The 115,343-nt window shown below is 72.0% G+C and carries 94 protein-coding genes, 1 tRNA gene and 1 pseudogene (2 of these 96 running past the window's edge); 51 read left to right on the top strand and 45 right to left on the bottom strand.

The features are described 5' to 3' along the window. Together gcl and WBK31_RS25530 are read left to right on the top strand one after the other, a co-directional pair. On the top strand, positions 1-366 hold the 3' end of the coding sequence (gene gcl / locus WBK31_RS25535) for a glyoxylate carboligase (RefSeq protein WP_406673294.1). Its footprint begins 1,356 nt before the window's first position; 366 of the gene's 1,722 nt are visible here — the last part of the coding sequence; the start codon falls outside the window, past its left edge; it ends in the stop codon at positions 364-366. Between the two features lie 14 nt (positions 367-380). Further along, complete coding sequence (locus WBK31_RS25530) at positions 381-1,931, top strand: aldehyde dehydrogenase family protein (RefSeq protein WP_364056783.1); 1,551 nt, start codon at positions 381-383, stop codon at positions 1,929-1,931. A 12-nt stretch (positions 1,932-1,943) separates the two neighbouring features. On the opposite strand, the gene WBK31_RS25525 is transcribed toward WBK31_RS25530, so the two are convergent. Then, complete coding sequence (locus WBK31_RS25525) at positions 1,944-2,327, bottom strand: DUF6703 family protein (RefSeq protein WP_406673293.1); 384 nt, start codon at positions 2,325-2,327, stop codon at positions 1,944-1,946. A 59-nt stretch (positions 2,328-2,386) separates the two neighbouring features. On the opposite strand from WBK31_RS25525, the gene WBK31_RS25520 reads away from it, so the two are divergent. From WBK31_RS25520 to ppdK, 10 genes and pseudogenes are all read left to right on the top strand, one after another. Continuing rightward, positions 2,387-2,716 (top strand): antibiotic biosynthesis monooxygenase family protein, encoded by a 330-nt coding sequence (locus tag WBK31_RS25520; protein WP_364056777.1) that lies wholly within the window; start codon positions 2,387-2,389, stop codon positions 2,714-2,716. An 89-nt stretch (positions 2,717-2,805) separates the two neighbouring features. Continuing rightward, positions 2,806-4,191 carry a glycine--tRNA ligase gene (locus tag WBK31_RS25515; protein WP_364056774.1) on the top strand — a complete coding sequence of 462 codons (1,386 nt, stop codon included), beginning with the start codon at positions 2,806-2,808 and terminating at the stop codon, positions 4,189-4,191. 286 nt (positions 4,192-4,477) lie between these two features. Next, on the top strand, positions 4,478-4,624 hold the full coding sequence (locus WBK31_RS25510; protein WP_364056771.1) for a hypothetical protein: 147 nt from the start codon (positions 4,478-4,480) through the stop codon (positions 4,622-4,624). Further along, positions 4,621-5,664, top strand: coding sequence for an AAA family ATPase (locus tag WBK31_RS25505; protein WP_406673292.1), 1,044 nt, complete (start codon positions 4,621-4,623; stop codon positions 5,662-5,664). Before WBK31_RS25510 ends, WBK31_RS25505 begins: the two co-directional genes overlap by 4 nt. Beyond that, on the top strand, positions 5,661-6,620 hold the full coding sequence (locus tag WBK31_RS25500; RefSeq protein ID WP_406673291.1) for a DUF58 domain-containing protein: 960 nt from the start codon (positions 5,661-5,663) through the stop codon (positions 6,618-6,620). Before WBK31_RS25505 ends, WBK31_RS25500 begins: the two co-directional genes overlap by 4 nt. Next, positions 6,617-7,561: a VWA domain-containing protein gene (locus WBK31_RS25495; RefSeq protein ID WP_378787166.1), complete on the top strand. Its 945-nt coding sequence runs from the start codon at positions 6,617-6,619 to the stop codon at positions 7,559-7,561. Before WBK31_RS25500 ends, WBK31_RS25495 begins: the two co-directional genes overlap by 4 nt. A gap of 1,155 nt (positions 7,562-8,716) precedes the next feature. Then, a complete protein-coding gene (locus tag WBK31_RS25490) occupies positions 8,717-9,325 on the top strand; it encodes a S1C family serine protease (RefSeq protein ID WP_406673290.1) in 609 nt (202 codons plus the stop codon). 10 nt (positions 9,326-9,335) lie between these two features. Continuing rightward, entirely contained in the window at positions 9,336-10,004 is a 669-nt protein-coding gene (locus WBK31_RS25485) for a response regulator transcription factor (RefSeq protein ID WP_364056756.1), read from the top strand. Further along, complete coding sequence (locus WBK31_RS25480; RefSeq protein ID WP_364056753.1) at positions 10,001-11,182, top strand: HAMP domain-containing sensor histidine kinase; 1,182 nt, start codon at positions 10,001-10,003, stop codon at positions 11,180-11,182. The genes WBK31_RS25485 and WBK31_RS25480 overlap by 4 nt, the downstream gene beginning before the upstream one ends. 371 nt (positions 11,183-11,553) lie before the next feature. Next, a pseudogene (gene ppdK, locus WBK31_RS25475) lies at positions 11,554-14,188 on the top strand (pyruvate, phosphate dikinase). 119 nt (positions 14,189-14,307) lie between these two features. Here the strand turns inward: ppdK and WBK31_RS25470 are convergent. Then, complete coding sequence (locus WBK31_RS25470; RefSeq protein ID WP_406673289.1) at positions 14,308-15,084, bottom strand: alpha/beta fold hydrolase; 777 nt, start codon at positions 15,082-15,084, stop codon at positions 14,308-14,310. Between the two features lie 99 nt (positions 15,085-15,183). Between WBK31_RS25470 and WBK31_RS25465 the strand changes: the two genes are divergently transcribed. Beyond that, positions 15,184-15,645, top strand: coding sequence for a MarR family winged helix-turn-helix transcriptional regulator (locus WBK31_RS25465; RefSeq protein WP_378787168.1), 462 nt, complete (start codon positions 15,184-15,186; stop codon positions 15,643-15,645). 15 nt (positions 15,646-15,660) lie between these two features. On the opposite strand, the gene WBK31_RS25460 is transcribed toward WBK31_RS25465, so the two are convergent. From WBK31_RS25460 to WBK31_RS25450, 3 genes are all read right to left on the bottom strand, one after another. Then, a complete protein-coding gene (locus tag WBK31_RS25460; RefSeq protein WP_406673288.1) occupies positions 15,661-16,203 on the bottom strand; it encodes a GNAT family N-acetyltransferase in 543 nt (180 codons plus the stop codon). A 226-nt stretch (positions 16,204-16,429) separates the two neighbouring features. After that, positions 16,430-17,110, bottom strand: coding sequence for a hypothetical protein (locus tag WBK31_RS25455; protein WP_364056738.1), 681 nt, complete (start codon positions 17,108-17,110; stop codon positions 16,430-16,432). A 249-nt stretch (positions 17,111-17,359) separates the two neighbouring features. Continuing rightward, positions 17,360-18,838, bottom strand: coding sequence for a M48 family metallopeptidase (locus WBK31_RS25450; RefSeq protein WP_364056735.1), 1,479 nt, complete (start codon positions 18,836-18,838; stop codon positions 17,360-17,362). Between the two features lie 101 nt (positions 18,839-18,939). On the opposite strand from WBK31_RS25450, the gene WBK31_RS25445 reads away from it, so the two are divergent. Then, positions 18,940-20,160 (top strand): deoxyguanosinetriphosphate triphosphohydrolase, encoded by a 1,221-nt coding sequence (locus WBK31_RS25445; protein ID WP_406673287.1) that lies wholly within the window; start codon positions 18,940-18,942, stop codon positions 20,158-20,160. A gap of 69 nt (positions 20,161-20,229) precedes the next feature. Here the strand turns inward: WBK31_RS25445 and WBK31_RS25440 are convergent, their stop codons facing one another. After that, the gene (locus WBK31_RS25440; protein ID WP_378787172.1) at positions 20,230-21,147 is read right to left on the bottom strand and encodes a M23 family metallopeptidase; all 918 of its coding nucleotides are present in this window, start codon (positions 21,145-21,147) and stop codon (positions 20,230-20,232) included. Between the two features lie 253 nt (positions 21,148-21,400). Between WBK31_RS25440 and dnaG the strand changes: the two genes are divergently transcribed. Next, positions 21,401-23,242 carry a DNA primase gene (gene dnaG, locus WBK31_RS25435; protein WP_378787174.1) on the top strand — a complete coding sequence of 614 codons (1,842 nt, stop codon included), beginning with the start codon at positions 21,401-21,403 and terminating at the stop codon, positions 23,240-23,242. A gap of 1,525 nt (positions 23,243-24,767) precedes the next feature. Next, complete coding sequence (rpoD, locus tag WBK31_RS25430) at positions 24,768-25,904, top strand: RNA polymerase sigma factor RpoD (protein WP_364057542.1); 1,137 nt, start codon at positions 24,768-24,770, stop codon at positions 25,902-25,904. A gap of 64 nt (positions 25,905-25,968) precedes the next feature. On the opposite strand, the gene WBK31_RS25425 is transcribed toward rpoD, so the two are convergent. The 7 genes from WBK31_RS25425 to WBK31_RS25395 are packed head-to-tail and all read right to left on the bottom strand — an operon-like array spanning position 25,969 to position 32,864. Beyond that, the gene (locus WBK31_RS25425; protein ID WP_364056723.1) at positions 25,969-26,772 is read right to left on the bottom strand and encodes a transporter substrate-binding domain-containing protein; all 804 of its coding nucleotides are present in this window, start codon (positions 26,770-26,772) and stop codon (positions 25,969-25,971) included. Continuing rightward, a complete protein-coding gene (locus WBK31_RS25420) occupies positions 26,769-28,154 on the bottom strand; it encodes a hypothetical protein (protein ID WP_364056720.1) in 1,386 nt (461 codons plus the stop codon). The genes WBK31_RS25425 and WBK31_RS25420 overlap by 4 nt, the downstream gene beginning before the upstream one ends. Next, the gene (locus WBK31_RS25415; RefSeq protein WP_406673286.1) at positions 28,151-28,564 is read right to left on the bottom strand and encodes an FHA domain-containing protein; all 414 of its coding nucleotides are present in this window, start codon (positions 28,562-28,564) and stop codon (positions 28,151-28,153) included. The genes WBK31_RS25420 and WBK31_RS25415 overlap by 4 nt, the downstream gene beginning before the upstream one ends. After that, positions 28,561-28,803, bottom strand: a complete 243-nt coding sequence (locus tag WBK31_RS25410) for a hypothetical protein (protein ID WP_378787180.1) — start codon at positions 28,801-28,803, stop codon at positions 28,561-28,563. Before WBK31_RS25410 ends, WBK31_RS25415 begins: the two co-directional genes overlap by 4 nt. Next, entirely contained in the window at positions 28,803-30,089 is a 1,287-nt protein-coding gene (locus WBK31_RS25405; protein WP_364056714.1) for a VWA domain-containing protein, read from the bottom strand. Before WBK31_RS25405 ends, WBK31_RS25410 begins: the two co-directional genes overlap by 1 nt. Next, on the bottom strand, positions 30,082-30,918 hold the full coding sequence (locus WBK31_RS25400) for a PP2C family serine/threonine-protein phosphatase (RefSeq protein WP_406673285.1): 837 nt from the start codon (positions 30,916-30,918) through the stop codon (positions 30,082-30,084). Before WBK31_RS25400 ends, WBK31_RS25405 begins: the two co-directional genes overlap by 8 nt. Then, entirely contained in the window at positions 30,918-32,864 is a 1,947-nt protein-coding gene (locus tag WBK31_RS25395; RefSeq protein WP_406673284.1) for a tetratricopeptide repeat protein, read from the bottom strand. Before WBK31_RS25395 ends, WBK31_RS25400 begins: the two co-directional genes overlap by 1 nt. Between WBK31_RS25395 and WBK31_RS25390 the strand changes: the two genes are divergently transcribed. Then, complete coding sequence (locus WBK31_RS25390) at positions 32,854-33,033, top strand: hypothetical protein (RefSeq protein WP_406673283.1); 180 nt, start codon at positions 32,854-32,856, stop codon at positions 33,031-33,033. The genes WBK31_RS25395 and WBK31_RS25390 overlap by 11 nt on opposite strands. A 46-nt stretch (positions 33,034-33,079) precedes the next feature. Here WBK31_RS25390 and WBK31_RS25385 read toward each other — a convergent pair whose 3' ends face one another. Continuing rightward, a complete protein-coding gene (locus WBK31_RS25385) occupies positions 33,080-34,255 on the bottom strand; it encodes a hypothetical protein (RefSeq protein ID WP_364056702.1) in 1,176 nt (391 codons plus the stop codon). A 177-nt stretch (positions 34,256-34,432) separates the two neighbouring features. Here WBK31_RS25385 and WBK31_RS25380 point away from each other — a divergent pair, with 177 nt between their 5' ends. From WBK31_RS25380 to WBK31_RS25370, 3 genes are read left to right on the top strand one after another with little or no spacing between them, the layout of a single operon-like run. Beyond that, positions 34,433-34,591, top strand: coding sequence for a hypothetical protein (locus tag WBK31_RS25380; protein WP_364056699.1), 159 nt, complete (start codon positions 34,433-34,435; stop codon positions 34,589-34,591). Between the two features lie 32 nt (positions 34,592-34,623). Then, positions 34,624-35,898, top strand: coding sequence for an MGH1-like glycoside hydrolase domain-containing protein (locus tag WBK31_RS25375; protein WP_364056696.1), 1,275 nt, complete (start codon positions 34,624-34,626; stop codon positions 35,896-35,898). Further along, entirely contained in the window at positions 35,895-36,368 is a 474-nt protein-coding gene (locus WBK31_RS25370) for a hypothetical protein (protein ID WP_364056693.1), read from the top strand. Before WBK31_RS25375 ends, WBK31_RS25370 begins: the two co-directional genes overlap by 4 nt. Positions 36,369-36,481: 113 nt before the next feature. On the opposite strand, the gene WBK31_RS25365 is transcribed toward WBK31_RS25370, so the two are convergent. Then, a complete protein-coding gene (locus WBK31_RS25365; RefSeq protein WP_364056690.1) occupies positions 36,482-36,799 on the bottom strand; it encodes a YtxH domain-containing protein in 318 nt (105 codons plus the stop codon). Between the two features lie 127 nt (positions 36,800-36,926). On the opposite strand from WBK31_RS25365, the gene WBK31_RS25360 reads away from it, so the two are divergent. From WBK31_RS25360 to WBK31_RS25350, 3 genes are all read left to right on the top strand, one after another. Further along, positions 36,927-36,998 (top strand) — tRNA-Asn (locus WBK31_RS25360). Positions 36,999-37,910: 912 nt separating this feature from the next. After that, positions 37,911-39,149 carry a nitric oxide synthase oxygenase gene (locus WBK31_RS25355; protein ID WP_378787187.1) on the top strand — a complete coding sequence of 413 codons (1,239 nt, stop codon included), beginning with the start codon at positions 37,911-37,913 and terminating at the stop codon, positions 39,147-39,149. 48 nt (positions 39,150-39,197) lie between these two features. Next, complete coding sequence (locus WBK31_RS25350) at positions 39,198-39,974, top strand: enoyl-CoA hydratase-related protein (protein ID WP_364056684.1); 777 nt, start codon at positions 39,198-39,200, stop codon at positions 39,972-39,974. 49 nt (positions 39,975-40,023) lie between these two features. Here WBK31_RS25350 and galK read toward each other — a convergent pair whose 3' ends face one another. Continuing rightward, positions 40,024-41,139: a galactokinase gene (gene galK, locus WBK31_RS25345; protein WP_364056681.1), complete on the bottom strand. Its 1,116-nt coding sequence runs from the start codon at positions 41,137-41,139 to the stop codon at positions 40,024-40,026. 43 nt (positions 41,140-41,182) lie between these two features. On the opposite strand from galK, the gene WBK31_RS25340 reads away from it, so the two are divergent. Beyond that, positions 41,183-42,022 (top strand): 1-aminocyclopropane-1-carboxylate deaminase/D-cysteine desulfhydrase, encoded by an 840-nt coding sequence (locus tag WBK31_RS25340; protein WP_378787193.1) that lies wholly within the window; start codon positions 41,183-41,185, stop codon positions 42,020-42,022. On the opposite strand, the gene WBK31_RS25335 is transcribed toward WBK31_RS25340, so the two are convergent. The 3 genes from WBK31_RS25335 to WBK31_RS25325 form a co-directional block, all read right to left on the bottom strand. Continuing rightward, positions 41,956-42,627 carry a DUF6766 family protein gene (locus WBK31_RS25335; RefSeq protein ID WP_378787194.1) on the bottom strand — a complete coding sequence of 224 codons (672 nt, stop codon included), beginning with the start codon at positions 42,625-42,627 and terminating at the stop codon, positions 41,956-41,958. The two genes, WBK31_RS25340 and WBK31_RS25335, sit on opposite strands and share 67 nt — an antisense overlap. Before the next feature lie 79 nt (positions 42,628-42,706). Then, complete coding sequence (locus tag WBK31_RS25330) at positions 42,707-43,102, bottom strand: hypothetical protein (RefSeq protein ID WP_364056675.1); 396 nt, start codon at positions 43,100-43,102, stop codon at positions 42,707-42,709. A 57-nt stretch (positions 43,103-43,159) separates the two neighbouring features. Continuing rightward, positions 43,160-43,705 (bottom strand): hypothetical protein, encoded by a 546-nt coding sequence (locus WBK31_RS25325; protein ID WP_364056672.1) that lies wholly within the window; start codon positions 43,703-43,705, stop codon positions 43,160-43,162. A gap of 122 nt (positions 43,706-43,827) precedes the next feature. On the opposite strand from WBK31_RS25325, the gene WBK31_RS25320 reads away from it, so the two are divergent. The 7 genes from WBK31_RS25320 (at position 43,828) to WBK31_RS25290 (ending at position 56,070) form a co-directional block, all read left to right on the top strand. Continuing rightward, on the top strand, positions 43,828-48,993 hold the full coding sequence (locus WBK31_RS25320; protein ID WP_406673282.1) for a tetratricopeptide repeat protein: 5,166 nt from the start codon (positions 43,828-43,830) through the stop codon (positions 48,991-48,993). 68 nt (positions 48,994-49,061) lie between these two features. Further along, a complete protein-coding gene (locus WBK31_RS25315) occupies positions 49,062-49,781 on the top strand; it encodes a TetR/AcrR family transcriptional regulator (RefSeq protein ID WP_406673281.1) in 720 nt (239 codons plus the stop codon). A 1-nt stretch (position 49,782) separates the two neighbouring features. Next, a complete protein-coding gene (locus WBK31_RS25310; RefSeq protein WP_406673280.1) occupies positions 49,783-52,290 on the top strand; it encodes a PEP/pyruvate-binding domain-containing protein in 2,508 nt (835 codons plus the stop codon). Positions 52,291-52,358: 68 nt separating this feature from the next. Then, positions 52,359-52,499: a hypothetical protein gene (locus tag WBK31_RS25305; protein WP_406673279.1), complete on the top strand. Its 141-nt coding sequence runs from the start codon at positions 52,359-52,361 to the stop codon at positions 52,497-52,499. After that, complete coding sequence (locus tag WBK31_RS25300; protein WP_406673278.1) at positions 52,477-52,887, top strand: hypothetical protein; 411 nt, start codon at positions 52,477-52,479, stop codon at positions 52,885-52,887. The genes WBK31_RS25305 and WBK31_RS25300 overlap by 23 nt, the downstream gene beginning before the upstream one ends. Then, positions 52,818-53,513: a phosphotransferase family protein gene (locus WBK31_RS25295; RefSeq protein ID WP_406673277.1), complete on the top strand. Its 696-nt coding sequence runs from the start codon at positions 52,818-52,820 to the stop codon at positions 53,511-53,513. The genes WBK31_RS25300 and WBK31_RS25295 overlap by 70 nt, the downstream gene beginning before the upstream one ends. Positions 53,514-53,913: 400 nt before the next feature. After that, positions 53,914-56,070, top strand: a complete 2,157-nt coding sequence (locus WBK31_RS25290) for a GTP-binding protein (RefSeq protein ID WP_378790205.1) — start codon at positions 53,914-53,916, stop codon at positions 56,068-56,070. A 653-nt stretch (positions 56,071-56,723) separates the two neighbouring features. Here WBK31_RS25290 and WBK31_RS25285 read toward each other — a convergent pair. Next, a complete protein-coding gene (locus WBK31_RS25285) occupies positions 56,724-57,731 on the bottom strand; it encodes a hypothetical protein (protein ID WP_406673276.1) in 1,008 nt (335 codons plus the stop codon). A 365-nt stretch (positions 57,732-58,096) separates the two neighbouring features. Between WBK31_RS25285 and WBK31_RS25280 the strand changes: the two genes are divergently transcribed. The 3 genes from WBK31_RS25280 to WBK31_RS25270 all read left to right on the top strand — a co-directional run bounded on the left by WBK31_RS25280 (position 58,097) and on the right by WBK31_RS25270 (position 63,065). Beyond that, positions 58,097-59,098: an MGH1-like glycoside hydrolase domain-containing protein gene (locus WBK31_RS25280; RefSeq protein ID WP_406673275.1), complete on the top strand. Its 1,002-nt coding sequence runs from the start codon at positions 58,097-58,099 to the stop codon at positions 59,096-59,098. Next, entirely contained in the window at positions 59,067-60,227 is a 1,161-nt protein-coding gene (locus WBK31_RS25275; RefSeq protein WP_406673274.1) for a discoidin domain-containing protein, read from the top strand. Before WBK31_RS25280 ends, WBK31_RS25275 begins: the two co-directional genes overlap by 32 nt. Positions 60,228-60,341: 114 nt before the next feature. Beyond that, positions 60,342-63,065, top strand: coding sequence for an ATP-binding protein (locus tag WBK31_RS25270; protein WP_406673273.1), 2,724 nt, complete (start codon positions 60,342-60,344; stop codon positions 63,063-63,065). A gap of 840 nt (positions 63,066-63,905) precedes the next feature. Here WBK31_RS25270 and WBK31_RS25265 read toward each other — a convergent pair. From WBK31_RS25265 to WBK31_RS25240, 6 genes are all read right to left on the bottom strand, one after another. Then, positions 63,906-64,628 (bottom strand): SDR family oxidoreductase, encoded by a 723-nt coding sequence (locus WBK31_RS25265; RefSeq protein ID WP_364056643.1) that lies wholly within the window; start codon positions 64,626-64,628, stop codon positions 63,906-63,908. Between the two features lie 9 nt (positions 64,629-64,637). Next, on the bottom strand, positions 64,638-65,489 hold the full coding sequence (locus tag WBK31_RS25260) for an oxidoreductase (RefSeq protein WP_364056640.1): 852 nt from the start codon (positions 65,487-65,489) through the stop codon (positions 64,638-64,640). Positions 65,490-65,955: 466 nt separating this feature from the next. Then, positions 65,956-66,774: a helix-turn-helix transcriptional regulator gene (locus tag WBK31_RS25255; RefSeq protein WP_364056637.1), complete on the bottom strand. Its 819-nt coding sequence runs from the start codon at positions 66,772-66,774 to the stop codon at positions 65,956-65,958. Between the two features lie 75 nt (positions 66,775-66,849). Further along, positions 66,850-69,102, bottom strand: a complete 2,253-nt coding sequence (locus tag WBK31_RS25250; protein ID WP_406673272.1) for a pectinesterase family protein — start codon at positions 69,100-69,102, stop codon at positions 66,850-66,852. A gap of 292 nt (positions 69,103-69,394) precedes the next feature. Then, a complete protein-coding gene (locus tag WBK31_RS25245) occupies positions 69,395-73,900 on the bottom strand; it encodes a caspase, EACC1-associated type (RefSeq protein ID WP_406675527.1) in 4,506 nt (1,501 codons plus the stop codon). Positions 73,901-74,099: 199 nt separating this feature from the next. Beyond that, positions 74,100-75,380, bottom strand: a complete 1,281-nt coding sequence (locus WBK31_RS25240) for a C39 family peptidase (RefSeq protein WP_406673271.1) — start codon at positions 75,378-75,380, stop codon at positions 74,100-74,102. A 183-nt stretch (positions 75,381-75,563) separates the two neighbouring features. Here WBK31_RS25240 and WBK31_RS25235 point away from each other — a divergent pair, with 183 nt between their 5' ends. Together WBK31_RS25235 and WBK31_RS25230 are read left to right on the top strand one after the other, a co-directional pair. Further along, the gene (locus WBK31_RS25235) at positions 75,564-76,217 is read left to right on the top strand and encodes a nucleoside monophosphate kinase (RefSeq protein ID WP_364056628.1); all 654 of its coding nucleotides are present in this window, start codon (positions 75,564-75,566) and stop codon (positions 76,215-76,217) included. Between the two features lie 291 nt (positions 76,218-76,508). After that, positions 76,509-77,861 carry a hypothetical protein gene (locus WBK31_RS25230; RefSeq protein WP_406673270.1) on the top strand — a complete coding sequence of 451 codons (1,353 nt, stop codon included), beginning with the start codon at positions 76,509-76,511 and terminating at the stop codon, positions 77,859-77,861. Between the two features lie 17 nt (positions 77,862-77,878). Here the strand turns inward: WBK31_RS25230 and WBK31_RS25225 are convergent, their stop codons facing one another. Continuing rightward, positions 77,879-78,325, bottom strand: a complete 447-nt coding sequence (locus WBK31_RS25225; protein WP_364056622.1) for an Lrp/AsnC family transcriptional regulator — start codon at positions 78,323-78,325, stop codon at positions 77,879-77,881. A 172-nt stretch (positions 78,326-78,497) separates the two neighbouring features. On the opposite strand from WBK31_RS25225, the gene WBK31_RS25220 reads away from it, so the two are divergent. From WBK31_RS25220 to WBK31_RS25210, 3 genes are read left to right on the top strand one after another with little or no spacing between them, the layout of a single operon-like run. Further along, the gene (locus tag WBK31_RS25220) at positions 78,498-81,236 is read left to right on the top strand and encodes an indolepyruvate ferredoxin oxidoreductase family protein (protein ID WP_406673269.1); all 2,739 of its coding nucleotides are present in this window, start codon (positions 78,498-78,500) and stop codon (positions 81,234-81,236) included. Further along, entirely contained in the window at positions 81,169-81,846 is a 678-nt protein-coding gene (locus WBK31_RS25215; protein ID WP_406673268.1) for a DUF6537 domain-containing protein, read from the top strand. Before WBK31_RS25220 ends, WBK31_RS25215 begins: the two co-directional genes overlap by 68 nt. Positions 81,847-81,867: 21 nt before the next feature. Further along, positions 81,868-83,007 (top strand): acyl-CoA dehydrogenase family protein, encoded by a 1,140-nt coding sequence (locus WBK31_RS25210; protein ID WP_364056616.1) that lies wholly within the window; start codon positions 81,868-81,870, stop codon positions 83,005-83,007. Here WBK31_RS25210 and WBK31_RS25205 read toward each other — a convergent pair. Genes WBK31_RS25205 through WBK31_RS25190 form a run of 4 tightly spaced genes read right to left on the bottom strand, consistent with a single transcriptional unit; the run spans position 82,985 to position 86,370 of the window. After that, positions 82,985-83,431, bottom strand: coding sequence for an ABC transporter transmembrane domain-containing protein (locus WBK31_RS25205; RefSeq protein ID WP_406673267.1), 447 nt, complete (start codon positions 83,429-83,431; stop codon positions 82,985-82,987). The two genes, WBK31_RS25210 and WBK31_RS25205, sit on opposite strands and share 23 nt — an antisense overlap. A 34-nt stretch (positions 83,432-83,465) precedes the next feature. Continuing rightward, on the bottom strand, positions 83,466-84,209 hold the full coding sequence (locus WBK31_RS25200) for an ABC transporter ATP-binding protein (protein ID WP_364056610.1): 744 nt from the start codon (positions 84,207-84,209) through the stop codon (positions 83,466-83,468). Then, a complete protein-coding gene (locus WBK31_RS25195) occupies positions 84,206-85,243 on the bottom strand; it encodes an iron ABC transporter permease (RefSeq protein WP_364056607.1) in 1,038 nt (345 codons plus the stop codon). The genes WBK31_RS25200 and WBK31_RS25195 overlap by 4 nt, the downstream gene beginning before the upstream one ends. Before the next feature lie 59 nt (positions 85,244-85,302). Beyond that, complete coding sequence (locus WBK31_RS25190) at positions 85,303-86,370, bottom strand: ABC transporter substrate-binding protein (RefSeq protein WP_378787229.1); 1,068 nt, start codon at positions 86,368-86,370, stop codon at positions 85,303-85,305. Between the two features lie 14 nt (positions 86,371-86,384). Here WBK31_RS25190 and WBK31_RS25185 point away from each other — a divergent pair, with 14 nt between their 5' ends. After that, the gene (locus tag WBK31_RS25185; protein ID WP_364056602.1) at positions 86,385-86,639 is read left to right on the top strand and encodes a hypothetical protein; all 255 of its coding nucleotides are present in this window, start codon (positions 86,385-86,387) and stop codon (positions 86,637-86,639) included. 146 nt (positions 86,640-86,785) lie between these two features. On the opposite strand, the gene WBK31_RS25180 is transcribed toward WBK31_RS25185, so the two are convergent. Together WBK31_RS25180 and WBK31_RS25175 are read right to left on the bottom strand one after the other, a co-directional pair. Further along, positions 86,786-87,388, bottom strand: a complete 603-nt coding sequence (locus tag WBK31_RS25180) for a superoxide dismutase (RefSeq protein WP_364056600.1) — start codon at positions 87,386-87,388, stop codon at positions 86,786-86,788. 365 nt (positions 87,389-87,753) lie between these two features. Next, on the bottom strand, positions 87,754-88,179 hold the full coding sequence (locus tag WBK31_RS25175) for a hypothetical protein (protein WP_406673266.1): 426 nt from the start codon (positions 88,177-88,179) through the stop codon (positions 87,754-87,756). A gap of 117 nt (positions 88,180-88,296) precedes the next feature. Here WBK31_RS25175 and WBK31_RS25170 point away from each other — a divergent pair, with 117 nt between their 5' ends. Continuing rightward, a complete protein-coding gene (locus tag WBK31_RS25170; protein ID WP_406673265.1) occupies positions 88,297-88,857 on the top strand; it encodes an NADAR family protein in 561 nt (186 codons plus the stop codon). A 159-nt stretch (positions 88,858-89,016) separates the two neighbouring features. On the opposite strand, the gene WBK31_RS25165 is transcribed toward WBK31_RS25170, so the two are convergent. From WBK31_RS25165 to WBK31_RS25135, 7 genes are all read right to left on the bottom strand, one after another. Further along, positions 89,017-89,922 carry an alpha/beta hydrolase family protein gene (locus tag WBK31_RS25165; protein ID WP_378787234.1) on the bottom strand — a complete coding sequence of 302 codons (906 nt, stop codon included), beginning with the start codon at positions 89,920-89,922 and terminating at the stop codon, positions 89,017-89,019. Positions 89,923-90,010: 88 nt separating this feature from the next. Further along, on the bottom strand, positions 90,011-93,055 hold the full coding sequence (locus WBK31_RS25160; protein WP_364056588.1) for an AAA family ATPase: 3,045 nt from the start codon (positions 93,053-93,055) through the stop codon (positions 90,011-90,013). Positions 93,056-93,530: 475 nt separating this feature from the next. Continuing rightward, positions 93,531-94,508, bottom strand: a complete 978-nt coding sequence (locus WBK31_RS25155) for a branched-chain amino acid ABC transporter permease (RefSeq protein ID WP_364056585.1) — start codon at positions 94,506-94,508, stop codon at positions 93,531-93,533. Beyond that, positions 94,505-95,365 (bottom strand): branched-chain amino acid ABC transporter permease, encoded by an 861-nt coding sequence (locus WBK31_RS25150; protein WP_364056582.1) that lies wholly within the window; start codon positions 95,363-95,365, stop codon positions 94,505-94,507. The genes WBK31_RS25155 and WBK31_RS25150 overlap by 4 nt, the downstream gene beginning before the upstream one ends. 22 nt (positions 95,366-95,387) lie before the next feature. Further along, complete coding sequence (locus WBK31_RS25145) at positions 95,388-96,047, bottom strand: ABC transporter ATP-binding protein (protein ID WP_406673264.1); 660 nt, start codon at positions 96,045-96,047, stop codon at positions 95,388-95,390. Then, positions 96,044-96,799 carry an ABC transporter ATP-binding protein gene (locus WBK31_RS25140; protein ID WP_364056576.1) on the bottom strand — a complete coding sequence of 252 codons (756 nt, stop codon included), beginning with the start codon at positions 96,797-96,799 and terminating at the stop codon, positions 96,044-96,046. The genes WBK31_RS25145 and WBK31_RS25140 overlap by 4 nt, the downstream gene beginning before the upstream one ends. A gap of 2 nt (positions 96,800-96,801) precedes the next feature. Next, positions 96,802-98,001, bottom strand: coding sequence for an ABC transporter substrate-binding protein (locus WBK31_RS25135; RefSeq protein WP_364056573.1), 1,200 nt, complete (start codon positions 97,999-98,001; stop codon positions 96,802-96,804). A 90-nt stretch (positions 98,002-98,091) separates the two neighbouring features. Here WBK31_RS25135 and WBK31_RS25130 point away from each other — a divergent pair, with 90 nt between their 5' ends. Genes WBK31_RS25130 through WBK31_RS25120 form a run of 3 tightly spaced genes read left to right on the top strand, consistent with a single transcriptional unit; the run spans position 98,092 to position 101,544 of the window. Further along, positions 98,092-98,898, top strand: coding sequence for a PaaX family transcriptional regulator C-terminal domain-containing protein (locus tag WBK31_RS25130; protein WP_364056570.1), 807 nt, complete (start codon positions 98,092-98,094; stop codon positions 98,896-98,898). A gap of 52 nt (positions 98,899-98,950) precedes the next feature. After that, a complete protein-coding gene (locus tag WBK31_RS25125; protein ID WP_406673263.1) occupies positions 98,951-100,435 on the top strand; it encodes an acyl-CoA synthetase in 1,485 nt (494 codons plus the stop codon). Between the two features lie 5 nt (positions 100,436-100,440). Further along, positions 100,441-101,544 (top strand): 5-methyltetrahydropteroyltriglutamate--homocysteine S-methyltransferase, encoded by a 1,104-nt coding sequence (locus WBK31_RS25120; RefSeq protein WP_406673262.1) that lies wholly within the window; start codon positions 100,441-100,443, stop codon positions 101,542-101,544. 64 nt (positions 101,545-101,608) lie between these two features. On the opposite strand, the gene WBK31_RS25115 is transcribed toward WBK31_RS25120, so the two are convergent. Together WBK31_RS25115 and WBK31_RS25110 are read right to left on the bottom strand one after the other, a co-directional pair. Next, positions 101,609-102,940, bottom strand: a complete 1,332-nt coding sequence (locus WBK31_RS25115; RefSeq protein ID WP_406673261.1) for a glycoside hydrolase family 30 protein — start codon at positions 102,938-102,940, stop codon at positions 101,609-101,611. Positions 102,941-103,260: 320 nt separating this feature from the next. Then, positions 103,261-103,680 carry a hypothetical protein gene (locus tag WBK31_RS25110; protein ID WP_378787242.1) on the bottom strand — a complete coding sequence of 140 codons (420 nt, stop codon included), beginning with the start codon at positions 103,678-103,680 and terminating at the stop codon, positions 103,261-103,263. Between the two features lie 690 nt (positions 103,681-104,370). On the opposite strand from WBK31_RS25110, the gene WBK31_RS25105 reads away from it, so the two are divergent. Beyond that, the gene (locus WBK31_RS25105; protein WP_406673260.1) at positions 104,371-106,083 is read left to right on the top strand and encodes a hypothetical protein; all 1,713 of its coding nucleotides are present in this window, start codon (positions 104,371-104,373) and stop codon (positions 106,081-106,083) included. 10 nt (positions 106,084-106,093) lie between these two features. Next, on the top strand, positions 106,094-106,444 hold the full coding sequence (locus WBK31_RS25100; protein ID WP_364056555.1) for a hypothetical protein: 351 nt from the start codon (positions 106,094-106,096) through the stop codon (positions 106,442-106,444). Between the two features lie 22 nt (positions 106,445-106,466). On the opposite strand, the gene WBK31_RS25095 is transcribed toward WBK31_RS25100, so the two are convergent. From WBK31_RS25095 to WBK31_RS25085, 3 genes are all read right to left on the bottom strand, one after another. Then, positions 106,467-107,030: a GPP34 family phosphoprotein gene (locus WBK31_RS25095; RefSeq protein ID WP_364056552.1), complete on the bottom strand. Its 564-nt coding sequence runs from the start codon at positions 107,028-107,030 to the stop codon at positions 106,467-106,469. Positions 107,031-107,039: 9 nt separating this feature from the next. Next, positions 107,040-108,425, bottom strand: a complete 1,386-nt coding sequence (locus WBK31_RS25090) for an APC family permease (protein ID WP_378787247.1) — start codon at positions 108,423-108,425, stop codon at positions 107,040-107,042. Between the two features lie 167 nt (positions 108,426-108,592). Beyond that, positions 108,593-110,044: a multicopper oxidase family protein gene (locus WBK31_RS25085; RefSeq protein WP_406673259.1), complete on the bottom strand. Its 1,452-nt coding sequence runs from the start codon at positions 110,042-110,044 to the stop codon at positions 108,593-108,595. A 291-nt stretch (positions 110,045-110,335) separates the two neighbouring features. On the opposite strand from WBK31_RS25085, the gene WBK31_RS25080 reads away from it, so the two are divergent. The 5 genes in view from WBK31_RS25080 to WBK31_RS25060 are tightly spaced (at most 15 nt apart) and all read left to right on the top strand, a layout consistent with a single transcriptional unit that may run on beyond the window. After that, a complete protein-coding gene (locus WBK31_RS25080) occupies positions 110,336-111,316 on the top strand; it encodes a LacI family DNA-binding transcriptional regulator (protein WP_406673258.1) in 981 nt (326 codons plus the stop codon). 15 nt (positions 111,317-111,331) lie between these two features. Next, entirely contained in the window at positions 111,332-112,606 is a 1,275-nt protein-coding gene (locus WBK31_RS25075; protein ID WP_406673257.1) for an extracellular solute-binding protein, read from the top strand. Continuing rightward, positions 112,603-113,475, top strand: a complete 873-nt coding sequence (locus WBK31_RS25070; protein ID WP_364056538.1) for a sugar ABC transporter permease — start codon at positions 112,603-112,605, stop codon at positions 113,473-113,475. Before WBK31_RS25075 ends, WBK31_RS25070 begins: the two co-directional genes overlap by 4 nt. Further along, complete coding sequence (locus tag WBK31_RS25065) at positions 113,475-114,299, top strand: carbohydrate ABC transporter permease (protein ID WP_364056535.1); 825 nt, start codon at positions 113,475-113,477, stop codon at positions 114,297-114,299. Before WBK31_RS25070 ends, WBK31_RS25065 begins: the two co-directional genes overlap by 1 nt. Before the next feature lie 11 nt (positions 114,300-114,310). Next, on the top strand, positions 114,311-115,343 hold the 5' portion of the coding sequence (locus tag WBK31_RS25060) for a sulfatase-like hydrolase/transferase (RefSeq protein ID WP_378787254.1). It continues 329 nt past the right edge of the window; only the first 1,033 of its 1,362 coding nucleotides appear in the window; the start codon lies at positions 114,311-114,313; its stop codon lies off the right edge, out of view.

The raw sequence follows: 115,343 nt of genomic DNA, 5'->3' as shown, positions 1-115,343 counted from the left end.
GTGGCGGCGCAGTACCGGGTGCCGTTCGTCATCGTCATGATCAACAACGAGTATCTCGGGCTCATCAGGCAGGCGGAGCTCCCGTACGGCATGAACTACGCCGTCGATCTGCACTACGGGGAGGGCGGCATCGACCATGTCAAGGCGATGGAGGCGTTCGGCTGCCCGGCGCGCCGGGTGGAGCTGCCCGGCGACATCCGCGACGCGCTGGCATGGGCGAGCGCGGAGTCGGCGCGCGAACGGCTGCCGGTGCTGGTGGAGGTGATGGTGGAACGCGAGGCCGACGCCGCCATGGGGCCGGCGCTCGACGCCGTCGAGGAGTTCGAGCCGCTGCCCGAGCTCATCACCGCCGACTGGTCGGACTGAGGAGGGAGGTCACCATGCGGCTCAAACCAGGGACGTCCTGGCAGGAGGCGTACGAGCGGTGCCGCCGCGTCGCCCCCGAGGCCTTTCACGACGACCGCGTGCTGAACCACTGGGGCGGCATCTGGCACCGCGACGGGCGTCCGGTGCCCGGTTTCTCGCCGCTCGACGGCACCGCCATCGCGGGACCGCCCCGGCTCGACAGGGCAGGCGCCGGCCGGGCGGTGGCGGGCGCGGTCGACGAGCACCGCCGCTGGCGCCACACGCCGCTCGCCGAGCGCAAGGCCATGGTGGCGGCGGCCGTGGAGTCGATGGCCGCCCACCGCGACCTGCTGGCACTGCTGCTGGTCTGGGAGATCGGCAAGCCGTGGCGGACGGCCTGCGCCGACGTGGACCGCTGCCTCGACGGCGTCCGCTGGTACGTCGAGGAGATCGACCGCATGGTGGCCGGGCGCGCCCCGCTACCGGGCCCGGTCAGCAACATCGCGAGCTGGAACTACCCGATGAGCGTGCTCATGCACGCCATGCTCGTGCAGGCGCTCGCGGGCAACGCGGTGATCGCCAAGACGCCCACCGACGGCGGGCTGTGCTGCCTCACCCTGGCCTGCGCGCTGGCCGTGCGCGAGGGGCTGCCGTTCACGCTGGTCAGCGGGGGAGGGGCGGAGCTGTCCCCGGTGCTCGTCGGCTCGGCCGCGCTGGGCTGCGTGTCGTTCGTGGGCGGCAGGGACGCCGGCGCCAAGGTGGCGACCTCGCTGGCCGGGCTCGGCGGGCTCGGCCGGCGGCACGTGCTGGAGCAGGAGGGGCTCAACTGCTGGGGCGTGTGGGAGTACGGCGACTGGGACCTGCTCACCAGGCAGATCCGCGCCACCTTCGACTACGGCAAGCAGCGCTGCACCGCCTACCCGCGCTTCGTCGTGCAGCGCTCGCTCTTCCACGAGTTCCTGGCCGCCTACCTGGAGGCGGTGCGCTCGCTGCGCTTCGGGCATCCGCTGGCCGTGGCCGAGGCCGGCGACCCGCTGCCGGAGCTGGACTTCGGCCCGCTCATCAACGCCTCCAAGGCCAAGGAACTGGCCGATCAGGTGGACGAGGCGGTGGCCAGGGGCGGGGTGCCGGTGTACCGGGCCGCACTCGACGACGGATGCTTCCTCCCCGGTCAGGATATTTCGGCGTACTTCGCACCGACGGCGCTGCTCAACCCGCCCCCGTCGTCGCCGCTGCACCACGCCGAGCCGTTCGGGCCCGTGGACACGATGGTGCTGGTCGACACCGAGGCCGAGCTGCTGGCCGCCATGAACGCGAGCAACGGCGCCCTCGTCGCCACCCTGTCGTGCGATGAGGAGGCGACCTTCCAGCGGCTCGCGCCCGAGGTGCGCGCGTTCAAGGTCGGGCACAACCGGCCGCGCTCGCGCGGCGACCGCGAGGAGCTGTTCGGCGGGCTCGGCGCGTCGTGGCGCGGCGCGTTCGTGGGCGGCGAGCTGCTCGTCCGCGCCGTCACCGTTCCCGTCTCCGGCGGCTCGGACGACGAGCGCCTGCCGGGCAACTTCCCCGGCTATACGCTGCTGCCCTGACCACCTGAGGTGTCAGAGCGCGCCGAAGCGGGTCGCCGCCAGCAGGACGAGGAACGTCAGCATGGCGACCCGCAGCAGCTTGCCGCCCGCGCCCAGCGACGGCCACGACAGATACGCCAGCCAGCCGATGAACGCGAGCACCGGCAGCACCGCCACGCCGCCGAGCGGGTTGGTCACCGCGAACCCGGCCAGCAGCAGCATCACCATCACCGCCGGCGTCACCCAGCGGGGCACCTGCGTGAACAGGTATGTGATCGGCACCGCGCTGCGCTGCTCCACCGCCTTGCGCAGCCCGGTCGCGCCCGGCGTGAAGAACCGCTCGCCCGGCGGCAGCGGGCGCTGCTTGCCGCCGCGGATGTCGTCGCGCTTGTCCGCGCGCCTCTTCTCAGGGGCCACGCCGCGAAGCCTACGGGAGTTCGCGCGACTCGTGGGGCCTGCACCTCTAGGCTGGTCGGGTGCTCGCCGTGATCCGATACACCGTCCCAGAGTCCCAGTCCCAGGACTTCGTCAAGCAGGGCCAGACCATCCTCGACACCTTCGCGCAGCAGCCCGGCTACCGGCGTGGCAGGCTCGCCCGCTCGGTCGACGAGCCCAACCTGTGGGCGCTGATCTCGGAATGGGAGGGCGCCGGCTTCTACCGCAGGGCCCTGTCGGCCGCCCGGATGGTGATGTATCCGCTGATGATCCTCATGCTGAACGAGCCCAGCGCGTACGAGGACGTTTACACGTATGACGCCCAGGACGCCCAGGACGCCCCTGACACCTCCTCCGGGACGAGTGATTAGTCGCGCGCGAGAGCAGCCGACCGTGCCCTAAGCTGGGAGCTCATCGAATCACCCTCGCCGACCTCCAGCCGGAAAGAGAATCAACCAAAATGGCACGACGCACCGACGTCATCGACACCATCGTCAGCCTCGCCAAGCGCCGCGGGCTCGTCTACCCGTCGAGCGAGATCTACGGCGGACTGCGCGCGTCGTGGGACTACGGTCCACTGGGCGTCGAGCTGAAGAACAACGTCAAGCGGCAGTGGTGGCTGTCGATGGTCCAGTCCCGCGAAGACGTCGTGGGCCTCGACTCGTCCGTCATCCTGGCGCCCGAGGTGTGGCGCGCGAGCGGCCACGTCGACACCTTCACCGACCCGCTGACCGAATGCCTGTCCTGCCACAAGCGCTTCCGCGCCGACCACCTCATCGAGGCGTACGAGGAGAAGAACGGCAAGGCCCCTGAGGGCGGCCTGGCCGACATCACCTGCCCCAACTGCGGCAACAAGGGCACCTTCACCGAGCCCCGGCAGTTCAGCGGCCTGCTCAAGACCTTCCTCGGCCCGGTCGAGGACGAGTCGGGCCTGGCCTGGCTGCGGCCCGAGACCGCGCAGGGCATCTTCATCAACTACCTCAACGTCCAGCAGTCGGCGCGCAAGAAGATCCCGTTCGGCATCGGCCAGATCGGCAAGTCGTTCCGCAACGAGATCACGCCGGGCAACTTCATCTTCCGCACCCGCGAGTTCGAGCAGATGGAGATGGAGTTCTTCGTCAAGCCCGGCACCGACGAAGAGTGGCACCAGTACTGGATCGACGAGCGCTACCGCTGGTACTCCGACCTCGGCATCAGCAAGGACAACCTCCGGCTCTACGAGCACCCCAAGGAGAAGCTGTCCCACTACTCCAAGCGCACGGTCGACATCGAATACCGCTTCAACTTCGCCGGCTCGGAGTGGGGTGAGCTGGAGGGCATCGCCAACCGCACCGACTTCGACCTGTCGGCCCACGCCAAGGCGTCCGGCGTCGACCTCAGCTTCTTCGAGCAGGAGAGCGGCGAGCGCTACATCCCGTACGTCATCGAGCCCGCGGCCGGTGTCGACCGCGCCACGCTGACGTTCCTGCTCGACGCCTACAGCGAGGACGAGGCGCCCAACGCCAAGGGCGTCATGGAGAAGCGCACGGTGATGCGGCTCGACCACCGGCTCGCGCCGGTCAAGGCCGCGGTGCTGCCGCTGTCGCGCAACGCCGACCTTTCGCCCAAGGCGCGCGACCTGGCCGCGCAGCTGCGCCGCCGCTGGAACGTCGAGTTCGACGACGCGGGCGCGATCGGCCGCCGCTACCGCCGCCAGGACGAGATCGGCACGCCGTTCTGCATCACGATCGACTTCGACACCCTGCAGGACAACGCGGTGACGATCCGCGAGCGCGACTCGATGGCCCAGGAGCGCATCTCCATCGAGGGCGTCGAGTCCTACCTGCGCCAGCACCTGAACGACTGACCCGCCGAGGGTCGCTTCGAGGGCCGCTCGCCGTTGTGGCGGGCGGCCCTTTCACGTCCCTGTGCGGGGGCGGCGTCCTGGGGCGTGACACCGGCATCCCGGAGCGTAGACCGGCCTCCCGGAGTCCCTCCTGGGCGCAGACCGGCCGGCCTCCCGGAGCGCAGGTCGGCGTCTCGGGGCGTACACCGAAAATTTGTATAAAGACGACGGTTACGCTGCTTTTCGCGGTCGCCTGATGACATTCGTCCTAAGCCGATTACCGGCACATACGAGGGACGAGGGATTCATGCGTAAACCACGTTTCGCTCTTACGTTGCTCGCCGCGGCCGCGCTGATGATGACGGGCGGCGCCGCGTTCGCCGAACCGGAGCCATCGGCCCTGGAGCTGCGGGTCGTCGTGGACGACTGCCGGCACGGGAGCGTGCAGCCATGACCGACCCCGCACTGCTCGAACGCGCCCTGTTCGAGATCAAGCGCGTGATCGTGGGTCAGGATCACATGGTCGAGCGCCTGCTCGTCGCCGTTCTCGCCAAGGGTCACTGCCTGCTTGAAGGCGTGCCCGGCATCGCCAAGACGCTCGCCGCCGAGACCACCGCCACGGTGGCCGGCGGCACGTTCGCGCGCATCCAGTTCACGCCGGACCTGGTGCCGGCCGACATCGTCGGCACCAGGATCTACCGGCCGTCGTCCGAGACGTTCGACGTCGAGCTCGGACCCGTCATGGTCAACCTGCTGCTCGCCGACGAGATCAACAGGGCGCCCGCCAAGGTGCAGTCGGCGCTGCTGGAGATCATGGCCGAGGGGCAGGTGAGCATCGGCGGCACCACGTACGAGGTGCCCCGGCCGTTCCTGGTGCTCGCCACCCAGAACCCCATCGAGTCCGAGGGTGTCTACCACCTGCCCGAGGCGCAGCGCGACCGCTTCCTGCTCAAGATCGACGTGGACTATCCCAGCGAATCGGAGGAGCTGGCGATCGTCTACCGCATGAGCGTGGACCCGCCCGCGCCCCAGCGCATCCTCGGCCCCGAGGAGGTCATCGCACTCCAGCGCCGGGCCGAGGAGGTCTTCGTGCACCACGCGGTCGCCGAGTACGCCGTCCGCCTGGTGTACGCCACCCGCGACCCCGACAGGTACGGCATCCCCGAGGTGGGCCGGCAGCTCGCCTTCGGCGCCAGCCCCAGGGCCACGCTCGGCCTGCTGGCCGCAGGGCGGGCGCTCGCGCTGCTGCGTGGGCGCGACTACGTGCTGCCCGAGGACGTACGCGATCTCGCGCACGACGTCATGGCGCACCGGCTCGTGCTCTCCTTCGACGCGCTGGCCGACGGCGTCATGCCCCGGCAGGTCGTGGACCGCGTGGTGGCGGCGGTGCCCCTGCCGGTCGTCACTCCCCAGCAGCGGGCCGGCACGCAGCCGGGCACGCAGCCGGGCATGCGGCCGGACATGCGGCCGGACATGAGAACGGACGCCGCATGAAGCCGTACCTGATGGCCGAGCCCGCGCTGCGCAGGCTCGAGCTGACGATCACGAGGAGGCTGGATGGGCTGCTCCAGGGCGAGCACATGGGCCTGGTGCCGGGTCCGGGCAGCGAGCCCGCGGAGTCGCGGGCGTACCGGCCGGGCGACGACGTGCGGCGGATGGACTGGAACGTCACCGCGCGCACGAACGAGCCCCACGTCCGTGACCTGGTCGCGGACCGGGAGCTGGAGGTATGGGCGCTGCTCGACGCCACCGCCAGCATGGACTTCGGCACCGTCGCGATGGAGAAGCGCGAGCTCGCGCTGTCCGCGCTGGCCGCGATCGGCTTCCTCACCCAGCGCACCGGCAACAGGATCGGCGTCCACGTGCTGCACGGTGGCGGGGTCAGGACGCTGCCCGCCAGGACGGGCAGGCCGCACCTGATGGCGCTGCTCCAGGCGGCGTTCGCGCTGCCGCGCACCCCGCCCGGCGTGGCCGAGCCGCTGCTCGGCGTCGCCGCCGAGCACCTCGGGCGGCTGACCAGGCGGCGCGGCATGGTCGTCGTGCTGTCGGACTTCCTCGACTCGCCCGAGACCTGGGAGCCGCCGCTGCGCCGCCTCACCGCCCGCCACCAGGTGCTGGCCGTGGAGGTGATCGACCCGCGCGAGCTGACGCTGCCGCACGTCGGCATCCTCACGGTGATCGACCCGGAGTCCGGACGGCGGCGCAAGGTCGCCACCGGCAGCTCCCGGCTGCGCCGCAGGTACGCCGAGGCCGCGCTCGCCCAGCGGGACGCCGTCTCCGCCGGGCTGCGCAGGGCCGGGGTGACCCACATGCGGCTGCGTACCGACCGGGACTGGGTGCGCGACCTGGTCAGGCACGTCATGCGGCAGCGCCGCCTGGCCGCCCTGGCCGCCGGCCCCACCAGGCACGGACACGCTCCCATGAGCGGAGGAGGAGGTGACGCGGCGTGACCCTCATCGCGCCCCTCTGGCTGCTGCTGCTCATCCCGGTGGCGCTGCTCGCGGTCACGTACGTCATCGTCGCGCTGCGCAGCAGGACCGCGTACGCCGTCCGCTTCGCCAACTACGACCTGCTCGACAAGGTCGCGCCGCGCCGGCCCGGCTGGCGCAGGCACGTGCCCGCGGCGGCGCTGCTGCTCATGTTCGCGCTGCTCGTGGTCGGCTTCGCCCGGCCGACCGCCGAGGTGCTGGTGCCTCGGGAGCGGGCGACCATCATGGTGGCCTTCGACGTGTCCGCGTCCATGGGGGCCACCGACGTCTCGCCCAACCGGTTCGAGGCGGCCAAGCGGGCGGCCGACCAGTTCGTCCAAGGGCTGCCCGAACGCTTCAATCTCGGGCTGGTGTCGTTCTCCGGCTCGGCCTCCGTCGCGGTGCCGCCCACCACCGACCGGCAGGCCGTACTGACCGCGCTCGATCGCCTCGGCACCGACTCGGGCACCGCCATCGGCGAGGCCGTCTTCACCTCGCTGGAGGCGATCGCCGCGCTCGACAGCGAGGAGGAGGCGCCGCCCGCGCACATCGTGCTGCTGTCGGACGGCTCCAACACCACCGGCCGCACCGTGGGCGAGGCCGCGGCCGAGGCGTCCGCGCGCGGCGTCCCGGTCACCACCATCGCGTACGGCACCCCGGACGGCGTCATCAGCCTGTCCGGGCGCGACGTACCGGTCCCGGTGGACGGGCCGGCGCTGCAGAGCCTCGCCGAGACCGCGGGCGGCGGCTTCTACGAGGCCGCGAGCGGGGACGAGCTGCAGGCCGTCTACGAGGACATCGGCACCTCGGTCGGCTACCGCACCGAGCGTCAGGAGGTTTGGCAGTGGTTCGTGGCGGCGGGGCTGATCTGCGGGCTGGTGGCGGCGGTGACGTCGATGCTGTGGTTCTCGAGGCTGCCATGAAAGGCATCGGCTCGCCGTCAGGTCCCGACTTCCGCACCCCGCCCGCCGTCCGTCCGGGTCCGTCCGCACCGTCCGCCGCCCCTTCAGCATCACCCGCCGACGAGTCCCGCCCCGAGGGGAAAGCGCCTCGCCGCCTCTTCCCCCGCCGCACCCCCGCCCCCGGGACCTCCGCTTCCGGCACTTCCGCCGCTGGTCTCGTCGGCTCCTCCGCTTCCAGTCTCTCGGCCGCAGAACGCGCCGGCTCCTCCGCCGCCGGCGCTTCGGCCTCCAGTGCCTCCGCCTCCGGTTTCTCCGCCGCAGGGTCCGTCGGCTTCTCCGCCGCCGGCACCCCTGGCACAGGGCCCGTAGGCGTCACGGCTGCAGGGCCTGCAGGCGCCTTCGCCGTAGGGACCACCGGCACCTCTGCCGCGGGTTCCGCTGGCGCGGAACACGGGCCGGGACCGGGTACCGCGTCAGGGCCAGGAGCCTTGCCGAAGCCGAGACGCGGCACGGGCCTGAGCGCCGAGCCAGACGCTAGAACCGGCACAGGCGCAGGACCCGCGTCCGTGGCAGGCGCACTGGGCTCGAAAGAGGCACCCGGTTTGCGAGGGACACCGCGCTCAGGGGCACCGGGCGCGGCAGGGCCGCCGGGCGCGGGCGGCGGGCCGGGCGGTGGTGCCGGTGTGCAGGCGGGGTGGGTCGCCGGGCACCTGCCCAGCTCGTTGCCGCCCCGGTCGCGGCGCTCCGCCACGGGCTCCCCCTACGCGGGTGCGTCGCCTCTGGGGTCGGCCGGTGCAGGCGGGACGTCGGCGGGGGCCTCGCCTGCGGGCCAGTACCCCACGGGGCCGTACGCGACGGGAACCGCGCCTTCGTGGGCGGCCCCCTCGGCGGCCGGAGCAGGGGCCGGGATAGGCGCGGTGGGGCCAGGTGCAGGCGGACCGGGTGCGGCCGGGCCAGGTGCAGGTGGGTCAGGTGCGGGCGGACCAGGTGCGGGCGGGGTAGGCATGGCCGGGACAGGCGGTCAGGCCGGTCCTTCGGCTCCGGGCCGGGGACGGGGGCTGGCGGCGGCAGCACTGGTGGCCGTGCTCGCCGGAGCCGCAGCAGGCGGGGCCGCAGGGGTCCTGGCGGGGACGCGACCGGTGGGGGAGCCGGCGGGGCCCGGCGGCGCTGCCGAGGGTGGCGCCCGCACCGTCCACACCCCCGACGGGGCTGAGCGCGACGGCGGCCCGCGTGCTGCCCAGCGTGGTCTCGATAGAGACGCGCACCGCGGGCGGCTCCGGCTTCGTCGTGGACGACCGCGGCCACATTCTCACCAACGCCCACGTGGTCGCGGGCAACACCCGGGTGACGGTGGTGCTCTCCGATGGCAGACGCCTGACGGCCAGGGTGGCGGGCGCGGACGGCGACGAGGACCTGGCCGTCCTGGAGGTGGACTACCCGGGCGAGCTGACGCCTGCGACGCTGGGCCGTTCGTCCGACCTGTCGGTGGGCGACCAGGTGCTGGCGATCGGCTCGCCGCTGGGCCTGTCGGGCACGGTGACGGCCGGCATCGTGAGCGCCCTCGACCGGGAGGTACGCCTCGGCAGCGCCCGCCGTACGGCGGTGCAGACCGACGCCTCCATCAACCCCGGCAACTCGGGCGGCCCGCTGGTGAACGCCCGAGGCGAGGTCGTCGGCGTGAACACGGCGATCGCTGCGGGCAGGGGCGGAGGCAACATCGGCATCGGGTTCGCCATCCCGATCGACAGGGCGGCGCCGATCGCTGAACGCATCATCCGAAATTAGGGTTCAAAGTATGCGACTGCTGGTGGTGGAGGACGAAGAGGACCTGGTCGACGCGATGCGCGTCGGCCTGGTCCGGGCCGGGTACGCGGTGGACGTCGCCTACGATGCCCCGGCCGCGCATGAGAGGCTGCAGGTCAACACCTACGACCTGGTGCTGCTCGACTTGAACCTGCCGGGCGGCGACGGTTTCGAGCTGTGCCGGTCGCTGCGCGCCGCGGGCAAGGGCGTGCGGATCATCATGGTGACCGCCCGCGACCGGCTGGACGACCGGGTCAGGGGTCTCGACGAGGGCGCCGACGACTACCTGGTCAAGCCGTTCGCGTTCCCCGAGCTGCTGGCCAGGGTGCGGGCGCTGCTGCGCAGGGACATCACGGGCGGCACGTCGGTGCTCCAGGTGGGCGGCCTGCGGATCGACACCGCCCGGCTCGAGGTGACGCTGAACGGCCGGGCATTGGCGCTCACGCCCAAGGAGTACGGCGTGCTGCACTACCTGATGACCAGGCCGGGACACGTCGTCTCCACGGAGGAGCTGCTCGAACACGTCTGGGACGAGCACGCCGACCCGTTCACCAACACCGTCCGGGTCACGGTCGGCAACCTGCGGCGCAAGCTCCAGGAGGACGGCCTGATCGAGACCGTGATCAGCCGGGGTTACCGGCTCAAGGAGCCCGTGTCGTGATCCACACCATCCGCTTCCGCCTGACGGTGCTCTACTCGGGCCTGCTGTTCGTGCTGGCCGCGCTGGTGCTCGGCGGCATCTATTTCGCCGTGTCGAAGACGACGCAGGAGCGGCCGATCACGACGCAGTACGCCAAGGCCTACAGCGGCAACCAGTACCTGGGCAGGCGTGAAGTGGTGTTCGTGGAGGAGGTCGAGAACGCGGTCAACGTCGCGACGCTGGCGACGCTGCGCGAGTACTCGCTGCTCACCCTGGCCGGCCTGTACGTCGCCAGCCTCGGCATCGGCTGGGTGCTGTCCGGCCGGGTGCTGCGGCCGGTGCGGTCGATCACCCGTACGGCGGAGGAGATCCAGGCCACCGATTTGACGCGGCGCATCAGGTTGCGCGGCCCGCGCGACGAGCTGAAGGACCTGGCCGACACCATCGACACGATGCTCGACCGGCTGGAGGAGGCGTTCAGCGCGCAGCGGCAGCTCATCGACGACGCCTCGCACGAGCTGCGCAACCCGCTGACCATCATCAGGGCGAACGTGGACGCCGTGCTCGCCTCTCCCGACGCCAGCGAGGAGGAGCGGGCACGGGCGGTGGCCATCGTGGACCGCGCGACCACCCGGATGACGACGCTGGTGGAGGACCTGCTGGCCACGGCCAGGCGGCAGGGCACGGCGTTCGCGGACACGGATCTCGACCTGGCGACGGTGGCGGGGGAGGCGTGCGAGGAGTACACCGCTCCCGCGGCCGCCCGCGACGTGACGATCGTCCGCGAGCTCGGCAGCGGCCTCGGCATGATCGGCGACGCCGACGCGCTGCGGCGTGCGGTGGCGAATCTGCTGTCGAACGCCGTTCGTTTCTCCCCGTCCGGCGGCACGGTCAGGGTGGGCGCGGGCCGCATGGGCGGCTGGTTGTGGGCGGCGGTCCGCGACGACGGCCCCGGGCTGCGGGAGGCGGATCAGCAGCGGGTGTTCGACCGGTTCTGGCGCGGCGAGTCCAGCCGCCGCGACCGGCACACCGGGCTGGGGCTGGCGATCGTACGGCAGATCGTGGAGTCGCACGGGGGCCGCGTGGCGGTCTTCTCCCGGCTCGGCCAGGGCGCCACGTTCGTGCTCTGGCTCCCGCCCAGCGAGGGCGCCGGAGACGCGCCCCCTGAGACGAACCCGCTGGCGCGCTCTGTGGCCTGAGACGGGACAGGGCCGGCGCGGGACCCGACCTGAGGGTCACGCGCCGGCCCTTTCGTGTGTACGGACGCGCCCAGGCCCGGGGTGACCGCCGCGTTCCCGACATGGCTTAGCAGGCCGACGAGCCTTTGTGCCGGGTGGTGACGAGCGCCTTCCAGTAGCAGTGTGACCTGTTTCTCATCCGCCACTCGCCTTTCTCAAGAATTGGTGTAAACCAATTGGTCTAATCCAATTCTTCGGCTATGACCCTTCAAATTGGATTAGACCTGTCATACCGTGTTTACCAGCACAAACGACGACTTAACGGAGGGGTGTAGTTTCATCATCAATTTCACCGGTAGAGTCCGGTTCAGAGGCGTTCGATTGGAGCTGTGGTGGCCAAGTACGTTTACGATTTCACCGAGGGCAACAGGAATCTCAAAGATCTTCTCGGCGGTAAGGGCGCCAACCTCGCCGAAATGACGAACCTCGGGCTGCCCGTTCCCCCGGATTCACGATCACCACCGACGCGTGCCGCCACTACCTGGCGGAAGGCTCCCTGCCCGACGGCCTGGAAGAGGAGGTCGCCGAGCATCTCGCGGCGCTGGAGTCCCGGATGGGCAGGAAGCTCGGACAGGCCGACGACCCGCTGCTCGTGAGCGTACGTTCAGGGGCGAAGTTCTCCATGCCCGGGATGATGGAGACCGTACTCAACATCGGGCTCAACGACGAGTCGGTGCACGGCCTCGCCAAGCAGTCGGGCGGCAACGACCGTTTCGCCTGGGATTCCTACCGCAGGCTCATCCAGATGTTCGGCAAGACCGTGCTCGGCATCGACGGCGACCTGTTCGAGAACGCGCTCGACAGGCTGAAGGGCCGCCGCCAGGACACCGACCTGGACGCCGGCGAGCTGCAGCGGCTCGTGGAGACGTACAAGGGCATTGTGCGCGAGCAGACCGGAAAGGACTTCCCGTCCGACCCGCGCGAGCAGATGCGGCTGGCCGTCATGGCGGTCTTCGACTCCTGGAACGCGCCGCGCGCCATTCTCTACCGCCGCCAGGAGCGCATCCCCGCCGACCTCGGCACCGCCGTCAACATCATGGCGATGGTCTTCGGCAACTACGGCGACGACTCCGGCACCGGCGTCGCCTTCACCCGCGACCCCGGCTCGGCAGGCAGGGCGTGTACGGCGACTACCTGCAGAACGCCCAGGGCGAGGACGTGGTGGCCGGCATCCGCAACACCATGCCCCTGCAGGAACTCGAACGCATCGACCCGAACTCCTACCGCGAGCTCCTCGGCATCATGGAGACGCTGGAGAACCACTACCGGGACCTGTGCGACATCGAGTTCACCATCGAGCGCGGCAAGCTGTGGATGCTGCAGACGCGGGTGGGCAAGCGCACGGCCGCGGCGGCGTTCTGCATCGCCACGCAGCTCGTCGACCAGGGCCTGATCACGATGGACGAGGCCGTCACCCGCGTCACCGGCGACCAGCTCGCGCAGCTCATGTTCCCCCGCTTCGACAGCGGCGCGGAGAGGCAGCGGATCGCCAAGGGCATGAACGCCTCTCCCGGCGCCGCGGTCGGCAAGGCGGTCTTCTCGTCGGAGCGCGCCGTCGAGCTGGCCGGGCAGGGTGAGGATGTCATCCTGGTACGCCGCGAGACCAACCCCGACGACCTGTCCGGCATGATCGCCGCGAAGGGCGTCCTGACCAGCCGCGGCGGCAAGACCTCGCACGCCGCCGTGGTGGCCCGCGGCATGGGCAAGACGTGCGTGTGCGGGGCCGAGGAGCTGGAGGTGCAGACCGCCGAGCGGCGCTTCACCGCCCCCGGCGGCGTGGTGGTCGCCGAAGGCGACGTCATCTCCATCGACGGCACCACCGGCGAGGTGTTCCTCGGCGAGGTCCCGGTCGTGCCGTCGGCCGTGGTCGAGTACTTCGAGGGCGACGCCGAACCGGCGGACGACCTGGTGAAGGCCGTGGACCGCATCATGCGGCACGCCGACGGCGCCCGCAGGCTCCGGGTGCGCGCCAACGCCGACACCCCCGAGGACGCCGCCCGCGCCCGCCGCTTCGGCGCTCAGGGCATCGGGCTCTGCCGTACCGAGCACATGTTCCTCGGTGAGCGGCGGCAGCTCGTGGAGGACCTGGTGCTCGCCACCACCGACGAGGAGCGCCAGGCCGCGCTCGACGCGCTGGAGCCGCTGCAGAAGGCCGACTTCATCGGCATCTTCCGCGCCATGGACGGCGCCCCCGTGACCATCAGGCTCATCGATCCGCCGCTGCACGAGTTCCTGCCCGACCTGGTGGAGCTGTCGGTCAAGGCCGCCACCCAGGAGGCCACCGAGAAGGATCGCCGCCTGCTCAGCGCCGTCAAGCGCCTGCACGAGCAGAACCCGATGCTGGGCCTGCGCGGCGTGCGCCTCGGCCTGGTCATCCCCGGCCTGTTCGCGATGCAGGTCAGGGCCATCGCTCAGGCCGCCAAGGAGGTGCCTGGCGCGCGTCCCGAGATCATGATCCCGCTGGTGGCGACCGTCCAGGAGCTGGAGTCCGTACGGGAGGAGGCCGTCAAGATCCTCGCGGAGACCGGCGTGGACGCGCTCATCGGCACCATGATCGAGGTGCCGAGGGCGGCGCTCACCGCGGGCCAGATCGCCGAGTCCGCCGAGTTCTTCTCCTTCGGCACCAACGACCTGACCCAGATGACGTGGGGCTTCTCCCGCGACGACGTCGAGTCGTCGTTCTTCCACCGCTATCTCGACCTCGGCATCTTCGGGGTGTCGCCGTTCGAGAGCATCGACAGGGACGGCGTCGGGCGGCTCATCGAGATCGCCGTGGCCGAGGGCCGGGCCGCCCGGCCGGATCTGCACCTCGGCATCTGCGGCGAGCACGGCGGCGACCCCGACTCGGTGCACTTCTGCCACGACGTGGGCCTCGACTACGTCTCCTGCTCGCCGTTCCGCATCCCGGTGGCGCGGCTGGAGGCGGGGCGCGCGGCGCTGTCCGAAAGCGACTCCGACACCCGCTGAACCGCTGAGACCACTGGCGTCGGCGCCCGAATCCCCGGCGGGCGCCGACGCCGGTCCCGCCCATCCCCCTTCAAGAGCCAGCCCGGCTGTCACGTTCTGCTGTGCCGAGTGGGGAGGTGTCACAGCGAGGCGAGGAAGTCCTCGAGGACTCTGTTGTACTCGTCCGGCCGTTCCATATTCGGGTAGTGGCCGGCGTTCTCGATCGTCACCGAGCGCCCGCCGGCGGCCGTGGTGGCGAGCCGTTCGGCCATCGCGATGTGGTCGGGGGAGTCCAGCGCGCCGTGCACGGCCAGCACGGGCACGCGGATCGAGCCGATCCGCCGCCAGGTGTCGGTCACGGGCACGACGTGGTTCGGCTCGCCCACGGCATGCTTGCTCATCGTGCCGCGCGCCATCGCGCGCAGCCGCCGCACCACCTCGGGGTCGAGGCCGGCGGGGTCGCGGCCAGGGCCGATGCCGAGCGTCAGGTGCCCTTCGACCGAGCCCTCAAGGTCGCCCGCGGCCATCGCGCCGTGCCAGGCGGCCAGCGCCCGCAGGGTCCACGGGTCCTCGAAGCACGGCTCGCTCGTCCCCGCCCCCGTCACCACCAGGGCCCGCACCAGGTCGGGGTGCTCGAGGGCCGTGTCCACCGCGAGTCCCGCCCCCATGGAGACTCCCACCAGCACGGCCGGCCCCGTGCCGAGGTGGCGCAGCAGGGCGGCGAGGTCGTCGGTCAGCCGGTACGGCCCGTCGGCGTTGGGTGAGCGGCCGTGGCCGCGCGCGTCGTACGCGATGACCCGGTGGCGCTCGGAGAGCACCGGGATCTGGTCGTCCCACATCGTGTGGTCGAGAAAGCCGCCGTGCAGCAGGACGACGGGCATGCCGGTGCCACGCTCGATCCAGAACAGACCCATCATGACAACCAAGGTGTCATGTTCGCGTGAGAATGACAACTAAGGTGTCATATCGCCGGGTGAAGGCGTTCGGGATGACAACTGAGGTGTCATGATGGGAGGGTGAGTGAGGCGGCACGGCAGCCGGTGACCGACCGGCTCACCGAGGTCTTCGACCTGGTGGGCCCCCTCTACCGGCGCGCCCAGCGCAAGGTGGAGCAGGATGCGCCCATCGAGGGCCTGTCGGTCGGAGTGCGGGCGGTGCTCAACATGCTGCGTGACCTCGGCCCCATGACCGTCCCGCAGATGGGGCGGGCGCAGGCGCTGAGCCGCCAGTTCGTACAGCGCATGACCAACGACGCGATGGCGCGTGGGCTGGTCGAGACGGTGCCCAACCCGGCGCACAAGCGCTCGTCGCTGATCCGGCTGACCGGCAAGGGGCGGGCCGCCATCGACGCGGTGATCGCGCGCGAACGCGCGGTGCTGCGGCAGGTGGGCGCCGACCTGACCGAGGCCGAGGTCGATGCCTGCCTGCGCGTGCTCTCGCGGCTGCTCAGGCTGCTCGACGACGTCGACGTGGACTGAGCGGGCCGCAGGGGGTCACGTTCGTACAGGCTCGTCGTCCCAGACGAGGGGCGTCGTCGTGCCGGTGGCCCAGTCGTGGCGCAGGATCGCGTACGCGATGCAGGCGTGCACCGACCCGTCGGGAGACGGCCACGCCTCGCGGTAGTGGGCCTCCTTGATGTAGCCGCACGCGCGGAAGACGGCCCGCATCGCCGCGTTGTCGCCGCGGGTCTGCCCCTCCACCCGCCGGATCTCCGGGAACTCGTTGAACAGGTACTCCGTCAGCCAGCGCACCGCCGCCTTGCCGAGCCCGCGTCCCCGCCACTTGGAGCTGATCCGCAGGTCGAACATGGGCGTGGGGTCGGTGAGGTCGGTCAGCCTGATCAGCCCCGCTCGTTCGCCGTCGGCGAGCAGCCAGAACGTACGGTTGTCGGCGTCGTCGTAGACACCGGACGCCACCCGCTGCCTGATCGCGTCGGGCTCTGGGACGCTGGCGTGGAACGGCCACGGGCTGGACATCAGGAAATCGACCAGCTTCTCGTTGTCCTCTGGTGCCAGCCGCTTGTATTCGATCTGCACCCGGCCATCGTCATGACCGGCCGTACGCGCGGTCAACCGAATAAATCCGGCCAGAACCGTACGGACGCGGCCATCAGGCGGGCGCGCCGCCCCCGGAGAAGAAGGGCGGCGCGCGGCGTGCGAGGTCAGCTCAGGATCGGGCAGGCCGGGCAGCAGCGCGTACTCGCCGGCGGGCAGGCGGCGGGGAGGCGGGCAGTGTGACGGTCCGGTCGACTCCCCGCTGAGGTCAGGCGTCGTCCGAGGGGACCACGAGCCGCATCGCCGCCCGGTCGTTCCCGCCGACGATCACCGCGCCAGGCCGCGCCTGCGACACCCACGTGTCGGGCATGACGGACGGCGCGAGCACCCGATCGTAGGGCGCCCGCTCCGGGCACCCGCGCGCCGGGTCGCCGACGATCAGGTGGGGGCGCACTCCGGCGGCCACCAGGTTCCGCCACGCGTCCTCGGCCACCGCCGCGTCGCCCTCGACCGACGTCACGCTGCCCGACTCGCCCGTCAGCCGGCACAGCAGCGCGGTGATCCAGCCGCTGCCCGTGCCCACCTCGAGGATCCGCTGACCGGGCTGCGGATCGAGCAGTTCGAGCAGGTCGACGACACAGCTCGGGGCGAGCATCACGCAGCGGTAGGAGCTCGAGCCCTTGGGGCTCGGCGTGGCGATCGGCCGTCCGGAGTAGACGGCGTCCCACCAGGCGGTCGGATCGTCGTCGCGGTCGATCGGCCGCGCGCCGTCGTCTTCGAGCACCAGCCCGCGTGAGGGAACGAACCAGTGGCGCGGCACCTTGCGCAGCGCCTGCTCGATCGCGCCCGTCGCGCGCGGCCGGCGCTCGGCGATGGCCGCGAGCATCTCCTCCAGGCGCCAGGCGATGTGCGGAAGCATCGCCCGGGCCCCGCCGTCCTGCCTGCTCACATGGCCTCCTCCAGGCCGTCCGTATGCTAACGGTGACCGTAAGGCCACGGATCGCAACCTGGCAAGGGATCGGCGATTTTTCGGGGCGATCTCCGTCGAGGTCCGGTGTCGCAGCGGGTGCAGGGGCGGTGCCGGGGCCGCTACCGGGGCGCTGCCGGGGTGGTGTGAGGGCCGCTACCGAGGCGCTGCCGGGGCAGGCGCCGGTGCCGCTATGGGGCGCTGCCAGGCCGGTGGCGTGCGGCGGCGGGGTCAGTGCAGGGCGGCCGGGCGGGGCTCCTCGATCGGCACGTAGTCGTGGCGCATGCCGTGGTCGCCGAGCCACTGCCGCAGCCCGGGCACCGCCGCCGGGTTGGCCGCGACCTGGGCGGCGTACTCCGACAGCGCCACCTCCTCGCCGTCGTCGTAAAGCAGTCGCGCGGGCCCCGACCACGACAGCGTCCACTTGGCCTGGCCGAGCTGGATCAGCACCGCCTCGAGCGCCTGGCCGAGCACCCCGGCGAGCAGCGTCGGCGACGGGTTCCAGCCCTGCTCGAGCAGCTTGGCCTCGAGCTCGGCCTGCCGCCCGCGGGCGATCGCCTCGAACGCCGCGTCCAGGTACGGCCGCGAGGCCCCCATCACCTGCTGGCCCGCGATCGCCAGGTCGTGCAGGGCCTCGGCGTTGCGCGCCGCGTACATGCCGTGCGCGACCAGCTCCTCCCACGGCACCGGGCGCAGCGTCATCAGCGCCTCAGGGCTCCACATCGACTGCTCGACGGCCTGCACCGCCACGTTGGGATCGACGAGCAGCGTCAGCGCCGAGCGCGGGTCCGGCACCTGCTGCGGTTCGGGCAGGTGCTCGATGGCCGCGAGGCGCTCGGCCAGGCTCGGGTGGGAGTCGTACGGCGAGACCTCCTCGGGCTGCTCGGCAAGCTTGGCGATCTGCGCCTGCCGCTCGGGGTCGCTCATCAGCGCGTGGAACCCGCCGAACACGGACGCCGGCCTGGCGCCGCCCGCCCCGGTCAGGACGAGGTAGTTCTCGGCGTACAGCGCCCAGCCCGCCGCCGTCGCGTGGATCTTGCGCAGCGCGCCCGCCATGGCCTGCCGGCCGCCGATCGCCACCGCGAACCGGTCGGCCTCCAGCTCCTGCTTGCGCGAGACGGCCTGGGAGATGCGCAGGTAGAGCTTGGCGTACCAGGTGAACAGGCGCTGCACGAACGGGTGGTTCTGCAGGCCCTGGACGGTCGCGATCAGCGAGACCCTGCCGCGGTAGACCGGCGCGCCCAGCCGGGTGTGCGCGCCGCTGTAGTGGCCCAGCTCGTGCCCGAGCACCGCGCGCAGCTCGTCCACGGTGAGCGTCTGCAACAGCGGCAGGCCGATGAACATCCGCCGCTTGGTCGCCTTCATGCCGAGGAACTTGGTGTCCTCCGACACCGCCGCGTTCACCTCGGGGACCAGCCGGATCTCGTCCGGCGGCGCCGTACGGACGCGCTGGGCCAGCTCCTCGACCGTCTGCCACAGCACCGGCTCGTGCTCGCGGCCCACCGCCACGCCCGGCTGCTCGCCCCCGCGGCGGCGGCTGACCATCACCAGCGCGCGTACGAGAGCGCCCGCCGCCAGCGTCAGCACGACCGCGAACTTGACCAGATTGGTGTGGAAGTCCACGAAAAGCAGCACGTCGAAGAAGACGGCGGCTGCCAGAATGAGGCCGACCAGCACGTAGAAGCCGGCGAGCAGGGTGAAGGCCAACACCGCTCGGAATGCTGTCGTCATGGGGGAGGGCTCCCGGGGCAGGGGTTCTCGCGAGGCTTGACACTAGCGGAGAGACGAAACTGGAGAAAATCACCGCACATATGGCGTACTACGACGAGCACGACCAGGAGCGTTGGGTTCCCGAGCCACCCGGCAATCCTCAGCGTTCCGCCTTCGAACGGGACAGAGCTCGCGTGCTGCACAGCGCCGCGCTACGCAGGCTGGCCGCCAAGACGCAGGTCGTCGGCCCCGTCGAGACGCTCGGCGGCGGCCAGCACATCCCGCGCACCCGCCTCACGCACTCGCTCGAATGCGCCCAGGTGGGCCGCGAGATGGGCGCCACGCTCGGCGTCGATCCCGACCTGGTGGAGACCGCCTGCCTGGCGCACGACCTCGGGCACCCGCCGTTCGGGCACAACGGAGAGGTCGCGCTCAACGCGCTCGCCGCCTCATGCGGCGGCTTCGAGGGCAACGCGCAGAGCCTGCGCCTGCTCACCAGGCTGGAGGCCAAGGTGCTCACCGAGGACGGCCGCAGCGCCGGGCTCAACCTCACCCGCGCCGCGCTCGACGCCTCCATCAAGTACCCCTGGACGTGCGACAAGTCGCCCAAGTTCGGCGTCTACCACGACGACCTGCCGGTGTTCGAGTGGATCAGGCAGGGCGCGCCCGATGGCCGGGTGAGCTTCGAGGCGCAGATCATGGACTGGGCCGATGACGTCGCCTACTCCGTACACGACCTGGAGGACGCCCTGCACTCGGGGCACGTCACCCCCGAGGCGCTGCGGTCGCGCCGGGAGCGCGCCGACGTCTGCGACACCACCCGCACCTGGTACGCCCCCGGAGCCGACCTCAACGAGCTGGAGGAGGTCTTCGCCAAGCTGATCGACGACCCGCTGTGGCCCCGCCACTTCGCGGCCACGCTCGCCGACCTGGCCGGGCTGAAGGCGCTGACCAGCGGTCTCATCGGCCGCTTCTGCCGCTCTGCGCAGGCCGCCACCAAGGAGGTGCACGGAGCGCGGCACCGCGCCGACCTCGTCGTGCCGCGCGCCACCCGGCTGGAGTGCGCGCTGCTCAAGGGCGTCACCGCGCACTACGTGATGGCCACCGAGTTCCACCACGCCAACCAGGCCAGGCAGCGCGACCTCATCACCGAGCTGGCCTCACTGATCACGCTCGGCGCGCCGGAGACGCTGGAGCCCGCCTTCAGGCCCGCGTTCATCGAGGCGCCCGACGACCCGGCCCGCATACGCGTGGTGATCGACCAGATCGCCTCGCTCACCGACACCTCGGCCGTCGCCTGGCACCGCCGCCTTTCACGCTGACCGCTCAGGCCGTCGCCTGGCACCGCTGCCTTTCACGCTGACTGCGCGAGGCTCAGACGGCCATCCGCCTCAAGAAGCGGTCGTCGGGTTGAGCGTGACGATCTCCTCCTCGCGCGGCTTGCGCTTCTTGGGCTTGCTCGTCGGCTTCGGGGTGCTGGACGTCGTCGTCTGCACCGGCGCCACCACCTTGCCGACGCACTGCACGGTGCAGGGCGGGGTCTCGCCCAGCTTCTTGCGCAGCTTCAGCGTCTCCTCGCGGGGCGAGAGCGTGCGGTTGCCCTTACGCCAGGCGTCGAGGTAGTCCCACGGCTTGACCATGCCCCTGCGCACCCACCAGTAGGCCGGGCCGGTCTTCCACGAGATCGCGAAGTAGAGGTTGGACCCGGTGTCGCGGGCGTTGCCCGACCTGCCCACCTTCCCCAGCACCTGGCCGCCCTTGACCTTCGTGCCGGGCTTGATCCCGTCGGCGACGGAGGAGAGGTGGCCGCCGAGGTAGCGCACGCCGTCGGCCCCGATGATCGTGACGAACTTGCCCTCGCGCGCCGCCCCCGCGTCCGTGGCGGGCGACCAGTTGTCGGTGAGGTTGACCTCGTCGACCACGCCGTCCACGGGCGCGACGAACGAGCAGCCCTCCTTGGCCCAGATCGTCGTCTTGGGCAGCACCAGGAGTTTGCGCTGGTAGCTGACCTTACAGCCCTTCACGGGGAAGGTGTAGGTGTACTTCGACAGCTTCGGCGGCGGCACCTTGACCGGGTCGTCGCCCTTGGGTCGCTCGGCCGCCTGGTGCTCCGGGGTCGGAGCGGGGCTCGCCGTCGGCGTCGGCTCGGCCGCCGTCCCTCCGGCGGGGCCCGATGCGGGAACGGTGGCGGGAGGCGTGGCCGAGCGGCCCACGCCGACTCCCGCGAGGCCAGTGGCCTGGGTGCAGGCACCGGTCAGCAGCACGGCGCCCGTGACGGCCGCCCAACGTCCGATAAGCCCCGATCGCATGTTCTCCACCCGTGTCACCGTTTCCACCGACAACCTTTACCTTTGTAGCCGACCGGGAGCCCCCGCATTGCCGCTTTCCCCCTTTAGCAGCCGCGTGGTGACCCTCCGCTACCTCCCCGTTTCCCGCGCCGTGAACACCCGTGATCTGCCATGCCGGGGACACCCGCACTCCCATGTCAGGGCGGCCCACTCCCCATGCCGGGGACACCCACGACGAGCAGAACCGTCGGTGGGGCGGAATAGACTTCCCGGCGTGGCTGGCCGGATCCGTGACGTCGACATCGCGCTCGTGCGCGAGCGCTCTCCCATCGCCGATGTGATCGGCGAGCACATCCAGTTGCGCAACGCCGGGGGCGGCAATCTCAAGGGGTTGTGCCCGTTCCACGACGAGAAGACGCCGTCGTTCAACGTCACGCCCGAGCGGGGCATGTTCTTCTGCTTCGGCTGCGGCGAGGGCGGCGACGTGATCACGTTCGTCGAGAAGATCGAGCACCTTTCGTTCACGGAGGCCGTCGAGCGGCTCGCCCAGCGGGCCGGCATCCAGCTCCAGTACGAGCAGGGCGGCTACGTCCCCAGGCGCGACCACGGCGAGCGCGCCCGCCTCATCGAGGCCCACCGCATCGCCGCCGAGTTCTACGCCGAGAAGCTCATGAGCCCCGAGGCGGCTCCGGGGCGGCGCTTCCTGTCCGAGCGCGGCTTCGAGCGTGCCGACGCCGAGAAGTTCGGTGTCGGGTACGCGCCGGCCGAGTGGGAGGCGCTGACCCGCCACCTCCTGGGCCGCGGATTCACCGTCGACGAGCTGGTGAAGGGCGGCCTGGCCAGGGAGGGCAGGCGCGGGCCCATCGACCGGTTCAGGGGCCGGCTGATCTGGCCGATTCGGGACGCCACGGGCGATGTGATCGGTTTCGGCGCACGTAAGTTGCTCGATTCCGATGATGGCCCGAAATATCTCAATACACCTGACTCGCCGCTTTACAAGAAGAGCCAGGTCCTTTATGGAATCGATCTTGCAAAGCGCGAGATCTCCAAGCGCGCGCAGGCCGTGATCGTCGAGGGCTACACCGATGTGATGGCCTGCCATCTCGCCGGCGTGCCCACCGCCGTGGCCACGTGCGGCACCTCGTTCGGCGAAGAGCACATCAAGGTTTTGCGGCGTTTCCTGCTCGACCAGGCCGAGTTCCGCGGCGAGGTGATCTTCACTTTCGACGGCGACGAGGCGGGTCAAAAAGCGGCGCTGCGGGCGTTCGCCGACGAGCAGAAATTCGTCACGCAGACGTACGTCGCGGTGCAGAGCGACGGGCTCGACCCGTGCGACCTGCGCGTCAAGCAGGGCGACGCGGCCGTGCGCGACCTCATCGCGAGCCGCGAGCCGCTGTTCCAGTTCGCGATCAGGAGCACGATCTCCCGCTACGACCTGCGCAGCAACGAAGGCAAGATCGCCGCGCTCGACGCCGCCGCGCCCATCGTGGCCGGCATCAAGGACGCCGGGCTGCGCAAGCGCTACGCCATCGACCTCGACCGCTGGCTCGGGTTCATGGACGAACGCTTCGTCATGCAGCGCATCTCCGAGGTCTCCGGCGCCCAGCAGGGCCGCCGCAGGCGCGCACCGCAGGCGGCGCCCGTCGATCCGAGCGCGCGGGTCGAGGGCGAGCTGCTCAAGCTCGCCGTGCAGCGGCCCGCGCTGCTCGGGCCGCGCTTCGACGCGCTGGAGGCCGACGCGTTCACCACGCCCGAGCACGCGGCGCTCCACCGCGTCATCATGGCCGCCGGCGGCGTCGTCTCGGCCGGCCACGGCGGCCGCGAGTGGGTCGACCGGCTCATGGAGCACGCCCACGAGGAGGGCACGCGGGCGCTGGTCACCCGCTTCGCCGTCGAGCCCATCCACGCCGACGCCCACGCCGAGGAGCGCTACGCCAACGACATCATGGCCGCCGCCGAGGCGATGCCGGTCGACCGCGCCATCGCCCAGGTCAAGTCCCGCATCCAGCGGCTCAACCCGGTGGAGGAGCAGCAGGAGTACAACAAGCTGTTCGGCGAGCTGGTAGCACTGGAACAACGCCGCCGCGTCCTCCGCGACCGCCTCGCCGGCGGCTGACCCGCTTCGGCCGCCGCGCACCGGCCTCTTGCGGCGGCTCACCACCACAACGACGGCGTCCGCCCGAACGGAGCAGGCTCGCTGTGGCCTGTGGCCTGTGGCCTGGGGACGGGCCGATCCCGGCGGCCGCCTGCTTCGGCCACGGAGCCCCGCTTCCGGGGCCTCGCGACGGCTGCCCCGTGGGGCCTGTGGCCTGGGCAACGGACCACTTCCGGCGGCTTCCTGCCCCGGCCGCGAGGCGCCGCTTACCGGCGCCTCGCGGCGGTTGCTCACGGCTGACCTGCGGGACTGTCCTACGGGCGGATGAGGGGCCTGCTCGCCGCCCGCGCGACGGCCCCCGCAGGCGAGCGTCCCACCGCCATGTGCGGCGGTGTCGCGGGCGGCTGAGCCGGTCCTGCCCGCGGGCCTACCGTGTGGCCGGTGCGGGTGCCCTGTGGGCGGTTGAGGGTTCTCGTATGCGGCGCTGATGCGCGTGGCAGGTGGGCCGCATGAGCGGCTCCAGCGCGCCGCTGTGGGCGATCCGGCCACCTGAGCAGCCCCAGCCCGCATCCTTGCACGGCAGCCGAGCAGGACGCCCGGACACCGTTGCCCACGGCCTGCGCGTCAGCCTCGTGAGCGGCTGAGCGTGGCGTCATGCTCCCCGTTCGCCGTGTCGCCACCGGTCACCCGCGACGCGTGTGCGGACAGCCGTCTGAGCGGGCCCGGCGGCAGCGTCGCGCGATGCGGCCACCCGAGCGCCCCATCGCGCACGGTCGGCGCGACCGCCTAGCGGGACGGCCGAACCGCTCTGGCACCTGCACTGCGCAGCGGCTTCGTGGGCGGCTGAGCGCCCCGACGGCAGCTCTGCGCGGCTGCTCGGCGGGCGGGCGGAAGCCTCACCGTCAGCGATGCGCGGCTGCTCGGTGGGCGGGCGGAAGCCTCACCGTCAGCGATGCGCGCCTGCTCGGCGGGTGGACGCAAGCTCCCACCGGCAGCGCTGGGCGGTTGCCTGACGGGGCGTGAGCGCAGCATTCGCAGCCTGTGCGACCGTCGTGCGGGCGGCCCTGCCACGCCCCGTCCCGTCCCGCCAGCCCGTGCCTGGCCATGTGCGGGGCCCCGCTCGCCCATTCCGGGCGAGTGCGCCGCGTGCGGGGGTCCCTGAGCATCCCGGGCCGCCCTCCGAGCCGTCCCGCGCGGCGTTTCGAGGGGGCTGAACGGTGTTCAGAGTCGTCGCTCAGGTAACAGTTTTGCAGCGGGCTTGGCAGCGAAACCGGGTGGTTGACCAGGAAACTTGGCGCGGTCCAATGCTGGACAAAGCAGGCGTGCAACGGGGAAGAAGGCAGCGAAAGAGATGCGTCCGGCCAGACGTCGTCGCCGGGCGCGTGATTCCCAGACCGCGTAATTGACTTTACTTTCCTGATCAAACTCGGGCCAAACCTTATTGCGATCTCAATTCGGCAAAGACGATCGTCTTACCTTCGGTGACAAAAATGGGTCTGCCATTTGATGGAACCAATACTGCAGACTGTCCTTCGTGGGTGCATCGGTGCTGCCAAGTGGACCGCCATCCGTAGATCAGGTGGCGGACCTCGTCGCGAAAGGAAGGGAGCGCGGGAGCGTAACCGTCGATGACGTCGCAGCCGCGCTTGACCGATCCGAGCTGCCGTCCGACGCGCTGGAACGCGTCGTGCGCATGCTCGCCGAGAACGGCGTGGAGGTCCTCGAGCCACAGGGCGACGAGGAATCCACCCGCGCCGATGAGGAGGACGTAGGCAAGCGGGCGCCGACCAGCGATCTCGTCCGTATCTACCTGCGGGAGATCGGCCGGGTGCCCCTGCTGACCGCTGAGGAGGAGGTGGAGCTCGCCAAGTCGATCGAAGCCGGCCTGTTCGCCGAGGACAAGCTGGCGAACGGGGTCTCGCCTCTGGCCTTCCCTGAGTTCAGGGAGCTGGTCTGGCAGGGCACGCGGGCCAAACAGCGGCTGATCGAGGCCAACCTCAGGCTCGTGGTGTCCATCGCCAAGCGGTACGTGGGCCGCGGCATGCTGTTCCTGGACCTGATCCAGGAGGGCAACCTCGGTCTGATCCGGGCGGTCGAGAAGTTCGACTACACCAAGGGCTACAAGTTCTCCACGTACGCCACCTGGTGGATCCGTCAGGCGATCACCCGGGCCATCGCGGACCAGGCGCGGACCATCCGCATCCCCGTGCACATGGTGGAGACCATCAACAAGCTGGTCAGAGTGCAACGCCAGCTGCACCAGGATCTCGGTCGCGAGCCGGTGCCCGAGGAGATCGCCAAGGAGATGGACCTCCCGGTCGATCGGGTGGTCGAGATCCAGCGCATCGCCCAGGAGCCCGTGTCGCTGCAGTCGCCGATCGGCGAGGAGGACTCCGACCTCGGTGACTTCATCGAGGACGCCGACGCGGTCGTGCCGATGGAGGCCGCTGCCTTCATCATGCTGCAGGACCAGCTCGACGACATCCTCGCCACGCTCTCCGACCGGGAGCAGCGCATCATCCAGCTCCGCTTCGGCCTGGCCGACGGGCATCCGCGCACCCTGGAGGAGGTGGGCAGGGAGTTCGGCGTCACGCGGGAGCGCATCCGCCAGATCGAGTCGAAGACGCTGGCCAAGCTGCGCCACCCGACGCGCGCGCAGATGTTGCGGGACTACCTGGACTGATCAGGGACGACGGGGGACGGCCACGGCCGTCCCCTTTCCCCTGCCCCCTACATCTTCGAGCCCGTTACGAGCAGCCCTCGAACTGGGGCACGGCGACGGTGTCCAGGGGCAGTGACCCGCCGAACCACTTCTTCAGCAGCTTCTCGGCCGTCCCGTCCTGGTACATCTCGGTGATCGCGCGGTTGACCTCCTCGCAGCCCGCCACGTCGTCCTTCCGCAGCCCCACGCCGGTGCGCTGCTCGTTGAACTGGGCGTTGTTCAGCGTCAGCCCCGAGCCGTCCTGCTTGGCCAGCCCGGCCAGGATGACGTCGTTGGTGGTGACGGCGTCCACCTGGCGGTTCTTCAGCGCCGCCAGGCACTGGGCGTAGTCGCGCACCGGCACCACCTGCGCCTTCACCCCGCGCTCGTCCACGACCCGCTGGGCCGCGTTCGCGCCCTGCACCTCGCAGATCCGGCGCCCCTCCAGCTCGCGCACGTCGCCGATCCGTTCGCCCGGCCTGGTCAGGATGTCCTGGTACGAGATGTGGTACGGCCCCGCGAACAGCACCCGCTGCTTGCGGTCCTGATCGATCGTGAACGTGGCCAGCACCATGTCGGCCCGCCCGTCGGCGAGCACCTTCTCCCGGTCGGCGGCCAGCACGCCGCGGAAGGTGAACTCCTTGTCCAGCTTCCCGGCGATGTAGGCGGCCACGTCCACGTCGAAGCCCTCGAACGTGCCCTTCGCACGCTCGAACCCGACCGACGGCAGGTCGGAGCGCACCCCGATGACCAGCCGGTCCTTGTCGAGGATCGACTCCCGCCCGTCCGCAGCGCAGCCCGAGACCGCCACCGAGGCCAGGAGCAGCGCCACCGTCAGCACTCGCTTCATCGGTACTCCTTGAGTCGTGGCCACACCCCGGCGATCACCAGCAGCCCGATCGCGCCGATGGCGTAGGGGAGCAGCCGCCACAGGTCGTCGAGCGCGCCCTCGCCCTGCGCGGTGGCCCGTGCGAGCACCCCCTGGTGGGTGCCGGCCAGCGCCTTCAGCGCGTCGTCGTAGGCGGTGAACGCGCCCGTGACGGGCCCGATCCTGGCGGCGACGGCCTCGTTCGTCCGCTTCTCGTCGACCAGCGCGCGGAACTTCTCGTCCTCCGTCTGGAACGCCTGGTACGCGCGGAAGACCGCATGCCCCTGAGAGCCGACGAGCTCGGGCCCCAGCATGCCGAGGAAGTTCGTGGAACCCGCGGTCACCTGGTCGTGGTAGGCGTCCAGGTTGCCGACGTCGTAGAAGACGAGCGACAGCGACTTGTCGAAGTACGTGTGCTTGTAGGTGTCGGCGCGCTCCTCGTCCAGCAGAGCGCGGCTCTGGTCGCCCTGCATGCTGTTGCTGATCGCCCGCGCCTTGGCCAGCGTCAGCACCGAGTCGAACCCCGTGTTCTTGGCGGTGCGCAGCGCCTGCTCGTCCTGGCCGAGCACGTGCACGCCGAACCCCAGCGCCACCGCCGTCGTCACGGTCGCCACCACCAGGGCGGGCCCGAACACGCGGCGGAAGCGGCGCGCCAGGAACACCTGGAGCCAGATCAGGCAGCCCAGCGCGATCAGCCCGGTCACCACGACGACGGCCCGCCACAGCGGCACCCACAACGCCTTCTCGTCGTAGGTGGCGCGCACGATCGTGCCGTTCTCCAGCGTCAGGTTGTACGCCTGCGGCAGCAGCACCTGCCGCATGAGGTCGGTGGCCTCCCGATAGGTCCGCACCACCTCCTCGGGCGGCGGTCCCGCCGCGTGCCCCGCCTTCTCGTCGAGCAGCAGCGCCTGACCGGCGAGCATGTCGTAGCGGCCGAGACCGTCGAGTATGGACCGCACGGTCGTGCGCTCGGCCTCGTCGTCGAGCGACAGCTCGTACGCCTTCAGCAGCGCCGCTCCCGCCTCGGCCCGCCGCTTGTCGTAGGCCTTCGTGGCCTCCTGCCGCTGCTGCGGGTAGTCCTTGCCCATCACCAGCGCGTTCGCGACCTGCGCGTCCATGTCGCTGAGCGCCAGGTAGAGCCCGGCGGTGGCGACGACCTGCGGGCCGGCGTCGCGGCCGATCACCCGCAGCCCCTCGCGGGCACTGGAGCCGCCGGCGGCGAGCGCGGCGAACAGCAGAGCCAGCGACACGATCGTGACGCCGGTGATGAGGCGGATCCGGCCGGGGACGCTGCGCCGGCGCGCGGGCGGGGGAGCGGCGGGTGCCCGGGTGACGGCGCCCGCCGGGGTCTGCACCATCGTCATGGCGTGCCCTCCCTGATGGTGATGACCGTCCAGGCGCCCAGGTGGATGCGGTCGCCGGGGCCGACCCTGGTCGGCACGTTGGTCTGCAGCGTGCGGCCGTTGACCTGGGTGCCGTTGGAGGAGCCCGGATCCACCAGCAGCCACCCGCCGTCGGGCTGCGCGAGCAGCACCGCGTGCAGGTGGGAGACGCCGGGGTCCTCGGGCGGCCCGGTCAAATCGATCTCGGGCGTGATGTTCCTGGCCCTGCTGCGCCGCCCGATGCGCACCTGCTCGCCCAGCAGCGGGAAGGAACGCTCGGGACAGTACGGCGGGAACTGCATCGCGGCGGCGTCCGGCCCGCCCTCGGCGATGACCTTGTCGAAGTACGCCCGGTCGGCGGCGGCGACGGCCTCCCACGGCACGCCGGTCACGGGGACGGGGCCGGCGTGGCGCCGGTGAAGTCGTGGCCGCACACCTCGCAGAACTGCCCCGCCCTGGGCGTCTGGCAGATCGGGCAGTTCTCGGCCGGCTGCGCCTGCGTCTCAGGCTGGGGAGCTTGGGCTCGGGGCTGGGGCCGCGACACCGGCCGGGCCGGCGGGGCCATCTGGATGCCGCAGACGTCGCAGTAGTCGTCGGCCCCCGACGCGTGTCCCTGCGGGCAGGTCGCCATCAGCTTCCCTCCTTCCGCAGCCGGCTGGTGCGCACCGACCCGGTGTCCAGCTCGATCTCGTCGGCCTTGTCCACGTGGCGCCGCAGCCGCGCCGTGCCGGTGGCCGGATCGACCTCCACCACCTTCTCCAGCAGCCGCGCGGTGTCCTCGCGGCCCGACTCCTCGGCCAGCCGGTGCGCCTTGGCCAGGCGCGCGGTGGCGGTGTCGGCGTCGCCCATCGCGCGGGCGCTCAACCCCTCCTGGATCAGGTCGTGCAGCTCGGCCTGGCCCGTGTAGTGGGCGACCTTGCGGTTGATCTGGGTGGACGCCGCCAGGTCGTCGGTCCACTGCGCCAGCACGTTGCCGCTGGCCAGGACCTCCTGGGTGTCGGGGCGTACCAGCTTGACCCAGCCCGCCCGGATCTCCTGGCCGATCTGCCCCTGCGGCACCTCGACGCAGATGTGGTACTCGCGCTCCTCCTGCCCCCACGAGCCGGTCGGGTAGTCGCCGGTCAGCGGGTTGACGTCGGTGCGCTTGCCGGTCAGGTCGAGCAGCGTGGGCGAGACCTGCTTGACGAACTTCAGCCGCGCCGCCTGCGGCGTCCACACCCGCAGCGACAGCTCCGCCACGGTCTTGCTCATCGACGCCTGCGTCAGCCTGCGGAAGTACTCCGGCAGGTCCTCTTGGTTGCGTACGAAGTCGAACGTGCCCAGCATCGCCTCGGCCACCTTGCGCAGCTCGGCCGGCACCCAGTCGTCGCCCACGCCCAGGCTGTCCACCACGAACTTGCCGCTCCAGGCCGCCAGCACGTTGGCGAAGGTGTCCTCGCCCTCGTTGTTCTGCCCGTCGGTCATCAGCAGCGCGTGTTTGATCGCCGAGGGGTGCGCGGTCAGCAGGTGACCCGCCATCTTGATCCACGCGCCGATCGCGGTGCCGCCGTGCGCGGTCAGCTTGGAGATGGCCCGTTCGGCCTCGGCCCTGGTCGCCGGGTTCGCCACGGCCAGGCCGTCGCGGCTCGTGGGATAGACGACCCTGGCCCGGTTCGTTCCCGAGATCACCGCGAAGTGCACGCCGTCGCGCAGCGTCTGCACCGCCGTCGTCGCCGCCATCCTGGCCTCGCGGATCTTGCTGCCGCTCATCGAGCCCGACGTGTCCACGATGATCACCTCGGCCGCCTCCGTCGAGGCCGCCTGGACGGTCGCCGCCCCCGTCGCGCTGACGGTCAGGATCGCGTGCACCTCGCGGCCATCGAGAGGGAGGTACTTGTTCTGGTCGATGGTCAGCGTGAAGGCAGGCTGGTCACTCATGAGCCTCTCCTAGGGGGATCACGACGATGGTCACGTTGTCCTGGCCACCGGAGTCGAGCGCGTGGCGCAGCATCTCGCGCGCCATCTCGACCGGGGTGCCGGACGCGGGGAAGGCGTAGCCCTCCAGGTAGCGCCACAGGCCGTCGCTGCACACCAGCAGCAGGCCGGGCCTGGGCGGGGTGAGGGTGCGGACGTGCGGCGCCGCGCCGTCGGCGTCGGCGCCGAGCCAGGCGGTGATCTCGCCGGTCGCCACCACGTCGTCCTCGGTCAGCAGCTCGCCGCCGGGCAGCAGGTACGCCCGCGTGTCGCCGGCCCACGCCAGCCGCACGCGTCCGCCTGGCTCGGCCACGGCCGAGACGTACGTACAGGCGGGCGCGTCGTCCAGCGAGGTCGCCAGCTTGGCCACCGCCCGCCCGGCCAGCGCGAACGCCTCCTCCTCCGGCAGCCCCCTGGCGAGCGCCGCCGCCGCGGTCTCGACGGCCACCGCGGACGCCTCGTCGGCGCGGGGCGAGCTGCCCACGCCGTCGCACACCACGGTCACCACCGAGCCGCCCGCCTCCAGCAGCGCCACCGCGTCCTCGTTGCGGGCCCGCCGCAGCCCCTTGTCGGTCAAAGCGGCGGCGCCGCCCGGCAGCACCAGCTCGGCGTGGTCGCGTCCGGTCGGCTGGCGCAGCCCGCACCGCTCGCAGTAGCCGTCGGCGTCCACCGCCGCCGCCCCGCACGAGGCGCAGGTGGGCGAGCCCAGCGGATGCCCGCACGCCTCGCAGTAGGAGTCGCCGGGCATGACGGACATGTCGCAGACCGGGCAGGCCGGCCCGTTGCCGCCCATCACCACCACGTCCTGGGCCGCACCGAGTTGGCGAGGTCGATGAACGCGTGCCGCTCCTGCCGCGAGTCGGCGTGCGCGGCGAGCCTGCGGTAGATCGATTCGAGCCGCCGGCGCAGCCCCTGCTCGGTGAACGGCGCGCCGGCCAGCGTCAGGTCCTTCGGCGGTGACGGCGGGCCGGTCTCCAGCCAGTCCAGCGCCCCGCGCAGCAGCTCGGCGGTGAGCACGTCGCGCTGCCGCCCGTCGATGCCCTTCAGCCCGGTCACCCGCTCGACGGCGGACACCAGATCGGACGGCGTGAGCCCGCTCAGGTCCGGCCGCCGCACGACCGAGGCCGCCAGCGCCACCTGCGCCGCCACCCGGTAGACCGACGTCGAGGGCACCTCGTCCAGCACGTTCATCCGGCCCGACCTGGCCAGCCCGAACGCCGCGCTGACGTAGGCGCGGTCGGTGCGCCAGACGAGGTCGTACCAGCCGGCCGCGGGCCTGCCCGCGCACTCCAGCGCGAAGGCGAGCGCCAGCTTCGGCGCGGGCTCGCCGGGCAGCGCCGACAGGCACGCGTCGAAGCACGTCACCGCCATGTCCGCCTGGCCGCCGGCCAGCGCGAACACCCCGCGATACCAGGTGACCCGCCAGTCGCCGGGCAGCTCGTGGTCGAGGTCGTCCAGCGCGGCCGGCGCCTCGGGCGAGACGTCCTCGGCCAGCAGCCTGACCCGCATCAGCTTCGTCTCCGGCGTCTGCGTCATCCCGGCGAGCTGGGCGAGCAGCTCAGGCCCTTCGCTGCCGAGCAGACCGGCGAGCGCGCCCGCCGCCGGGTCGCCAGGGTCGGTCAGCGGCACCGGCAGCGCCGCCGCGGCCGCCCGCGGGTCGAGCGGGCCGAACACCTGCTCGCGCGACTCCGACAGCGCCGTCCCGACCGCCGTGCGCTCCGGGCCGAACAGGGACGACATCGCCGGGTACGGCACGCCCTCCTCGAGCGCGCAGACCTCCCGCAGCACGCCGACGAGCTGCTCCTCCATCTCCCACGCGCTCTGGAACCTGTCGGCGGGATCCGGCGCGGTCGCCCGCCGCAGCAGCCGGGTGAACGACGGGTGCCCGCAGTCGTCGGGCAGCGGATTCGGCACGCCGCCCGACGTCGGGCTCCAGCCGGGGACCGCCAGCACCGCCAGCGTCCTCGCCACCGTGTACAGGTCGGAGGCCACCGACGACGGCCGCGTCTCCAGCTCGGGGGCGTGGTAGCCGGGCGTCACCCACGACGAGCCCACCGGCGAGCCGAACGGCTGCACCGCGCCCATGTCGATGATCTTGAGCCCCTTGCCGACCCTGATCACGTTCGCCGGCTTGAGGTCGCAGTAGACCAGGCCCTGCTCGTGCAGGTAGCCGAAGGCGTGCAGGATCTCGCGCCCGTACATGAGGGCCTCGCGCAGCGGCAGCGGGCCCTGGCGGCGCAGCTCGTGCAGGGACTGGCCGCCGACGTACTCCATGACGATGTAGCTGTGGCCGCCGGCGCGGACGAAGTTGTAGATCTTGACGATGTTGGGGTGGTCGACCGTGGTGAGGAACCTGCGCTCGGCCTCCGCCACCCTGAGCGCCTCGGGGTCCATGGTGTTGAGCAGGCCCTTGAGCACCACCCAGCGGCCGTCCAGGTTCTCGTCCGAGGCGAGGTAGATCCAGCCGAGCCCGCCGTGCGCCAGGCAGCCGAGCACGCGGTACTGATCGCCCACCAGGTCACCCTTGGCCAGCTTCGGCGTGAACGAGAACTGGGTGCCGCAGTGCCTGCAGAACCCGTCGGTCAGCCCAGGACGCCCGTCGCGGGAGCGGCCCACCGGCTTGCCGCAGGCCGAGTTCGCGCAGAACCGCTTCTCCTCCGGCACCTGCGGATCGGCCATCACCGCCGTCGCCGGGTCGCGGTAGGGCACCGACGGCAGGTCGGCGATCGTGGCCAGCACTCCGGCCCGTGACCTGCCGCTGCCCGACGGCGAGCTGACCGACCTGCTCACCGGCCGGGTCTGCAGCGGGTCGGGCGCCGGGCTCGGCGACGTGCTCGGCGACATGCTCGGCGACGCGGCCGCGGGGATCGGAGGCGGGCTCTCGGCCATGCCGCAGAGGTCGCAGTAGCCATCCTCGATCGTGCCCGTGCAGCCGGGCTGCGCGCAGCGGCTCATCACTCACCTCCGTGGATCGCGCGCTGGTAGTCATCGACGGCCGCGGCCGCCCGCGTCAGATCGCACGGGGCGGTCCAGAGCAGGGCGCGCGCCAGCTCGTACCGTTCGGTCGTCTCCGGGTCTTCTGCCAGCCCCTTGCGTACGGCCATTGCCTGGCAGGCGCCGAGCCGCCCGCGCAGCTCGTCACGCCGCGCCAGCAGGCCGTACAGGGCTCTCGCGGTGGTGCGCGCCCGCTCCTCGGCGGCGCGCACCTCGTCCTCCAGGGCCGCGAGCCGCTTGGCCCGCAGCACCCAGGTGCCGGCGGACACGTCGAGCGCGGCCAGCTCCGCCGCCAGCGGCTCGACCCTGCTGCGCGGCTGTGCCTGCGGCGGCAGGGCGATCTTGACGACGACCGCGCCGTGGGCCAGCCGCTCCTCGCTCTCGGCCGCGCGTACGCGATCGAGAGCGGCCACCAGGTCCTCCCTGCGCCGGGCGTACTCGGCCTTGACCGTCACCGCCTGCTCGTGCTCGGCCCGGCCGGCGGCCAGCAGGCCCGCCACCCGGTCGAGGTCCTGCTCGATAGGCGGGCCGAGCGGATCCTCGACGACCGCCGACCGCAGCCGCGCCAGCTCCGCCTCCTCGACCGCGTACGCCGCGCCGGGATCGTCGTCCTCACCCAGCTCGCGCGCCAGCTCCCTGATGCGGCGCAGGTCGGCGGCGGCCTCATCGAGCCGGGGGAGCAGCGCGTTCCACACGGCGTCGATGTCGTTGAGCGCTCCCGTGACCTCCTGGAAGGCGGTGTCCATGCGGATCACGGCCTCGTCGAGCGTCAGCCGCTCGTCGGCCTCACCGCGTAAAGAGCGCCGCTCGACCGGCTTGGCCGCGGCGCGCAGCACCACCGACTCGCCCGCCAGCAGCTCGGTGAGCCGGGCCAGCTGCTCCGCGCCCAGCCGGGTGCGGCTCGCCCTGACCTGCTCGGCCTCCCGCAGCACGGCGCGGTAGGCGTCGTACAGCGACCACAGCGCGGTCAGCGACTCCCTCGCCTTGGCCCAGCGCCGCTCGGTGGCGCCGCGCAGCTTCGCGTCCTTCAGCAGCCGGTACGTGGTGTGGGACTCGAGGTCGAGCAGGTCGCCGGAGATGCGGTCGCGTTCGTCGGCGCGCGTACGCAGGGCGTGATCGGCGCCTTCGCGGCTCATTGGTGGTCCCAGGCTCATCACGCTCCCCGTGAGGAGGCCCCCCGTAGCCCCGTTTATACCGGCTGAACGGCCGGTTCAACGGCTTTAGTTCCTTTAGCTCGGGGACGCCCCTGACTTGTCCCTGATCTAACCCCTGGCCGCCTGCAAACGACTTAACGATCTCTTAGCGTTTCGGACATGGGACGTGTACTTCTGATCGTCGCGGCCGTCATCGCCGCGCTCTTCCTGCTCGGCCCTCTCGTGGGATTCGTCTTCGACCTGCTCAAATGGGCGCTCGTCATCGGCCTGGTCCTCTTCGGCGTCGCGTTCGTGTCGAAGATGCTCAAGCGGACGTAGCATCCCGCCGGATCCCCGGTCATAGTTGGAAGATGGAGGCGCGGCCTGCCGTAGACGATGCCGCGCTCGGGCGCGAGGCTCTGGCCGTGCTCGAGGCGAACTGGACGGGCACGGGCACCGTGCCCGCGCCGGGGCTCTATCCCCACCAGTGGAGCTGGGACTCCGCGTTCATCGTGATCGGCCTGGCCAGGCACCGGCCGGACCGGGCCCGCGACGAGCTGCTCAGCCTGCTGCGCGGGCAATGGGCGACCGGGATGGTGCCCCACATCGTCTTCCACACCCGCGAGGCGTACTTCCCCGGGCCCTCCGTCTGGCGCTCGCAGGAGCACGACGCCGCGCCCGGCGTGCTCACCTCGGGACTCACCGCGCCGCCCCTGCACGGGCTGGCGCTGTGGTGGCTGTACCGCCACACCGGCGACGCCGCGTTCGTCCGCGCGACGTACCCGGCGCTCGCCGCCCAGCACGACTACCTCGCCGCCACCCGCGACATCGGCGGCGCGGGGCTGGCCGCGATCGTGCACCCGTGGGAGTCGGGCATGGACGACAGCCCGGCATGGGACGAGCCGCTCACCGCCGTCCCCGCCCCCCGGTACGGCAACCGCGCCGTCGAGATGGAGGAACGCCACCCAGGCGGCGACCATGACCGCTACGTCTGGCTCGCCATGCGCTACCGCGACGCCGGCTACAGCCCTGAGTACCTGCGTGACGAGCATCCGTTCGCGGTCGAGGACCCGATGTTCAACGGGATCTGGCTGGCCTCCTGCCAGGCCATGGCCGAGCTGGCGCCGCTCGCGGGCGCCGACCCCGCACCCCACGCCGAGCGGGCCGAGCGCATCAGGCAGGGGCTGCTCGACCGTCTCTGGGACGGCTGCTTCTACGCCAGGGACCTGCGTACGGACCGGCTCATCAAGGTGTGCACGGTCGGCTCGTTCGGTCCGCTGCTCGACCCCGAGCTGCCCGCAGGACACCTCCAGGCGGCCGTCGAGACGCTGGAATCGGCCAGGTTCATGGGGGCGTCCGGCTACCCCGTGCCGAGCTGCGAGATCCGCGCCGCCCAGTTCGACCGCACCCGCTACTGGCGGGGCCCCTCCTGGGTGAACACCAACTGGCTGCTGCGCAGGGCCGCCGCCGTGCACTCGCTCGACCACCTCGGCCGCCAGCTCGCCAACGGCACCCTGCGCCTGGTCAGGCAGGCCGGGTTCCGCGAGTGCTTCGACCCCTTCGACGGCAGCGGGCGCGGCTGCCGGGACTTCTCCTGGAGCGCGGCGCTCACCCTCGACCTGCTCGCGGATAACGTGGAGCAATGAGTCTTTTCCGCCGGTTGCCCGCCGACGTGCGCACCTCGTTGAAGACGGAGCGCGGCGAGCGGGTGCTGACCTTCGCCGCATCCGCCGACGGCCACGTGGTGGCCACCAACCTCGCGCTCCACCTCTCCGACGGGACGCGGGTGCCGTACGAGGAGATCGACCGGGCGTCGTGGGACGAGACCGGCATCCACCTGACCACCACCGGCGGCGAGCAGTACCACGAGCTCATCGCCGACCCGCGGCTGCTGCCTGAGACCGTCCGGGAGCGGGTCAACTCCACGATCGTGGTCAACAAGCACGTCAGCCTGCCGGGCAGGGGCGGGGTGCGGCTGGTGGCGCGGCGTCCGCCCGGTGGCGAGGTGCTCGGCTGGACGCTCGTCTTCGACGACGGGCTCGACCCCGACGACCCCGGCCTGCGCGCGCAGGCCGAGCAGGCCCTGGAGGGCGTGCGGCGGAGCATGGGCGTCTGACCCTTAGGGGTCTTCAGGGGTCTTCAGCGGCATGGGCGGGGCGGGCTCAGGCGTGCGGGGGTGTACGCCCGCACACGCCCATGCCGTCTTCTGCGAACTTTCGTGAGAAGGGGTCAGTACGGGATGCCGCTCTCGCGGGTCTTCGGCTCGACGTTCTCCTCATCCGGCCAGCCGGTGCCCGTGTCGGGCTGATGCTCGTGCGAGCCGAGGAACGGGATCCGCCGCTGCAGCTGATCGCCCACCTTCGTCCTGGCCTTCCCCACGACCTTCGACGCCTGCGCGCCGACGATCCCGGCCACTTCCTGCACCCGGGGGTTGTCGGCGACGCGCTGCGCCGCCTGCTTGATCTGCTCGTAGCGCTCGCGGCCGGCGCGGCTGCCCAGCACGTAGCCGATCGCCAGACCGACAGCGAATGTCATCCGATAACGCATGTTGCACCTCCGCTGTCTCGGGCCTACCCCGCTCACGATGCGACACGCACTCCGAGAGTGCGCTAATCTATTCGTGCGCACCGCGGAGGGGCCGGAAAAGCCCCGACGAAGTGGGCAAACGGTTCGATCCCGCGTAGCTCAATGGCAGAGCAGCCGGCTGTTAACCGGCAGGTTATTGGTTCGAGTCCAATCGCGGGAGCTGCCATCAACCAAGAGGTTGGTAACTCAGGCCCTCTCACCTACGGGTGAGGGGGCCTGAGTCGTTCGCAGGGCCTCCTGACCCGGTCTTCGCAGTCCCAGCCGTCGTTTCCACGGCCGTCCGGCCCGGCCCTCATGGCCCCGGCCGTCGTTTCCACGGCCGTCCGGCCCGGCCCTCGTGGTCCCGGCCGTCGTTTCCACGGCCGTCCGGCCCGGCCCTCGTGGTCCCGGCCGTCGTTTCCACGGCCGTCCGGCCCGGCCCTCGTGGTCCCGGCCGCCGTTTCCAGGGGTTTCGCGCCGTCGCCGAGCGCTCCGCCCGATGGGCGCCGTGCGGAATCCGCCGCCTCCTCCGTGATCGGCTACGCGCTCATGCGCGGCGGCGACATGGCCCATATCGGCCGGCTGCGCCGATCTTCGAGACGCTCAGGCTCCCGACGATAAGTGATCTTCGTCACCCCGGGCGGCATCGGCGCCCCTCCGAAGTCCTTCCGGGGCGGCGAACCGTCTCGCGCCGGGCCGGATCGGAAGCGGCCGGGCCGTCCTCGCGGACGTGATCTGCGTCACGTTCGGCGCGCTCGGACGTCTCGTGGGGAGGCGATTCGGCGTGCGCCGGCCTCTGATCGAGTGCCTTCTCGAGAGTGATCTGGGTCACGTTGCCGAGGGGTGGTCCTGGTCTGCTCGGCGGGGAAAGGCGGCTGGGTCCCGATTTTCACGTTATGTAGTGCGATGGTGACGGGATTTCGTGATTCGCGGGACAAGGCGTGGGCCGGGGCGGCAGGATGGCGGAGCCGGTCGTCATGACCGGAGCCGCGGGCAGAAGTCGTGGAGGCGGGGAGAGGGCGCCTCCGGCAGGACGTGTCGCCGACCCGGAATCGGCGGGGCGATCCGATGACCGGGAAGTGCTGGTTGCCGCGTGACTACCTGGATCAGGTCCCTACGTCCCTTCGACGCGCCCGTCTCCAGGACGGTGAACGGGCGCACCATCGACCTCCGCGAGGCGGAGCGCTTCATCAGGCTCTTCCACGCCGAGAACCCCTCGGTCGGCGGCCTGCAGGCCAGGCTCCGTGACGTGGCCAGAGACGTGGCCCGCTACGGGACCTACACGCACACCTACGAGGAGCTGGAATTCGGCGCCCGGGTGGCCTGGCGCAACAGCAACCGCTGCATCGGCCGGCTGTACTGGCGTTCGCTCAAGGTCCGCGACCGCCGCGACGTGCACACGGCCGAGGGCGTGGCGCTGGAGTGCGTCGCGCACCTGCGCGCCGCCACCGGCTCCGGCAAAGCCTCCGGCATCGGCAGGAGTCCCGCCGCAGGCCCCGGCTCCGGCGGATGCCCCGGCGCAGACGCCGGGGGAGTCACCGGCTCCGGGAAGGGCGTCGGCCGGGGCAAGATCAGGCCGACGATCACCGTGCTGCCGCCCGACACGCCCACCATGCGCGCCCCGCGAATCGTCAACGATCAGCTCATCCGGTACGCCGGCTACCGCACCCCTGACGGCGTTGTGGGCGACCCGGCGAACGTGGCGCTCACCGAGGCCGCGCAGGCGCTGGGCTGGCAGGGCGGGGGCGGCATGTTCGACGTGCTGCCGCTGATCATCCACCCGGGCCGCGGCCGCCCGCTGCTGTGCAACCTGCCGGGCGACGCCGTGCTGGAGGTGCCGCTGACGCATCCCGAGTACCCGTGGTTCGCGGAGCTGGGGCTGCGCTGGCACGCCGTACCGGCCATCTCGAACATGTGCCTGGAGATCGGCGGCCTGTGCTACCCGTGCGCGCCGTTCAACGGCTGGTACATGGGGACCGAGATCGGTGCGCGCAACCTGGGCGACGAGGCCAGGTACAACCTGCTGCCCGTGGTCGCCGAGCGGCTCGGCCTGGACACCTCGACCGAGCGCTCCCTGTGGCGCGACCACGCCATGGTGGAGCTGAACGTGGCGGTGCTGCACTCGTTCGAGCGGGCCGGGGTGACCATGACCGACCACCACACCGAGTCGCGCCGCTTCCTCACCCACCTGGAACGGGAGGAGAAGGCGGGCCGGGTCTGCCCGGCGGACTGGTCGTGGATCGTGCCGCCGATGTCCGGCAGCGCCACCCCGGTCTTCCATCGCTACTACGACACCCGCGTCCTGACCCCCACCTTCGTCCACCACGACTGATCACCGTGTCCTTGCCCTCCCGGGCTAGAACATGGTTCTGTTGGGGGTATGGCGGAACTCGTGCTCTCCTCGCTCGACGACCAGGGCGTGCTGACCCTCACCTTCAACCGGCCGGAGACGCTCAACGCGTGGACCGACGCGATGGGCAGGCGCTACTTCGACCTGCTGGCCGAGGCCGAGTCCGATCCGGGCGTGCGGGTGGTGGTGGTCACCGGCGCGGGCAAGGGGTTCTGCTCCGGCGCCGACTTCAAGACGCTGAGCGCGATCCGAAGCGGCTCGTACGACGCGGCGCCCGACCCGCGCCCCAACACGTTCCCCACGACGATCCGCAAGCCGATCATCGCGGCCGTCAACGGGGCCTGCGCGGGGCTGGGGATGGTGCACGCGCTCGTCTGCGACCTGGTCTTCACCGCCGAGGAGGCCAAGTGGACGACGGCGTTCGCGCGCCGCGGACTGGTCGCCGAGTACGGGCTGGCGTGGGTGCTGCCCCGCGTGATGGGGCAGCAGCGGGCCATGGACGTCCTGCTGTCGGGGCGGGTCTTCACCGGCAGGGAGGCGTACGAGCTGGGGCTGGCCAACCGGGCGGTGCCGGGGGAGTCGCTGATGGAGGAGGTCCTGGCGTACGCGCGGGAGCTGGCCGTGCACAGCTCCCCGGCGTCGATGGCGGTGATCAAGCGGCAGGTGTGGCACGACTGGGAGGCCACGCTGGAGGAGTCGGCCAAGACGGCCGTGCACGAGATGCTGGCCTCGTTCGAGCGGCCGGACTTCGCGGAGGGCGTCGCGAGCTTCCTGGAGCGCCGCCCGCCGAACTTCCCGCCGCTGTGACCGGCCGTCTCTCCGGGGCGGCCCGGCAGAGACGGCCGGTCAGCGAACGTCAGGCGACGCGGTGGGCGCCCCGCGCCGGGGTGGCGGGCAGGAAGCGCGGCGCCTGGAAGCCGCGCTCGGCGTAGGCGGCCGACACCGACTCCTGCACGCTCTCCAGCCGCTCGACCGGCACCAGCGCGATGGCCGAGCCGCCGAAGCCGCCGCCGGTCATCCGCGCACCGCGCGCGCCGCCCTTCAGCGCGGCCTCGACGGCGACGTCCAGCTCGGGCGCCGACACCTCGTACTTGTCCCTGAGCGACAGGTGGGAGGCGTTGAGCAGTGCGCCGATCTCCGTGACGGCGCCCGCGCGCAGCAGGCCGACCAGCGCCTCGACGCGGTGGTTCTCGGTGACGACGTGCTCGGTGCGCTTGCGCTCGTCGCCCTGGAGCCGCTCCAGCGCGGCGGCCAGGTCGGTGACGTCGCGCAGCGCGGTCACGCCGAGCTTGCGCGCCGCGGACTCGCACTCGGCGCGGCGCTTGGCGTATTCGCCGCCGGCGTGCTCGTGGTGAACCTGCGTGTCGATGATGAGGATGCTCAGGCCGTGTGCGGCCAGGTCGAGCGGGATGGAGCGGGTGCCGAGCGAGCGGCAGTCGAGGAACAGCGCGTGCCCCTCCTCGCACAGGGCCGAGGCGGCCTGGTCCATGATGCCGCAGGGCATGCCGACGAAGTCGTTCTCCGCCTTCTGGCTGAGCAGCGCCAGCTCCATGGGCGTCATGCCGAGGTCGTGCACGTCGTTGAGCGCGGAGGCGACGGCCACCTCCAGGGCGGCGCTGGAGCTCAGGCCCGCGCCCTGCGGCACGTCGCCGTCGATGGCGATGTCGGCGCCGGCGACGCGGTCGCCGAGCATGGCGAGGACGCCGACGACGTAGCGGGTCCAGCCGCGCGACTCCTCGCGGGTCTCCATGACGACCGGCTCGCCGTCGGCGGACTGGAGCGACAGCAGGCGGATCCTGCCGTCGGCGCGCGGGGTGAGCGCCGCCGTGACGCCCCAAGGCACTGCGAACGGGAGCACGAAACCGTCGTTGTAGTCGGTGTGCTCGCCGATCAGGTTGACGCGGCCGGGCGCGCGCCAGACGGTTTGAGGGGCCGCACCGAAGGCGGCACGAAAAGCTTCAACAACGCGCATAAGCGAACACTCCTCAACATGGACCCGTCCGTAGACTAGCGCCATGGAGGAGTTCCTGGATCCAGCGCTTGGCCAGGTCCGGGTCTTCCTGCGTCACGACGACAACAAGCCGCGCAAACTGAAGTACAACCTCGGGCACGCGCGGCTGCTGACGTTCGGCGGCGCCTACTCCAACCTCATCAGGGCCGTCGCCGAGGCGGGTGCGCGTCACGGCATCGAGACGATCGGCGTCATCAGGGGCGAGGAGCACCTGCCGCTCAACCCCGTACTGGCCCGCGCCGCCGCCTGCGGCATGAAGCTCACCTACCTCGACCGCGCGACCTACCGGCGCAAGCACACCGAGGAGGTGCTGGCGCGGCTGCGCGCCGAATGGGGCGAGGATGTGACGATCCTGCCCGAGGGCGGCAGCAACGCGGCGGCCGTACGCGGGTGCGCGGAGCTGCCGGGGGAGATCGAGGACGACTACGACGTCATCTGCTGCCCGGTCGGCACCGGCGGCACGCTGGCGGGCATCGCGGCGGGGCTGCCCGAAGGGAAGCGGGCGCTGGGGTTCGCGGTCCTGAAAGGGGCCGCGTTCCTGGAGGACGAGGTGGCCAGGCTGCAGCGCGAGGCGTACGGGCGCACGTGGCGCAACTGGTCGATCGACCTCGACCACCACTTCGGCGGCTACGCACGTACGACGCCCGAGCTGGAGTCGTTCGCCGCCCGCCACGGCTTCGAACGGATCTATGTGGCCAAGATGATGCTCGGCATCGTCGACCTGGCCCGCCAGGGGGCCTTCGCGCCCGGCACCCGCATCGTCGCCGTGATCACCGGTCAGCCCCCCACGCTGGTCGAGGCGTGCGGCGCGCCCACCGGCTTCGACTCGGGCGAGCCGCGCTGACGCAGATAGATCGACAGCACCACCATCGACAGCACGGCGAGCAGCTCCGACTGCCAGTTCTGCAGGCTGCGGTCCCAGAACTCGCCCGAGGTGACGTACGAGCCCCACGTGACCGGATCGCGCAGGCCGCTGAGCCGCTGTGCGTTGTAGGCCGCATGCCCCGCCACCGACTGCGCCAGCCACGACAGCAGGAAGATCAGCCCCATCACCAGCCCGAGCGAGTTGCTGAACAGCCACAGGCGCGCCCCCTTCGCCCTGGCCCAGCGCGGGGAGTCCGGGTCCGCGTGGCGGCCGACGCGCTGCTCCTCGTCGGACTCCCGGCCCGCCCTGCCCGGCTCCTTCGACTCCGGTGAGCCCTTCTGCACCAGCCAGACCGTCAGCACGATGAACAGGAAGAACTGCAGGTACTCCGACTGCCAGTTCTCCGCCACGTTCACGGCGTACGACGAGGAGGCCACGTACGACCACAGCGAGACGGGCTCGCCGCCCTGGGCCGTCTGCTCGTCGTTGTAGTGGAACAGGCCCGCCACCGCCTGCCCGGCCACCGCGAGCAGGAACAGCACGAGGAACGTCAGCGCCAGCGAGTTCTCCTTGATCCACCTCACAGCCGCGACCACCCCAGGACGAAGAACCAGACCAGCCCGGCCGCGATCAGCAGCAGGGTCACCGTGAACACCGTGCGCATCAGTCGTCCACCTCGCAGTCGTAGGGCAGGTCGCCGGCCGGTGTGCAGCCCGCCGCCCTGACCCGCCAGCCGTCGGCGTAGCGGTGCAGGAAGAGCGTGTCGCCGCGCAGCCGTACCAGCGCCTCGTCGCCCCACACGCTCACCTCGGTGACCGCGCCTGCGGGGCCGAGCCGCAGCTCGCGCAGCGCGTCGGCGCAGCTCTGGCCCCGGTCGGGGAGTCTCTCTGCGGTCCTGCGGGCGAGCAGCGCGCACGCGGCCTCCTCCCGGTGGGCGGAGAGCGCGGCGTAAAAGCGCAGCGCGGCGCGCGCGGGAGCGGCCGTGTCCACGGCGCAGCCCGTCCCCGCGCCCAGAGCAAGGGGCAGGGTCAGGGCCGATACGGCGATCACCGGTCTCATGCGCCTGCCGCTACCCGGCGGAGGATCGCGCATGCGCGCGGCTCCCGAGACACCCGGTCAGCCGAGCTGGGCGAGCACCGGGGAGACGAGGGCGTCGAGCTCGCGGGCCAGCACGGTCACCGCGCGGTGTGCGCTCTGCTCGACCTCCTCGTGCGGGCCTTCAGGCTCCGGCGGCAGGCCGTCGAGCGGCAGCGGCGCCTCCACCAGCAGGGACGCGCGCAGGAACGGCAGCCGGGCGAGGTCCTGCTGGGTGGGTTCGACGTACTGGCCGAAGGTCTCCTGCCAGCCCGTCCAGCCGCGGTCGCGCCACCACGTGCGGTCGCGGCGCAGCTCCTCGGGCAGCGGGGAGACGATGCGCACCCGGGCGTACAGGCTGCCGTCCCAGGTGTTGCGGTGGCAGGTGGCCTCGAGGACGCGGCGGTCCCAGCGGACGAAGCCGGGGTCGAGGGAGGGCGGCGTGGCCAGCCGCCACGCGGTGCAGGCGAACCGTACGGGCGCGATGTCGCCCCACTCGAACTCGTCGAGGTTCTTCCTCACGTGCACGGCATAGCGCCCATCACGGTCTCTGTCGAACTCCTGGTCGATCCAGAACGCTCTGCCCATGCGCTCTACGCTACGGCGCTCCCCGTCCGCTTCGCGGGCGTACCGGAGATCTCCAATTGCGGTGTGACGTGAGTGACACATGTGTAGCTTTTTCACGATATTCGATGACTTTGGAGTGAGGAATGGCGTCAGAGCAGCTCGACGCGGCCATGAGCCACTGGAGAGCCGGAGATCTCGACCAGGCCGCCGCGCTGTTCAGGCAGATCGCGGCGACGGGGGACCCCGAGGCGTCCCACCTGCTGGCCGGCTTGTTGCAGGAGCAAGGAGATCTCGACGGCGCGGAGGCGGCGCACCGCGCGGTGATCCAGTCGGGCGACCCGGTGTTCGGGCAGCGCTCGGCCATGGCGATGGGCATGATGCTCGTCAACGCCAAGGAGTGGGCGGCGGCGCACCGCGTGCTGATGATCGCCTCGGACGGCGCCGACTTCGAGGTGGCCGCGCTCGCCGACACGGCGCTGGTCCTGGTCTGCACGCAGCTCGGCGACGCGGCGGGCGCGCAGGAGGCGCTCGAACGGGCCCGCCGGTGTGACAGCCCCGCCGTGGCCGAGCTGGCCGCCCGGCTCGAGCTGCCCGAGTTCCCGCCCGCGCAGGCCCCGCCCAAGGAGCTGTACGACGCCGCAGAGACCGAGGACGACTACCGCGCGCTGCTGACCTGCGGCGACCCCGAAGTGGTGTCGCTGGCCGCGTTCCAGCTCTACCGCATGTACGCCGACGCGGGCGACTTCGCCGAGGCCCGCGCCGTCTGCGAGCACGCCATCGCCGTCGGAAGCCCCGACCACCGCGCCATGGCGCACAACCTGCTCGGCGCGGTGCTCGTCGATCTCGGCGAGTACGCCGAGTCCGCCGCCGCCTACCGCGTCGCCGCCGAGCACCCCGACCCCGAGGTCCGGCTGCCCTCCCTCATCGAGCTGGCCAAGGTCACCGCGCAGCTCGGCGACGACGAGGAGACCAGGGCGATCTTCAACCGGGTCATCGCCAGCGGCCATCGCGAGCACGCCCTGCAGGCCCAGGCATGCCTGGCGCAGCTCCACACCGAGGCGGGGGAGAGCGCACCCGCGCTGGCCGCGATCAGGGCCGTGCTGGAGGCGGGCGAGTGCGAATGGTCCTCCGCCTGCGTCACCCTGCTCGGCATGCTGATCGAGCAGCGGCCCGAGATACGCGACGAGGCCATGGAGCTGGCCAGGCTGGCGGCCGGGAACGCCGACCCCGACACCGCGTTCAAGGCCACGCTGCTGCTCGAACACGACGCCCGGCGGCGGCCGCCCGAAGACCCCGTGACCGAGCAGGCGCTCAACGACGTCGACGAGGGCCTGGCCAGGCTGCGCGAAGGCGACCTGGCCGAGGCCAGGCGGCTGCTGCGCGGTGCCGCCGACTCCGGCGCGCCCGTCCAGGCGCCGCGCGCCATGGTCGCGCTGGCCGGGCTCGAGCTGCGCGAGGGCGACCCCGAGCAGGCCGACGAGCTGCTGACGTACGTGGCCGAGGGCGACGACGTGCCGCAGGGCTTCCAGGCGGCGGTCCTGCTGCAGCTGCTGCACGCCTCCGGCGAGGAGCCGCACCCCGTCTTGAACGCCCTGCTCGACCACCAGTGGCTGGGCAGGGACGAGGGCCTGCACGGCTACCGCGCCGCCACCGAGCACCTCGATCCGGCCGTCGCGGCGCTCGGCACCGCCGTCTTCGCGCACGTGCTGGTCTCCACCGGCTACGACCCGTCCGAGGCGGCCGAGCTGTTCCTGTCGGCGGCGAACAGCGGTGACCCGCTGGCCCTGTCGTACGCGGCGGTGCTCGGCAAGGAGGTGCTGAGCGACCGGCGGCAGGCCACCGAGCTGCTGGAACGCGCCTACGCCGACGGGCATCCCGCGCTGGCCCCATGGGTGGGCGCCACGCTCGGCGGGCTGGTGGCCGATGACGATCCCGGGCGGGCGCGGGCGGCGTACGAAAGCGTCCTCCAAGGCCCGCACCGCGGGCTGCGGCTGGAGGCCGCCGCCGCGCTGGCCGAGATCTACGAGCGGCAGGGCGACCTGCTCGCCGCCTGCCGGCTGCACGAACGGCTCATCGCCGAGGGCGAGACGGAGCGCGCCGCGCTGCCGCTGGCCGTCACCCGGCTCAGGCTGGACGACGTGGCGGGCGCGCGGGCCGCGCTCGACCTGGGGACGGACGAGCTGAGCGGGTTCGGCAGGCTGGTGCTCGACCGGGACTTCGCCGCCGCCGCGCGGGCGATGCCCGAGGGCGATGCGGGGTCGATGGCGACCCGGCTGGCCATCGAGTGCGCGGGCGCCTGGCGGCACCTCGGGGAGATCGAGGCGGCCGACGGCGCGCTGTCGCTGGCGGTCGAGTCCGGGCATCCGGTGCCGCGCCAGCACGCCGCCTGCCTGCTCGGCGCGCTGCGCAGCGACGCGGGCGATCCGCGCGGGGCGGTCATGGCGTACCTGGCGGGGCTGGGCGAGGACGAGGAGCTGGACCGGCTGGCGCTGCGTGCGGCCGGTGCGCTGCTGCACGACCTCGGGGAGCACGACGAGGCCGTGAACGTGCTCTCCCGCCTGCCCGGCGACGACCGGGACGCGGCGCTCCTGCTCGGGCGGACGCTCGTGGACGCCGGCCGGGTGCCGGACGCTTTGGAGCGGCTGACCGCCTCGTTCGGCGCCGACGGCCCGGTGCTGGTGGCCGAGCGGCTGCACGAACGCGGCGACGCCCCTGCGGCCCTCGCCACCCTGACCGCCGCCGCCCAGGACGCTGCCGCCTCCCAAGATCCCGCTTCCCGGGACCCCGCCTCCCAGGACGGCGCTGTCTCGCAGGACGGCGCTGTCTTGCAGGACGGCGCTCCGGAGCGCGGCGCGGACGTGCGCGGCCCCTGGCGGGTGCCCGCGACGGCGCGTGCGGAGCGCCTGCTCGGCGTGCTGCTGGCCGAGACCGGAGAGCTGGAGGAGGCCAAGGCGGCCTTCGAACGCGCGGCGGCCCTCGACCCCGGCTCGGAGGCGGAGACCATGCTCGTCGCCGGCCGCAGCCTGCGGGCCGCCGGGGACGCCGAGTCGGCGGAGTTCGCGCTGGAACGCGCGGCGGCCCTGGCGGACGCCGGCACGTCCGCGCCTGCGGAAGGCAAAGAATCGATGCCGGCGGCGGATGGCGGCACGGCGGCGCCCACGGGCAGCAGCACGGCGTCGTCGCCGGACGGCAGGACGGCGGTGCCGGCGAAGGGCCGGGCGCAGCGCTTGGTCGGGGCGACGGCGCGGCACCTGCTCGGCAGGGCGGCGGCCGACGAGCTGCCGTGGGTGCTGGACGCCGAGGGCGATCGGGCGGGCGCGGAGGCGGCGCTGGCCGAGCTGACCGGCTCGCGTCCGCTGGCGGCGCTGCTGTTCGCGCTGCGGGACGGTGACGTGGCCCGCGTGCACGCCCTGCTGGCCGAGATCCCCGAGGGGCCCGAACGCGACGAGGCGGTCGGTCACGTCCTGGACGTGGCCACCGACCTCGACAGGGACCAGGCGGAGCGGCTGCTGCGCCCGCTCGTCGCGGACGGCGAGGCGAGGGCCGCGTTCGAGCTCGGCGCGCTGCTGGCCGCCGACGGCGACCACTGCAGGTCCGAGCTGTTCTTCCTGCGGGCCGCCGAGCATCCGGAGGCGGCGGCCGTGGCCTGGCACGACATCGCGATCGTCCGCCACCGCCGCGGCGACCTGGACGGCGCGGTCGAGGCCGCGATGGCCGGGCTGCCCCGTACCGGAGCGCTGGCCGCCCGGCTGCTCCAGCAGCGCGGCGAGCCGGAGCGGGCCCGCGAGGTGCTGGAGGGAGCGGCGGCGAGCGGCGACCTGGAGTCCCGCCGCGAGCTGCTCACCCTCCTCGTACGCGAGCAGGACCACGACACACTCGAGACCGAGGCAGCCCTGGCGGTGGAGAGCGGCGACCCGGAGACGGCGGCCACGGGCCACTGGGCGCGGGGAGCCTCGCTGGCGCTCAGGGGCCGCAAGGAGGAGGCGGCCGCCGCGTTCGCGCGGGGCGTCGAGGCCGCGTCCGGCGAGCTGGCCGCCTCCCTGCGCGTGGACCTGGCGGGCGTGCTGGAGGAGCTGGGCGACCGCGCAGGGGCCGCGCGCGAGCTGCGCGTCGCGGCGGGCTCCGGGCACCCGGCCGCCGTGGGCCGCGCGGGCGTGCGGCTCGGCGTGCTCGCGTACGAGGACGGCGACCTCGGCGCCGCCGCCCAGGCGTTCGCGCTGGCCCTCGGCACCCCCGTGGACGACCTGGGGATCGAGTCGCTGACCGGCCTGTCGCACGAGGCGTGCGAGCGCGGCGAGCACGCGCTGGCGCAGCGGGCGCTCGCGCTGATGGGCGAGCGGGCCGCCGACACCGCCCGCGCGCTGGGCGGCCGGTGCGCCGACCCCGACGCGGTGCCCGGCTACTTCGCGCTGGCCGGGACCGGCCCGTACGCGGAGCTGGAGGCGGCTCAGCGGCTGGCCGAGCTGGGCGAGAAGGGCCGGGCGCGGGAGACGTACGAGCGGCTGAGCCGCCACGACGACCCCGACGTGCGATTCGTCGCGGACGGCCGGCTCCTGGAGCTGCTGGACGCCGACGGCGACACCGAGGCCGTCTACTCCCTGGCCGAGCGGCAGGCGCGCGACGCCGAAAGCCCGGCGCGCGGCGTGTTCGGCGGCCTGCTCGGCATGCTGCAGGAGCAGCAGGGCGACCTGGAGGCGTCGCTGCGCACGCTGCGCGAGGCGGCGCGGGACGGCGATCCGACCGCGCTCACCCTGTACGCCCAGCGCCTCGCCGACGCCGGGCGGGTGGACGAGGGCCGCGAGGTCTACCTGCGGGTGCTGGAGTCCGGCGACGCCGACCTCGCGGCACGGGCGATGATCGCGCTCGGGCAGACGTACCGCGACGAGGACGCGGCGCAGGCGCGCGCCTGGTACCGCAGGGCGGCCGAGGAGGCGGACGGGCACATCAGCGCGCTGGCCGCGATGTACCTGGGCGCGCTGGCCAAGCGCGAGCGCGACTTCCCCGAGGCGCTGACCTGGTACCAGCGGGTGATCGACTCGGGCGACTCCGAGTCCGGGCTCGCGGCGGCGCACCTCGGCGAGCTGTGCTACTGGCTGGGCGACCGCGACGGGGCGCTGCGCTTCTACGAGCTGACGCTGGGGCTGACCGAGCAGGCCGAGCTGGTCGCCGAGGCCGCCTGCCGCATGGGCGAGATCCGGTACGAGCGCGGCGACCTGGACCTGGCCCGCACCCTGCTGACCAGGGCGGTCGAGACCGGCGACCCGTCGTTCGCCCCCGAAGCGGAGGCGCTGCTCAGCAAGATCGGGTGAGCCCCCGCTTGCGCACAATTAAATGACTGAATAACCTCATTTGGTCAAACAAATGAGGTGAGTTCATCATGGGCAGGGCTGGACGGCCACCGCAGGATCCGGCGCGCCGGCTGGAACGGGCGCACCGGATCCTCGACGCGGCCACCGAGCTGATACTCAAGTGGGGGTACGACAAAACCACGATCGACGACGTCGCCCAGCGCGCCGGCGTCGCCAAAGGCACCATCTACCTGCACTGGAAGACCCGCGACGAGCTGTTCACCGCGCTGCTGCGGCGCGAGCGGGTGCACATGGTGGCCGAGCTGCGCGAGCGCGAGCCCGAGTGCGGGTTCACCACGCCGGGCGAGCTGTTCGGCCGCTTCGCGCTGACGCTGCTCGGCAGGCCGCTCATGCGGGCCATGCTGCGCGGTGATTCCGAGGTGCTTGGCAAGCTCGCCCGCCGCAAGCGCGAGAGCGGGCCGCAGCTCCCGCTCGGCGGGCCGCTCGACGCGTACGTCGAAGAGCTGGCCGAGATCGGCGCCGTCCACGGAGAGCCGCGCGACCAGGTGATCGTCATCTCCTCGATCGTCTACGGGTTCCTGTTCCTGCCGGACGTCAGGCCCGAGGACGCGAAACTGCCCGACGAGCGGATCGCCGAGCTGGTCGCCACCACCATCGACCGGGCGCTCGGCATCGGCGAACCGCTGCCGCCCGGCGGCGAGCAGGTCGTCGCGCTCGCCACCCGCCGCCTTCTCGACGGCATGGCCGAGGCCGCCCAGCGCAAGCTGGCCCTTTCCCTGGAGGCATGAGATGCGCGCCGTGCTCCCCCTCGACGACCCCGCCGCCGACCTCGCCACCGCCGGCGGCAAAGGCGCGTCGCTGGCCCGGCTGAGCAGGGCCGGGCTGCCCGTCCCCGGTGGGTTCTGCATCACCACCGACGCCTACCGCGCGTTCGTCGCGGGCTTCCGCGACGAGATCCTGCGCGCCGCCGCCGGCGACCCCGGCTCGATCCCGGCGCTGTTCGCCGCCCGCGAGGTGCCCGAGCGGCTCGCGGAACCGATCCTGCGCGCGTACGCGGAGCTCGGCGACGGTGTGCCCGTGGCCGTGCGCTCGTCCGCCACCGCCGAGGACCTGCCCGGCATGTCGTTCGCCGGCCAGCAGGACTCCTTCCTCAACGTCAAAGGCCCCGGCGCGCTGCTGGACGCGGTCAGGCGGTGCTGGGCCTCGCTGTGGAACCCCCGCGCCATCGCCTACCGCGACCGGCAGGGCGTGCCGCACGACGACGTGGCGCTGGCCGTCGTCGTCCAGGAGCTGGTGGACGCCGACGCGGCCGGCGTGCTGTTCACCGCCGACCCGGTCAGCGGCGACCGCGACGCGACCGTCATCAACGCCTCGTGGGGGCTCGGCGAGGCCGTCGTCGGTGGGCAGGTCACGCCCGACGTGATCACGGTGCGCGGCGGCCGGGTCGCCGAGTCGCGTACCGGAGACAAGAAGGTCATGACCGTGCGCACCGCCACCGGCACCGAGGAGCGCCCGGTCCCCGAGGAGCGGCGCGCCGCGCCCGTGCTTGACGACGCCGAAGCCGAGACGCTGGCCGGGCTCGGCGCCCGCATCCAGGCGCTGTACGGCGTCCCCATGGACATCGAGTGGGCCAGGCGCGACGGCGCGTTCGCCATCGTCCAGGCCCGCCCCATCACCGGGCTTCCCGCGCCGCTGGAGGAGTGGAACGACAGCCTCAAGGGCGGCCACCTGTGGACCGGCGGCAACCTGGGCGAGGCCATCCCCGACGTGATGACCCCCATCACCTGGTCGTACGTGCGGCTGTTCATCGCCGAGGCCATGTCGGCGAGCACCCTGCCCGGCTTCGACCTCGTCGGCAACATCGGCGGCCGGTTCTACATGAACCTCAGCGTCGTCCACTCCGTCGCCACCGCCATCGGCGTGCGGCGGCTGCTCGGCGCGATCGAGCAGATCTTCGGCAAGCTGCCGCCCGGCCTGGACGTGCCGCTGGTCGGCCTGTCACGGTGGGAGATCATCAGGCGGGTGCTGCCCGTGGCCGTCGGCATCCGGCGGCGCGTCCGCCGCAACATCAAGATTATGCACGCGTTCCTCGCCGCCTCGCCCGCCCGGTGCGAGGAGTTGCGCGAGCGCGTCGCCGCCACCGCCACCCCCGTCGAGCTGGCCGACCTGTGGGAACGCGAGATCAGGCCGCACGCGGTCACCTCCTTCCAGATGCTGGAGGCCGCAGGACGTCAGGGCAACGCCACCCTCGTCATGACCCGCCACCGGCTGCGCGACCTGGTCGGCGACATCGACGCCGAAGCCATGCTGACCGGCGTCAACGCCGACGGAGGGCTGGCCAGCATGGGCCTGCTCACCGGCCTGTCCAAGCTGGCCGCCGGCGAGATCGGCAGGGACGAGTTCGCCCGCACGTACGGGCATCGCGGCCCGCACGAGTTCGAGGTGTCCTTCCCGCGGCCCGGCGAGGACGCGCAGTGGATCGACGCCCAGCTCGCCGGCCTGCGCGACCTGCGGAAAGACACCGAGGCGCTGCTGGAACGCCAGCGCGCCGCCAGGGAGGAGGCGTGGGCCCGCTTCGCCCGCAGCCACCCGCGCAAGGCCGCCCCGATGCGGGCGCGGGTGCGGCGGTGGAGCGCCGTCGTGCGCGACCGGGAATCCGCACGCTCCGAATCGGTCCGCACGTTCTGGGTGCTGCGCGCCTTCACCGTACGGGCGGGCGAGCTGTCCGGGGCCGGCGACGACGTCTTCTACCTCTACCTGGACGAGCTGCTCGATCTCCTGCGCGGCGACCGGTCCGTCCTGGAGAAGGTGCCGTCGCGGCGGGCCACGTACGAGCGGTATGCGGCCCTGCCGCCGTACCCGGCGCTGATCGTCGGGCCGTTCGACCCCGTACGCTGGGCCGCCGACCCCGCCCGCCGCGCCGACCTGTACGACGCCCGCGCCACCGCGCCTTCCGCGCCTTCCGTGGCCGAGAGCGATGCCATCACCGGCTTCCCCGGCGCGCCCGGCGTGGTCGAGGGCGTCGCCCGCGTGATCGCCGGGCCCGAGGACGGCGACCGGCTTCAGCCCGGCGAGATACTCGTCACCACGCTCACCAACGTCGGCTGGACCCCGATGTTCCCCCGCGCCGCCGCCGTCGTCACCGACATGGGGGCGCCGCTGTCGCACGCCTCCATCGTGGCCCGCGAACTCGGCATCCCCGCCGTCGTCGGCACCGGCAACGCGACCATGCGGGTGCGCGACGGCGACCGGATCAGGGTGGACGGCGAACGCGGCACCGTCGAGGTGCTCCGGTAGCGCATCCGGCAGGGAAAGCCGCGTCGAACCGGTTGTCTCGGCCGCCGGCGTGTGATCCCGTGAATGGCGTGATCGAAGAGTCGAACTTCGAGGACGAACGGGAGCCGGAGGAGTACTGCGCGCTGTTCCAGATGGCCATGTTCGCCGTGGAACGTGGCGGTGAGGACGACGCCGACGTACGGCCCGATGGCCCGAGTCCGGCGGCGTGACCTCGGTGAACTGCCCGCGTCGCTGGTAGCCGAGGTCGAGCGGCGGTTCGGCGCCGTGCGGGGGTTCGAGTCGCGGCAGGGCGGGTTCTCGTACGGCGTGCTCGGCGTCGCCACCCACGACGACGGCCACCGCACCTTCATCAAGGCCGTCCCCACCGAACCGGCGGAGCGGCGCCGGCTCGGCTCCGGCCCGGCCGGACGGGCGGTGGACTCCACGCTCGAATCCCTTCTTTCCGGACAGGCGGCGGGGTACCGGTGGGAGGCCGTGGTGAACGCGGCCCTGCCGGACAGGGTGCCCTCGCCGCGGCTGCTGCTCTCGTGCGAGCGCGACGACTGGGTGCTGCTCTGCTTCGAGGAGGCGCCCGGCCGCGTGCCGCACGAGCCGTGAAGGCCCGCCGAGCTGCGGGCGGCGCTCGACGCGCTGGCCGACTGCGCCGCCCTGCTGACCCCCGTCCCACGCGCCCTCCTGTCCGCCCGCCCACCGTGGCCGAGCGCATGGCGGGCCGCTGCGAGCTGTGGCAGGACCTGGCGTCGGGCCGCGCCGAGCACGGGGACCGGGTCGTGATCGGAGAGTGGGAGCGGGCGTGGCTGCCCAGGCTGGCGGCCGTCGAGCGGGAGTGGGCCTCGCTCGTCACCGGCGACACGCTGGTGCACTTCGACCCGCACTTCGACAACTTCATCGTCGGCGCGGACGGCGCCGCCAGGCTCGTCGACTGGGGCCGCGCCTGCGCCGGACCGCCTTGGACCGACCTGGTGTGCCTGCTGCTGGAGTCCGACCTGGGCGAGCCCGACCCCGAGGAGGTCTTCACCAAACAACCCCTGGGCAGGGACGCGCCGCCTGAGCAGGTGGACGCGCTGCTGGTGGCGCTGGCCGGCTACTGGACGCGCACGGCGGCGCAACCCGGTCCCGCACACGCGCCGCACCTCCAGGACCGCCGCGAGCAGTCACGGCGCGCCACGCTGAACTGGCTCCGCACCCGCTGGGGCTGGGTAACCGAGGGCCAGCCGGGCTGAGGGACTGAGGGTTAGCCGGGCTGAGGGCTGAGGATTAGCACGGTTGAGGGCTGAGGGTTAGCCGGGCTGAGGGACTGAGGGCCTGTCGGGTCGAGGGACTGAGGGTCAGCCGGGCCGAGGGGCGGGGGAGTGAGGGTCAGCCGGGCTGAGGGCCGAAGGACTGGGGGCCTGTCGGGCCGCGGGGGCCGCGGGGGCTGCGGGGCTGCGGAGCCGCGGAGCCGCGGGGCCGAAAACTTCATGCGCGCAGGCGCCCAGACCGGAAATTCGATTGCCGCCTGTCGTGCTCGTTTGGTGTGCTGGATCGCGATCCGGCCGACCCGAGGAGCGGAAATGCGCACAACTGTCATGTCTTCCCAGCAAGAAGGAGTCGTCTCACCGAAGGACATGACGTTCGTTGCGTGTGCTCAACTTGGGGATTCTGGCGCATGTAGACGCCGGTAAGACCAGCCTGACCGAGCGGCTGCTGTACGCCGCCGGAGCCATCGACGAGGCCGGCAGCGTCGATGGCGGCACCACCAGGACCGACGTCCTGGCACTTGAACGCCGGCGCGGCATCACCATCAAGTCGGCCGTCGTCTCGTTCGCTGTCGGCGGCACCACCGTCAACCTGATCGACACCCCGGGACACCCAGACTTCATCGCCGAGGTGGAGCGGGTGCTCAACGTGCTCGACGGCGCCATTCTGGTCGTCTCGGCCGTGGAGGGGGTGCAGGCGCAGACGCGCGTGCTCATGCGTACGCTGCGCCGCCTCGGCATCCCCACGCTCGTCTTCGTCAACAAGATCGACCGTCGTGGCGCCCGCGCCGATGACGTGCTCGCCGAGCTGGCCGCCAAGATCTCGCCGGCCGTGGTCCCCATGGGCACGACCGCGAACCTCGGCACTCCCGAGGCCGGGTTCACCCCGTACGACGGCGAGCCCGCCTTCACCGACCGGCTACTGGACGTCCTGACCCGGCGGGACGACGCGTTGCTGGCCGCGTACGTGACCGATGAGGGCTCGATCACCCCCGACCGGCTCCGCGCTGAGCTGCGGGCGCAGACCGCGCAGGCCGCGGTGCACCCGGTGTTCTTCGGCTCGGCGATCATCGGGGCCGGGGTGGAGGCGCTGATGGCGGGCATCGACGAGCTGCTGCCCGCCGCGCCCGGCGACCCGGAAGGGCCGCCGTCGGGGACCGTCTTCAAGGTCGAGCGGGGCCCGGCGGGGGAGAAGGTCGCGTACGTACGGATGTTCGGCGGCACGCTGCGCGTCCGCGACCGGCTGCGCTTCGGAGATCGGGCGGGCAGGGTCACCGCGATCAGCGTCTTCGACTCCGGCACGGACCAGCGGCGGCAGGAGGTGCCCGCGGGCCGCATCGCCCGCGTCTGGGGCCTGACGGACGTCCGCATCTGCGACCCCGTCCACCTCGCCGGCCACCCTGGCCCGGGCCTCAACGGTCACGCTGAGTCCTGTCGCGCCGTCCCGCCCGGCCACGCCGGCTCGCGGTTCAACGGTCACTCCGGCGCCCACCGCGCCGACCCCCTGGGCCACCCTGGCCCGGGCCTCAACGGTCACGCCGAGTCCCGCCGTGCCATCCCGCCCGGCCCCCCAGGCCCCGCCCCTGGAAGGGACGGCGGGGGCGGTGGGTACTTCGCGCCCCCGACGCTGGAGACCGTGGTGGTGCCCCGGCGGCCGCAGGACCGGGCCGCGCTGCACCTCGCGCTCGCGCAGCTCGCCGAGCAGGACCCGCTGATCGCGGTGCGCCAGGACGACGTACGCCAGGAGGTGTCGGTCTCGCTCTACGGCGAGGTGCAGAAGGAGGTCATCCAGGACACGCTGGCCGAGGAGTACGGCCTGGAGGTGACGTTCCGCGAGACGACCACGATCTGCGTCGAGCGCCCGTCGGGCACCGGGGCGGCGTACGAGCTGATCGGCAAGGAGCCGAACCCGTTCCTCGCGACGGTCGGCCTGCGGGTCGAGCCCGGCCCGCCCGGCAGCGGAGTGAAGTTCCGGCTGGAGGTGGAGCTGGGATCGCTGCCGTACGCGTTCATGCGAACGGTCGAGGAGACCGTGCGCGAGACGCTCAAGCAGGGCCTGCACGGCTGGGAGGTGCTGGACTGCGTGGTCACGCTGACCCACTCGGGCTACTGGGCCAGGCAGAGCCACTCCGGCGGCGTCTTCGACAAGAGCATGTCGAGCACCGCCGGCGACTTCCGCAACCTGGTGCCGCTGGTGCTGATGGCGGCGCTGCGCCAGGCCGGGACCACCGTGTACGAGCCGATGCACAGCTTCCGCCTCGACCTGCCGCCCGACCTGCTCAGCTCGGTGCTGCCGGTGCTGACCAGGCTGGGCGCGGTGCCGCGCACCCGGCATGCGGCGCTGGTGGAAGGCGAGATCCCGGCGGCCAGGGTGCACGAGCTGGAGCGGCGGTTGCCGGGGCTGACGCGGGGTGAGGGCGTACTGGAGTCCGCCTTCTCCCACTACGAGCCGGTACGCGGCCCGATCCCCGAACGCCCACGTACCGACCACAACCCGCTCGACAGGAAAGAGTACCTGCTGCATGTCGTGCGGCGGGTGTAGCCCGCGCGGGGGTAGGCCGAACGCGGGCGCGGCTTCGCGTGCGGGCCGGCCACCCGTCCGTGCCGGTCACCCATGCGGGCCAGTTCCACTCATGAGGAGCCGAGCACCCGTGCGAGCCAGCCCCGTCTGTGCGTGTCGGCCACCTGTGAGGGCCAGGTCCTTTCGTGCGGGCCGGTCACGTGTGCGGGCCAGCCCCACCCGTGCGTGCCGGCCCCGGGCGTGCGTGTCGGCCACCTGTGAGGGCCAGGTCCATCCGTGCGTGCCGGCCACCTCTGCGGGCCAGTCACCCGTGTGGGCCAGCCCCATGCGTGCGGGCCGGTCCCATCCGTGCGGGCTGGCCACCTGTGTGGGCCGGTCCCATCCGTGCGGGCCGGGCACCCGTGCGAGCCGGGCCTGCCCATGCGCGGGCCGGCCACCCGTAGGCGCCGGGCTCCGGCGCGTGCCCGGACGCGCGTAGGGGGCGGACACCGGTGCGGACCTGGCGCGGGCCGTGCAACCGGTGCGGACCGGGGGCGGGCCGGATGCCGGGGCAGGCCGGACGCCGGTGTGGACCGGGGCGGGCCGGGCGCTGGTGTGGATCGAGGGTGGGCCGGATGCCGGGGCGGCCCAGGCGCCGGTGTGGACCGGAAGGTGGGTCGGGCGACCGCTGTGGGTCAGACGGGGCGTTCGTCGTGGTCGGTGGCGAGGACGGCGGCGGCGAGGTAGCCGTCGCCGTCCTCGACGACGTAGGCCAGCATGTCGTCCCTGAAGATCGGGTCGTTGCCGTTGAAGGTGTCCCTGGGCCGCTTGTGCCCCGCGCGGTACGGGGGTGTGGCGAGCACCTTCCTGTTCAGCTTCTCGTCGAACATGATCTCGGTGCACAGCGCCCGATGGTCTCCGACGACGACCATCACGTGAACGTGCACGGTACGCCCCGGGTACCAGCCCGGCCAGATGGTGGTGAAGCGGACGATGCCGTCGCGGTCGGTGAGCTGCACGCCGCGCAGGTAGCGCCGCCCGTCGGACGGGGTGATGTCGGTGAACACGGTGCCGGGCCTGACCCGCACCTTGTCCCCGCCGGTCAGCACCAGGCGCGACTGCCGCTCGGCGCCGGAGTAGAGGCCGGAGGCGTCGCAGTGCCAGACCTCGACGGCCGCGCCGGGCAGCGGCAGGCAGGTGGCGCCGTCCTGCACCTTGAGCGCCAGCCGCAGCCGCACGCCCTGCCGGTCCTCGCGCAGGTCGCTGCGTACGGAGCCGGTCTCGAAGTAGTAGGGGCCCTGCTTGGTGCCGGGCGTCAGCTTGCACATCTGTGCCTTGGACAGCAGCGCCTGGGCCTTGGCGTGCGTATCGGGATCGAAGGCGCTGCCTGCGGACCCGGCGGCGGGCCCCACAGCGGACGTCGCGCCGGAGGCCGCTCCACTGCCGGTCCCGGTCGCGGAGCCGGCGCCCGATCCGGTGCCGGTCGCGGAGCCGGCGCCCGATCCGGTGCCGGTCCGGGCAGCCGGTCCGTCGCCGGACCGCGCCGTCGTGCTACCCGTGACCGTTCCCGCCGCCGAGCTGTCGGCGACCGTGCCCGCCGCGCGGGGGTCGCCCGCGGTCAGGAGGCCGCCGAGGCCGAGCGAGCCGATGCCGGTGATGAGCCGTCGCCGGCTGACCTGGCGGTCCTGGTGATCGTGTCCCATGAGACGTCCCTCAAGGTCAGGAGCTACTGTTCGGAATTTCTCACGAGAAGTGCGACCTTCCCGGCAACGCCGCGCACCCCGTTCCACCCCTTTTGACCTGCGCAAACGCACCGAAGACCATTGCCAAGCGCGAAGGGATCCCAGCCGACACACCGAAAGCCTTTTCGGTGATACGAAAATGTGAACAAGCATGAGCCGCCAGATCGGCGCCCATGGTCACCGAATCGAGCATGTCAGAGCACATGCAGGACGTTGCAACGGCTCATTGACGGCCTTGACCGGCCCGATCTATCTTCCCGAAAACCTTTTAGGGAGTCTCGAATCCATGATGTTAGCGCTCACATAAACCAGCTAGGGGCCACCACATGAGACGACGATGGGCGGCGGCCGTCGCCGCGGCACTCCTGCTCCTCCTCGGCACTCCGCGGCCCGCACTCGCGGGCCCGCCGATCACCACCGCCGACGCCGTGTCGTTCCACTGGAAGCCCGGCAGGATGGACCGCGCCGAGTCCGCCTACCAGTACAGCGGTGCGCTCCTCGCCGCGCAGGCGTACGAGGCGGCCGGCAACACCGCCAAGGCGAACGAGATGCGCACGCTCGCCACCCGGATCCAGAACGCCATACTCAACGTTCTCTGGAACCCCAACCGGCAGCTCTTCGAGCACCGCCTGAAGTCCACCAACGAGTGGGTGCCGTGGAAGGAGATCAACAACTACTACCCGTTCGCGGTCGGCGCGATCCCGAACACCGCGACGTACAAGCAGGCGCTGCGTCTGTTCGACGACCCGGCGCAGTACCCGATCTTCCCCTTCTACACCGCCAACCAGGCCGACAAGGCGGCCTCCGGCACCGGCAGCAACAACTTCTCCACCATCAACTCCACCGTGCAGTTCCGCAGGCTGTCGTCGGTGCTGCGCAACTACCCCAACGAGTGGATCGACGCCACCTGGTACAAGAAGCTGCTCTCCTGGAACGCCTGGGCGCAGTACATCGGCGGCAACACCCAGTGGCCCGACGCCAACGAGTTCTGGGCCGACTGGAACGGCTCCTCCATCACGTACCGCTCCTGGATCCACCACAACATCCTCGGCAGCAGCAACTGGACGATCATCGAGGACGTCGCCGGGCTGCGGCCGCGCAACGACGCCAAGGTGGAGCTGTCGCCGATCCACATCGGCTGGACCCACTTCACGGTCAACAACCTGCGCTACCGCAACGCCGACCTCACCATCGTCTGGGACGACCCGGCCGACGGCGTGGTCCGCTACCCGGGCGTGCCCGAGGGCTACTCCATCTACGGTCAACGGCACCCGCGCCGCCACGGTCTCGGACCTGGTGCCGTTCACGTGGGACCCGGCCACCGGTGACGTGACCACCGCGGTCGACGGCTTCCCCATCAACGAGCCGTTCTGGGGCGGCACCGCCACCGCCGGCCAGGACTGGTACGAGCTGAACTTCGGCTCCGCCCGCACCTTCGACGAGGTACGGCTGTACTTCAAGGACAGCCGCCAGGCCAGCGGCACCTACCGGGCGCCGGCCTCGTACGACGTCCAGTACCACGACGGCAGCACCTGGGTCAGCGCCTCCTCCCAGGTCAAGAACCCGGCGACGCCGCGCGGCAACTACAACGTGGTGCGGTTCAACGCCGTGAACGCTCAGCGGATGCGGGTGGTGTTCAACGCCGTCTCCGGGGCGCGTACCGGGCTCACCGAGATCAAGGTGCACAACCGCGGCGGCGGCACCCCGCAGCCGTCCAACCTCGCGCAGTCGGCCGTGGCCACCGCGTCGTACACCTCGCCGTGGGAGAGCGTGGCCGCCGTCAACGACGGCATCGACCCGCCCTCCTCCAACGACACCGTGAACCCGCGCTGGGGCTGCTGGCCGGAGACCGGGCAGCAGTGGGTCGAGCTCACCTGGCCGTCCGCCGGCACCCTGAACCGGGCCGAGGTGTACTTCTTCGACGACGACCAGGGCATCGACATGCCAGGCGTCGTGGAAGCTGCAGTACTGGAACGGCAGCGCGTACGCGGACGTGCCGGGCGCGTCGGCGTACACCCTGGCCAAGGACGCCTACAACACCGTCACCTTCACCGCCGTGAACACCACCCGCCTGCGGGTGCTGCTCACCGGCAACGGGACCAGTTCCGTGGGCCTCTTGGAGGTCAAGGCCTACGGGACTTGAGAAAGCGGGGGCGCGCCCAGGCCCGCGGGCGCGCCCCCGCCCCTCACCCCGGGCGGACGCCGGTTCCCGACGCCCGCCCCTCACCTGGGGCGGATGCCGGTTCCCACGCTCGCCCCTCACTTGGGGCGGGCGCCGGTTCCCACGCTCGCCCCTCACTTGGGGCGGGCGCCGGTTCCCAACGCCCGCCCCTCACCCATCGCGCACGCCCGTGGGCGAGCCCTCCGCCGCGCGTTTTCTCCGTCCTCCACGGCCGGATCGGCAGGTTCCCCTGCCGATCCCCTGCCGATCCCCTGCCGGAAGGGGAACGCTCTTGACGCCACCCGCAGCCCGGGCGGACCATCTCCAGCAGCGGAGTAGTTGCTCCCTTACCTGTGGTGACCGAGCAGGCCGTCGTGGGGCAAGCTGCTGTCACACTCCCGGCCGGATGGGTGGCGATCGCGATGGCAGGCAAGTGGCAGGCGGGCAACCTTCCACCCGAGCTGACCAGCCTGGTCGGCCGCCGCGCCGAGCTGGACGTGGTGCGTACCGCCGTGCGCCACTCCCGCCTGGTGACGCTCACGGGCATCGGCGGCGTCGGCAAGTCACGCGTGGCTCTGCGTGCGGCGGCCGAGCTGCGGTCCGAGTTCGGCGGGGGAGCCTGGCTGGTGGGTTTATCCGCGTTGAACGACGGAGGTCTCGTTCCGCACGCGATCGCCGGAGCGCTCCGGCTGGCCGACCAGACCGCCCGGCCCATGACGGAGGTGCTGGCCGAGCACCTGTCCGGACGCGAGCTGCTGATCGTCCTCGACTCCTGCGAACACCTCGCCGGCCCCTGCGGCGAGGTCGTCGCCGCGCTGCTCACCGCCGTACCGGGGCTGCGCGTGCTCGCCACCAGCCGCCGCCCGCTCGAAGTGGCGGGCGAGACGCTGGTCGTGATCGAGCCGCTGCCGGTCCCGCCCGCCGGCACCACGGCGCTCGTGGGCGACGCCGTGACGCTGCTCGCCGAGCGCGCCGCCGACGTCGTGCCCGGTTTCGACCTGGGAAGCGAGAACCCCGAGGCCGTCGTACGCCTGTGCCGGCGGCTCGAAGGCATCCCGCTGGCGATCGAGCTGGCCGCCGCCCGGCTGCGCGACCTGCCCGTCAGCTACCTCGCCGACCGGCTCGACGACCGGTTCGCCGCCCTCGACGCCGACCCCGGCAGCCCGCACGACCCGCCCTGGCACCGCGCCCTGCGCACGGCGGTCGGGTGGAGCCACGAGCTGTGCGAGCCCGCCGAGCGGCTGCTGTGGGCGCGGCTGTCGGTGTTCGCCGGCGACTTCGACACCGAGGCCGCCCGCCGGGTGTGCGCCGACGAGCGGCTCCCGGAGTCCGAGATCGGGCTGCTGCTCGACGCCCTGGCCGAGGATTCGGTGCTGACGTGGCTGCCGACCGGCGCGGGTGAGCGTTACCGCATGCTCGACACGCTGCGCGAGTACGGCGCCCGCCGGCTGCGCGACCTCGGCGAGGAGGAACGTTTCAAGCAGCGCCACCGCGAGCACTACCTGTCGCTGGCCATCAAGGGCGCCGCCGGCTGGCTGGGGCCCGGCCAGCTTTCCTGGTACGACCGCATGGTCGGCGAACACGACAACCTGCGGGCGGCGCTTGAAGTGGCGCTGGCCGCCGAGGACGCCACGCCCGCACTCGAGCTGGCCGGCGTGCTGGCCTTCTTCTGGTACGGCTGCGGCCACGCCAAGGAGGGCCGCCACTACCTCCAGCAGGCGCTCGCCCTCGCCCGGCGCCCGGAACCCGCCCTCGTACAGACGCTGTGGGCCGATGGCCTGCTGGCCGCCTCCCAGGGCGACGCCCACGGCGCCGAAACCCGCGCCACCCAGATCGCCACCGTCGCCCACGACCTGCGCACGACTTCCGGCGATCCCCAGTCGACTCCTGGCCATCCGCCTGCGGTTCCTGGTCAGGTGGCCGCGGCTTCTGGCCATTCGTCTGTGGTGCCTGGTCAGGTGTCCGCGGCTTCTGGCCATTCGTCTGTGGTTCCCGGTCAGGCGTCCGCGGCTTCTCGCCATTCGCCTGCGCCTCCCGGCCAGCCGTCCGCGACTACTGGTCACCCGCCTGCGGCTTCTAGTGACTCGGCGTCGATTCCCGGAGGTCCGTCCTCGACCTACGGTGGCCTGCCCCCGACTTCTGGTGGCCCGCCCGGAACCTCCGGCGATGCGGCCGCGACTTCTGGCGGCCTATCCGCGACCCCCGGGGATTGGGCTGTGAACTTCGGTGGTCCAGGTGCGCTTTCCGGCGGTTCGGCTGCCACCTCTGGCGGCCACGCGCGCGCAGCTTTCGAAGGTCCGGCTGCGACCTCCGGCGATGGCGCCGGCATCTACGGCGACGCCGGTGCTCCTGGGGCCTCTACCGCGAGCTACAGCCATGCGGGCACTCGCGGCTACCCCGTCACGGGCGGTGACCTCGCGGGCATCTACGGGCGTGCTGCCCTGGTCCCGGGCGGGTTCGGCGCGTACGCCGCCACCTGCGTCAGGGCGCTCAGGTCGGCCGCCGGGGTGATCCGCGGCGACCTGGCGCGAGTCCTGGCCGAGTCAGAGCCCGCGTACCGCGACCGGTGGAACGACGAGCCGCCCACCATCGCCGGCCTGCTCGCACTGCTGTGCCGGGCGCATGCGCTGACCGTGGCCGGGCGGCTCGACGAGGCCATCGCCGTACTCGAGGACCTGCGGACGCTGTGCGACGGGCGCGGCGAGCAGCTCATGCGTTCCCACGGCGATTTCCTGCGCGGACAGGCCGAGCTGAGCAGCGGACGGCTGGCCGCCGCCGTTCGCTACGGGCAGGCGGCTTTACGGACCAAGCGGCGGCTGCACGACAGCTTCGGCATCGGGCTGACCGTCGATCTGCTGGCGCTGGCGGCCGGCGCGGCGGGGCAGGCCGGGCGCGCGGCCCGGCTGCTCGGGCTGGCCCAGCGAGTGTGGAGCAACCACGGCCAGGCGCAGGCCAGCGTTCCCGAGTGGGTGGCGGCCAGGCGAGCGTGCGAGACGCACGCCAGGGCCGCCCTCGGCGACAGCGCGTATGCGGCGGCCTACCGCACCGGCTTCGACAGCGACGTCGACGCGGGCATCGCGTACGCGCTCGAACCGGAAGGCGAGGGCCTCCCGCACAGCGGCCCCCACCTCTGACCGGCTCCAGGAACCTGGCAACGCCCACCCGCCGGCCGAGCCGCCCTTCCAGGCGAACCCCTCGAGGCCGTGGCACACCTCCTGAGCCCCTGCCCGGAGGTGGGCTTGGCACAGGGTGTGTTGAAGGCGGGGCCGCCCAGTGCCAGGCGCGAGCCGAGCGGGACCTGCCGATGGGCGCGCGCCGCTTGGTGTCAGGTGTGGGCGGTGTGGGGCCTGCTGGGTGGCGCGCGCCGCTTGGTGTCAGGTGCGGGCGGTGCGGGGCCTGCTGGGTGGCGCGCGCCGCTTGGTGTCAGGTGCGGGCGGTGCGGGGCCTGCTGGGTGGCGCGCGCCGCTTGGTGTCAGGTGCGGGCGGTGTGGGGCCTGCTGGGTGGCGCGCGCCGCCTGGTGTCGGGTGCGGGCGGCGGGATCTGCCGGATGGGCGCGCGTCGCCTGGCGTCAGGTGCGGGCGGCGCGGGAGCTGCCGGGAGGACGCGCGCCGCCCAGTGCCAGGCGCGGGCGGCGTGCGCGGAGCTGGAACGACAGTGCGCGGCTGTGAAACAGCGCGCGGCGATGGGGCGAAGGGACGCCCTTGCGCACACCGGCCGCGACCGGTGGGACCTGCCGGAAGGACGCCCGCCCGAGGGCGGGTGCCGGTGGTACGAGATCGCTCCGGTGCGAGGCCGCCCGAAGCCGGGTGAGTGGCGCAGGGGCGATCTGGCGTTGGGCACGCCCGGTGGCGGAGGTCGGGGCGGGTGGGTTCGGCTTGAGCCTCGGCCAGTGCCACGTGCGCGCGGTGTGAAGCCCGCCGGATGCGTGACTCCCACGGAGGCGGGCGGCGTATGAGGGGTGGGTAAGGAGGTCTCAGCGTTGCCGGGTCGGCCGGATGATGATCTCGTTGACGTCCACGTCGGGCGGCTGGCCGATGGCGTACGCGATGGCGCCGCCGATGGCGTCCGGCGAGATGCTGTTCGCCCGATAGGTGCGCATCATCTCCCGGGCGCCCGGGTCGGTGATGGAGTCGGCCAGCTCCGACTCCACGACGCCGGGCGAGATCGTGGTGACCCTGATCGACGGGTCCATCTCCTGGCGCAGGCCCTCGGTGATGGCCCAGGCGGCGTACTTGGTGCCGCTGTAGACGGCGCTCGTCGGCACCACCTGGTGCGCGCCGATCGAGGCGACGGTGACGAAGTGCCCCGAGCCCTGCCGCTTGAAGTGGGGCAGCGCGGCGGCGATCCCGTACAGCAGGCCGCGAACGTTCACGTCGATCATCCGCTCCCACTCGTCCACCAGCAGCGCGTCCAGCCGGGACAGCGGCATCACGCCCGCGTTGTTGACGAGCACGTCGATGCGGCCGTACCGCTCGAAGACCTCGTCGGCGAAGGCGGCGACGTCCTGGCGGTCGGACACGTCCAGCCGCCGGACGTCGGCGGTGCCGCCGTCCGCCTCGATGGCCTTCGCGATCTCCGCGAGCCGGTCTTCGCGGCGTGCGCCGAGCACCACGATGTGGCCGTCGGCGGCCAGGCGGCGTGCGGTGGCCTCGCCGATGCCGCTGCTCGCGCCGGTGATGAGAACGATCTTGCTCACTGTCTCCTCCTAGGAGGCCGGGTAGTCGGCGCTGAGCGTCAGCTCGCGCCAGGTGTCGAAACCGGCCCGCAACGTGGTGAGCCGGTCGGTGGCGATGTCGTAGGCGGCCTTGCCGAGCAGCAGCCGCAGCGGCGGTTCCGGCGACGCGACCGCCGTGATGATCGCCGCGGCGGCGCGGTCGGGGTCGCCGGGCTGCTTGCCGTAGGTGGCCAGCGTGGACGCGCGCCGGGCACCGGCCGTCTCGTCGTAGTCGTCGATGCGGATCTTGGACTGCCGCATCGACGGCCCGGACCAGTTCGTACGGAACGCGCCCGGCTCCACGATCGTGACCTTGATGCCGAGCGGCCCTACCTCGGCCGCGAGCGACTCCGACAGCCCCTCCACGGCGAACTTCGTGGCGTGGTAGTAGCCGGTCGCGCCGAACGCGGCCAGGCCGCCCAGCGACGAGATGTTCACGATGTGGCCGGTACGGCGGGCGCGCATGCCGGGCAGCACGGCCTTGGTGACGTCGACCAGGCCGTGCACGTTCGTCTCGAACAGCGCTCTGACCTCGTCGTCCTCGCCTTCCTCCAGGGCGGCGAGATAGCCGTACCCGGCGTTGTTGACCAGCACGTCGATACGCCCGAACGCCGACTCCGCCGCAGCCACCGCCCGCGCGACCTGATACCGGTCGGTGACGTCGAGAGGCAGGGCGATGGCGCGGCCGGCGTGCGCCTCCACCAGGTCGGCGACCTGCTCGGGCGAGCGGGCGGTGACGGCGGCTCGATGACCTCGGTCGAGGGCGGCGGCGGCCAGCGCCCGCCCCAGGCCGGACGAGCATCCGGTGATGAACCAGACAGGGGTTCCGTCTTGCTTGCTCATGTGATGCGAAGCTCCAATGCGGTTGTTGTCGTGGCGCGTTCGTTGTCGTTGTGAGTCGTTGTGAGTTGTTGTGGGTCGTTGTGTGGTCGTTGTGGCGAACCCGTCGCCGTGGCGGTGCATCCGGTTCGTACGTCGCAGCGGCAGACGAACCGACGTGCCGTCGGGTACGCGGGCATGCCGGGATGGCGACGCGGCGGTCATGCCGCGGTCGCGCAAATAGCGGTGCGGGTGATGACGGTGCGGGTGGCTATGTGGATCCGGCGCCGGTCAGGCACGCATGTGACGGCGGCTAGCGCCCGGTCCAGGCTCAGGCGGCGCCGGTCAGGGCGTCTGGCCGAGCCCGGTCAGGGCATCTGGCCGAGCGGTGCCGGTCATCGGGCCGGGAAACAGGCGGGTCACGGGCCGGGAATCAGGCGGGTCATCGGGCCGGGAATCAGGCGGGTCACAAGGCAGGGAAACAGGCGGGTCAGGCGGTGAGGCTGCCGAGCAGCGACAGGCGCTCCTCCGACGGGCTGCCGGGCTCGGCCTGGTAGACGACGAGTTGCCGGCCGGGTGCGCTGTTCACGGTCAGCGACTCGTAGTGCAGGATCAGCTCGCCCACCAGCGGGTGGTGGATTCGCTTGGTCTCGTGGGTCTTCTGGCGGACGTCGTGGCGGGCCCACAGCTCGCGGAACTCGGCGCTCTTCAGCGACAGCTCGCCCACCAGCTCGATCAGGTCGGGGTCGTCGTAGTCGGTGCCGATGTTCGCGCGCAGCGCACCCACGGTGTTGAGCGCGGCTCGCTCCCAGTCGGGATAGAACGTCCGCGCGTCCGGGTCGAGGAAGACCAGCCGTACCAGGTCGTCGCTGTAGGTGTGGCCGGCGAACAGGGCCTTGCCCAGGGTGTTGGCGGCCAGTACGGTCAGGCGCCGCCCCAGTACCACGGCCGGGGTCTGCGGCCAGGCGGCCATCATGCGCAGCAGGGCGTCGCCGACGCGTTCAGGACCGCGGGCGGTGCGGCGGTTGTCCACGGCCGGGTGGGCCAGGCGGTGCAGGTGGGCCGCGGCGTCGTCGTCCAGCTCCAGCGCCCTGGCGAGCGCGTCGACCACCTGGTCCGACGGGTGCCGTTCGCGGCCTTGTTCAAGCCTGATGTAGTAGTCGGTGCTGACTCCGGCGAGCTGCGCCACCTCCTCCCGGCGCAGCCCCGACACGCGGCGGCGCGCGCCGACCGGCATGCCGATGTCCTCCGGTTGGAGTAGCTCGCGGCGCGCTCGCAGGAACTGCCCGAGCAGGTTCTCCGTCTCCATGCCTTCAGGCTAGGCCAGGAACGCCCTGTTCACAGGCTCTGAGGGTGGGCGTGATACTCCCACCCTCAGAGCCGATCATTGGGGGTTCACAGGCGGTGGCCGGCGCCGCGCCCGCCGGCACCAGACCCCGCAGTGCGTTCGCCGGGTGCATGCGCGGAGCCGGCGGGTCCAGCCGACGTCGCGGCCGAGCGTGGCGCCGGTGGCGGCCTCGTACGCGGCCACCACGTCCACCGTCCGCCCGTTCACCAGGTTGCCCTTGGCGGTGATGGCCGTGCCGCCGAACACGCTGAGCACCTTGTCAGCGGCGATGCCGTCGAACGCGTTCGCCTCGGCGTAGACCTTGGAGCCCACGCCTACGCCGATGCTGTACGCGTGCGTGTCGCCGCCCCGGTAGTAGTTGTTGTAGACGTGCACGCGTCCCCACCGCACCCGGGGCGTGCGCTGCCCGAGGCCCTCGAAGTAGTTGTGGTGCAGGGTGACGCGCAGCTTGTCCTGCTCGTCGTAGCGTGCCGGATCGTCGGTGTTGCCGATCAGCGTCACTTTGTCGTGGCCGCTGAGATGGTTCCACGACATCGTGACGAGGTCGGATCCGCGTACGACGTCGAGCAGCCCGTCGTGCACCTGGTACGGCCGGCCGAAGTAGCGCGGCTGCCCGGAGTCGGGGTTGTCGCCGTCGTTCAGCGTGTTGTGGTCGAGCCACACGTGGGTCGAGCCGGACACCTCGACGTTGTCGAAGGAGGCGTTCCAGTTGCCCTCCTCGCCGTCGGTCGGGTCCCACTGCGGGAAGCAGTCGGCGGTGTCGGTGATGGTGAGGTTGCGGACGATCACGTTGTCGGCGTTCGTGATGCGCAGGCCGAAGCTCTTCAGCGCGGCGTCGCGTCCCAGGCCGATGATCGTGACATTGGAACCGACGGTGATCGTGACGTGCTCGGCCATCTTCGCGTACGACGCCCGGCGCGCATCCTCAAGCGGCCCCGACGGCACCCGGTCGCGGCCCCACACCTCCGGGTCGTAGGCCGCCAGGTAGGCCTCCAGGCTGTAGCCGTCCACGGCGTAGTCGTCGCAGGTCAGCGGGTTGCCCGCGGCGTCGGTGTCGGCGTCGATCGCGCCCCTGACGTACACGATCTTCGGGGTGTTGTCGGCGGGGTCGCCGAGCGCGGCGATGAGCTGCGCCCGGTTCGTGACGACGTGCACGTCCTCGGGACGGGCGGCCGAGCCGCCGGTGGTGCCGGTCGTGGCCGCCGCCCAGCCGTCGCCCTTGGGCAGCACCTCGCGGCCCGGCTCTGGCCTGGGCTCGGGGCTCGGCCGGCGGACCGGGTTCCAGCCGTCGCGGCCCGCCAGGTAGCGCTCAGGCGTGTACTTCGCGGCCTCACGCGGGTCGAGCTGCGGGCGGTCGTCGTTGACGGTGGCACCGGGGCCGTGATTGCGGTACTCGGACAGGCGGGCGTCCCGCCAGTTCAGGCCCGACATGTCGGTCCACGGCGCGTCCTTGAACTGCTGGCCGAGCCACGACTCGCGCACCAGCACCTGCCCGCGTGCCGTGGTCGAGCCGCCCGCCGGCCACGGGCGGCCCAGATGGAAGGTGCGGGCCGGCGCGTTGCTGGTCAGGTGGCTGCGGTAGATGAGGAAGCCGTACGGGTTGGTGATCTCGGTGCTGGCGGCGGTCACGTAGCCGTTGTTGTCGGAGCTGCCCCGGCTCAGCGCCTTGATGACGCAGCGGTCGAACACCGCCGTCGCGCGGCCGAAGATGAAGTCCACGTCGCCCTCGACGTAGCAGTTGTGGAAGTACTGGCGGGCGACGGTCGTGGCGGACGGGGTGTTGGCGTACAGCGTGTCCTGGTTGCCGAGGAACCTGACGTTGTCGTAGACCTGCCGGTCGCCGGTCGTCCTGACCGCGACGGCCTGGCTGTTGCCGTTCGCGGCCTCGTCGTAGGCGTTCTCGAAGGTGAGGTTGCGGGCGGTGAAGTCGGGGGCCTCGATCGTGTACGACGCGCTGCCCGACGTGCCGTACGTGCCGGAGCCGTCCGGCTTCGGCGTGCCGGCCGACACGTCGTACGTGAGCACCACGTCGCGCGGGTCCTTGGTGTCGCCGGCCAGCGTGATGTACGGCTTGTCGGCCGGGATGACGACCTTCTGCCGGTAGGTGCCCTTGCGGACCAGGATCGTGACCGGCCGCCGGTTGCCGGAGGGCACGGCGTCCACGGCGTCCTGCACGGTCGTGTAGTCGCCTGAGCCGTCGGCGGCGACCACGATCGTGGACCTGCCAGCGGTCGCGGCGGTGGCGGGGGAGAGGGGGGTGAGAGCGGCGATCACCGTCAGGGCGATCAATGGGGGGAGTGACGGAAGTCGCATGGCGCAACCTCGGGACGTGCGGCAATCGTTTGCATGAAACGTTCGCCGAAAGCCCTCACTTCGTCAATGGCCTGCAGTGAAACTGCACTTCCGAGGCGAAGTTGCAGCAACAAGCGATTGCAACCGCTTCTTGAGGGGGCGGAGGCGTGTCCGGGCGCCGCTCCTCATGAGGGCGGAGGCGAGGACAGGCGGGCGCTTCTCGGGGGCGTCAGGTGCGTCCGGGCGGCCGCTTGTCAGGGGCGGGGAGGTGCGTCCGGGCGGGCGTTTTTCAGGGGCGCGGAGGCGTGTACGGGCGGGCGTTTTTCAGGGGCACGGAGGCGTGTACGGGCGGCCGGGGAAGTGGCGGTCCCACTCGGCGCGGGTGATCGACGTGCCAGGCCTCTTCGCAGATCCGCGCGCTCGCCTGCTCCACGTTCAGCCCATGAAGCTGTACGGCGCTGCCCGACGCGCCGGCCAGTACGGTGCCGTCGGGTCCCGGCACGGCGTCGCGCACCGGCCGCGAGCCCGCGAACACCGCCCAGAGCGCCGGAGCGGACGGATCGACCACGTCCCACACGTGTACGGTCCGGTCGTCGGAGGCCGTGACGAGCCTGCGGTCGTCGGCCGCGAACGCCACGCTCACCACGTCGGCGGCGTGGCCGGTCAGCTCCGACAGGCGGCGCGGGTTCGCGGTGTCGGAGACGTCCCACAGCCGGACCGTGCCGTCAGACGACGCGGTGGCCAGCGTCGCGCCGTCGCCGCTGAACCGCAGGCCGAGCACCTCGCCGGTGTGCGCGGTGAACGTGGCGACCGAGCGCGGGCGGGCCGGCTTGGAGACGTCCCAGAGCCGAACGGACGAGGTGCCCGAGCCAGTCGCCACGAGCTTGCCGTCCGGGCGGAACGCGGCGGCGGTCAGCCGGATCTCGGCGGGGCCGAGGTAGGCGAGGCGGGCGGGCGCGGCGGGAGATTCGACGTTCCACAGGGCCGCGCGGCCGTCGGACGAGGTCGTCAGCACCGTACGCTCGTCCGCCCCGAACGCGGCCGAACGGATGCCGCCGGTGATCGTGCCGAGCGGCTTGGGCGCCTCCGGCGATGAGACGTCCCAGAGACGGGCGGTGCCGTCCCGCGAAGCGGTCACCAGGTGGTCGTCGTCGGGGCTGAACGCCGCCGTCAGCACCGCCTCGGTGTGGCCGGTGAGCGTGGAGTGCGGGACGGCGGCCGCCGGGTCGGAGAGGTCCCACAGCCGGATCGTGTCGTCGTCGGACGCGCTGGCCAGCACGGTGCCGCCCTTGGAGATCGCCACCGCGTTCACCTCGCCGGTGTGCCGCGCCAGGCGGGCGCGGGGGGTGAGGCGGGCGGCGTCGGCGACGTTCCACAGGCGGGCGATCCCGTCGGCACCCGAGGTGGCCAGGTGCCGCCCGTCGGGGCTGAACGCCACCCCCGTCACCGCGTCGGGAGACCCGGCCAGAGTCCCCACCATCTCCGGCGCCGCCGGGTCGTCCAGGCTCCACAGCCGGACGTCGGCGTCCGCCGAGGCGGCGGCGAGCAGCGTGCCGTCGGGGCTGAACGCGACGTCGTGCACCGCCGCGCCGCTGCCCTTGGCGGTGCCCGACTGCTCGGCGGCGGCGACGTCCCACAGCTCGATCGTGCCGGTCGCCGAGGCCGCCGCCAGCGTGCGGCCGTCGGGGGAGAACGCGAGCCCGCGCAGGCCGCCGTGCGTCGAGGTCAGGATCGCCAGCGTGACCGGCGTCGAGGGGCTGCGTACGTCGAGGATCGTGATCGTGCCCGCGGCGGTGGCCAGCGCGGCCGTGCGGCCGTCGGGGCTGAAGACCGCCCCGGTGAAGTCGGCGTCCTGGCGGACGACCGACAGCTCCTCGGCTTTGCGGGGGTTTGTCACGTTCCACAGCCGGGCCGTGCCGTCGGGGGAGGCGGTGATCAAGACGTCGCCCTCCGGCGCGAACGCCACCGAGCCGACCGGCTCCTTGTGGCCTTCGAGCGTGGCCAGCGGGCGCGGGCTCGCGGTGTCGGAGACGTCCCAGAGCCGGGCCGTGCCGTCGGCCGACCCCGTCGCCAGCACCTTCCCGCCCTTGGCGAACGCCGCCGCGCGCACTCCGCCGATGTGGCCGCCCACCACGCCCAGCGCCTGGGGACGCAGCGGGTCCGCGATGTTCCACAGCCGGGCGGTGAAGTCGCCGGACGCGGTCACGGCCACGCGGCCGTCGGGACGGAAGACCACCTGCTCGATTGGGGCGGTGTGGCCGATCAGCCGCGCCCCGATCGGACGCGAGAGCGAGCCGAGCAGCGCGCCGCGCGCCTCCGGCGTCGGCGACAGGCGGTAGGCCGCGAGCGCGAGCTGGGAGCCGAGCGAGGTGTCGCCCGCGCGGCTCGCCGCCGCCGCGACCTCGCGGGACAGCGCCTCGTCGCGCATCCTCGCCGCCTCCATGGCCCGCGCGTCGGCCCGGCCGCCCTGCACCACCGCCACCACGCCGCCCGCCGCCCCGACCAGGACGAGGAGGGAGAGCGCGGCGATGGTGCCGCGGGCGATCAGCCTCCTGCGGTCCTGGCGGCGGCGCGAGGCCACCAGGAACTCCCGCTCGATAGGGCTCGCATCACGGACGTCCCGTGCGTCCTGGCCGGCCTCCGGCACGCCCTCCCCGGCCCGCCGCACGTCCTCTTCGGCCCACTGCGCGAGCGCGTCCGCCCCGGCCTTTCGCGTCCGCCGCGCCGCGCTTTCCGCCCGTCGCGCCGTCTCACGGCGGCCGGCTTGCGCGAGGCCGACGACGGTCTCCGCCGTGGCGAGGCGGTCACCGGCGTACAGGTACGACGGGTTCCTGCCGTCCTCCCGCCACAGGGCGGCGTCCTCCGCCAGCCGCCCCCGTACGAGCAGCCGCGCCCGCCGCGCCTCCGCCCAGCTCGCCAGCCGGGGCCAGGCCCGCACCAGCGCCTCGTGGACGAGCCGCGCCTCGTCGCGCTCCACGGTGACCAGCCGCGCCCTGACCAGCTCGGCCAGCACCTGCCCCGCCACCGACTCGGGCCCCGGGCTCAGCTCGGCCACCGGCACCCGCCTGGGCAGCGCGCCCGCCTGCTCGTCCACGAAGACGAGACGTTCGAGCAGCCCGCGCGCCACCGGCTCGAACTCCGCGCCGAGCCCCCGCAGCGTCTCCTCGCCGCTCATCGCGATCGCCCGCGCGACCCCGCCGGCCGCGCGGTAGCCCTCCATGGTGAGCACCCCGCCGGTACGCCGCCGCCAGGTGGCCAGCAGCGCCTGCGACAGCTTCGGCAACGGGTCCTCATCGACCCGGCGCAGATCGTCCAGGATCAGCTCGACCAGCCCCGGTTCGACGGCGAGCCCGGCCCGCGCGGCCGGCTCCTCGATGACCCTGCGCACCCCGGCGGGCGACAGCGGCGGCACGACCTCCGGCCGCCGCAGCGCCTGGAGCAGCCCCGGGTAGGCCGCGCAGCGCGCGAAGAAGTCACCGCGTACCGCGATCACCACCGCCGCCGACCCGGACAGCTCGGCCAGCGCCGCGACGAACCGCCGCCGCGCCGTCTCGTCGCCGCACGCGGTGAACACCTCTTCGAACTGGTCGACCACCACCAGCGTGGGTCCGGGCAGCCCGCGACGGGCCGCGGCGGGGTCGGACTCGATGATCGCGCGCAGGCGTACGGGATCGGCGCCGCTCAGCGCGGCCAGCTCGGCGGCCAGCGCCGCCGTCGGCTCGGCACCGGGGGTCAGCGCGATGCACCGCCCCACCTCGTCCCTCAGTGCGGGCAGCAGCCCCGCGCGCAGCAACGACGTCTTGCCGCACCCCGAAGGGCCGGTGAGCACGAGCGGCCCCGCGCCGTCGAACGCCTGCGCGCCGAGCACCATCGGCGGCCGGGCCGCCCGCAGCGCCTGACGGACGCGCGCGACCAGCGACCGCGTCGCCTCCTCACGCCCGGCGAACACCCCGGCGTGCTCGGCCCCGTACGCGGCCAGCCCCCGGTAAGGGCTGCCGGGGTCGCCGGGCGTGGCCACCGGCCGCTGCCGGACCCGGGGCGCCGCGTGGGCCGGGTTGACGGCCAGCGGCGGCAGCTCCTCCAGCTCGATCGCCTCTCGCCGGGGACGCGGGAACCCGGCGGCGGGCAGCGACCGGGCCAGGCGGTGGTGCACGTGGTCGAGCGTGAACGCGGCAGGCCCCTCAGGATCGCCCTCGTGCAGCAGCCGCAGCAGCCCGCCGCTGAGCGCGGTGTGCCGCACGCCGGGCAGCGCCCACGAGTTGGGCTCCTTGCTCGTCGCGGCCAGCACGTACGCCCCCGGCCAGGCCAGCGACTGCTCCATGAGCTTGGCGGGCACCGGCCGCCCGCCGCCGCTGAAGCAGCAGTCGAGCACCACGACCGCGAGCCCGGCCCGCGACCCGGCCATGATCCGCCGCACCAGCGCGTACGGCAGCGCCTGATAGCCCGCCGTGCCCTCCGACAGGTCGGCGGTGGCGCCGGTGGCGAGGTAGAGCTCGTCGCCCGGCCCGAACAGGGCATGGCCGACGAAGTGGAACATCAGCACGCTCGTCGCCTCGCGCGCCGCCCGCTCCAGCGCCGTGCCCAGCTCGGCCGGACCGGCCGGGTCGAGCAGCACGTCGAGCCGATCCGGGGACAGCCCGGCCCGCTCCACCAGGCAGCGGGCGACGTCGTCGAGCGTGGCGGCCACGGCGGGCGCGTGCGGCAGCCGGGAGGCGGGCCGGTGCGTGCCCGTGCCGGCCAGCAGCACCCGGGCCCCGGCGTCGGACAGCAGCAGCGGTGGACCGTTCCATCGCATGTCGCGCACGGGCCGAGTCTTCTCGATCGTGGCTGGTTCGTCCTCGGTCATCCGGCGTTCCACCGCGCAAGGCTCGTCGAGTTCGGCGTTTGTCGGATGACAATGTACGCAGCTCCGGGGCGGCCGTCGAGGGGCACGAACACCCGCTGACCAGCAGTTATCCCCGCATATTCGGGCACATCATGACGGGCAATCTGCGTCACCAATTGGCCGGCAGCCCGGGGGTCGTGGCGGGCAGCCGGTGACCCCGCGGATGGATCACGTACGCCACCCCGCCGCTGCTCGAACCGCGCAGCCACACGTTCTCGAACGCGGCCCGCGGATAGACCCTGCGCACGGCCGCGTTGCTCGGCGACGCCGGGTCGTTGGCGATCACGTCGCCGTCCTCGGTGAAGCCGACGACCACCATGAGGTGGCCGTCCGTGCCATAGCCCGCGCCCGGCAGCTCATCCTCCTTGAACGACTGCGAGGTGATCACCGGCACGCCCGCGCTGATCAGCCGCTCCAGCTCGGTCAGCGAGCGCAGCCTGGTGACGAACCCGTCGAGGCCGTACCGGCCCGCGTACGCGGTGTTGAACGGCCAGTTGCCGGTGCCCTTGTAGGCATGGTCGTAGGTGTAGCGCGCGGCGTGATCGACCTCGGGGTTCGGGTCGGAGCCTGACACCCAGGCGGTGTCCTGCTCGCTCGGCCGGACGCCCCAATAACCCATCACCATCGTGGTCGAGGTCGGGCTGCACCACGCCTCGCCGCCGCCGTTCCACTCGGGGTAGTGGCCCTTGTGGATGTTCTGGGAGCGGCGCGGCACCGCCAGCTCCTTGCCCCACGCGCCGCCGCCGGGGCTGACCGGCACGCTCTCGCGGCGGGGCACGTTGGAGCTCATCACGCCGGACGTACGCACCCGGGGGACGACGTCCGAGCCGGGCCGCCGATAGAGGGTCAGCCGGAGCTGGTAGCCGCTGAGCGGCTTGCCGGCCGCCGCGACCAGTGTGTCCACGGCCACCTTCGCATCCGCGTCCGACTGCCCGGGCACCGAGGTGCGCAGCACGTCGCCCTCCGCATACGACCAGCGGCCCAGCGCATACCACCGGGTCAGGCCCCCGGCGTTCCTGCCCCTGGCCTCCACCTGCAGCCAGCTCCCCGGCGGCACGTCGGCCGTCCACGACGCGATCAGCTCGGTGGCCGGGAAGCCGATGGCCTGCTCAGGGCCGGTCCAGCGGGCGTACTCCCACGTCTTGGTGCCCAGCGCGTCGGTGTAGGAGACCGTGCCCGCGGCCTCCCCGAACGCCAGCCCCTCCGACGCCGTCGTGCCCTCGGCGGTGCCCGTGGTGAAGTCGGCCCGCTGGAACACCACGTCGGGCGTCGCCGCGGCCTGTCTCGCGCCCGCGGGGGCGGCGCAGGCCGCTGCCATGGCGCATGTGGACGCGAGCGACGTGAACGACAGGAACCACCGGAACGACAGGAACACGGTCAGCGCGCGCATGAACCCACCCTGCTTCGAAGGCGCTCGGCAGGGCCGACAGTATGCGCGCCGCCTGCGCAAAACCATCGGCAGATCTACGTAATCGGGCGGCACCTCGTCCCCGCACGACGGTTCGTGCGTCTCTCCGCGCATGATCGCCGATACGCGGGTGAGCATGCCTACGACAGGACGGGAGCGCTCGACATGCGGAAATACGTGATCATGGGGGTGCAGGGCAGCGGCAAGGGCACCCAGAGCGCCATGCTCGCCGGCGACCTCGACCTCGTCCACATCAGCGTCGGCGACATCTTCCGCTGGCACGTCAAGAACCACACCAAGCTCGGCGCCCAGGTACGCCGCCTCGTCGCGGCCGGCGAGCTGGTCGGCGACGACCTCGTGGAGGACGTCGTGAAGGACCGGCTCGACCTGCACGACTGGAACTACGGCTTCATCATCGACGGCTTCCCGCGCAACCGCCGCCAGGCCGAGTTCTTCCTGGAGAGCTACGACATCGACGGCGTCATCCACCTCGACCTGCCCGACGAGGAGGTGCGCAGGCGGGTACTGGCCCGGCGGCTGTGCTCGCGCTGCGGCATGGACTACAACCTCATCGCCCACCGGCCCGAGGAGGAGGGCCGCTGCGACGTGTGCGGCGGCGAGCTGGTGACCAGGCCGGACGACACCCCCGACGCGCTCGCCAGGCGGCTGGCCGACTACCACGGCAAGACCGGGCCGGTGCTGGAACTGTTCCGGCGCAAGGAGTACGTGCTGACCATCGACGCCCGCGCCGACAAGCTGGAGGTGCAGCGCACCATCCGCGCCCGCTTCAACCTGCCGCCCTACCGGGGCGACGGCTAAAGAGTCGGTCATGGCGGCGCATCGTTGCGGTCGGACCGCCCCCGCGACCTGACCGGCCGGCAGGAGGATCGCCACCGGGTCGAGACAAGCGCATAGGGCGGGGGTACGACATGAGCAGGCCCGGGATCGCGGCGATCATCATTTCGCTCGCCGCGCTGGGCAGCGCCGCCTGGGCGGCGACCACGGCACTTCCTGCGAACTCCACCCCGCCTGCGATACACGCACCCGTCCCGGACGCCGACCTCTGGCCCGCCGCTGAGAAGGGCCGGTCCGCGCCCGGAGGAGCCGCCCGTGAGCCGGGCCTCGGTCCCCGGTCCGGCGCGGCCGCTCGTGAGCCGGGCTTCGGTCCCCGGTCCGGCGGGGCCGCCGGCGGCGCCGGTTTCGGTCCCGCACCCGGTTGGGCCGCTCGCGGCTCCGGCTGGGGTCGCGCACCCGGCAGCGCGGCCAAGAGCGCGCTCGGCCCGGACGGCGTCGTGCGCAGCTCCCCGTACGGACCGCTGCCCGGCCAGCTGGGCCCGCGCGGCTGGAACCAGACGTACGGACAGGACGGCGAACAGGGAGGACGGCGGGGCGGCCCGCCCGCACCCAGGCCGAGCACGTCCGGGACCCCCAAAGTGCCAGGCGCACCTGCGCGTCGCCCAGGAGCTCACCCCCGACCCCGTGATCATCGGGGACGACGCGGCCTACGTCCTGACCGTCACCAACGCGGGCGTCACGGACGCCACGGGCGTCGTCGCCACCGGCCTGCTCGACCGCGACCTCACCCCGGGCCCGCTCCCCGACGGTTGCCGGCTCACCGGCCGCACGCTCACCTGCGGCGGCCCCGGCATGGCGCTCCCGGCGGGGCAGAGCGTGACGTTCGAGCTGCCGGTCACCACGGACCCGGCGCTGCGGAACGGTACGAACCTGGCCATCCGCGCCTCCGTCACCGCCCCCGACGCGACCCCCGACGAGGCCGAGCTGACGACCAGGGCGCGGGCGGTCGCGGAGGTCGAGGTACGCCAGGAGGGCGCGCCGAAGGAGGTGGGCCACGGGGAGCCGGTCCCGTACCGGCTGACGGTGACCAACCACGGCCCCTCGCGAGCGGCGAACGTCTCCCTGCACCACCCGGCCGACGGCGGCCGGGCGACGATCGCGCAGCGCCCGGCGGAGTGCCCGCAGACCGGCCCCGCGCTCACCTGCCCGCTCGGCCCGCTCGCGCCGGGGGAGAGCAGGACGTACGCCTTCAGCCTGACCCCGCACGAGGCGGGCCCGCTGACGATCTGCGCGTCGGTCACCACGGGCGACGGCGAGGAGAACACCGCCGACAACCACGTCTGCGCCGACACGGTCGTGGCGGCGGCGCCGGAGCCGGAGAGCACCACGGAGGCGGAGGAGACGCCCGAGCCCACCCCCACCGCGACCCCGGAAGCGGAGCGCAAGGACGGCAAGCACGAGCACGCGGAGCAGGACGAGCACCGCCGCGAGCGCGGCAGGGACACCCCCGCCGCCGCGGGCGAGGTGCCGCCGCCCGCGCACCACGAGGCCGGGCAGCTCCCGGTGACCGGCGCGTCGGTCTGGATGCTGGGCCTGGGGGTGGCGGTGCTGCTCGCGATCGGCCTGCTCGTGCGCTCCTTCTCCCACCAGGACAGGCGCACCTCCTGACCTGCGCCCCGGAGCTTTCAGCCCAGCACGTCGCGGCTCCACGAGCCGAGGACCAGCAGGGTCTTGGTGCCCGTGACGTCCCCGGCCCTGCGCAGCCGGTCGATGACCTGCTGCAGGTGGCCGAGGTCGCGCACCCGTACGTGGATCAGCGCGTCGGGGTCGCCCGCGATCGTGAACACCTCCTGCACCTCCGGCACGTCGGTGGCGGTGCGGATGATCTCGCTGACCGGAGTGGTGCCGGGGTAGCGCAGCTCGGTGAAGGCCTCGATGCCCCAGCCGAGCTTGGCGTAGTCGATCTGCACCGAGAAGCCGGTGATCACGCCGATCTCCTTGAGCCGGTCGACCCGCCGCTTGACCGCCGCCACCGACAGGCCGATACGCTCGGCCATCTCGGAGAACGTCCTGCGCCCGTCCTCGCGCAGGAGCCGCAGCACTTGGTGATCGATCTCGTCGATCTCAGGCACGGAGTACGCCCCCTTCACGCGCAAAGAACGTCGGCTGACAGGTCCATGAACTCATATTGTTTGCGTCTTCGGCCCGGTTTCTCGTCTAATACTTGCGCATATCATGCCCGGGTTGCTGTGCTGGGAAGCAGCGTGCCACGAGGCGAGCACGTATGAAAGCCAGGAGGTTCGCATGAGCGCGAGCGAGACTCCCACCCCCGTGTCGCTCGACGACAAGTACACGGCACTCGACGGCCGCGTGCTCATCTCGGGCATCCAGGCCCTGGTCCGCCTGACGCTGGAACAGCGCCGCCTGGACGACGAACGCGGGCTGGACACCCGCGCGTTCGTCAGCGGCTACCCTGGCTCGCCGCTGGCGGGTGTGGACCTGGAGATGGGCAGGGCGGCGAGGCACCTGGAGCCCGCCGGCGTGGTCTTCCAGCCCGGACTGAACGAGGAGCTCGCCGCCACCGCGGTGGCCGGCACGCAGCTGCTCGACCAGGTGCCGGGCCGCCGCCACGAGGGCGTGACCGGCTTCTGGTACGGCAAGAACCCCGGGCTCGACCGCGCCGCCGACGCCATCAGGCACGCCAACGTCGCCGGCACCGCCCCGCTGGGCGGCGCGGTGGCCTGGATCGGCGACGACCCCGGCTGTAAGTCGTCCACGCTGCCCAGCTCGTGCGAGCCGATGTGCCAGAGCCTGTCCATGCCGCTGCTCGCGCCCGCCACGGTCGCCGAGATCATCGAGTACGGCCTGCACGCGGTGGCCATGTCGCGGGCCAGCGGCCTGTGGGTCGGCCTGAAGATCGTGGCCGACATCGCCGACGCCTCCGCCACCGTCGACCTCGGGCCGCTGCGCGCCGGCGTGCCCGTGCCCGAGCGCGTCGCCAAGGGGCCCGCCCCCATCCTGCTCGGCCCCGCCGCGCTGGACGCCGAGCACGACATGCTCACCCGCCGCCTCGCCCTCGCCCGCGCGTACGCACGCGAGCACGGACTCAACCGTGTGACGGCCAGCGCCGGCAACACCGCGCTCGGCATCCTCGCCTCAGGAGCCACGTACGCGGCGGTCGAGCGCGCCCTGAACGACCTCGGCGTCGACGAGGCCGCCATGGACGAGCACGGCCTGCGGCTCATCAAGATCGCGATGCCGTTCCCGCTCGACCCCGCCGAGCTGGCCGAGCTGACCTCCGGCCTCACCAGGGTGCTGGTGGTCGAGGACAAGGTGCCGTTCCTCGAAGGCCAGCTCAAGCAGGCCCTGTACGGCGCCGCGCACGCCCCCGAGATCAGGGGCCGCGACCTGCTCCCCGCCAGGGGCACGCTGGGCGCCGACGACGTCGCCAAGGCGATCGCCACCTGCCTCGGCATCGAGCCGCCCCGCCGCGAGCGCCGCCGCGGCCTGCTGCCGGTTGTCGCCGCCCGCACCCCGTACTTCTGCTCCGGCTGCCCGCACAACACCTCCACCCGCACCGCCGACGGCACGCTGGTCGGCGTGGGCATCGGCTGCCACGCGATGATCGCGCTCGACGGCCACGGGCGCGGCACCCAGGTCGGCATCACGCAGATGGGCGGCGAGGGCGCCCAGTGGATCGGGCTCGCGCCGTTCACCGACGACCGGCACTTCGTACAGAACCTCGGCGACGGCACCTACCACCACTCGGGCTCGCTGGCCATCAGGGCGGCCGTCGCGGCCGGGGTGCCGATCACGTACAAGCTGCTCTACAACGACGCGGTCGCCATGACCGGCGGCCAGCACCCGGAGGGCAAGCTCGACGTGCCGTCGCTGACGCGCGAGCTGGCCCTGGAGGGCGTGCGCAAAGTGGTGATCACCACGCCGGAGCCCGAGCGGTACCGGGGCGTCGAGCTCGCGCCGATCGCCTCCGTACGACACCGCGACGACCTGCCCGAGGTCGAGAAGGAGCTGGCCGCGGCCGGCGGGGTGACCGTGCTCATCCACGACGACCGCTGCGCCGCCGAGGAACGGCGGCTGCGCAAGCGCGGCAAGCTGCCCGCGCCCACCCAGAAGGTGCACATCAACGAGCGGGTCTGCGAGGGCTGCGGCGACTGCGGCGACGTCTCGACCTGCCTGTCGGTGCAGCCCGTCGAGACCGAGTACGGCCGCAAGACCCGCATCCACCAGGCGTCCTGCAACACCGACCTGAGCTGCCTCAAGGGCGACTGCCCGTCGTTCCTGCTGGTCGAGCCGGGCACCAAGGAGCCCAGGAAGGCGCCGGAACCGCCCGTCACCGCGCCCGAGCCGGTCGCCGCGCACGGCGACGAGACGCTCATCAGGATGCCCGGCATCGGCGGCACCGGCGTGGTCACCGTCTCGCAGATCCTCCAGATGGCCGCACACCTCGACGGGCTGCACGCCACCGGCCTCGAGCAGACCGGGCTGGCGCAGAAGGGCGGGCCCGTGGTCAGCGACGTGCGGATCGGCAAGCGGCCGCCGTCCGGGCACGTGCGCGCCTCGCAGGGCAGCGCCGACGTGCTCATCGGCTTCGACGTGCTCGGGGCGGCGGCCGACGCCACCCTCGCCGTGGCCGCGCCCGACCGTACCGTCGCCGTGCTCAACACCTCCGTGGTGCCCACCGCCGCCATGGTCACCGGACGCATCCCCGTGCCCGGCCACGCCGACGCCGTCGCCCGCGTCGCCTCCGCCACCCGCGAGCAGATCTGCGTGGACGCCCACGCGCTGTCGGAAGAGCTGTTCGGCGACCACATGCCAGGCCAACCTGCTGCTGCTCGGCGCCGCGTACCAGCAGGGCTGCCTGCCCGTCAGCGCCGCCTCGATCGAGCAGGCCATCAAGCTCAACCGGGCCTCCGTCGAGCAGAACCTCGCCGCGTTCCGGTGGGGGCGGGCCGCCGTGCACGACCCCGAGGCCGTGCGCAGGGCCGTGCTGCCCGAGCCCGCCGGGCCGAAGACGTTCGATGAGGTCGTGGCCGACCGCGTCGCCGACCTCACCGGCTACCAGAACGCCACCTACGCCCGTACGTACGAAGGCGACGTCCGCAGCGTCGCCGCGCTCGCCGTCGAACGCGCCGGCGAGGAGGCCGGCACCGCCATCGCCCTCGCCTACGCGCGCGGCCTGCACAAGCTGATGGCCTACAAGGACGAGTACGAGGTCGCCCGCCTCCACCTCGACCCCGCCGAGGTGGCGCGGCGCGAGCGCGAGTTCGGCAAGGACGCCAAGGTCACCGTGCTGCTCCACCCGCCCGTGCTGCGCGCGATGGGCATGAAGCGCAAGATCAAGGTGGGCCGCTCGGCCGGAGTGCTCTTCCGCGGCCTGCGCGCCGCCAGGGTGCTGCGGGGGACCGCGTTCGACGTGTTCGGCAAGGCCGAGGTGCGCCGGGTCGAGCGGGCGCTCATCGGCGAATACCGCGGGCTCGTACGTACCGCGCTCGACCGCCTCACCCCCGAGACCGCCTCCGTCGTCGAGGAGATCGCCGGGCTGCCCGACCTCATCCGGGGGTACGAGGACATCAAGCTCGCCAGGGTCGCAGAGTTCCGCGAGCGCGCCCAGAAAGCGCTGGACAACCTCTAAAGCCGTCCTTAGGGAGTCACCGTGACCGTCGAACGCCTGCTGCCGGACCAGGACGCCGAAGACCTCATCGAGCTGACCCGCGACATCGCAGACAAGGAGCTGGCCCGCAGGGTCGACGAGCACGAACGCTCCGAGACCTACCCTGAAGGGCTCTTCGCCACCCTGGGCGCCGCCGGGCTCCTCGGCCTGCCCTACCCCGAGGAGTACGGCGGGGGCGCGCAGCCGTACGAGGTGTACCTTCAGGTCGTGGAGGAGCTGGCGGCCCGCTGGGCGGCCGTCGCCGTCGCCGTCAGCGTGCACACCCTGGCCTGCTACACCGTCTTCACCTACGGCACCCCCGAGCAGCGCGAACGGTGGCTGCCCCGCATGCTCGCCGGCGAGCTCATCGGCGGCTACAGCCTCTCGGAGCCGCAAGCGGGCTCCGACGCGGGCGCGCTGTCCTGCCGCGCCGAACGCGTCGCCGACGGCTACCGCATCACCGGCAACAAGGCGTGGATCACCCACGGCGGCATCGCCGACTTCTACGCGCTCTTCGCCCGCACCGGCTCCGGCTCGCGCGGCGTCTCCTGCTTCCTCGCCCCCGGCGCCGCCGACGGCCTCACCTTCGGCAAGCCCGAGGAGAAGATGGGCCTGCACGCGGTGCCCACCACGAGCGCCCACTGGGACGGCGTCCTGCTGGAGGCCGACCGCCTCATCGGCGAGGAAGGCCAGGGCCTGCAGATCGCCTTCAGCGCCCTCGACTCCGGCCGCCTCGGCATCGCCGCCTGCGCCACCGGCCTCGCCCAGGCCGCCCTCGACGAGGCCGTCGCCTACGCCAAGGAACGCCGGACGTTCGGCAAGCGCATCATCGACCACCAGGGGCTAGGGTTCCTGCTGGCCGACATGGCGGCGGCCGTGGACAGCGCCCGCGCCACCTACCTCGACGCCGCCCGCCGCCGCGACGCCGGCCTTCCCTACGGCCGCCACGCCTCCGTCGCGAAGCTGGTCGCGACGGACGCCGCGATGAAGGTGACGACGGACGCGGTGCAGGTGTTCGGCGGGTACGGGTACACGCGGGAGTTCCGGGTGGAGCGGTACATGCGCGAGGCGAAGATCATGCAGATCTTCGAAGGCACCAACCAGATCCAGCGCCTGGTGATCAGCCGGGATCTGGCGAAGTAGCGATGGTCGCCGGCCGCGCTGCGGCGGTCACGGCGACGGCGCCCACGATGGAGGCGATCACCTGGGGCAGGAACCGGCCGATGTAGGCGTCGAGGGTCTCGATGCCGTCGACCAGCGTGGTCTGCGCCGCCCCGGTGCGCCCGCGCTGGGCGTGCGCGGGGCCGAGCCGCAGCAGCTTCGCGGTCAGGCGGCGGCGCAGCTCGGTCGTGACCGCGGCCGAGGCGCGCAGCGCGACGGATTCGCGCACCGCGAGCACGGCGCTGCGGACGAGCTGCAACGCGACGACGCCGGCCACGAACCAGGCGATCGAGCCCGCGTCCCGGCCGGCGAAGATCCGGGCCAGGGCCTGGGGACGAGAACGCCCTGGCCGACGTAGGTGGCGGTGACGGACAGCAGCAACAGCACGAGTCCCGCCAGGCGCCACCGGACGGACGGTGACGGGGCCAGCAGCCGGGGGATCACTGCTCCTCCTTGAGCCGCTCGAAGACGAGCTGGGTACGGCGCACGGCGCGCACGCCGTACACCTCGGAGATCAGCTCGGGGGTGAGGACCTGATCGGGCGGGCCGCCGGCGACGATGCGGCCGGCGCTCATCACGTACAGGCGGTCGCAGAAGGCCGCGGCCTGGTTGAGGTCGTGCAGGACGGCCAGGGTGCCGACGCCGAGCTCGCGCACCAGGTGCAGCAGTTCGAGCTGGTGGCGGATGTCCAGGTGCGAGGTCGGCTCATCCAGCAGCAGCAGGCGGGTCTGCTGGGCGAGGGCGCGGGCGAGCAGCACGCGCTGCTTCTCCCCGCCGGACAGCGTGGCGAAGATCCGGCCCGCGGCGCCGGCCATGCCGACGCGGTCCAGCGCCCGAGCGCACAGCTCCTCGTCGGCACGAGGATCGGCCGGGTAGGGGGTGCGGCCCATGGCGACGATCTCCGCCACGGTGAAGTCCAGGTCGGGCGGGGTCTCCTGGGCGACGACGGCGGTGCGCCGGGCGGCCTGGCGGGCGGGCAGCCGGTGTACGTCGTCGCCGTCCACCGTGATGAGTCCGGCCGTGGGGCGCAGGGCCCGGTAGATCGAGCGCAGCAGGGTGGACTTGCCGCAGCCGTTCGGCCCGACCAGGGCGACGAACTCACCGTCGTCCACCATCAGGTCTGCCTCGCGCACGATCGGAGTGCCGTCGAGGGCGACGGACAGGCCGCGCAGATCGAGTTTCATGAGACGTTCACCGCCCGGTCCGCCGAGCGGCGGCGCAGCAGCCACAGGAAGAACGGCACGCCGAACAGCGCGGTGACGATGCTGAGCGCGAGCTCCTGCGGCGCGTTGACGGTGCGCGCGGCGATGTCGACGAGCTGCAGGAAGACCGCGCCGAGCAGGGCGGTGACGGGCAGCACGCGCCGGTGGTCGGCGCCCACCAGCAGCCGGGCGGCGTGCGGCACGATCAGGCCGACGAACGCGATGGCGCCGCTGGTCGCCACCATGACGCCGACCAGCAGCGAGGTCAGCACGAACAGGCTCAGGCGCAACCGGTTGACGTTCACCCCGAGCGAGACGGCCGTCTCCTCGCCGGCGGCCAGCGCGTTCAGCCGGCGGTGCTGCATCAGCAGGTACGCCACCCCGACGGCCAGCACGACGGCCGGCAGCGGCAGCATCGGCCAGCGGGCCCCGCCGAGGCTGCCCATCAGCCAGAACAGCACTTGCTGGGCGGCCCGCCCGCTCTGCGCGAGCTGTAGCACGAAGCTGTAGGCGGCCTGGAACAGGTACGCCAGCGCCACGCCGGACAGCACCAGCCTGGCCGCGGTGAGCCGGCCGGAGCGCTGGGCCAGCGCGTACACCAGGCCCAGGGCCAGCAGGGAGCCGAGGAACGCCGCGGCCGACAGCGACAGCCCGCCCAGCGCGGAGGCACCCAGGATCAGCACGACCACCGCGCCGAATGAGGCGCCGGAGGAGACGCCGAGCAGGAAGGGGTCGGCCAGCGGGTTGCGGACCAATGCCTGTAGCACCGCCCCCACGACCGCCAGACCGGCTCCGACGAGCAACGCCAGCAGGGCGCGTGGCAGCCGGAACTCCCACACGATCTGCTCCTGCACCGGGGTCCAGGTGCGCGGCACCACGCCGGGGACGATGTGATCGGCCACGATGCCCCACGCCTGGGGCAGGGCGACGTGCACCGCGCCGATGCTCACCGCCAGCCAGGTGGAGGCGACGACCGCGGCGACGAGGGCGACGATGAGCAGGAGAAACCGGCTCATGGGGCGGCGGCGCCCGGGAACGATTCCGGCGGGTGCCGGGTTCTGCCGGAGCATGCTGGTCACTGGGCGAAGGCGTCCGGGTGCAGGAACCGGGCGATGTCGGTGATCGCCAGGATGTTGCGGTAGCCGGGATGCTGGGCCGCGACCGGAAGGGCCAGGTAGCGCTTGTTCTTGGCGGCCGGGCTGTTCCTGACGATGGCGAAGGCTTCCTCCGCCTTGGCCTGCGAAGTGGGCATGTCCTCACCGCGCAGCGTGGCGTAGTCGCTGACCAGGATGGCCTCGGGCTCGGAGGCGCTGATCTGTTCGGCGCTGACCTCGGTGTAGTCGCCCTTGACGTCCTTGAGGACGTTCTCCCCTCCTGCCGCGACGATCATCTGGTTGGTGATCCCGGAACCGCCGAAGGCGTTGACGGGGCCTTCGCCGCCGTCGGTGGCGAGCACCTTGACCGGAGTGCGGCCCTCCACGCGCTTCTTGACATCGGCCAGCTCGCCCTGCAGCTCGCTGATGAGCGCTTCGGCACGGTCGGAGACGCCGAAGATCTTGCCGAGGTTGCGCAGGTCGTCGAAGGTGTCGTCGAGGGTGAACGTGAGCACCTCCTCGGGACTGCACCATCCGCCCAGGATGTAGACGGGCGAGCCGGCGGCGTCCAGCTCTTCCACGGTGGCGTAGCCGCCGGCGGCGTCGAAGCCGGCCATCGAATTGTCCAGGACGAAGTCGGCGCCCTGGGCGAGCATGATCTCCTTCTGCGGCAACATGATCGTCGGTGAGATCTCTTGGATCTTGTCGTACTGCTCCTTCTGGCCGGGCAGGAACGCGCTCTCGGAGAAGTTCGTACGCCCGGCGATCCGATCGCCCAGCCCGAGCGCGAGCAGCGTCTCCAGCGCCGGGTGGTAACCGGTGACGACCTTGGACGGCGGCCGGTCGAACGTCAGCTTGCGCCCGCAGTTCTCCACCGTCACCGGGAAGCCGGGAGCCGCCTGCTCGGTCACCTGCGCACTGCCCTCCGTGGAGGGCTGGGAGCAGGCCGTCGTCAGCGTGAGAGCCGTGACCAGGACGAGCAGTCTGCTGGTGATCCGTCCACCGCGTCCGGTGCGGTGCCTGGCATGGGTATGGGGCGGGCGGCTCATGCGGTGCGTCTCCCGTGGCGCTCGACAACAGAGGTGATCGAGAGCCTCATTCTGCACATTATGTGCAATTGCCAGCAAGTGGCATCAAGGTGATGTACGCCTCTGTGCTGGACAAATCTCACGCCGGCATCGCCGTTCCGGACAGGGTGCCGCCAGGCCTGCGGGCCATGATCGGCCTGGCTGCGGTTTCCGGGCGCATCGCCACCGCCCGCCAGCCGCGCCTCGCGATACAAGCCGAGCGCCGCGTCGGCACGCGTGTGGGTGAGTGAAGACCCGGCCGGCCACTTCGGCCACGCCGGCCGGGAAGGCATCCGCCTCGTCCGGTGGGACGAGGCGGATGCTCACGGAAGCGACGCCTGCCCGGCCTTGCGGACCAAGCTGTGACCGGGCGGACGTCGCCGGCATGGGGGATGCGTCAGGCGCCGCGGGCGGCGTCGTAACGGGCGATGACGTCGTTCCAGTTGATGAGGTCCCACAGCTTCTCCACGTAGTCCGGGCGGACGTTGCGGTACTGCAGGTAGTAGGCGTGCTCCCAGGCGTCGAAGACGAGCAGCGGGGTGGTGTTCATGCCGACGTTGCCGTGGTGGTCGTAGACCTGCTCGACCACCAGACGACGGCCGACCGGCTCCCAGGCCAGCACGCCCCAGCCCGAGCCCTGCACGGTGGTGGTGGCGGTGGTGAGCTGCTTCTTGAACGCCTCGAACGAGCCGAAGTGCTCGTCGATCGCCGCCGCCAGATCGCCGTCAGGGCGGTCGCCGCCGTCAGGCGACAGGTTCTGCCAGAAGATGCTGTGCAGCACGTGGCCCGACAGGTTGAACGCGAACGTCTTCTCCAGCCCGACCAGCCCGCCGAACTCGCCCTTCTCGCGGGCCTCCGCCAGCCGCTCCAAGGTGTCGTTGGCGCCCTTGACGTAGGCGGCGTGGTGCTTGGCGTGGTGCAGCTCCAGGATCTCGCCGGTGATCGCGGGCTCCAGCGCCGCGTAGTCGTACGGCATGTCCGGGAGGGTGTACTGCCCCATGAGCTATCTCCCCAAGTATGTAGTTGCGTATTCTTTGCAATAACATTAGATCAGCAACTAGCGAATGTCCCGGGCAACGTGCCGACAACCGCGGCGACTTCCGCTCATCAGCCTGTGCCAGGGCGTTGCACGGGATCATCGACGACGCTCTGAAGAAGTTTCCGCCTCAACGGCAGGTGGCCGGGAGGTCAGTATCAGCGGAGGTTTATCCCCTGCTGGCGTACGTGCCGCTCAGGCCGAAATCCATGGAGGAGGTGTCGTCGGTGGGTGGGGAAACGGTCGCTGGCGCGGCCAGGGGGATGCGCAGGGGAGTACGAACCCGGTACCTGACCCGGGTCACCCATCGGTGACGGGAGCCGGAGGGGTCAGATCTTCTTGACGAGGATCGTGCCGGGGACGAGCCTTTCCAGGTCGCCTGGGTCCGAGGTGAGGACGGTGACCTGTCCCTTCTGACGTCGTGCGATGACGGCGAGCACGGCAGCGATCACGTGCTTGTGGCCGTGGAGCTTGGCGTCGGACAGGAGCCGGCGCGCCTCGCGGGCTTCGTCCTTGCCCACTTCGGCGACGTTGACCCGGGAGAGCACCCAGTCCCAGCGCTGCTCGGTGATCCTCCCGTCGTACGCCTCGACCACCGTCATCGGCGACGTCACCACCTCCGCATGACCGCGGGCGGCGAGATCGAGCCAGGCGATCATTTTCCGGTCGCCCCGTACGGCGAGGGACAGCGCCTCGCTGTCGAGCACGAAGACGCGCAGCGGCGGATTCCTCCGCTCGCCGGTCCGTCTGCTCACGCGGCCTCTTCCGGGGTGCCCTTCTGGCGGGCGGGGCAGCGTTCGTGCACGCTCCCGGTACCGGACGAGCGGAAAGCGGTTGGCGGTGACCTGTGGGGATTTGGGATGGTTGGGGGTATGGCGGAAGTGGTGCGGGATGTGCAGGGGTTGGTCGAGGCCGTCCGGCGGGGGGAGCGGGTCAGGTACCTGAAGTTCTGGGGGCATCGGCCGCCGCGGTCCGGTGGGGTGGGAGCCGGGTGCCTGTCGCAGTGGTGGCCGGCGGAGTTCGTGGTGGACGGGGTCACGTACGCGACCGCTGAGCACTTCATGATGGCGGGGAAGGCGCGGCTGTTCGGGGATGAGGAGACGGCGAGCGCCATCGTCGCGGCCGGGCATCCCAAGCAGGCCAAGGATCTCGGGCGGCTTGTACGGGGCTTCGACGAGGAGAAGTGGGCGGCGGCCCGGTTCGACATCGTGGTACAGGGCAATCTCGCCAAGTTCGGGCAGAATCCCGAGCTCAGGGAGTTTCTGCTGGGGACCGGTGAGCGGGTGCTGGTGGAGGCCAGTCCCGTGGATCGGATCTGGGGGATCGGGTTGGCGGCCGATGACGAGCGGGCCGAGCAGCCGGAGATGTGGCAGGGGCTCAATCTGCTCGGGTTCGCCCTGATGGAGGTTCGCGACACGCTTCGGCGGTCGTGACAAACCCATCGGGCCGGTCGGTGGGCGGTTTGCCGCTTTGGCCGTGCTACTTCTCGCCGTTCCCCGGCCACCTGTGTCCCGAGGCCCTGCGGTTCGGTGTATGCGCCGATGGCGGCCGCGTCTTGCGGCCGCCATCAGCGGTTACCAAGGAAATAGGGATCAGGAGCTGGGGCAGGTGTCGCGGTACTCCGAGATCGCCAGGCCGCTGGGCGGCGGGCAGAGGAACTGCTCGTAGCGGGTGTCGTCGTCCACGAACCGCTTCAGCCAGGCCACCATCGACTTGGCCATCGTGGTGTTGGGCAGCTGCGGGAAGAAGTGGCTGGCGTTGTTCAGCTCCAGGTACGCCTTCTCCGACGACGCCGGGATGCTGTCGTAGAACAGCTTGGAGTGAGTGAGGACCGGGGCGATGGCGTCGGCCTCACCGCCGATGATCATGGTCGGGACGCGTACGCCGGACCACGACTTCTGCAGGTTCCACGGCGCGATCGGCACCGCCGCCTGCAGCGACGGGCGGCTGTTGGCCGCCTCGAGCGTGCCGCCGCCGCCCATCGAGTGGCCGGCCACGGCCAGCCGGTTCGGGTCGATGCGGCTGCGCACGGTGGCCGGGCTGTCCTCGACCAGGTAGTCGAGGGCGGCGAGGAGCTGGCGGCCCCGGCTGTCGGGCTGGTCGTAGATGGTGTTGGTCTCGATGCCGATCACCACGAAGCCGTGCGAGGCGATGCGCGGGCCCAGCCACTCGAGGCTGGACCAGCGGGCGGTGTAGCCGGGGGAGATGGCGATCGCGCCGAACGTACCCTGGCTGGTGTCGAGCGGATAGTAGATGGTGCCGCCGCCGAAGCCGGGCACCAGCGCCGAGACCCTGGTCTCCGCGGTGGCGAACGGGCCCCTGGAGGCTTCGAGCAGCGCGTCGGTGGGGTCGGGGCCGCGTTCGTCGCCGGCCGCGTGGGCGGGGGAGGTGGCCGCGAGGGTGCCGCCGATCAGCGAGACGGCGAGGGCGAGCTTGGTCAACGTTCGCGCGCATGATCGGGGGGTGAAGAGCTGCACGTCGTCATACTCCCTGCTCATCGGGGGGTGGCTCGGTCGGTGACAGCTGTCTTTCGCCATTGTTCGGAGCGGCGGTCAACCGTGCATCGGTGAAATCACCGGTCCTCGATCAGGACATGAGCCTTACCAGTTCGACGCGGGAGCGGACGCCGAGCCGGGTGAAGATGTTGCGCAGGTGGTGCTCGATCGTACGGGGGCTGAGGAACAGCTGCTCGGCCACCTCCTTGTTGGTGGCGCCCTCGGCCACCATGCGGGCGATCCGCAGCTGCTGCGCGGTCAGCCGGGCGGTGGCCGCCGCCGGGGCCGGGCCGACCGGTTCGCCCGAAGCGCGCAGCTCGGTCCTGGCCTGCTCGGTCCACAGGCGGGCGCCGTAGCGTTCGAACGTCTCCAGCGCCGCATGCAGATGCGCCCTCGCCGCGCCAGGGCGGCGGTCGCGGCGCAGCGCGCTGCCGTACAGCAGCCGCGTCCTCGCCGCCTCGAACTCGTGGCCGCCCTGCGCGTGCAGCTCCAGCGCCTCCCTGAACAGCTCGTCCGCCTCGCCGGGACCGGCGAGCAGGGCGCGGCAGCGGGCGACCAGCGCCCGCAGATCGGGGCTGCGCGTGCTGCCCACCCAGCCTTCAAGCACCTTCAGCGCCTCCTCGGCGCCCTCATGATCGCCGGTACGCGCGCACGCCTCGATCAGGTGCGGCGTGGCCATCACGCGGATCACCACATGGCGGTTGGTACGCCGCTCGGCACGCAACCGGCCCGCCGCGTCCGCAGGGCGACCGGCCGCCAGGTCGAGGCAGGCCAGCGCCCACGTGCCGATCGCACCGGCGATGCCCAGGTCGTGCGCCCCGGCCAGGTCGATGGCGGCGTCCGCGCGCATCCGGCACGTCTCCTGGTCGCCCTCCACCGCCGCCGTCATCGCCAGCCAGGCCAGGTGCTGGGCCGCCGTGTTGAGCTGGCCCGCCTCCCTGGCCAGGCGCAGGCCGCGGGCCGCGGTCTCGGCCACCGACGCGTAGCGGCCCGTCCACACCTCCGGATAGATCGAGTACTCCAGAAGCTGCGGCATCGCCGAGGCCGCACCGCGCACACCGGCCGCCTCCAGCGCGCGGGCCGACAGGCGCTGCGCGGAGGCCTCCTCGCCCAGCAGCATGCTCGCCACGCACCCCCACACCAGCACCGACGGGTCGTCCACCGCGCCCGCCAGCTCCACCACCCGGCGCAGCGGCGCCGCCGCCTCCCGGTGCGCGCCGCTGAACGTGGCGGCCATCCCTTCCAGGTACTCGAACATGAGCTGCGCGGGCACCGGCTCGTCCGGACGGCGCAAAGCCGCCGCCTGCCGGGCGATCGCGATGAACTGGCGGTTGTCGCCCGCGCGGTAGCTGGCGTCCGCCGCCCGCACCAGCGCCCGCACCCCCAGGACGCGGTGGCTCTCCAGCAGCCACGTCGCCGCGGCCAGCAGTTCTTCCCTGGCGCTGCCGGTCTCGCCGCCGAGGAGTTCCAGGCTGCCGCGCAGGAGGCGTACGCGGGCGCGCACCTCGTTCGGCGCCGCCGCCAGGCCGTGCAGGCGGGCCAGCAGCGCGCGGGCCACCTGCGGGCGGCCGGCCACCCAGGCGTGCCTGGCCGCCGCGGCGAGCCGTTCCGCCTTCTCGGGGCGGTGCCGGCCGGTCAGCTCGGCCGCCCTTTCCAGCGCCTGGTACGTCTCGGGGTGCCCGCCCGGCGTGCGGTCGTCCCTGGCCGCCGCTGCGAGGTCGTCGGCCAGCTCGTCGGGGGCGGCGTCCATGGCCCAGGCGCGGTGCCACGCCCGCCTGAGCCGCGCGCCCGGCCGGTCGTCCCCCGGCTCGATGAGCGTGGCGAGGCGGCGGTGGGCGGTGCGGCGCTGGAGGAGCGAGGCCCCGTGGTAGGCGACGCCGCGCAGAGCCGGGTCGCGGAAGGCGTACCGGTCGCCGATGGCGTGCAGGACGCCGGCGCGCTCCGCCGGCTCCAGGACGGCGAGCGCGCAACTCGGGCGGGCGGCGGCGAGCAGCGCGGGCACGTCGATCTCCGGGTCGGCGGCGACGAGCAGCAGCAGCCGTACGGTCTCCTCGGGCAGCGCGGCCAGCCGGGACGCCTGTTCCCGCCACAGGCGGCCGTCCCTGGGCAGCGTCTCGGGCGGGGCGGCGACGCCGCTCAGCTGGTCCCTGGTGAGCGAGCCGATCAGCTCGGTAAGCGCCAACGGGTTGCCGCGGGCGATCTGGTTCAGTGCGGCCAGCAGCTCGTCGGTGATCTCGCCCGGTGCCAGGTCGTCGGCCAGCTCGCGTACGGCCGTCCCGTCCAACCCGCCCAGCGTCAGCACCGGCAGCCCCGCCGCCCAGCCGGGCACCGCCCCGCCCGTTCCCGCCGCCCGGCCCGGCGCCGTTCCGCCTGTTCGGGCCGCGCGGTCCCGTGCGCTACCGCCCGTTCCCGCCGTCTCGGCTGTCCCGTTCTCGTCTGTACGGGGCTCCGGTGGCTCGCCGGTACGGGTGGTGAACACCAGGGCCACCCGCTCGCCCGCCACCCGCCTGGCCGTGAACGCCAGCGCCTCGCGGCTGGCGGGATCCAGCAGGTGCATGTCGTCCACGCAGGCGAGCACCGGCCGCTCGGCCGCGACCGCCGCCAGGAGCGCGAGCACGGCCGCGGGCAACGCCAGCCCGCCGCCCCGGGTCGCGCCTGGCGCTGCCGCGGGTGGCATCGGCCCGCCACCCTCAGCCGCAGTAGGTGCGGGCACGGGCAACGTCGGCCCGCCGCCCTGGGCCGCGCCCGCCACCGTCTCGCCGCCTTCAGCCGTGGACGACAGCTCTGGTTGCAGCACCGGGGCCAGGGCGCGGAGCTGCGGTTCCGGCAGCAGGGCGGCGGCGTCCCCGGCGACCGGACGTAACAAGCCGTGCAACCCGGCGTACGGTAGCCGCGACTCGGCGGCCACCCCCGACACCCGCAGCACCAGGAACTCCTCCCCGGCCAGCCCGGCGACGAGGTCGAGCAGGGTGGTCCTGCCCATGCCGGGCTCGCCCACCAGCACCAGGGCCCCGCCGTCGCCGTCGCGGGCGCCGTCGAGGAGCCGCCGCAGCGCCTGCTCCTCCGCGCCGCGACCGCGCACCGCCGGAATGCCGCGCACCCCAGGCAGGCCGCGCACCCCAGGCAGGCCGCGCACCCCAGGCAGGCCGTACGCCTCCGGAAGGCCACGCGGCCCAGGTAGATCGCGCACCCCAGGCGGGCCGCCTAAGCCCGCGAGGCCGCGCTCTTCCGAAGAGGCGCCGCGCTCCTCCCGAAGGTCGTGCACCGCAGGAACACGTGTGACAGGGGACACAGCGTCCAGTGTTACGCGCGGATGTCGGCCGTGAAAGGGCACATTCGCCGCAAAACGCAATTCACCTGGCACTCCAACCCCACGGCAGCAGCCGCCGGCGGCGTCCTCCACACGGCAACTCTCACCGGCGCGCCTCCTACACGGCAACTCTCACCGGCGCGCCTCGGCAACTCTCACCGGCGCGCGCCTCGCACGGCATCCCTCACGGGTGCGTCCCTCGCACGGCATCCCTCACGGGCGCGTCCCTCGCACGGCATCCCTCACCGGCGCGTCCCTCGCACGGCAACTCTCACAGGACGTGCTTTCCGCACGGCAGCCGTCACCGGGCACGCTCCTCGCGCACCCGCCGCCTCCTGGAGAACCGCTCGGACACGGCGGGCAACAGCCCCTGGGGCAGGAACAGCACGACGACGATGAGGACGAGCGCGTACACCGCGTACGACAGCACGCTGGGCGCGTACGACGGCATCCCCGGCAGCGTGGCGAGCCCGTCGAGCCCCTGCACGAGCAGCGTGATGGCGGCGGCCCCCACGACCGCGCCCCACAGCGTGCCGAGCCCGCCGACCACGGCCATGACGATGTACTGGATGGAGATCAGCACGGGGAAGGAGCCGGGCGCGACGTACCCGGTGTAGAAGCAGTAGATGCCCCCGGCGAGCCCGGCGAAGGCGGCGGACAGCGCGAAGACGACCAGCTTGTAGCGCCCGACGGGGATGCCGGACGAGGCGGCCGCGGTCTCGCTGGTGGCCAGCGCGCGCAGGGCCCGGCCGGGACGCGAGGTGATCACGTTGTGGGTGATCAGGAGGACGAGCGCGAGCCCGCCCCAGGTGAGGTACGCGTAGGCGACGGCGCTCTCGGCCTCGAACGACCCGATGGAGAACTGCGGGATGGCCTGCAGCCCGATGTCGCCGCCGGTGAATTCGAGCTGCCCGGCCAGCGACAGCAGGATGAGCTGCATGGCGAGGGTGGCGAAGGCGAGGTGGTGGCCGCGCAGGCGCAGCAGCGGGACGCCGATGACGAGCGCGGACGCGGCGGCCACGACGGGCGCGGCGACCAGTCCTGCGACCGGGGGCACGCCGCCGAGCGCGAGCAGCGCGGCGGTGTAGGCACCGATGGCGTAGAAGGCGCCCTGGCCGAGCGAGACCTGCCCGGCGTACCCCATGAGCAGCGACACACCGACGGTGACGATGGCGGCGAGGCCGAGCAGGATGTACACGGCGAGCGCGCTGTCGTCGAGCACCGCGGGCAGGGCGAGCGTGACGGCGGCGGCGAGAAGCCCGGCGACGATCCTGATCATGCGGACTCCTGGGAGAGCGTGGTACGGCGGCTCGCCTGCACGATCATGACCACGATCATCAGCCCGAGCGCGATCTCCAGTTGGTGCGAGCCGTAGCCGTAACCGGCGGCCATGGTCTCGGCGACGCCCAGCAGCAGCGCGCCCACCAGCGCGATCACGGGCCGGGTGAGCGCGCCGAAGACGGCGGCGGCGAAGGCGTTGACGATGAGCGTGACGTCGGTGTCGAACGAGATCGGCCGCAGCGGCGTCACCAGCACCCCGGCGATGCCGCCGAGCAGCCCGCCGAGCGCGAACGCGAGCAGCCCCATCCGCCGCACGTCGATGCCGACGACGCGGGCGGCGTACGGGTTGGACGCGCACGCGGTCAGCGCCTTGCCCAGGTAGGTGCGCCCGAAGAAGAAGGCCAGCAGCGCGAACGTGGCCGCGGTCACCCCGATGACCAGCAGGTGCTGGGTCTGGATGCGTGCCCCCGCGATCACCACCGAGCCGGCCAGCCCGGGGGCGGAGCGTGGCTGGTCGCCCCACAGCACGATCTCGACCGCGTACGCCAGCACGCCCACGCCGAGCGTGACGATCAGCGACGACAGCGGCGTGGTGCCCGGCCTGCCGATGGCGGCAAGGCCGGTGAGCAGCCCGGCGAGCGCGGCGGCGAGCACGGCGGCCACCTCGCTCAGCCCGTGCGGGAAGCCGAGTCCGAGCAGCGACGACGTGCACAGGCCCGCGACGACGGCGAAGGTGCCCTGGGCGAAGTTCACCACGCCGGTGACGCGGTGGATGGTGACCAGGCCGCTGGCGATGAGCGCGATGGCGCAGCCGACGGCCAGGCCGTTCAGCAGGTACGTGAGGAACGCGCTCACCGCGCCACCTCCCTGGGACCGTTCACGTGATCGCTCCTCCCAGGTACGCGCCGGCCACCCGGGGGTCGTCGGCCAGCCGCGCGCACTCGCCCTCGGTGACCAGCCGCCCCGACTCCAGCACGTACGCCCGCGAGCACAGGTCGAACGCCAGCCGCGCGTTCTGCTCGATGAGCAGCACGGTCAGCCCGCGGGAGCGGTTCAGCTCGGCGAGGTGGGCGGCCAGGTCGGCGGTGACGCCGGGGGCGAGCCCGAGCGACAGCTCGTCCACCACGAGCGCGTCAGGCTCGGACATCAGGGCCCGGCCGAAGGCCACCATCTGCTGCTCGCCGCCGGACAGCACCCCGGCCCGCCGCCCGGCCAGCTCGGCCAGGCGGGGCAGCAGCTCGTACACGGCGGACGGGTCGCGTCGGCCGGAGCGCCAGCCGCCGAGCGCGAGGTTGTCGGCCACGGACAGGTCGGGGAAGAGCTGGCGGCCCTCGGGGATGAGCGCGAGCCTGCCGTCGATCCGCACGCTGCCGGAGGCCGGCCGCAGCAGCCCGGCGAGGGTGTCGGCGAGCGTCGACTTGCCGGCGCCGTTGGGTCCGAGCAGGGCCACCATCTCGCCCTTGCCGACGGTCAGCGTGACGTGGTCGAGCGCGGTCGCGGTGCCGTACGAGACCACCAGGTCCTGGACGTCGATCATGAGGCCTGTCCGAGGTAGGCGGCGAGCACGAGGGGGTCGGACCTGACCTCGGCGGGCGGGCCGTCGGCGATGACCTGACCGAGGTCGAGCACCACGATGCGGTCGGCCAGCCGGGTCACGAACGCCACGTCGTGCTCGATGAGCAGGATCGTCAGCCCGTCGGCCCGCAGCTCCTCCACCAGCGTGGCGAGGCGTTCGCGCTCCTCGCCGCGCAGGCCGGACGCGGGCTCGTCGAGCAGCAGCAGCCGGGGCCGGGCGCACAGCGCGCGGGCGAGCTGCAGCGCCCGCTGCTGGCCGATGGGCAGCCGGTCGGCGGGGCGGTCGGCCCACTCGGCCAGGCCGACCCGCTCCAGTGCGTCATCCGCGGCGGCGCCGATCTCCCGTTCGTCGCCCCGGTGCCGGGGCAGCCGCAGCGCCGCGGAGACGAACCCGGCCCGGGTACGCCCGTGCGCGCCGACCATGACGTTCTCCCTGACCGTCATGCCGTGGAAGACCCGGGCCGCCTGGAAGACGATCGACATGCCGAGCCTGGCCCTACGGTGCGGCGGCAGCCGGTCCACCCGGCGGCCGAGGAAGGAGATGCGGCCGGAGTCGGCGGCCAGGTGCCCGGTGATGAGGTTGAACAGGGTGGACTTCCCGGCTCCGTTCGGGCCGATGACGGCACAGGTCTCGCCGTCCGCGACGTTCAGCGACACGTCGCGGACGGCGTAGACGCCGCCGAAGGAGCGGGAGACGCCGGTGACCTCGAGCACGCCTACCCCAGCGCCGAGACGGTCTTGGCGAGCTGCTCCTTGGCCCACTCGGTCGGGACGAACTCGCCGTTCTTGACCGTGTTGATCGAGATGTACTCGGGAGTGAGCCCGGAGTGGTCGGTGGGGGAGTAACGGAAGCGGCCGTTGGGCGTGATCAGGTCCATGGTCTCCAGCGCCTGCTGGATCTTGGTCTTGTCGGTGCTGCCGGCCTTCTTGATCGCCTCGAACAGCAGCAGCGAGGCGCTGTAGCCGTCCTGGGCGAACTGCGGCGGCGGATAGCCGTGCTTCTCCTCGTACGGCCCCGCCATCTGGTCGATGACCTGCTTCTGCTTGCCGTCGGGCAGGTGCTCGCCCACCACGCCGATCGCGCTCTGCACGATCATGCCTTCCGCGGCGTCGCCCATCGGCTCCAGCCAGAGCTTGCTGGCCTGCGAGCCGGTGAGGAACAGCGGGGTCTTCAGCCCCGACGCCTTGTACTGCTTGGCCGCCGTCACGCCGGGCGCGCCCGAGCCCCAGAACACCAGGGCCTCGGCGTCGGAGTCGCGCACGTGGGTGAACACGGGGCTGAAGTCGGAGGTCGTGGTCTCGTACGGCTCGTCGACGGCGATCGTCACGCCGTACTTGGGCGCGAGCTCCACCATCGCCTTGTGTCCCGAGACCGAGTAGGCGCTCTTGGAGTCCCAGGCCACGGCGATCGTCTTGATGCCCTCGGCCTGGATGTACTGCAGGAAGCGCTCGGCGTACATGCTGGACAGGGCGGGGGTGACGAAGATGTACGACTTGATCGGCTCGACCTGCTCCTGGGCCGGGGCGAGCGACAGGTACGGCATCTTGTCGCGCTGCGCCAGCGGCTCGATGGCGAGCGCAGAGTTGGAGAACACCGGCCCGATCAGTGCGTCGATCTCGCCCTTGATCTGGTTGTAGGCGACGATGCCCTGGTCGGGTGCGGTCTTGTCGTCTCTGGTGATCAGCTCCACCTTGCGGCCGAGCAGCCCGCCCTGCTGGTTGACCTGCTCGACGGCCAGCTCGACGGCCTTCTTGTCCTCGCTGCCGAGCGGCGTGTAGTTGCCGGTCAGGGAGACGATCAGGCCGATCTTGATCGGGTCCTGCCCACCCGAGCCGCCGCCCCCGCCGTCACCACCGCCCCCGCACGCGGTGATCGCAAGTAGGAGACAAGCCAGGGACGGTAGAAGCCTGCGCATCAGGACCTCCGAGACCGGGCGATGGTGGCCCCGACAGTAGGCAGGTACATTACGGCTGTCAATAGAGTGCCGAATATCGGGAGACCCGCAATGAGGCCCCAATCCGCGATCCTGACCTTCCTCGGCGACTACGTGTACGGCCGCGGGATCTGCGTCGCCTCGCGGAGCTTCATCGAGGCGTTCGGCAAGGTCGGCATCTCGGAGGAGGCGACCCGCTCGACGCTGACCAGGATGGTGCGGCGCGGCCTGCTGCGCCGCCAGCGCTCGGGCCGGCGCATGTACTTCGGCCTCACCCCCATCAGCACCGAGGTGCTCAAGGACGGCGAGCGGCGCATCTGGCACAGCGGCGTGGTCAACGACTCCGACGCCGACCGCTGGACGCTGATCGGCTTCTCGCTGCCGGAGTCGTGGCAGCGCCAGCGGCACGAGCTGCGCTCGCGGCTGGTCTGGGCGGGCTTCGGCCCGCTGCAGAACGGCCTGTGGATCGCCCCGGGCGAGGTGGACGCCACCGGCGTGATCGAGGACCTGGGCGCGAACGTCAAGGTGTTCGCCGCCGAGCCCAGGACTCCGACCGACATGCAGGCCCTCGTCCGCGACGCCTACGACCTCGAAGGGCTCGGCGAGCGCTACCGGGAGTTCCTGCGCCGCTGGGACACCGCCGACCCGGCCCCCGAGGCCCCCGACGACCTGGCCCGTTCGCTCATGCTGCTGACCGGCTGGCTGCAGATCATCAGGACCGATCCGCGGCTGCCGCTGCGCTACCTGCCGCACGACTGGCCGGCCGAGAAGGCGCAGCGGGTCTGCCACTCGCTGCACGAGCGGTTCAGGCCGCAGGCGGCCGGCATCGTGGCCGATCTTCTCGACACCGTCCCGGACGAAAGTTCGGCAGAACCGTGACAGCAGTCGAAAAGTGGCCTAACTTGAGGGCTTGAGCGTCGAGGAGGGCCCGATGCGGAATCAAGGGATCGGCTCGTGGCCGGCGCGCAGAGCGCGCATGACGCCCGAGCGGGTGGCGCTGTCCTACCGCGGGCGCGATCGCACCTACCGTGAGCTGCTGGAACGTGTCTATCGGCTGGCCTGCGCCCTTGGCGGAACACTCGGCGTGCGGCGCGGCGACCGGGTCGCCTTCCTCGGGGTCAACCAGCCCGCGATGGTGGAGACGTTCTTCGCCGCCGGGCTGCTGGGGGCCGTGTTCGTGCCGCTCAACACCCGCCTGGCCGAGCCCGAGCTGCGCTACATCCTGGAGGACGCCGAGGCCGCCGTGCTCGTGCTCGGCGAGGAGCGCGACGGCGGCGGGCTGCCCGGCAGGCACGTGGGCGCCGCGGAGTACGAGGAGCTGATCGCGTCCGGCTCGCCCGAGCCGGTCGACGAGCCGGTGAGCCAGGACGACATCTGCCTGATCATGTACACCTCGGGCACCACGGGACGCCCCAAGGGCGCCATGCTCACCCACGGCAACCTCACGTGGAACGCGGTCAACCTGCTCGTGGACGTGCCGCTGGCGCACGACGAGGTGGTGCTGATCAGCGCGCCCATGTTCCACATCGCTGCGCTGGCGCAGACGCTGATCCCGTGCGTGCTCAAGGGCGGCAGGGCCGTGCTGGAGCCGTCGTTCGACGTGGACCGCACCTACGACCTCATCGAGCGCGAGCGGGTGACGGTGATGTTCGGTGTGCCGTCGATGTTCGGCTTCATCGCCCAGTCGCCGCGCTGGCCGACCGCCGACCTGTCGAGCCTGCGCCACCTGCTGTGCGGGGGAGCGCCGGTGCCCGAGCCGCTGATCAGGACGTACCAGGAGCGGGGGCTGACGTTCCTGCAGGGATACGGCATGACGGAGACCTCGCCCGGCGCGCTCTTCCTGGGCGCCGAGCGCTCGGTGGACAAGGCGGGCACGGCCGGGGTGCCGTGCTTCTTCTCCGACGTCCGGCTGGTCGCCCCCGACGGCTCGCCCGCCGCGCCGGGCCGGCCCGGCGAGCTGTACGTGCAGGGCCCCAACGTCATGGCCGGCGACTGGCGGCGGCCCGAGGACACCGCCAAGGTGCTGTCGGACGACGGCTGGTTCCGCTCGGGCGACATCGGCGTGGCCGACGAGGACGGCTACGTGCGCATCTCCGACCGCATCAACGACCTGATCATCTCCGGCGGCGAGAACATCTACCCCGCCGAGGTTGAGAGCGCCCTGTACGAGCACCCGGCCGTCGCCGAGTGCGCCGTGATCGGGGTGCCGGACGAGCGGTGGGGCGAGGTCGGCAAGGCCCTGGTCGTGCTCCGCCCCGATCACCGGGCCGGCGCGGACGACCTGCTCAAGCACCTGGACGGACGCCTCGCCCGCTACAAGATCCCGAAATATGTGGAATTCGTCGGGGAACTGCCCAAGAACGCGGCGGGCAAGCTCCTCAAGGCCCCGCTGAGAAAGCTCTACGGAGGAGGATGATCCCCATGCGTACCTCACCGCCCTTCCGCGCCGACCACGTCGGCAGCCTGCTGCGTCCCCAGGAGCTGCTGCGCGCCCGCCAGACCCTCACCGGCGACGAGCTGCGCGCCGCCGAGGACGCGGCCATCAGGGACGTGGTACGCAAGCAGCGCGAGGTCGGGCTGCAAAGCGCCACCGACGGCGAGTTCCGCCGGTCCTCCTGGCACATGGACTTCATCTACCGGCTCGGCGGCATCGGGCAGGCCGACGACGAGAAGATCACCGTGCGCTTCCACAACGAGCGCGGCGACATCGAGTTCACCCCCGCCGCGCTGCGCGTGCACGACCGCATCACGCTCAACGAGCCGATCTTCGCCGACGCCTTCACCTTCCTGCGCGACACCGCCGGCGAGGGCGTCACGCCCAAGCTGACCATCCCGTCGCCCAGCATGGTCCACTACCGCGGCGGGCCCGCCGCCATCGACCCGAAGGTCTATCCCGACGTCGAGGAGTTCTGGCACGACCTCAGCGCCGCCTACGCCGAACAGGTGCGGAGGATCGGTGAGCTCGGCTGCGCGTACCTGCAGTTCGACGACACCAGCCTGGCCTATCTCAACGACCCCGCACAGCGCGCCGAGCTGGCCGAGCGCGGCGACGACGCCGACCACATGCACCTGCGCTACATCAAGCAGATCAACGCCGCGCTGGCCGCCAAGCCCGACGGCATGACCGTCACCACCCACATGTGCCGGGGCAACTTCCGCTCCTCCTGGGCCGCGTCCGGCTCCTACGACTTCGTCGCCGAGGCCCTGTTCAACGAGCTGAACGTGGACGGCTTCTTCCTCGAGTACGACGACGAGCGCTCCGGCGGCTTCGAGCCGCTGCGGTTCGTGCCGAAGGGCAAGATGGTCGTGCTCGGCCTGGTCACCACCAAGCACGGGGAGCTGGAGTCGAAGGACACGCTCAAGCGGCGCATCGACGAGGCCGCCAAGTACGTCGACCTCGACCAGCTCTGCCTGTCTCCGCAATGCGGCTTCTCCTCCACCGTCGAGGGCAACGAACTGACCGAGGAGCAGCAGTTCGCCAAGCTCCGGCTCATCGTGGAGACCGCCCAGGAGGTCTGGGGCTGACACCGGGCCTCACCAGGGGCTGACCCGCTCCCCACCCGTTCCGCCGGGTGGGGAGCCGTCCAGGTCAGCGGATGACGACCGTGGTGAGCGCGCGCGGCGCCAGCGTCACCGCGCCCCTCCCGACGCTCACCGGGGCCATCGAGCGGGCCTCGTCCGTCACGTACGCCGAAGCCCGGCCCCGCACGCCCGTCCACTCGACCGGGGCCGTGCCGGTGTTGAGCGCCACGATCACCTTCGAGCCGTCGCGGTTGCGGAACGCCGAGACCTTCAGCGCCGGATCGGCCGCCCCCGCCTCAAGCCGGACCGCGCCCGGCCTGATGAACCGGCTGTAGCCGGCCAGCGCCCACAGCCGCTTCGAGACGTGGTACTCGCCCGCCTCGTCGTCGAGCTGCAGCAGCGCCCTGGTCTCGCCGCGCGAGCCGCCCAGCCAGTAGACGTACGCGCTGACGTTGCCCAGCGTGAGCGCGTCGTGCACGGCCTTGGCGATCGTCATGCCGTCATAGCCGCTGCCGTCGTCCCACGCCTCGTTCCACGTGTTCCCGCTGGGGTTCCACTCCGACATCCACGTCTTCCTGGACGTCGGCAGCGGGCCGTCCACCGGGCTCGCGTACGTGTGGCCCGTGTGCGTCTTCACCCAGCGCCGCGCCTCCGGGTCGGCCTCGATGGCCGCCGTGTACGCCTTGGCCTCGCGCCAGCCGAACGAGTCGCAGCAGACCACGTTCGTGTCGCGCGCGATCGGCCCGAGCACCTTGACGAACTCGGCGGCCTGCTCCGGGGTGAAGCGCATGGACGCGTACGGGGCCGTGTAGTCGGGCTCGTTCGTGAAGCCCAGGTCGGTGATCTTGATGCCTTCCTCGGCGTAGAACTGCGTGTACGCCACCAGGTACTTCGCGTACGCGCGCCGCCACTCGGGCAGCAGCGTGCCGCCGTTCTTGTCGTCGCCGTTGTCCTTCATGTAGCCGGGGGCGCTCCAGGCGTCGGCGAAGAACCGCTCGACCCCGTACCGCTTGGCCTCCTTGGCCACCCAGACCTGGCTGTTGTCGTCGCCGTCCCACATGTACTTGGGCGGGGCGTCCGGGCCACCGGGGTCCTCGGGCTGGATCGAGACCATGTGGTCGTACGGGCTGCCCGCGGGGGAGGAGCCGATGCCGAGCCGCAGGATGCTCAGCCCGGCCCCCTTGGTGCGGTGGAACCACAGGTCGAGCACCTCGCGCTGCTTGGCGGCGGGCAGCGCCTTGAGCAGCTCGTTGCGGCGGAACGCCTGGGAGATGCCGAAGCCGTCGATCTCCTGGTGCCTGACGTGCTCGTTGACGGTGATGGCCGGGGGCGGTGCCGGGTGCCCTGGGTGTACGGCGGGGAGGCCGAGCAGGCCGATCGCGAGGATTCCGCGTAACATGGCGCCTCCGAAAGTTTTCGGAAAAATGACGATATGTTTCGTCGATCTCCGCGAACCTAAGCGCTCGGGCGCGGGCTCGTCAACCACACGCTGAGCGCGTTTCATCGGCGTTTCATCCCGCGCATCGCTCACAAAGGACGGCGGAAAGACCGGCAGAAAGCACGGCCGAAAGTCCGGTGGAAAGCCCGGTGGAAGGCGCGGTGGAAAGCGGGGCCTCGATCTGGAGCCGTCGTGGCGGTCGGTCCCTGGAATCAGGCCGAGCCGAAATTTCGTGAAACGGCGGGTAGAAAAGCCGTCTGGTAAGGCGAAAAGGCCGCTGATCAGATCTGGTCGGCTTTCCAAGCGGTCAGATCGTACGTCTCGGCGATCGGCCGCCACGATCGGGCGAAACGCGCCTTCGCCTCCTGCGCCGCCCTCGACCAGTCGAGTCCCCGCAGGTAATCGCGGTGCTCCCGCACCGCACCCGGGCATCCCGACGCCGCGAGCTTCCGCGCCCAGGCCAGGAACGCGCGATCGGCCTGATAGGAGGCGTCCAGCGCGGTCACCAGGGCGTCCTTAAGCTGCGCTCCGTCCGTCAGCGCCGACACCGTCAGGCTCCGTGCGGCGGAGAGCTGGGTGCGGCGGGATTCTGTGATCTCCTCGATCCTGCTCGGCCCGGCGCTCTCGCACCGGGCGGCGGCGTCGAGGGCCTCGCTCAGGCCGGAACGGGCGGACGTGCTGCTCGACAGCAGCCTGTTCACCTCCTTGGCCTGCCACCTGGCCCGCTCCTCGGTGTCGCCAGTCTCGTCGGTATCGGAGCCGTCGGTGTCGGAGGAGTCGGTCTTCGTGCCGGGCTCGGCCTCGTCGGACTCGGGCCGGCGTTCTCACCCGCCTGCGCGTCCGAGGCGCTCTCCGGAAGCCGTTCCGCGGCCTCGGCCTGGTCCGCGCCGCCGCCAGCAGCCGCATCGCCGCCCGTGCGACCGACGACGATCCACCCGGCCAAGGCGAGCGTCAGCACCGCCGCGATCGCGCCGGCCAGCGCCGGAGCTCGCCGCCACGCCGGGGCTGGCGGGCGCAGCCGGTCGGGCTCATCGCCGCCGCCCGGCGCAGGTGTGGGGCCGGTGCCCGGAGTGGAGACGGGGAGGCCGCCCTGCTGTATCTGCGGGACGCCGCAGCGGGGGCATTGGGCGAGGGAGCCGACGTGCGATCCGCACCGTCCGCACCGGCGTTCAGACCCTGATTCGTACGCCACAGCACCCTCCCGGAAATGTAACAGGAAAATGGGTAGAAAGGGGTGTGTTGGAATTAGTGGAAGGCTCGGTGTTTCGCGCTACGGACGAGAGACTATTTGCTAACAACCCACACGTGCAGCATTCGCCGCTCATAAGCTCTGCCCTCAAGGAGAAATGATGGGAGAGGGCTCATGGTCGTGCAGAACGCCGGCGTTCCTGATGAGCAACGTGACGCGCTACCTGTGCGCCGCCGCCTACCTCGACAGTGAATTCCGTTACCGGGTTCTCGACGAGCTGCTTGCCGACCCCTACCGGGCGGTCCCGCCCTCCTACGGCGGGTTCGACCTCATCCCGGTGCTCCACCACTGTCGGCGCTCGCAGCAGCTGCTTCTCATCCGCGACATCCTCATCTCCGCGCTGTTCGCGGCCGGGCTGCTGATATCGCCCCTCACCGCGCTGAACTGGATCTTCGTGCTGATCCCGTTCGCTCTGCTCACCGGACGCCGCGTACGGCGCTGGCCGATCATCCTGCGGCTGCTCATCTGGTTCTGGGCCGTCTATGGGATCTTCTCCATGTTCGCGGCGGTGATCTTCAGCCTCTACATCGCGATGTTCGACACCGGCCGTTACGACTCTCTCGGCTACGGCTCTTCCGACTTCGGCCTCCCAGAACCGCTCGCGGCCCTGGGAGCCGGCGGCACGCTCACGCAGTCGCTGTTCGTCCCCGCCGCTACGCTCGGCGTCGCCGTGATCTACCGGGTCGTCATTTACCTCACGCTGGCCGGCTCGCTCAGGCCGGGCACGCCGGAGCCGCCGGGCCGGGCCGTCCATCCCCAGACCAGCGCCCGCCTCGACTACATCCGCCGCGCCCAGTGGGGCAACATCACCATGTACGGCAACGAGAACGCCTTCCTGGGCGCCGGGAGAGTCGAGCGGACCTGGTCCATCGCGGTCGAGCTCGACCGCGTACGCGACGGCGCGGGCAGCAGGCGGCAGCACACGCCCGTGGACATCGACCCCGTCGACCTGCACGCCTTCGTCCGGCGGCGGATGGCCGAGATGCGCGACCACGTGTTACGGCCCAACGAGGGCGTCCAGCGGCTGGACATCGGCGACCACGTGGTGATGCGCGGCCTGTTCACCGTGGCCGACTGGACCGGGCGGCGGCTGCCCGGCGCGCACCCGTTCATCGGCAAGGACGGCCTGCCGAGGTACCAGGCCACGCCCGAGGAGATCGCCGCCATCACCCGCCACCCGCAGGGCGGCGTGCGCTATTACCAGCGCGTGACGATCGGCAACGCCGGGCAGGAGATCCGCGACGCCAAGGGCGAGCTGGTCGCGCCCGCGGCCGAGCAGGAGGCGCTCACCTCGGCGTTCATCTACCTCGCGGTCGAGGGCCGCATGCTCTACACGCAGTTCGTGGTGACCGTGCTGCCGCCGGTGCTGGATCCGTACCACGTGGTGGACCGGCTGCCGTCGATGAACCCAGGGCGCATCGCCTGGGAGGCCGTCAGGGTGCTGCGGCTGCGGCTGCTGCGCGACGTGCTCGCCGCGCCCGCGCGCGTCGTCCGCACGGCGGTGCAGGCCGTCCGGCAGGGGGTGACGGCCCGCGACCCGCGCGCGCACATCGTCTACCCGTACGGGGCGCTGCGCAGCGTCAGAGAACTGGGCGCCGACACGGACATGCAGACCTACATCCAGACCCTCGACGTCGCCAAGTACGTGAAGATGATCGAGCACCGGCTCACCGAGGCGGTGCTCGACTACCTGGAGGAGCGCCAGGTGGACACCGGGGCCTACCGCTTGCAGGCGGCAGGGGTCACGATGAACGCCACGGTGACCGTGGGGCCGGGCGCGACGGTCAGCGGGCCCATGGCGTTCGGCCCGCACTCCTCTGCCACCCTGCACGGCACCGCCGGAGCCACGAGCTGAGGGAGGGGTCATGAGCGGCGACGAGTACCGCGTGCACATCAGCGGCGGCGAGGTCAGCGGCCCCATCGCCATGGGGCCGCACGCCCGCGCCACCGTCCACCGTCACCCGCCCGCCCAGGCGGGGGCCGATGAGCTGGTACGGCTGGTCGAGCGGCTCGAACGGCTGCTCGCCGAGCACGAGGGCGAGGTCCGCGAACCCGCCCAGGCCCGGCGCGATGCCGCCGACGTGCGGCGCGAGCTGGAGGAGGCCGAGCCCGACAGGTCCCGGATCGTGGACGCGCTCAAGCGGCTGTCGGCGCGGGCCGCCGAGGTGTCGGTCATCGTCGAGGTGATCTCTCAGATCCGCGCCCTCTTTCCGTGACCCGCGCCCGGTGCCGGGCCGGTCAGCGGTAGACGGCGATGGCGGCCTCGGCGACGAGCGTGTCCACGGTCTCCACCAGTTCGCCCACCGGAGGGGTGGCGCCGGCGGCGATCTCGCGGAGCCTGGCGACCAGCTTGGCGGCCGGCTGGTCGAGGTAGAGCTGCTCCTCCAGGCGCAGTACCGCGACCAGCCCGCACAGCCCGGCGCAGCGCGCGTCCGGTGCCTTCCAGCCCTCGACCGCCGCCCGCACCCCCGAGGACGCGCGGACGACGGCGGCGATGTCGGCCACCTCGTACCGCGTGTACGGCAGCATGCCGAGCCGCCGCCCGGTCACCCGGACGAGCACCCCCGAGCCGAGCAGCTCCTCCCGGGTGCGCTCGTAGATCCCGCCCGCCGCGGCCCCCTTGATGAGCGCCGCGGGCGCGGGGTCACGGCCGCCGATCGGCGTGAAAGGCTCCGCGAGGAGCCGGTCGAGCAGGGCGGCGCCGGCCAGCCCGAGCGAGAGCGACGTCGGGTGGACGAACGCTTTGCCGGACTTGTCGTGAGCGATCAGGTAGAGGTCCTGGTGCAGCGGCAGCCGGTCCATGGGGCCTCCTCAGCGGCGGTCCGATCCGGCGGGCATGCTCCGCAGCGTGGGGCGGCGGCCGAGCGCGTACAGGGTGATGAGCGCGAGCACGCCGAGCCCGAGCCAGACGAGGCCGAGGAGCTGGGCCATGATGTCCGCGTTGATCACGACGAAGACCAGGATGCCGGCGCCGATCAGGGGCGAGACGAGGTGCGCCCAGAGCCGGTCGGAGCCGGAGCGCAGGGCATGGTGCACGATGACCGAGGCGTGCAGGACGATGAACGCGACCATCGCCCCCATGTTGATCAGGCTCGACAGCAGCGCGACGCCGTCGTCGCGGGCGGCCGACCACAGGCCGACGCCGATCGATAACAGGCAGATGAGCAGGATCGCGTTCGACGGCACGGAGTGCCGCACCGATACCTTGGCGAGGAACGACGGCAGCTGCCGATCGCGGGCCATCGCGTACAGCAGTCGGGAGACCGACACCTGGGCGACCATGGTGTTGACCAGCCCCCAGGAGAGCGCGGTCGCGGCGGTGGTGACGTGCCTGAGCCATTCGCCGCCCGCGACGGCGGCGGCGTCGTAGAAGGCGGTGTCGCTGGGGTGCTCGATGAGCCCGGCGGGGTCGGGCACGAGCAGCGCGGCCACCCAGACCTGGGTGATGAACAGCACGCCGGCCAGCAGCAGCGCGACGCGCATGGCCCGGCCGACCTGGGCGGAGCCGCCGGTCGACTCCTCCACCAGCATGCTGATGCCGTCGAAGCCGAGGAAGGACAGGACGGCGACCGACACGGCGGCGAACATCACCGGCCAGGTGAAGGTGTCGGCGTTGAACAGCGGCGAGAAGCTGAAGCCGTGGCCCTCGCCGCGCAGCAGCGCCCAGACACCGACGAGCAGGAACAGGGCGAGCACGGCCAGCTCGACCGCGATGAGGATGCGGGTGAGGCGGACCGTCATCTTGATGCCGCGCAGGTTGATCGCGGTGTTGACCGCCGCGAAGCCGACCAGCCAGGCCCAGACGGGCACGGCGGGCACGCTGGCGTTCATGGCGATCGAGGCCACCAGGTAGAGCAGGCAGGGGACGAGAATGTAGTCGAGCAGCACCATCCAGCCGGTGAGAAAGCCGACGGGCGGCGCGATGCCGCGCCCGGCGTAGTTGTAGACCGAGCCGGACAGCGGAAACGCCTTCACCATCTGCGCGTACGAGGCGGCGGTGAACAGCAGCGCGATCATCCCGACGAGGTACGCCAGGACCGGCATGCCACCTGATTCCGAATAGACATTCCCGAATATCGCGAAAGGTGCGATCGGTACCATGTATGCCAAACCGTAGAAAATGAGGTCGGCGAGGCCGACCCCACGGTGTAACTCCTGGCGGTAGCCGAACTGCTCGATGTTCTGTTGTGCGCGCACGACAGGCGTCTCCAGTCGTCATGCCGGGCTGGGGTCCGACTGGAGATCCTTTCGCAGCGTGGGCGCGTGTCGCAAGACCGTACGTCGCCAAATGTTGAAAATCACGCTTTTGGTGAAATGTGTCGGGAGTAATACATTACTTGAGCGTAACTCCGACAGAAGCTGACCTAATGGGTCATGTGGCGATTGCGGGGCGATGGCGGGCCGTACCCGAGAACGCCCATCATGCCCTGCTCCTGGTGGTAGAGATTGTGGCAGTGGAACATCCATTCGCCGGGATTGTCGCACTCGACGTCCACGCTCAGCCGCTCACGCGGCTTGATGTTCACCGTGTCTTTGCGCGGCCCGCGCCGATCGCCCACGCGGACCTGGAAGGTGTGGCCGTGCAGGTGCATCGGGTGCCACATGGGCGAGGTGTTGTCCATAACGATCCTGATCGTCTCGCCCTTCTCCACCCGCACCCGTAGCGGGTCGGCGGCCAGCCGGTCGTTGAGCGTCCACTCGTTGCCCGACGGCCGCATGCCGAGCGTCACGGTCACGGTCCTGGACGGGCGGGGGAGCGCGTCGGCGCGGCGCGGCCTGAGGTCGGCGTAGGCGAGCAGCCGCCGCTCCAGCTCCGGCACCTTGACGTCGCGGGACGGACGCCGGGCGGTGCGCGTCGTCCTGACGATCGCGAACGCCCGCGCCCCCTTGCCCTCGGCCAGTGCGACCAGCGGGAACGCGCCCGCGCCCAGCCGGGTGACGAAGTCGTACCGCTCGCCCATGCCGATGAGGAACGCGTCCACGGTGGCGGGCCCGCACGGGAACCCGTCCGCGTGCGTGACCGTCATGCGGTGACCGCCGAGCGCCACCCGGTACGCGGTGTCGGCCGCCGCGTTGATCACCCGGAACCGCACCACCCGCCCCGGCCGGCTGTTGAACACCTCGGGCGCCTCCGCCATCCGGCCGTTGATCAGGTGGAACGGGTGGCGGATCTCGGCGGAGACCCCGCCGAGCAGCGTGCTGCGCAGCGTGTCGTCGTGGTCGGTGGTGGAGTTGAGCCGGCGCAGCGCGTCGTCGGGCGTGCCGTCGACGCCGTCCAGCCAGTCGTCGAGCAGGACCACGAACTCCTCGTCGTAGCCGAGCGGCTCGTGCGGGTCGGCCACCACGAGCGGGCCGTACAGACCGCGGTCGAGCTGGGTGCCGACGTGCGAATGGTAGAAGTACGTGCCGGGGTCGGGCACCTTGAACACGTAGTCGAAGGCGCGGCCCGGCTTCGTGGGCGCCTGGGTGTAGCCGGGCGCGCCGTCCATCCTGGGGTCGATCCTGATGCCGTGCCAGTGCACGGTGGTCTCCGCAGGCAGGTCGTTGACGAGCCGGGCGCGCACGACGCCGCCCGCCGTGGCGCGGATGATCGGCCCCGGCACCATGCCGTCGTACGTCCAGGTCGCCACCTTGCGCCCGCCGAGCGAGACGGTCGCGGGCTTGGCCCGCAGTGCCATGCCGCGCCCCGGCCGCCGGGCACGGCCGGGCCGGTCGGCCACCGCGGCCTCGGAGAACGAGCCCGTGACGGCGCTTGCGGCGGCGGCGAACGTGCCGGTGAACAGCAGCCGGCGGAGACGCCCCCGCCGGAACCCCATGCCGAACCATTCACTGCAGATCCCCCCATTCACCTCGCAAGGTAACGGAGAGTGATCGCAGAAGCCGCGCGCCACGCTGCCGATCACAACCGGGGGTCCCGGGTCGTGCGGACCCTTGCCGGGCCCTCGCCCGCGAACTAGCGTGTTAATCGATTAACGCACACTGCGGGCCGGGTGGCGGCCGGACACCAGGGATTGACCTGCTCTCCCAGATCCGCCGCCACCAATTACCCCAAAACCCAATAGGGAATGCTAGGTTATTCGACTAACATGAGACCTACAGCGCGACAAGTGGCCGAGCTGGCGAACGTGTCAGTGGCGACCGTCTCCTACGTCCTCAGCGGCCGCGACAGACCCGTGGCCGCCGAGACCAGGCAGCGGGTGCTCGACGCCGCCAGGCAGCTCGGCTACACCCCCAACCAGGCGGCGAGGAGCCTGCGCAGACGCCGCACCCAGCGCGTCTGCCTGGTGCTGAGCACGTTCGGCGGCGTCCCCGCCGACGAGCGCCTGGCCACCGACCTGCACGAGATGGCCGACGCGCGCGGCTACTCCGTGATCACCCTCGCCGTCTACTCCGAGGCCAGGGCCGCCGCCGCGATCGAGATGCTGCGCGGCGGCATCGCCGACGGCGCGCTGATCAACGTGGTCGGTGACCACCTCGCCCGCGACCTGCTCGAAGGGGTGGCCGCCACCGGGCTGCCGATGGTGGTGCTGAGCAACGAGAGCGGCCTCGAAGGCTGCGACGTCGTCGGCACCCCGGAGGCCGAGGCCAGCGCGGAGGCCGTCGAGCACCTGCTGGCCACCGGGCGGCGGCGCATCGCGTTCATGGGGCAGCGGCACGAGCTCTACCGCGACAAGCCGGCCGGGCGGCTGCTCGGCTACCTCACCGCCCTGGAGCGACACGGCGTCACCGACCGCGTCGTCACCGGGGGAGCCGACGACCGCGTGGCGGCGTACCAGACGGCGACCGAGCTGCTGCGCTCGCCCGACCGGCCCGACGCGATCTTCGCCGCCGCCGACCGGGCCGCGATCAGCGCCATCTCGGCCGCCAGGGACCTGGGGCTCGCCGTGCCCGATGACGTCGCCATCGTCGGCGTCGGCAACATCGACGAAGGTCTCATCACCAATCCGCAGCTCAGCACCGTCGGCCCGCTGCGCCACGACTACACCGACGTCGTACGCCTGCTCTTCGACCGCCTCCAGGCCGATGAGCCGCCGCCCGCCCGCGAGATCGTCCGGTCGTGGACCTTCCTGCGGCGGGGCTCGTCCTAAGAAGGGAACCCCACGATGCCCGCTCACCCCTCACGCCGTGATCTGCTCCGGCTCCTCGGCGCGGCCACCGCCGCCGCCGGCGTGCCGGCCCTGTCGTCGTGCGCGGGAGCGCCGGCCACCCAGAGCGCCGACCCCGGCACCTTCACCGTCTACTGGAACGCCGGCCACGACTACCAGGCCTACCGCAAGGTGATCGCCGAGTTCGAGCAGGCACACAAGGTCACCGTCAACCTGCAGAAGTACCAGTGGCCCGACCTGCGCACCAGGCTGCTCGCCGACTTCGCCTCCGGCACCGTGCCCGACCTGGTGGAGGAGCCCGGCGGGTGGGTACAGGAGTTCGCCGTCTCCGGAAACGCCCGCTCGCTGCAGGACTTCGTCGACCGCGACGGCCAGGCCATGGGCTTCCCCTCCGACTGGCAGCCGGTGACCGTCGAGCGCAACTCCTACCAGGGCAAGGTGTACGGCGTGCAGCTCCACCTGACCTGCAACACCCTGCTCTACAACAAGGCGATGCTCAGGGACGCGGGCGTCGAGGTGCCCACCACCTGGGAGGAGTTCCTCGAAGCGGCGAAGAAGCTGACCAAGGACGGCGTGTACGGCGTCGCGCTCAACCAGGACTACTCCTACATGTGGCCGTGGATGATGCAGGCGGGCGTCACCCCGTACGACGCCGGGACCGGCAAGGCCATGACGCCGCTGGAGGACGCGATCGAGGCCCTGCAGTTCCAGGCCGACCTCATCCACAAGCACAAGGTCGCCCCCGTGCCGGTCACGGGCACCGACTACTCGGGCCCGCAGAAGCTGTTCTCCGCGGGGCGCGCCGCGATGATCCTCACCGGGCCCTGGGACCTCGACCCGATCAGGAAGACCAGCCCCGACATCGACCTCGGCGTCGCGCCGCCGCTCAAGCACAAGGTGCAGGCCACCCAGGCGGCCGGGGTCAGCCTGTTCGTGCCGGCCAAGGCGAGCAGGCCCGAGCTGTCGTGGGACTTCATCAAGCGCGTCACCGCCCTCGAGGTCGAGCAGGCCGCCACCAAGGAGACCGGCATGCTCATGCCCCGCAAGTCCTGGGCCGAGCTGCCCGAGGTGCAGACCGACCCGGTCATCAAGGTGTTCGCCGACGCGCTGCCGCAGGCGAAGGACTCCTCGCAGGAGGTGCGGCTGACCGGGCGGTTCGGCAAGTGGGAAGAGCAGCTCAAGGTGATGTACCAGCAGGTGATCATCCAGAACCGCCCGGCCGCCGAGGTGCTGACCGAGTTCGCGAAGACGGCGGAGGGCTACCTCAAGTGAGGCCGCGCACGCTCTCCGGCCGGTACGCGCGGACCGCCTACCTCTTCCTGCTGCCGGCCATCCTGTTCTTCGCGGCGCTGTTCTACCTGCCGATCGGCAACGTGATCGCCACCGGCTTCCGCACCGGGCCGATGGCCGACCAGTGGACCGGCCTGAGCAACTACGCCCAGGCGCTGTCCGACCCGTCGGTGCGGCACTCGTTCCTCGTCACGGCGGTCTTCGCGGTGCTGGTCGTGATCGGCTCCATCGTGCTCGGGCTGGCGCTGGCGCTGGCCATCGACCAGCCGCTCAAGGGGCGGGTGGCCTTCCGCGTGCTGCTGCTGGTGCCGTACCTCACCTCGGTGGCGATCGTCGGGCTGCTGTGGCGCAACATCCTCGACCCCGAGCTGGGCGTGCTCAACCGGGTGCTGCTCGCGCTCGGCCTGCCCACCCAGCAGTGGCTCAACACCGCGCCGCTGCTCACCATCGCCGCCGTCACGCTCTGGCAGAGCGTCGGCTACACGATGGTGCTGTTCCTCGCCGGTCTGCAGGGCATCCCCGAGACCTACCACGAGGCCGCCAAGATCGACGGGGCGGACGCCTGGCGCCGCTTCTGGCGGATCACGCTGCCGCTGCTCGGGCCGACCACGCTGTTCGTGTCGGTCATGGCGGTCATCTCGGGGCTGCAGGCGTTCGGGCAGGCGTACATCATCACCGGCGGCGGGCCCGGCGACGCCACCGACCTGACCGTCTTCCACATCTTCAACGTGGCCTTCCGCACCAGGGACTTCGGCTACTCCTCGGCGCAGTCGGTGCTGCTGCTCCTCGTGATCGTGGCGTTCACCGTGATCCAGCTTCGGGCCGGGCGGCGGGGCGAGGTGACGTACTGATGGAACGGATGACGGTGCGCCGCAAGGTGCTGCTCTACACGCTGCTCACGCTGGCGAGCCTGGTGACGGTGCTGCCGCTGCTCTACATGGTCTCGCTGTCGCTGCAGACCGAGGCCGAGACGCTGGCGGCGAGCGCCGTGCTGTGGCCGGAGAGCCCGCAGTGGGGCAACTACGCCGAGCTGTTCGCCCGCGCGCCGTTCGGCGACTTCATCGTCAACAGCCTCGTCGTGGCGGGCGCGATCACGCTGTCGCACCTGATCTTCGACCCGCTCGTCGGCTACGTGTTCGCGAAGTTCCGCTTCCCGCTGCGCAACACGCTGTTCGTGGCGCTGCTCGCCACGCTCATGGTGCCGTTCTTCGTACGGATGATCCCGCTGTACGTGATGATGGCCAACCTGGGATGGCTGAACACCTACCAGGGGCTCATCACGCCGTTCCTCATGGACGCGTTCGGGATCTTCCTCATGCGGCAGTTCATCCAGCCGATCCCCGACGACCTGATCAGCGCGGCCCGCATCGACGGAGCCTCCGAGCTGCGCATCTACCGCAGCGTCATCCTGCCGCAGACCCGGCCCGCGCTCGCCGTGCTCGCGCTGTTCACCTTCGTCTTCCAGTGGAACGAGTTCCTCTGGCCGCTGGTCGCCACCAGCACGCCCGAGATGCGGACGATCCCGGTCGGCCTCACCCTGTTCAACCAGGAGTACTTCACGCTGTGGCACCTCACGGCGGCCGGCTCGGTGATCCTGTTCGTGCCCACGGCGCTGTTGTTCGTCTTCACCCAGAGATACTTCGTGCGGGGCATCGCCCTCACCGGCCTTCGATAGGAGTCTCCCTTTTGCGCCCCAACGTGATCGTCGTCTTCACCGACCAGCAGCGGTGGGACACCGTCGGCCCGCTCACCCCCAACCTCGACCGCATGGCCAGGCACGGCACGCAGGCCACGGTCGCGCTCACACCGCAGCCCGTGTGCGCGCCGGCCCGCGCGGCGCTCCAGACCGGCCGCTACCCGACCACGACCGGCGTGCACCGCAACGGCCGCGTCCTGCCGCCGGAAGAGCGCACGCTCGCCCACCACTTCGGCGCGGCCGGCGACGCCACCGGCTACATCGGCAAGTGGCACCTGGCCGGGCAAGAGCCGGTGCCCGAGCACCAGCGCGGCGGCTACCAGAGCTGGCTGGCCGCCAACGCGCTGGAGCACACCTCCGACGCCTACCGCACGATCGTCTTCGACGAGGCGAACGAGCCCGTCATGCTGCCCGGCTACCGCTCCGACGCGCTGGTGGACGCCGCCGTGCGGTTCGTTGCCGACCACGCGGACGAGCCGTTCTTCCTGTTCCTGTCGTTCCTGGAGCCGCACCACCAGAACGAGCTGGACAACTATCCCGCGCCCGACGGCTACGAGGAGCGCTACCAGGGCACCTGGATGCCGCCCGACCTCGCCACGCTCGGCGGCACCGCGCACCGGCACATGGGCGGCTACCTCGGCCAGGTCAAACGCCTCGACGAAGGGCTCGGCCGGCTGCTCGACGCGCTGCGCAGCATGGACCTGCTCGACGACACGATCGTCGCCTACACCTCCGACCACGGAAACCACTTCAAGACCCGCAACGCCGAGTACAAGCGCTCCTGCCACGACGCCTCGCTGCGGGTGCCGCTGGCGCTGCGCGGGCCCGGCTTCGACGGCGGTGGTGCGATCTCCCGGCCGGTCAGCACCATCGACCTGCCGCCGACGCTCCTGGACGCGGCCGGGCTGCCGGTGCCCGAGGAGATGCAGGGGCGCTCGTTCCTGCCGCTGCTGCGCGATCCCGGCGCCGACTGGCCGGAAGAGGTGTTCTTCCAGGTGAGCGAGTCGGAGGTGGGGCGCGGCA

This window comes from Nonomuraea sp. N2-4H, from assembly GCF_045291505.1.
Classification (GTDB): Bacteria; Actinomycetota; Actinomycetes; order Streptosporangiales; family Streptosporangiaceae; genus Nonomuraea; species Nonomuraea fastidiosa.
This window is presented reverse-complemented; position numbering and strand designations above follow the sequence as displayed.

Coding starts and splice junctions, on each gene's coding strand:
- WBK31_RS25530 (WP_364056783.1), top strand. CDS start 381: ATGCGGCTCAAACCAGGGACGTCCTGGCAGGAGGCGTACGAGCGGTGC.
- WBK31_RS25515 (WP_364056774.1), top strand. CDS start 2,806: ATGGCACGACGCACCGACGTCATCGACACCATCGTCAGCCTCGCCAAG.
- WBK31_RS25510 (WP_364056771.1), top strand. CDS start 4,478: ATGCGTAAACCACGTTTCGCTCTTACGTTGCTCGCCGCGGCCGCGCTG.
- WBK31_RS25505 (WP_406673292.1), top strand. CDS start 4,621: ATGACCGACCCCGCACTGCTCGAACGCGCCCTGTTCGAGATCAAGCGC.
- WBK31_RS25500 (WP_406673291.1), top strand. CDS start 5,661: ATGAAGCCGTACCTGATGGCCGAGCCCGCGCTGCGCAGGCTCGAGCTG.
- WBK31_RS25485 (WP_364056756.1), top strand. CDS start 9,336: ATGCGACTGCTGGTGGTGGAGGACGAAGAGGACCTGGTCGACGCGATG.
- WBK31_RS25470 (WP_406673289.1), bottom strand. CDS start 15,084: ATGATGGGTCTGTTCTGGATCGAGCGTGGCACCGGCATGCCCGTCGTC.
- WBK31_RS25445 (WP_406673287.1), top strand. CDS start 18,940: ATGGCGTACTACGACGAGCACGACCAGGAGCGTTGGGTTCCCGAGCCA.
- WBK31_RS25440 (WP_378787172.1), bottom strand. CDS start 21,147: ATGCGATCGGGGCTTATCGGACGTTGGGCGGCCGTCACGGGCGCCGTG.
- WBK31_RS25425 (WP_364056723.1), bottom strand. CDS start 26,772: ATGAAGCGAGTGCTGACGGTGGCGCTGCTCCTGGCCTCGGTGGCGGTC.
- WBK31_RS25420 (WP_364056720.1), bottom strand. CDS start 28,154: ATGACGATGGTGCAGACCCCGGCGGGCGCCGTCACCCGGGCACCCGCC.
- WBK31_RS25410 (WP_378787180.1), bottom strand. CDS start 28,803: ATGGCGACCTGCCCGCAGGGACACGCGTCGGGGGCCGACGACTACTGC.
- WBK31_RS25405 (WP_364056714.1), bottom strand. CDS start 30,089: ATGAGTGACCAGCCTGCCTTCACGCTGACCATCGACCAGAACAAGTAC.
- WBK31_RS25400 (WP_406673285.1), bottom strand. CDS start 30,918: ATGGGCGGCAACGGGCCGGCCTGCCCGGTCTGCGACATGTCCGTCATG.
- WBK31_RS25385 (WP_364056702.1), bottom strand. CDS start 34,255: ATGAGCCGCGAAGGCGCCGATCACGCCCTGCGTACGCGCGCCGACGAA.
- WBK31_RS25380 (WP_364056699.1), top strand. CDS start 34,433: ATGGGACGTGTACTTCTGATCGTCGCGGCCGTCATCGCCGCGCTCTTC.
- WBK31_RS25375 (WP_364056696.1), top strand. CDS start 34,624: ATGGAGGCGCGGCCTGCCGTAGACGATGCCGCGCTCGGGCGCGAGGCT.
- WBK31_RS25370 (WP_364056693.1), top strand. CDS start 35,895: ATGAGTCTTTTCCGCCGGTTGCCCGCCGACGTGCGCACCTCGTTGAAG.
- WBK31_RS25365 (WP_364056690.1), bottom strand. CDS start 36,799: ATGCGTTATCGGATGACATTCGCTGTCGGTCTGGCGATCGGCTACGTG.
- WBK31_RS25350 (WP_364056684.1), top strand. CDS start 39,198: ATGGCGGAACTCGTGCTCTCCTCGCTCGACGACCAGGGCGTGCTGACC.
- galK (WP_364056681.1), bottom strand. CDS start 41,139: ATGCGCGTTGTTGAAGCTTTTCGTGCCGCCTTCGGTGCGGCCCCTCAA.
- WBK31_RS25340 (WP_378787193.1), top strand. CDS start 41,183: ATGGAGGAGTTCCTGGATCCAGCGCTTGGCCAGGTCCGGGTCTTCCTG.
- WBK31_RS25330 (WP_364056675.1), bottom strand. CDS start 43,102: ATGAGACCGGTGATCGCCGTATCGGCCCTGACCCTGCCCCTTGCTCTG.
- WBK31_RS25325 (WP_364056672.1), bottom strand. CDS start 43,705: ATGGGCAGAGCGTTCTGGATCGACCAGGAGTTCGACAGAGACCGTGAT.
- WBK31_RS25320 (WP_406673282.1), top strand. CDS start 43,828: ATGGCGTCAGAGCAGCTCGACGCGGCCATGAGCCACTGGAGAGCCGGA.
- WBK31_RS25315 (WP_406673281.1), top strand. CDS start 49,062: ATGGGCAGGGCTGGACGGCCACCGCAGGATCCGGCGCGCCGGCTGGAA.
- WBK31_RS25310 (WP_406673280.1), top strand. CDS start 49,783: ATGCGCGCCGTGCTCCCCCTCGACGACCCCGCCGCCGACCTCGCCACC.
- WBK31_RS25300 (WP_406673278.1), top strand. CDS start 52,477: ATGGCCCGAGTCCGGCGGCGTGACCTCGGTGAACTGCCCGCGTCGCTG.
- WBK31_RS25285 (WP_406673276.1), bottom strand. CDS start 57,731: ATGGGACACGATCACCAGGACCGCCAGGTCAGCCGGCGACGGCTCATC.
- WBK31_RS25280 (WP_406673275.1), top strand. CDS start 58,097: ATGAGACGACGATGGGCGGCGGCCGTCGCCGCGGCACTCCTGCTCCTC.
- WBK31_RS25260 (WP_364056640.1), bottom strand. CDS start 65,489: ATGAGCAAGCAAGACGGAACCCCTGTCTGGTTCATCACCGGATGCTCG.
- WBK31_RS25255 (WP_364056637.1), bottom strand. CDS start 66,774: ATGGAGACGGAGAACCTGCTCGGGCAGTTCCTGCGAGCGCGCCGCGAG.
- WBK31_RS25245 (WP_406675527.1), bottom strand. CDS start 73,900: ATGCGATGGAACGGTCCACCGCTGCTGCTGTCCGACGCCGGGGCCCGG.
- WBK31_RS25240 (WP_406673271.1), bottom strand. CDS start 75,380: ATGCGCGCGCTGACCGTGTTCCTGTCGTTCCGGTGGTTCCTGTCGTTC.
- WBK31_RS25235 (WP_364056628.1), top strand. CDS start 75,564: ATGCGGAAATACGTGATCATGGGGGTGCAGGGCAGCGGCAAGGGCACC.
- WBK31_RS25220 (WP_406673269.1), top strand. CDS start 78,498: ATGAGCGCGAGCGAGACTCCCACCCCCGTGTCGCTCGACGACAAGTAC.
- WBK31_RS25200 (WP_364056610.1), bottom strand. CDS start 84,209: ATGAAACTCGATCTGCGCGGCCTGTCCGTCGCCCTCGACGGCACTCCG.
- WBK31_RS25195 (WP_364056607.1), bottom strand. CDS start 85,243: ATGAGCCGGTTTCTCCTGCTCATCGTCGCCCTCGTCGCCGCGGTCGTC.
- WBK31_RS25190 (WP_378787229.1), bottom strand. CDS start 86,370: ATGAGCCGCCCGCCCCATACCCATGCCAGGCACCGCACCGGACGCGGT.
- WBK31_RS25180 (WP_364056600.1), bottom strand. CDS start 87,388: ATGGGGCAGTACACCCTCCCGGACATGCCGTACGACTACGCGGCGCTG.
- WBK31_RS25170 (WP_406673265.1), top strand. CDS start 88,297: ATGGCGGAAGTGGTGCGGGATGTGCAGGGGTTGGTCGAGGCCGTCCGG.
- WBK31_RS25165 (WP_378787234.1), bottom strand. CDS start 89,922: ATGAGCAGGGAGTATGACGACGTGCAGCTCTTCACCCCCCGATCATGC.
- WBK31_RS25155 (WP_364056585.1), bottom strand. CDS start 94,508: ATGATCAGGATCGTCGCCGGGCTTCTCGCCGCCGCCGTCACGCTCGCC.
- WBK31_RS25145 (WP_406673264.1), bottom strand. CDS start 96,047: ATGATCGACGTCCAGGACCTGGTGGTCTCGTACGGCACCGCGACCGCG.
- WBK31_RS25135 (WP_364056573.1), bottom strand. CDS start 98,001: ATGCGCAGGCTTCTACCGTCCCTGGCTTGTCTCCTACTTGCGATCACC.
- WBK31_RS25130 (WP_364056570.1), top strand. CDS start 98,092: ATGAGGCCCCAATCCGCGATCCTGACCTTCCTCGGCGACTACGTGTAC.
- WBK31_RS25125 (WP_406673263.1), top strand. CDS start 98,951: ATGCGGAATCAAGGGATCGGCTCGTGGCCGGCGCGCAGAGCGCGCATG.
- WBK31_RS25120 (WP_406673262.1), top strand. CDS start 100,441: ATGCGTACCTCACCGCCCTTCCGCGCCGACCACGTCGGCAGCCTGCTG.
- WBK31_RS25115 (WP_406673261.1), bottom strand. CDS start 102,940: ATGTTACGCGGAATCCTCGCGATCGGCCTGCTCGGCCTCCCCGCCGTA.
- WBK31_RS25105 (WP_406673260.1), top strand. CDS start 104,371: ATGAGCAACGTGACGCGCTACCTGTGCGCCGCCGCCTACCTCGACAGT.
- WBK31_RS25100 (WP_364056555.1), top strand. CDS start 106,094: ATGAGCGGCGACGAGTACCGCGTGCACATCAGCGGCGGCGAGGTCAGC.
- WBK31_RS25095 (WP_364056552.1), bottom strand. CDS start 107,030: ATGGACCGGCTGCCGCTGCACCAGGACCTCTACCTGATCGCTCACGAC.
- WBK31_RS25085 (WP_406673259.1), bottom strand. CDS start 110,044: ATGGGGTTCCGGCGGGGGCGTCTCCGCCGGCTGCTGTTCACCGGCACG.
- WBK31_RS25075 (WP_406673257.1), top strand. CDS start 111,332: ATGCCCGCTCACCCCTCACGCCGTGATCTGCTCCGGCTCCTCGGCGCG.
- WBK31_RS25065 (WP_364056535.1), top strand. CDS start 113,475: ATGGAACGGATGACGGTGCGCCGCAAGGTGCTGCTCTACACGCTGCTC.